The 115,343-nt window shown below is 44.6% G+C and carries 104 protein-coding genes and 1 tRNA gene (2 of these 105 only partly in view); 65 read left to right on the top strand and 40 right to left on the bottom strand.

Features of this window, described 5'->3' with window-relative positions; translation table 11 throughout:
- The 3 genes in view from QY309_18675 to QY309_18665 are tightly spaced (at most 54 nt apart) and all read right to left on the bottom strand, a layout consistent with a single transcriptional unit that may run on beyond the window.
- Window positions 1–1,851, bottom strand: partial view of a TonB-dependent receptor plug domain-containing protein gene (locus tag QY309_18675; GenBank protein ID WKZ59872.1) — the 5' portion only. 645 nt of this gene lie to the left of the window's left edge; the window shows 1,851 of its 2,496 coding nt (coding positions 1–1,851); the start codon lies at window positions 1,849–1,851; its stop codon lies off the left edge, out of view.
- The gene (locus tag QY309_18670; GenBank protein WKZ59871.1) at window positions 1,841–2,755 is read right to left on the bottom strand and encodes a FecR domain-containing protein; all 915 of its coding nucleotides are present in this window, start codon (window positions 2,753–2,755) and stop codon (window positions 1,841–1,843) included. Before QY309_18670 ends, QY309_18675 begins: the two co-directional genes overlap by 11 nt.
- Window positions 2,756–2,809: 54 nt before the next feature.
- Window positions 2,810–3,319 (bottom strand): RNA polymerase sigma factor, encoded by a 510-nt coding sequence (locus tag QY309_18665; protein WKZ59870.1) that lies wholly within the window; start codon window positions 3,317–3,319, stop codon window positions 2,810–2,812.
- A gap of 121 nt (window positions 3,320–3,440) precedes the next feature.
- Between QY309_18665 and QY309_18660 the strand changes: the two genes are divergently transcribed.
- Window positions 3,441–4,514, top strand: a complete 1,074-nt coding sequence (locus QY309_18660; protein ID WKZ59869.1) for a hypothetical protein — start codon at window positions 3,441–3,443, stop codon at window positions 4,512–4,514.
- A 17-nt stretch (window positions 4,515–4,531) separates the two neighbouring features.
- Window positions 4,532–5,257, top strand: coding sequence for a hypothetical protein (locus tag QY309_18655; GenBank protein WKZ59868.1), 726 nt, complete (start codon window positions 4,532–4,534; stop codon window positions 5,255–5,257).
- A 122-nt stretch (window positions 5,258–5,379) separates the two neighbouring features.
- Here QY309_18655 and QY309_18650 read toward each other — a convergent pair whose 3' ends face one another.
- The 4 genes from QY309_18650 to mltG all read right to left on the bottom strand — a co-directional run bounded on the left by QY309_18650 (window position 5,380) and on the right by mltG (window position 8,307).
- Window positions 5,380–5,736, bottom strand: a complete 357-nt coding sequence (locus tag QY309_18650) for a zinc ribbon domain-containing protein YjdM (protein ID WKZ59867.1) — start codon at window positions 5,734–5,736, stop codon at window positions 5,380–5,382.
- 107 nt (window positions 5,737–5,843) lie between these two features.
- Window positions 5,844–6,842 carry a YihY/virulence factor BrkB family protein gene (locus QY309_18645; protein ID WKZ59866.1) on the bottom strand — a complete coding sequence of 333 codons (999 nt, stop codon included), beginning with the start codon at window positions 6,840–6,842 and terminating at the stop codon, window positions 5,844–5,846.
- Window positions 6,839–7,246: a thioesterase family protein gene (locus QY309_18640; protein WKZ59865.1), complete on the bottom strand. Its 408-nt coding sequence runs from the start codon at window positions 7,244–7,246 to the stop codon at window positions 6,839–6,841. Before QY309_18640 ends, QY309_18645 begins: the two co-directional genes overlap by 4 nt.
- Window positions 7,246–8,307 carry an endolytic transglycosylase MltG gene (mltG, locus tag QY309_18635; GenBank protein ID WKZ59864.1) on the bottom strand — a complete coding sequence of 354 codons (1,062 nt, stop codon included), beginning with the start codon at window positions 8,305–8,307 and terminating at the stop codon, window positions 7,246–7,248. The genes QY309_18640 and mltG overlap by 1 nt, the downstream gene beginning before the upstream one ends.
- Window positions 8,308–8,449: 142 nt before the next feature.
- Between mltG and QY309_18630 the strand changes: the two genes are divergently transcribed.
- From QY309_18630 to QY309_18595, 8 genes are all read left to right on the top strand, one after another.
- Window positions 8,450–9,073 (top strand): L-threonylcarbamoyladenylate synthase, encoded by a 624-nt coding sequence (locus tag QY309_18630; GenBank protein WKZ59863.1) that lies wholly within the window; start codon window positions 8,450–8,452, stop codon window positions 9,071–9,073.
- A gap of 15 nt (window positions 9,074–9,088) precedes the next feature.
- Window positions 9,089–9,715: a WbqC family protein gene (locus QY309_18625; protein ID WKZ59862.1), complete on the top strand. Its 627-nt coding sequence runs from the start codon at window positions 9,089–9,091 to the stop codon at window positions 9,713–9,715.
- 122 nt (window positions 9,716–9,837) lie between these two features.
- The gene (locus QY309_18620) at window positions 9,838–12,366 is read left to right on the top strand and encodes an ATP-dependent Clp protease ATP-binding subunit (GenBank protein ID WKZ59861.1); all 2,529 of its coding nucleotides are present in this window, start codon (window positions 9,838–9,840) and stop codon (window positions 12,364–12,366) included.
- Between the two features lie 90 nt (window positions 12,367–12,456).
- Window positions 12,457–12,696: a DUF433 domain-containing protein gene (locus QY309_18615; GenBank protein WKZ59860.1), complete on the top strand. Its 240-nt coding sequence runs from the start codon at window positions 12,457–12,459 to the stop codon at window positions 12,694–12,696.
- A gap of 6 nt (window positions 12,697–12,702) precedes the next feature.
- Window positions 12,703–13,056, top strand: coding sequence for a DUF5615 family PIN-like protein (locus tag QY309_18610; GenBank protein WKZ59859.1), 354 nt, complete (start codon window positions 12,703–12,705; stop codon window positions 13,054–13,056).
- Window positions 13,057–13,143: 87 nt separating this feature from the next.
- The gene (locus QY309_18605) at window positions 13,144–14,850 is read left to right on the top strand and encodes a tetratricopeptide repeat protein (protein ID WKZ59858.1); all 1,707 of its coding nucleotides are present in this window, start codon (window positions 13,144–13,146) and stop codon (window positions 14,848–14,850) included.
- 110 nt (window positions 14,851–14,960) lie between these two features.
- On the top strand, window positions 14,961–16,709 hold the full coding sequence (locus tag QY309_18600) for a hypothetical protein (GenBank protein WKZ59857.1): 1,749 nt from the start codon (window positions 14,961–14,963) through the stop codon (window positions 16,707–16,709).
- A gap of 5 nt (window positions 16,710–16,714) precedes the next feature.
- The gene (locus tag QY309_18595; protein WKZ59856.1) at window positions 16,715–17,188 is read left to right on the top strand and encodes a hypothetical protein; all 474 of its coding nucleotides are present in this window, start codon (window positions 16,715–16,717) and stop codon (window positions 17,186–17,188) included.
- On the opposite strand, the gene QY309_18590 is transcribed toward QY309_18595, so the two are convergent.
- The 4 genes from QY309_18590 to QY309_18575 are packed head-to-tail and all read right to left on the bottom strand — an operon-like array spanning window position 17,171 to window position 22,118.
- A complete protein-coding gene (locus QY309_18590) occupies window positions 17,171–17,731 on the bottom strand; it encodes a hypothetical protein (protein ID WKZ59855.1) in 561 nt (186 codons plus the stop codon). The genes QY309_18595 and QY309_18590 overlap by 18 nt on opposite strands.
- 22 nt (window positions 17,732–17,753) lie before the next feature.
- Window positions 17,754–19,826, bottom strand: coding sequence for a hypothetical protein (locus QY309_18585; protein ID WKZ59854.1), 2,073 nt, complete (start codon window positions 19,824–19,826; stop codon window positions 17,754–17,756).
- Between the two features lie 13 nt (window positions 19,827–19,839).
- Entirely contained in the window at window positions 19,840–21,111 is a 1,272-nt protein-coding gene (locus QY309_18580) for a replication-associated recombination protein A (GenBank protein ID WKZ59853.1), read from the bottom strand.
- Complete coding sequence (locus QY309_18575) at window positions 21,111–22,118, bottom strand: DUF3667 domain-containing protein (protein WKZ59852.1); 1,008 nt, start codon at window positions 22,116–22,118, stop codon at window positions 21,111–21,113. The genes QY309_18580 and QY309_18575 overlap by 1 nt, the downstream gene beginning before the upstream one ends.
- 104 nt (window positions 22,119–22,222) lie before the next feature.
- On the opposite strand from QY309_18575, the gene QY309_18570 reads away from it, so the two are divergent.
- The 5 genes from QY309_18570 (at window position 22,223) to QY309_18550 (ending at window position 25,714) form a co-directional block, all read left to right on the top strand.
- A tRNA-Met gene (locus tag QY309_18570) sits at window positions 22,223–22,295 on the top strand.
- 171 nt (window positions 22,296–22,466) lie between these two features.
- Window positions 22,467–23,357, top strand: coding sequence for a GTPase Era (era, locus tag QY309_18565; protein WKZ59851.1), 891 nt, complete (start codon window positions 22,467–22,469; stop codon window positions 23,355–23,357).
- Between the two features lie 83 nt (window positions 23,358–23,440).
- Window positions 23,441–24,748, top strand: a complete 1,308-nt coding sequence (gene der / locus QY309_18560) for a ribosome biogenesis GTPase Der (GenBank protein WKZ59850.1) — start codon at window positions 23,441–23,443, stop codon at window positions 24,746–24,748.
- 75 nt (window positions 24,749–24,823) lie between these two features.
- A complete protein-coding gene (locus tag QY309_18555; GenBank protein WKZ59849.1) occupies window positions 24,824–25,009 on the top strand; it encodes a hypothetical protein in 186 nt (61 codons plus the stop codon).
- A 75-nt stretch (window positions 25,010–25,084) separates the two neighbouring features.
- A complete protein-coding gene (locus tag QY309_18550; protein ID WKZ59848.1) occupies window positions 25,085–25,714 on the top strand; it encodes a SprT-like domain-containing protein in 630 nt (209 codons plus the stop codon).
- Here the strand turns inward: QY309_18550 and nagB are convergent, their stop codons facing one another.
- From nagB to QY309_18515, 7 genes are all read right to left on the bottom strand, one after another.
- A complete protein-coding gene (gene nagB / locus QY309_18545) occupies window positions 25,715–27,616 on the bottom strand; it encodes a glucosamine-6-phosphate deaminase (GenBank protein WKZ59847.1) in 1,902 nt (633 codons plus the stop codon). It abuts the gene before it with no gap.
- A 77-nt stretch (window positions 27,617–27,693) separates the two neighbouring features.
- Window positions 27,694–28,281 (bottom strand): hypothetical protein, encoded by a 588-nt coding sequence (locus QY309_18540; protein ID WKZ59846.1) that lies wholly within the window; start codon window positions 28,279–28,281, stop codon window positions 27,694–27,696.
- Window positions 28,274–29,083 carry an N-acetylmuramic acid 6-phosphate etherase gene (murQ, locus tag QY309_18535; GenBank protein ID WKZ59845.1) on the bottom strand — a complete coding sequence of 270 codons (810 nt, stop codon included), beginning with the start codon at window positions 29,081–29,083 and terminating at the stop codon, window positions 28,274–28,276. Before murQ ends, QY309_18540 begins: the two co-directional genes overlap by 8 nt.
- A gap of 1 nt (window position 29,084) precedes the next feature.
- Window positions 29,085–29,930, bottom strand: a complete 846-nt coding sequence (locus QY309_18530; GenBank protein ID WKZ59844.1) for an N-acetylglucosamine kinase — start codon at window positions 29,928–29,930, stop codon at window positions 29,085–29,087.
- A 20-nt stretch (window positions 29,931–29,950) separates the two neighbouring features.
- The gene (locus QY309_18525; protein WKZ59843.1) at window positions 29,951–30,766 is read right to left on the bottom strand and encodes a UbiA family prenyltransferase; all 816 of its coding nucleotides are present in this window, start codon (window positions 30,764–30,766) and stop codon (window positions 29,951–29,953) included.
- Complete coding sequence (locus QY309_18520; protein WKZ59842.1) at window positions 30,763–31,008, bottom strand: cytochrome b5 domain-containing protein; 246 nt, start codon at window positions 31,006–31,008, stop codon at window positions 30,763–30,765. Before QY309_18520 ends, QY309_18525 begins: the two co-directional genes overlap by 4 nt.
- Entirely contained in the window at window positions 31,008–31,721 is a 714-nt protein-coding gene (locus QY309_18515; protein WKZ59841.1) for an RDD family protein, read from the bottom strand. Before QY309_18515 ends, QY309_18520 begins: the two co-directional genes overlap by 1 nt.
- Window positions 31,722–31,762: 41 nt before the next feature.
- Between QY309_18515 and QY309_18510 the strand changes: the two genes are divergently transcribed.
- The 26 genes from QY309_18510 (at window position 31,763) to QY309_18385 (ending at window position 61,857) form a co-directional block, all read left to right on the top strand.
- Window positions 31,763–33,007, top strand: coding sequence for a dipeptidase (locus QY309_18510; GenBank protein WKZ59840.1), 1,245 nt, complete (start codon window positions 31,763–31,765; stop codon window positions 33,005–33,007).
- 94 nt (window positions 33,008–33,101) lie between these two features.
- The gene (locus tag QY309_18505) at window positions 33,102–33,719 is read left to right on the top strand and encodes a hypothetical protein (GenBank protein WKZ59839.1); all 618 of its coding nucleotides are present in this window, start codon (window positions 33,102–33,104) and stop codon (window positions 33,717–33,719) included.
- Window positions 33,720–33,779: 60 nt separating this feature from the next.
- Window positions 33,780–34,760: a stage II sporulation protein M gene (locus tag QY309_18500; protein WKZ59838.1), complete on the top strand. Its 981-nt coding sequence runs from the start codon at window positions 33,780–33,782 to the stop codon at window positions 34,758–34,760.
- A complete protein-coding gene (locus tag QY309_18495) occupies window positions 34,732–35,709 on the top strand; it encodes a hypothetical protein (GenBank protein ID WKZ59837.1) in 978 nt (325 codons plus the stop codon). The genes QY309_18500 and QY309_18495 overlap by 29 nt, the downstream gene beginning before the upstream one ends.
- Complete coding sequence (locus QY309_18490) at window positions 35,696–36,394, top strand: hypothetical protein (GenBank protein WKZ59836.1); 699 nt, start codon at window positions 35,696–35,698, stop codon at window positions 36,392–36,394. Before QY309_18495 ends, QY309_18490 begins: the two co-directional genes overlap by 14 nt.
- Window position 36,395: 1 nt before the next feature.
- Entirely contained in the window at window positions 36,396–37,583 is a 1,188-nt protein-coding gene (locus QY309_18485) for a hypothetical protein (protein WKZ59835.1), read from the top strand.
- A gap of 48 nt (window positions 37,584–37,631) precedes the next feature.
- Window positions 37,632–38,009, top strand: coding sequence for a GxxExxY protein (locus QY309_18480; protein ID WKZ59834.1), 378 nt, complete (start codon window positions 37,632–37,634; stop codon window positions 38,007–38,009).
- 80 nt (window positions 38,010–38,089) lie between these two features.
- Window positions 38,090–39,067 (top strand): MoxR family ATPase, encoded by a 978-nt coding sequence (locus QY309_18475; protein WKZ59833.1) that lies wholly within the window; start codon window positions 38,090–38,092, stop codon window positions 39,065–39,067.
- A 20-nt stretch (window positions 39,068–39,087) separates the two neighbouring features.
- Window positions 39,088–40,419: a DUF58 domain-containing protein gene (locus QY309_18470; protein WKZ59832.1), complete on the top strand. Its 1,332-nt coding sequence runs from the start codon at window positions 39,088–39,090 to the stop codon at window positions 40,417–40,419.
- 90 nt (window positions 40,420–40,509) lie between these two features.
- A complete protein-coding gene (locus tag QY309_18465) occupies window positions 40,510–43,872 on the top strand; it encodes a T9SS type A sorting domain-containing protein (protein WKZ59831.1) in 3,363 nt (1,120 codons plus the stop codon).
- Between the two features lie 105 nt (window positions 43,873–43,977).
- The gene (gene carB, locus QY309_18460) at window positions 43,978–46,791 is read left to right on the top strand and encodes a carbamoyl-phosphate synthase large subunit (protein ID WKZ59830.1); all 2,814 of its coding nucleotides are present in this window, start codon (window positions 43,978–43,980) and stop codon (window positions 46,789–46,791) included.
- Window positions 46,792–46,811: 20 nt separating this feature from the next.
- On the top strand, window positions 46,812–47,030 hold the full coding sequence (locus tag QY309_18455) for a DUF4834 domain-containing protein (protein ID WKZ59829.1): 219 nt from the start codon (window positions 46,812–46,814) through the stop codon (window positions 47,028–47,030).
- Window positions 47,031–47,043: 13 nt separating this feature from the next.
- On the top strand, window positions 47,044–47,820 hold the full coding sequence (dapF, locus tag QY309_18450) for a diaminopimelate epimerase (protein WKZ59828.1): 777 nt from the start codon (window positions 47,044–47,046) through the stop codon (window positions 47,818–47,820).
- Window positions 47,821–48,019: 199 nt separating this feature from the next.
- Entirely contained in the window at window positions 48,020–51,370 is a 3,351-nt protein-coding gene (secA, locus tag QY309_18445; protein ID WKZ59827.1) for a preprotein translocase subunit SecA, read from the top strand.
- Window positions 51,370–51,891, top strand: coding sequence for a hypothetical protein (locus QY309_18440; GenBank protein ID WKZ59826.1), 522 nt, complete (start codon window positions 51,370–51,372; stop codon window positions 51,889–51,891). The genes secA and QY309_18440 overlap by 1 nt, the downstream gene beginning before the upstream one ends.
- 345 nt (window positions 51,892–52,236) lie before the next feature.
- A complete protein-coding gene (locus tag QY309_18435; GenBank protein WKZ59825.1) occupies window positions 52,237–53,427 on the top strand; it encodes a M20 family metallopeptidase in 1,191 nt (396 codons plus the stop codon).
- A gap of 10 nt (window positions 53,428–53,437) precedes the next feature.
- On the top strand, window positions 53,438–54,175 hold the full coding sequence (locus tag QY309_18430) for a PASTA domain-containing protein (GenBank protein ID WKZ59824.1): 738 nt from the start codon (window positions 53,438–53,440) through the stop codon (window positions 54,173–54,175).
- 94 nt (window positions 54,176–54,269) lie between these two features.
- Entirely contained in the window at window positions 54,270–55,880 is a 1,611-nt protein-coding gene (locus tag QY309_18425; GenBank protein ID WKZ59823.1) for a Na/Pi symporter, read from the top strand.
- A gap of 64 nt (window positions 55,881–55,944) precedes the next feature.
- On the top strand, window positions 55,945–56,328 hold the full coding sequence (locus QY309_18420; protein ID WKZ59822.1) for a phage holin family protein: 384 nt from the start codon (window positions 55,945–55,947) through the stop codon (window positions 56,326–56,328).
- The gene (locus tag QY309_18415) at window positions 56,306–56,719 is read left to right on the top strand and encodes a hypothetical protein (protein ID WKZ59821.1); all 414 of its coding nucleotides are present in this window, start codon (window positions 56,306–56,308) and stop codon (window positions 56,717–56,719) included. The genes QY309_18420 and QY309_18415 overlap by 23 nt, the downstream gene beginning before the upstream one ends.
- Window positions 56,706–57,470, top strand: a complete 765-nt coding sequence (locus QY309_18410) for a geranylgeranylglyceryl/heptaprenylglyceryl phosphate synthase (protein WKZ59820.1) — start codon at window positions 56,706–56,708, stop codon at window positions 57,468–57,470. Before QY309_18415 ends, QY309_18410 begins: the two co-directional genes overlap by 14 nt.
- 17 nt (window positions 57,471–57,487) lie before the next feature.
- The gene (locus QY309_18405; GenBank protein ID WKZ59819.1) at window positions 57,488–58,378 is read left to right on the top strand and encodes a hypothetical protein; all 891 of its coding nucleotides are present in this window, start codon (window positions 57,488–57,490) and stop codon (window positions 58,376–58,378) included.
- An 84-nt stretch (window positions 58,379–58,462) separates the two neighbouring features.
- Window positions 58,463–58,918, top strand: coding sequence for a hypothetical protein (locus QY309_18400; protein WKZ59818.1), 456 nt, complete (start codon window positions 58,463–58,465; stop codon window positions 58,916–58,918).
- A gap of 812 nt (window positions 58,919–59,730) precedes the next feature.
- A complete protein-coding gene (locus QY309_18395; GenBank protein WKZ59817.1) occupies window positions 59,731–60,111 on the top strand; it encodes a DUF4406 domain-containing protein in 381 nt (126 codons plus the stop codon).
- A 120-nt stretch (window positions 60,112–60,231) separates the two neighbouring features.
- A complete protein-coding gene (locus tag QY309_18390) occupies window positions 60,232–61,347 on the top strand; it encodes an MBL fold metallo-hydrolase (GenBank protein ID WKZ59816.1) in 1,116 nt (371 codons plus the stop codon).
- Between the two features lie 15 nt (window positions 61,348–61,362).
- Window positions 61,363–61,857 carry a GyrI-like domain-containing protein gene (locus QY309_18385; GenBank protein ID WKZ59815.1) on the top strand — a complete coding sequence of 165 codons (495 nt, stop codon included), beginning with the start codon at window positions 61,363–61,365 and terminating at the stop codon, window positions 61,855–61,857.
- A gap of 8 nt (window positions 61,858–61,865) precedes the next feature.
- Here QY309_18385 and QY309_18380 read toward each other — a convergent pair whose 3' ends face one another.
- On the bottom strand, window positions 61,866–62,657 hold the full coding sequence (locus tag QY309_18380) for a DUF2520 domain-containing protein (protein ID WKZ59814.1): 792 nt from the start codon (window positions 62,655–62,657) through the stop codon (window positions 61,866–61,868).
- A 90-nt stretch (window positions 62,658–62,747) separates the two neighbouring features.
- Here QY309_18380 and QY309_18375 point away from each other — a divergent pair, with 90 nt between their 5' ends.
- A complete protein-coding gene (locus tag QY309_18375) occupies window positions 62,748–64,043 on the top strand; it encodes an acetyl-CoA hydrolase/transferase C-terminal domain-containing protein (protein WKZ59813.1) in 1,296 nt (431 codons plus the stop codon).
- On the opposite strand, the gene QY309_18370 is transcribed toward QY309_18375, so the two are convergent.
- From QY309_18370 to QY309_18360, 3 genes are all read right to left on the bottom strand, one after another.
- Window positions 64,044–65,183 carry a cysteine desulfurase family protein gene (locus QY309_18370; GenBank protein ID WKZ59812.1) on the bottom strand — a complete coding sequence of 380 codons (1,140 nt, stop codon included), beginning with the start codon at window positions 65,181–65,183 and terminating at the stop codon, window positions 64,044–64,046.
- A 296-nt stretch (window positions 65,184–65,479) separates the two neighbouring features.
- A complete protein-coding gene (glmM, locus tag QY309_18365) occupies window positions 65,480–66,871 on the bottom strand; it encodes a phosphoglucosamine mutase (protein WKZ59811.1) in 1,392 nt (463 codons plus the stop codon).
- Window positions 66,872–66,933: 62 nt separating this feature from the next.
- Window positions 66,934–67,170, bottom strand: coding sequence for a hypothetical protein (locus QY309_18360; GenBank protein ID WKZ59810.1), 237 nt, complete (start codon window positions 67,168–67,170; stop codon window positions 66,934–66,936).
- 83 nt (window positions 67,171–67,253) lie between these two features.
- Between QY309_18360 and mazG the strand changes: the two genes are divergently transcribed.
- Both mazG and QY309_18350 read left to right on the top strand, forming a co-directional pair.
- Window positions 67,254–68,093 carry a nucleoside triphosphate pyrophosphohydrolase gene (gene mazG / locus QY309_18355; protein WKZ59809.1) on the top strand — a complete coding sequence of 280 codons (840 nt, stop codon included), beginning with the start codon at window positions 67,254–67,256 and terminating at the stop codon, window positions 68,091–68,093.
- A gap of 12 nt (window positions 68,094–68,105) precedes the next feature.
- Window positions 68,106–68,435: an SdpI family protein gene (locus QY309_18350; protein ID WKZ59808.1), complete on the top strand. Its 330-nt coding sequence runs from the start codon at window positions 68,106–68,108 to the stop codon at window positions 68,433–68,435.
- A 2-nt stretch (window positions 68,436–68,437) separates the two neighbouring features.
- On the opposite strand, the gene QY309_18345 is transcribed toward QY309_18350, so the two are convergent.
- Window positions 68,438–69,721: a cation:proton antiporter gene (locus tag QY309_18345; protein ID WKZ59807.1), complete on the bottom strand. Its 1,284-nt coding sequence runs from the start codon at window positions 69,719–69,721 to the stop codon at window positions 68,438–68,440.
- Complete coding sequence (locus tag QY309_18340) at window positions 69,714–70,577, bottom strand: universal stress protein (protein WKZ59806.1); 864 nt, start codon at window positions 70,575–70,577, stop codon at window positions 69,714–69,716. The genes QY309_18345 and QY309_18340 overlap by 8 nt, the downstream gene beginning before the upstream one ends.
- 117 nt (window positions 70,578–70,694) lie before the next feature.
- On the opposite strand from QY309_18340, the gene QY309_18335 reads away from it, so the two are divergent.
- The 8 genes from QY309_18335 (at window position 70,695) to QY309_18300 (ending at window position 84,194) form a co-directional block, all read left to right on the top strand.
- The gene (locus tag QY309_18335) at window positions 70,695–71,990 is read left to right on the top strand and encodes a HAMP domain-containing sensor histidine kinase (protein WKZ59805.1); all 1,296 of its coding nucleotides are present in this window, start codon (window positions 70,695–70,697) and stop codon (window positions 71,988–71,990) included.
- Between the two features lie 138 nt (window positions 71,991–72,128).
- The gene (locus QY309_18330; protein ID WKZ59804.1) at window positions 72,129–73,400 is read left to right on the top strand and encodes a HAMP domain-containing sensor histidine kinase; all 1,272 of its coding nucleotides are present in this window, start codon (window positions 72,129–72,131) and stop codon (window positions 73,398–73,400) included.
- A 65-nt stretch (window positions 73,401–73,465) separates the two neighbouring features.
- Window positions 73,466–75,007: a glycine--tRNA ligase gene (locus tag QY309_18325; GenBank protein ID WKZ59803.1), complete on the top strand. Its 1,542-nt coding sequence runs from the start codon at window positions 73,466–73,468 to the stop codon at window positions 75,005–75,007.
- 9 nt (window positions 75,008–75,016) lie between these two features.
- Window positions 75,017–75,814: a zinc-dependent peptidase gene (locus tag QY309_18320; protein WKZ59802.1), complete on the top strand. Its 798-nt coding sequence runs from the start codon at window positions 75,017–75,019 to the stop codon at window positions 75,812–75,814.
- Window positions 75,815–75,877: 63 nt separating this feature from the next.
- Complete coding sequence (locus QY309_18315; GenBank protein ID WKZ59801.1) at window positions 75,878–78,295, top strand: MMPL family transporter; 2,418 nt, start codon at window positions 75,878–75,880, stop codon at window positions 78,293–78,295.
- A gap of 101 nt (window positions 78,296–78,396) precedes the next feature.
- The gene (ileS, locus tag QY309_18310) at window positions 78,397–81,915 is read left to right on the top strand and encodes an isoleucine--tRNA ligase (protein ID WKZ59800.1); all 3,519 of its coding nucleotides are present in this window, start codon (window positions 78,397–78,399) and stop codon (window positions 81,913–81,915) included.
- A gap of 3 nt (window positions 81,916–81,918) precedes the next feature.
- On the top strand, window positions 81,919–82,587 hold the full coding sequence (locus tag QY309_18305; GenBank protein WKZ59799.1) for a lipoprotein signal peptidase: 669 nt from the start codon (window positions 81,919–81,921) through the stop codon (window positions 82,585–82,587).
- A gap of 95 nt (window positions 82,588–82,682) precedes the next feature.
- The gene (locus QY309_18300) at window positions 82,683–84,194 is read left to right on the top strand and encodes an amino acid permease (protein WKZ59798.1); all 1,512 of its coding nucleotides are present in this window, start codon (window positions 82,683–82,685) and stop codon (window positions 84,192–84,194) included.
- A gap of 72 nt (window positions 84,195–84,266) precedes the next feature.
- Here the strand turns inward: QY309_18300 and QY309_18295 are convergent, their stop codons facing one another.
- On the bottom strand, window positions 84,267–86,675 hold the full coding sequence (locus tag QY309_18295) for an ABC transporter permease (GenBank protein WKZ59797.1): 2,409 nt from the start codon (window positions 86,673–86,675) through the stop codon (window positions 84,267–84,269).
- A gap of 216 nt (window positions 86,676–86,891) precedes the next feature.
- Here QY309_18295 and QY309_18290 point away from each other — a divergent pair, with 216 nt between their 5' ends.
- On the top strand, window positions 86,892–87,452 hold the full coding sequence (locus tag QY309_18290; protein ID WKZ59796.1) for a hypothetical protein: 561 nt from the start codon (window positions 86,892–86,894) through the stop codon (window positions 87,450–87,452).
- 1,083 nt (window positions 87,453–88,535) lie between these two features.
- Here the strand turns inward: QY309_18290 and ccsA are convergent.
- From ccsA to QY309_18255, 7 genes are all read right to left on the bottom strand, one after another.
- On the bottom strand, window positions 88,536–91,073 hold the full coding sequence (gene ccsA / locus QY309_18285) for a cytochrome c biogenesis protein CcsA (protein ID WKZ59795.1): 2,538 nt from the start codon (window positions 91,071–91,073) through the stop codon (window positions 88,536–88,538).
- Between the two features lie 31 nt (window positions 91,074–91,104).
- Window positions 91,105–91,515 carry a cytochrome c maturation protein CcmE gene (locus QY309_18280; protein ID WKZ59794.1) on the bottom strand — a complete coding sequence of 137 codons (411 nt, stop codon included), beginning with the start codon at window positions 91,513–91,515 and terminating at the stop codon, window positions 91,105–91,107.
- 80 nt (window positions 91,516–91,595) lie between these two features.
- Window positions 91,596–91,814 carry a CcmD family protein gene (locus tag QY309_18275; GenBank protein WKZ59793.1) on the bottom strand — a complete coding sequence of 73 codons (219 nt, stop codon included), beginning with the start codon at window positions 91,812–91,814 and terminating at the stop codon, window positions 91,596–91,598.
- Between the two features lie 10 nt (window positions 91,815–91,824).
- Window positions 91,825–92,214 (bottom strand): type II toxin-antitoxin system VapC family toxin, encoded by a 390-nt coding sequence (locus tag QY309_18270; protein ID WKZ59792.1) that lies wholly within the window; start codon window positions 92,212–92,214, stop codon window positions 91,825–91,827.
- A complete protein-coding gene (locus QY309_18265) occupies window positions 92,196–92,417 on the bottom strand; it encodes a hypothetical protein (protein WKZ59791.1) in 222 nt (73 codons plus the stop codon). Before QY309_18265 ends, QY309_18270 begins: the two co-directional genes overlap by 19 nt.
- A 76-nt stretch (window positions 92,418–92,493) precedes the next feature.
- Window positions 92,494–93,153, bottom strand: a complete 660-nt coding sequence (locus QY309_18260) for a cytochrome c biogenesis protein (protein ID WKZ59790.1) — start codon at window positions 93,151–93,153, stop codon at window positions 92,494–92,496.
- A gap of 80 nt (window positions 93,154–93,233) precedes the next feature.
- Window positions 93,234–93,899 (bottom strand): heme exporter protein CcmB, encoded by a 666-nt coding sequence (locus QY309_18255; protein ID WKZ59789.1) that lies wholly within the window; start codon window positions 93,897–93,899, stop codon window positions 93,234–93,236.
- A 100-nt stretch (window positions 93,900–93,999) separates the two neighbouring features.
- On the opposite strand from QY309_18255, the gene QY309_18250 reads away from it, so the two are divergent.
- The 8 genes from QY309_18250 (at window position 94,000) to QY309_18215 (ending at window position 102,091) form a co-directional block, all read left to right on the top strand.
- Window positions 94,000–95,025, top strand: a complete 1,026-nt coding sequence (locus tag QY309_18250; protein ID WKZ59788.1) for an NAD-dependent epimerase — start codon at window positions 94,000–94,002, stop codon at window positions 95,023–95,025.
- Between the two features lie 8 nt (window positions 95,026–95,033).
- Complete coding sequence (locus QY309_18245) at window positions 95,034–96,284, top strand: nucleotide sugar dehydrogenase (GenBank protein ID WKZ59787.1); 1,251 nt, start codon at window positions 95,034–95,036, stop codon at window positions 96,282–96,284.
- Window positions 96,284–97,315, top strand: a complete 1,032-nt coding sequence (galE, locus tag QY309_18240) for a UDP-glucose 4-epimerase GalE (protein WKZ59786.1) — start codon at window positions 96,284–96,286, stop codon at window positions 97,313–97,315. Before QY309_18245 ends, galE begins: the two co-directional genes overlap by 1 nt.
- 8 nt (window positions 97,316–97,323) lie before the next feature.
- Window positions 97,324–98,430 (top strand): DegT/DnrJ/EryC1/StrS family aminotransferase, encoded by a 1,107-nt coding sequence (locus QY309_18235; protein WKZ59785.1) that lies wholly within the window; start codon window positions 97,324–97,326, stop codon window positions 98,428–98,430.
- Window positions 98,431–98,484: 54 nt separating this feature from the next.
- Window positions 98,485–99,555 carry an MraY family glycosyltransferase gene (locus QY309_18230; GenBank protein WKZ59784.1) on the top strand — a complete coding sequence of 357 codons (1,071 nt, stop codon included), beginning with the start codon at window positions 98,485–98,487 and terminating at the stop codon, window positions 99,553–99,555.
- A 28-nt stretch (window positions 99,556–99,583) separates the two neighbouring features.
- The gene (gene pheS, locus QY309_18225) at window positions 99,584–100,603 is read left to right on the top strand and encodes a phenylalanine--tRNA ligase subunit alpha (GenBank protein ID WKZ59783.1); all 1,020 of its coding nucleotides are present in this window, start codon (window positions 99,584–99,586) and stop codon (window positions 100,601–100,603) included.
- A 128-nt stretch (window positions 100,604–100,731) separates the two neighbouring features.
- Window positions 100,732–101,592 (top strand): 3-hydroxyacyl-CoA dehydrogenase NAD-binding domain-containing protein, encoded by an 861-nt coding sequence (locus QY309_18220; protein WKZ59782.1) that lies wholly within the window; start codon window positions 100,732–100,734, stop codon window positions 101,590–101,592.
- On the top strand, window positions 101,546–102,091 hold the full coding sequence (locus tag QY309_18215) for a hypothetical protein (GenBank protein ID WKZ59781.1): 546 nt from the start codon (window positions 101,546–101,548) through the stop codon (window positions 102,089–102,091). Before QY309_18220 ends, QY309_18215 begins: the two co-directional genes overlap by 47 nt.
- Here the strand turns inward: QY309_18215 and QY309_18210 are convergent.
- From QY309_18210 to guaB, 8 genes are all read right to left on the bottom strand, one after another.
- Window positions 102,088–103,056 carry a MoxR family ATPase gene (locus tag QY309_18210; GenBank protein WKZ59780.1) on the bottom strand — a complete coding sequence of 323 codons (969 nt, stop codon included), beginning with the start codon at window positions 103,054–103,056 and terminating at the stop codon, window positions 102,088–102,090. The two genes, QY309_18215 and QY309_18210, sit on opposite strands and share 4 nt — an antisense overlap.
- 118 nt (window positions 103,057–103,174) lie before the next feature.
- Entirely contained in the window at window positions 103,175–104,488 is a 1,314-nt protein-coding gene (locus QY309_18205; protein ID WKZ61724.1) for a peptidylprolyl isomerase, read from the bottom strand.
- 37 nt (window positions 104,489–104,525) lie between these two features.
- Window positions 104,526–105,368 carry a peptidyl-prolyl cis-trans isomerase gene (locus QY309_18200; protein WKZ59779.1) on the bottom strand — a complete coding sequence of 281 codons (843 nt, stop codon included), beginning with the start codon at window positions 105,366–105,368 and terminating at the stop codon, window positions 104,526–104,528.
- Window positions 105,369–105,378: 10 nt separating this feature from the next.
- Window positions 105,379–107,334 carry a peptidylprolyl isomerase gene (locus QY309_18195; GenBank protein WKZ59778.1) on the bottom strand — a complete coding sequence of 652 codons (1,956 nt, stop codon included), beginning with the start codon at window positions 107,332–107,334 and terminating at the stop codon, window positions 105,379–105,381.
- Between the two features lie 16 nt (window positions 107,335–107,350).
- Entirely contained in the window at window positions 107,351–107,770 is a 420-nt protein-coding gene (locus QY309_18190) for an ATP-binding protein (protein WKZ59777.1), read from the bottom strand.
- On the bottom strand, window positions 107,767–108,105 hold the full coding sequence (locus QY309_18185; protein WKZ59776.1) for an STAS domain-containing protein: 339 nt from the start codon (window positions 108,103–108,105) through the stop codon (window positions 107,767–107,769). The genes QY309_18190 and QY309_18185 overlap by 4 nt, the downstream gene beginning before the upstream one ends.
- A gap of 50 nt (window positions 108,106–108,155) precedes the next feature.
- Window positions 108,156–110,216 carry a SpoIIE family protein phosphatase gene (locus QY309_18180; protein ID WKZ59775.1) on the bottom strand — a complete coding sequence of 687 codons (2,061 nt, stop codon included), beginning with the start codon at window positions 110,214–110,216 and terminating at the stop codon, window positions 108,156–108,158.
- 128 nt (window positions 110,217–110,344) lie between these two features.
- Complete coding sequence (guaB, locus tag QY309_18175; GenBank protein WKZ59774.1) at window positions 110,345–111,817, bottom strand: IMP dehydrogenase; 1,473 nt, start codon at window positions 111,815–111,817, stop codon at window positions 110,345–110,347.
- A 115-nt stretch (window positions 111,818–111,932) separates the two neighbouring features.
- Here guaB and QY309_18170 point away from each other — a divergent pair, with 115 nt between their 5' ends.
- From QY309_18170 to QY309_18155, 4 genes are all read left to right on the top strand, one after another.
- Window positions 111,933–112,616 carry a septal ring lytic transglycosylase RlpA family protein gene (locus tag QY309_18170; protein WKZ59773.1) on the top strand — a complete coding sequence of 228 codons (684 nt, stop codon included), beginning with the start codon at window positions 111,933–111,935 and terminating at the stop codon, window positions 112,614–112,616.
- A 3-nt stretch (window positions 112,617–112,619) separates the two neighbouring features.
- On the top strand, window positions 112,620–113,273 hold the full coding sequence (locus tag QY309_18165) for a Crp/Fnr family transcriptional regulator (protein WKZ59772.1): 654 nt from the start codon (window positions 112,620–112,622) through the stop codon (window positions 113,271–113,273).
- A gap of 85 nt (window positions 113,274–113,358) precedes the next feature.
- The gene (locus QY309_18160; GenBank protein ID WKZ59771.1) at window positions 113,359–114,036 is read left to right on the top strand and encodes a TetR/AcrR family transcriptional regulator; all 678 of its coding nucleotides are present in this window, start codon (window positions 113,359–113,361) and stop codon (window positions 114,034–114,036) included.
- A 3-nt stretch (window positions 114,037–114,039) separates the two neighbouring features.
- On the top strand, window positions 114,040–115,343 hold the 5' portion of the coding sequence (locus QY309_18155) for an ATP-binding cassette domain-containing protein (protein WKZ59770.1). It continues 874 nt past the right edge of the window; 1,304 of the gene's 2,178 nt are visible here — the first part of the coding sequence; the start codon lies at window positions 114,040–114,042; its stop codon lies beyond the right edge, outside the window.

The raw sequence follows: 115,343 nt of genomic DNA, 5'->3' as shown, positions 1-115,343 counted from the left end.
GCGGCTTTGCATCACAGGAACATCCGCGCCATTGCTCATCACCCACCGGCTTTTTTCAACACCCAAGAAATCGCGTTGCGCATCCACCACCTGCATGCTGGTTTGTGATTTCAGCTCGCCCATTACCTCGGCTGTCAGGTGCTTGCCGATGGTTTGTGTAAACACCACGCGAGGTTCCACCCTTAGCTGTTTTACTTTTGTATAGTAGTTGCCACGCAAACCCACGCGCAGGTTGGTGCGTGCATCAAACCACGAAAAATTTCCTTCTGCAAAAGCGGCATGCGTGCGCATCACTTCTTTGATCTTCCGCTCAAAAGCGGGGTTGTCAACCGCATCGGCATTGGTAATACCGGTTTCAAAAAACTGATAACCCGTTTGCACATACGCCTGAGGTGTAAGTTCAACCAGGGCGTGCACTTTCGCACCGGTTTCCAATACGGTATTCTGCTGGGTTAAGCGTTGGGCTTCAGCAACATTCTGATTCACGGCATCCAACGTATACCGCGAATAATACCCTTCCGCTGTTGTTTTTACCCGGGTGCTCCACAATCGGTTGTACGTAAATCCTCCACCCAAACTTTGCTGCATCAGGCTGCTTTCTTTGGCAACCGGTGTTCCGCTTCGCTCACCGGTTTCCGCATAGGTTAATTCATTGGCGATGTTGAACACGGAGGCGCGGAATTTATCGCGCGGGGTGATATCATATAAAACTTTGGCGCTTACATCATAAAAGCCAAAGTCTTCATCCTGGGTGAGGTTTCCCGTAAGGTCTGAATCAGAAAAAGCACGATTGAAATATTTTTGATACGTGGGCATACGCCACGCACCCGGTAACCCATACCGGCCCGATACCTGCATCGACACGTTGGAAGCGAGTGGCACGTGCACAAACCCATCGGCATACAACATGTTTAGCCCCATACTGCCGGAAGGATTTTCGGCCACGGCATTTTCGGTGGCCATGGCAATGGTACCTGAAACCCCATCGCCATAATAGGCACCCGTGCCATTACGAATCAGGTCTACCCGTTTGGTAAGCGGTGGATTTAAGCCCGAAATCAATCCAAAGAAATGCCCGGTTTGGTAGAACTTGATGCCATCGAGTAAAAACAAATTCTGGTCGTTGGTTCCTCCACGAATGTTCAGCTCCGCAGCCGACTCCAATATGCTGTTTACACCTGGCACATACTGCAAAGCCTGCAGCGCATCGGGTTGAGGTAACCCCGGCAAAATTCCCAATGCCTGTTGTTGCAAGGTTATGGTGCCATCCGATTTGCGTTCCATGCCGGTAGTAATTACATCGGATACCGTTACTTCCTCCAACAGCACACGGGCTACGGGTAATACAATAGCTTTACATTCACCGGCTGTTACTGTTGTCTGCACCGGCTCAAAGCCTAATGAAACAATGGTTACGGTAGCTGAAGGTTGATTGCTGAGTTCAAAATAACCTTCCGCATTGCTGTACGCATAAACGCTACCGGCCTGAATGGTTGCACCTGCCACGGGCTCACCGGTTTCAGCCGAGCGAAGATACCCACACAGTTGGTTCGGGGGTTGTGCATCCGGTTGTACAATGGCAATGTATCGCTGGTTGATTACCTCAAACGTCAAACCGGTTTCGGTTTGCAGGTGGCGCAGGCACGCTTCCAGACTTGCATCGCGTGGGGGCGGCTGAACTTTTTGGTTCATACCTGATGTAGTGTGTGCATAGGTAAAGGCTACCGAAAATTTTTTTTCCAGCGAAAGCAAGATCGCAGGTAAGGATTGTAGTTCACGCGGTTGTGCGCGGCCGGGTGTGATATAAACCACCAACAGCAGGGCAATACACAATACCGGGCTACGGTTCATTCGCAAACAGGTGAATTTCCTTGTCGTGTACACGGTACGACAAGTTGAGCGGAATGGCAATGGTTTGCAAGGCGGTGGTCAGGTCACCATGCGGAAATTTTCCGGTGAAGTATTGAAGCGTATCCACCTGCGTTACCTGTACCGTCACACCATACTGCCTTTCCAATTCACGCAATACCTCCATTACCGGAACCTGCTGAAACGAACTTTCCCGATCTAGCCAGGCCGGTTTTGTTTCTGTTTTGAAAACATCGTGTGTAACGGTGTTTTGCGCCTCTCGGTAAAAACCTTGCGGGGTTAGTTGAATGGGTTCACCTTTGCCTCTTACTTCAACCTTGCCTTCGTAGCACATCACATCATAAAAACCCGGTCGGTCTTTTACAGAAAAGCGCGTTCCTAAAACAGTCACTTGTCCGTGTGCCGTGATCACGCTAAACGATTTTCCTTTTTCTACATCAAAGTACGCTTCACCTTCCAATTCAATTTTTCGTTCTTGTTCCCATGCCTCTTCTGTATAGGAAAGGGATGAGGCGGCATTCAGCGTTACGGTTGAATTATCCGGAAGGGTAATCACCCGTGTTTCTCCAGCTTGTGTAGCCACAAAAGTTTGTGAGTTCACATCCGGTTTTCTCATGAAATAAAAAATGACAGCACCAATCACAAGAACAGCAGCTACGCGATAAACCATGCGCCAATCCACAAACCGAACCTGCGCTTTGCGGGAAGTCCGGCTTTTGATTTTCGCATATGTGGCCTGACTATCGAACGCGGGAGGCTGAAATTTTTTCAGCGCTTGGTCCATACGTGCAAGCGACTGATACGTATCTGTTTTCATAAACTGATCACGCTCATCATCTGTTAAGCTGTTGGCCAGCCATTTTTCGATATAGTCCTGATTGTTCATGAAACCCTTATCTGTGTATTAAACCGTTGACCGACAAAAACTCCTACCCATCTACTAAAATTTTCCTAACTTTTTCTGAAGGCTTTCAACAGCCTTATAAATTCGTTTCTCAACTGCTTTCTGTGATATGCCCAGCCGTTCGGCAATCTCGCGATGCTTCAATCCCTCCACCCTATTCATCATAAAAGCCACACGCTGTTCTTCCGTTAAGTCTTCCAGTGCACCTTTCAACCGCTCCAAATATTCGGTCTCTTCCAGAATATACTGGGGTGAAACAGAAGGGGGCGCTTCTGTATAATCCTTTTGATAGTTCAACACCGTTTTTTTTCGGGCTAAATCATTGAGCATTTGGTTATTAGCTACCGTGAACAAAAACGATTTTGCCTTCTCGGGGCTTACTTTCTTGCAATTATCCCACAGGCGGGCAAAGGCTTCCTGCATCAAATCCTCCGGGTTGTTTTCAGCCCCGTATTTATAGTAGAGGAAATTATAAAGATCGCGCGAATACCGCTCAAAAATGCTTCGGAATACGGGTTCATCGCACACATGTTGATTATCACTCATACTGAATAGCAGCCCTTTAACCTGCCCTGTCAAGTCTCTAAACACGTAAAAGGGCGCGATGGCAGCAAGCCGATATCAAATATTTAAATTTTTTCTGTGTCGGGGTAGGACTTTTATCAGGATGCCTGTTCTATTGGTGATGATACGCTACACCACGGAATATGTCGCTAAACTAATACAGGCACGCGGGCTACTGCTTTCGCTGTTACTTGTCGTTTTTGGCGGATGCCAGGAAGAAGAAAGCATCATTAAGTTGCCACCACCTGATTCCGCCATTACCGCAGCTTCGCCAGTAACCCAATTGCTGCTGGAGGTAGCTCGCCTGGATGGATCATCTGATAATGTGTTGGATGGTTCCAGTTGCCTCACGGTGGTGCTTCCGGTTACCGTTATTGTTGATGAAACAACAATCGTGGTGAACACACCTGCTGATTTTGAGTTGGTGGAGGAGGCCTTGGATGATGACGATGACGGAGAGGTGGACTTCGTATTTCCCATTGAAGTGAAGCTGCCAGACCACACACAAGTAGTAGTTTCAAACTTAAGTCAATTGGAAAACCTGATTGACGACTGTGAAGATGAAGACGATTTCGAGTGCATCGATGTTGTTTATCCCGTCACCGTCCGTGTGTACGATATAAACAACCAGGTTTCAAATGTACTCACCATTACCAGTGATGAAGCGCTGTATCAGTTTATACAGCAATTGGAGGGGAGTACCTACATCAGTATTCAGTTTCCGTTAACCTTGGTTACCAGCGAAAATCCCACACTGGTTGTAAACACCTATGAAGAACTTGCCAATGCCATTCTTGCTTCAGACGATGACTGCGATGATGATGATGGCGTTGACCTTGAATTCATTCAAACCTTGCTTTCCGGAGGCTGGGTAATTGATTCTTTTATAGATGAAGGAAACGATCAAACCGGTGATTGGGAAAACTATGTTTTGGAATTCAATGCGGATGGTACGCTTACAGCTTTCGATGGGAACACGCAGGTAACAGGCACCTGGCAAACTGAAACCGATGATGGCGAATTGGAACTGACCCTTCAACTAAATGTAGGTAATCCATTTGATGATATTAACGAAGACTGGACCGTACTGAACTATTCCTCCTCATTGATTGAGCTTGAAGATGTTGATGACGATGAGCCAGAAGAACTGAAGACACTTACTTTAAAAAAGATTTAACTCTAAACTTGATGATTATGAAAATGAGAATGTTTGTGATTGTATGGTTGGCTGTTGTGATGATGTGGAGTTGCTCAAGCGATGATCCTGCGCAACAAGGTGTAGCATTTAAAATGAAAGCGGCAACAACCACTTCGTCAATTAATCCGGGTGGCCGTGAAATGAGTTCACCGTACACGTTTCAGGAAGCGCTGGTCGGAATACGGGAAGTAGAATTTGAAAGCGATGATGATTTTGGCGATGACGATGATTTTGAAATTGAATTTGAAGGCCGGTATGTAGTTGATCTGATCACGGGGGTAAGCACTCCTGAATTCGGCATCAGCAACATAGATCCGGGATTGTACAACGAAGTAGAGATTGAATTAGGGGCGTTTTTGGAAGGAGGAAACTCATTGTTTATTCAGTTCACATATCAACCTGACGGTGGCGATCCGGTACAGGTAGAGTTTTCAACGAAACAGCTTCTGGAAATTGAAGTTGAATATGAAGATGGTTTTACCATGTTACCCGATGCCTTAAGTAATGTGCTGGTGTTGCTTAACCTGGACAAACTACTTGCATCGGTTGATTTAAGTAATGCCAATGTGGATGAGGATGGTGTAATCCGCATCAATGAAACCTCAAACACCAACATTGCTCAGGTAATCAAATCAAATTTTGATGATGCGTGTGATGCCGGATACGATGACGATGATGACGATGAATTCGATGACGATGATGATGATGATGACAACGGGTAATTAGAAAGATCGTACGAAAGTCGATATGGGAAAGTCCACCTTATTTGAAGTAGGGTGGACTTTTTGTTGCAATTACCTACCACCCCCTACCCCTCCTTAAACCAGGAGGGGAGTTTTAGGTGTTACCCCTTGCGCACGTATATACTCTTGAGCGCCATGGCGCCAAAGCCATCTACCTTGCAATCGATGTTGTGGTCGCCATCGGTAAGCTTGATGTTCTTCACTTTGGTGCCAGCCTTGATGGCTTTGGATGCACCTTTTACCGGCAAGTCTTTAATCAGGATTACGGTATCGCCATCCTGTAACACATTTCCGTTGGCATCTTTCACAACCAGGGAATCAGTCACTTCAGTGGTTGCTGAATCCCCGCTGACTTCCTCCGGGTTCCATTCGTGCCCACACTCCGGGCACATCATGGAAGTGCCAGTAGGATAACCGTATAACGAACTACATTTCGGACATTTGGTAGAATCAGGCATATAGTTTTTGGTACTTATTAATTTACATTATCCAACCACCCCCAACCCCTCCTTAAAAAGGAGGGGAGTTTGACCACCCCCCGCCCCTCCTTGCAGGAGGGGAGTTACTAACTTCGCACCGCCTCCATCTTTTTAATCACCCTTCGGGCCTGGCGGATGGATTCTTTTCTGCGGCTGTCGTGTATGCTGGCGTTGAGCTCGTAGCCAGCCAGCAACACAATGGTGATGAGTTGTATCCAGATCATCAACGCAATGAGCACACCAATCGATCCGTAAACTTTATTGTATGTGCCAAAGTGCGTGATGTAATACGAAAACCCGTATGAAACTGCCAAAATTAAAAATGTTGCCACCGTTGAACCGATGGAGAAAAACCGCCAGTTGTAATGAATGGCCGGGCCGAAGTAGTACATACTGGCAATCACCAGAAAGAACACAATGAAAATCACAATGAAGCGCAACGCGAACAGCAGGTACACCGTGGCGCCATCCAGGTTAATGCCTGGCAACTCATTCAAGTTGGTGGTAATGTAATTCAACACCAACTGCCCGATGATGAGCAACGCAATGGCTACCAACAAGGCTACAGCCAGGTTAACGGTTAACGCGGTAGCAATAAAACGCGTCTTCAGTGCTCCGCGGTTTTCAATGGTTTTGTAACACGCATTGAACGCGCGCATCAGCGCCATCATCCCATTGGTCGACAAATAAAACGATAACAAAAAACCAAACGACAACAGTCCGCCCCGTTGATTGCTCACAATATCCAACACAGTGGATGAAATCACCTCAAACATGCTTGGCGGCAACTGCTCACCTAAAAACAGCATGATGGCATCGGTGTTCAGGCTGGGAAAATAAGCCGACACGTATGGAATCAACGTGAACAAAAAGATGATGGCTGGAAAAATGGCGATGATGAAGTTGAACGCCACACCGTTGGCGCGATCGAGTATTTCGTCTTTCTGCAAATTGGCCAGCAGCGTTTTTACAATGAGGTACAGTGAAACGTTGTCGTACTTTTTAAACCGCACCCGCTTCATCCACGACAACAGCAGTTGCGCTTGTGTGAGCTGAAGGAAATACCGTTTGTACTTGTACTTCATGTAAAGAATGGGGCCAGTACATCCATCATGGCTTGTGGCGGGCGGCACGGCCTCCCCGACTTCTGGTCCACAAATGCCAGCATGGTTTGTCCCTGGTGTATCAGTTTGTTTTCTTCGTTATAAATATCGTAATGAAAGGAAATGCGCACCGAAGGTTTTTCTTTAATGGTGGTAACAATGCGCAGTTGCTCATCATACTTGCCCGCGGTTAAAAACTTCGAATGATTTTCCAGCACGGGCATGATGATGCCCATCGCTTCAATTTCCCGATAGGTTAAACCCAGTTTGCGCAACGCCTCCACACGCGCCACTTCATAGTACATGGCGTAGTAGCCGTAATACACGTAACCCATCTGATCAGTTTCACCATAACGAACCCGTACCGTAGTTTCCGACTGATACATTATTTGTTGTTTTGTTTGGCGCGTGCAATGCGCTGTTCGCGGGTAAGGGCTTGCTGGTAACGTTGCGCATTTCGCAAATGCTCGTTGTAGTTGGCGGTAAAATTATGGTAGCCCGAAAAATCTTCCTTGGCGCACATGTACAAAAAATTGCTGGGCTTGTAGTTGAGCACCGCATCAATGGAGGCAATCTCCGGCATGTTGATGGGGCCGGGCGGCAGGCCTCTGTATTTATAGGTGTTGTAAGGCGATTCTACTTCCTTGTGTTTATCGAGTACACGCTTTAACGTAAAATCCCCCACAGCAAACACTAACGTAGGATCTGCTTGTAAGGCAATGCCTTGTTTTAATCGATTCAAATAAAGACCAGCAATTACAGGTGCTTCATCGCGCTTCACCGATTCGGCTTGTACGATGGAAGCTAAAATCGAAACCTGAATAGGGGTAAGCCCAATGGCTTCGGCTTTTTGTTTGCGCTCATCATTCCAGAAATTCTCATATTCATCGTGCATGCGTTCCACCAGTTGCTTCGCTGAAATGGTGTAGTACACTTCGTATGTATTCGGAATAAACATGCAGGTAATGTTGTCTGACGTAAACCCGTGCGAGCCGTTGGCGAGGAAACCAGCCAGTGCTGCGTCAAACTCTTCGGGTGTGGTCATAATGTTTTGTGTGATCTTCGGCCCGAGGTCGCTGATCAGGCGCACATTATTAAAGGTGATGCGTACCGGCTCTTGCTCACCGGAACGTAAAAAGCGTATTACCTGCAGGTTGTTCATGTTGGCGCGCAACAAAAACCTTCCGGGCTTTACCAGCTTATCGTAATCCATTAACCTGGATAAAAAACTAAACGACATCAGGTCTTGCACATAGCCGCCTTCGTGCAGGGTTTTCTGCACTGTTTCAAAGGTGGCCTCCTGCGGAATGTATAGGTACCGATCTTCCTTGCCTACCAAAATGTTGGGTGTGTAGCAAATCTGGTATGCATAAAACGAAAACGTGATCAGCAATACCGACACCAGGATAAAGGCAAAAAGCTTAATGGGACTTCCGTTGCGTTTCATAGGATCGACAAAGATACAAAATGAATTTTTCCCTGCGCACGCCCCCTGGCCCCTGCCCGTCCGGTCAGGCAGGCCCAAAGGGGGAACTGCCTTCGCTCACTTTTTACATTGCCTGTTTGAGAAGTTGTACCTTTGTCGCGCCATGGCAGCCGAGTTGTTGAACATCCATCCGCAAAATCCTGAACCGCGAAAGATCAATCGTGTGGTAGAGGTATTGCGCAAGGGCGGCATCATCATCTACCCCACCGATACCATTTACGGTATCGGTTGCGATTTGATGAACAAAAAAGCTGTAGAACGGCTCTGTCGCATTTTGGACATCAAGCCACAAAAACTCGACTTGTCTTTTATCTGCAACGACCTCAGTCATATTTCGGAATATGTGAAACGCATCGACACGCCCGTATTTAAAGTGTTGAAGAAAACGTTGCCCGGTCCGTACACCTTTATATTTGAGTCGAGCAGCCGTGTGCCTAAAATTCTGGACGTCAACAAAAAAACAGTGGGCATTCGTATTCCCAATCACAACATACCGCGCAACATTGTAGCGGAGTTGGGTAATCCGTTAATCACCTCATCCATCAAAGATGATGATCACATAAAGGAATACACCACCGATCCGGAAGAAATCTATGAAGACTTTAAACACCAGGTTGATTTGGTGATTGATGGTGGAGCAGGTGGAAACGTGCCATCTACGGTAGTGGATTGTACACAAGATGAACCTGAATTGATTCGACAAGGGTTGGGAGAAATTGTTTGGTGATCTGAAATCATAAACGTGCGTTGCCTCATTGAACTTCATTACCTCCCTTCCATTGCTTACTTCAGCGTGTTGCTCAAGCACGATGCCGTTGTGTTGGAAGCACACGAACATTTTGTGAAGCAATCGTTTAGAAACCGCTGCACCATACTCACCGCCAACGGAATGCAAAACCTGGTGGTTCCGCTCACCGAAAAACACGGTAAGGTTACCATGAAGGGTATCCGCATCGATTACAGTCAGAAGTGGTTAAACAACCACTGGCGCGCCATCACCTCGGCCTACCGTAATGCACCTTTCTTTGAACATTATGCCGATGACCTGCATGACATCCTTTTCCGGCAGCCGCCATTTTTGTACGACCTCAACCGCGAACTGCTGACAATCTGTCTTAGGTGGTTGAGAAGCGAAATTCCCGTTCTGGAAACTTCCCATTACCAAAAAACTGTTGAACAAGGTGTTATGGATTTTCGAAACACCCTGATTGCCAAAAAACCGGAAACACTCGATAAATATTACACACCTGTTCCCTATACACAGGTGTTTGGCAAAGCATTTGTGAAACACTTTAGCTTTGTCGACCTGATCTTTTGCCTGGGCCCTGAAGCCCGGAAGGTTGTTGAGGCAGGAGCCGCGGGGAAATGAACAAATTAAAAAGGCAAGGTGTTTTTTAGGCATGCATATCAGAAAGCCCCAAAATGCTTCCTGAACTGCTTAAAATCCCGTTGAAAAGTTTACATTTACATGACTAATATTCCAGAAACTGCATGGAAGCCAAATTCTCTAACCGCGTAAAAGAAGTGATATCGCTGAGCCGTGAAGAAGCTTTACGTCTTGGTCATGATTATATCGGTACCGAGCATCTGCTTCTCGGCCTCATTCGTGAGGGCGAAGGCGTTGCTGTGGGGGTGTTGAAAAAATTGGGTGTACCACTCGATGCGCTGCGTGGAGAGATTGAAAAAATTTCGAAAGGCACAGCCACACATGAAATAAAAAACCTGGCCAACATACCGTTGACCAAAGCTTCAGAGAAAGTGTTGAAGATCACCTACCTCGAAGCAAAAATTTTTAAGGCGCAGTTAATCGGCACAGAACATTTGCTGCTCTCCATCCTGCGTGATGCCGACAACCTGGCCACACAAATCTTAAGCAAGTTCGATGTGAACTACGAAACCGTAAAAGAAATGCTCGAATACCAACACGAAGGTCCGCAAGCCGCGTCTGATACTGACGATCCGGATGATGATTCATCACGCATCTTTGGTGGTGGTGCCGGAACCGGAAAAGAAAAGAAGGGAACCGAAAAATCGCGCACACCGGTGCTGGATAATTTCGGTCGCGATTTAACACGTTTAGCCGAAGACGGTAAACTCGACCCGATTGTGGGGCGTGAAAAAGAGATTGAACGCGTGGCGCAGATTCTGAGCCGCAGAAAGAAAAACAACCCGATATTAATTGGTGAACCCGGTGTGGGTAAAACCGCCATCGCAGAAGGGTTGGCGTTGCGCATCATCCAGAAAAAAGTTTCGCGCGTGTTGTTTGGCAAGCGCGTAGTTACGCTTGACCTCGCTTCGCTGGTTGCCGGTACCAAATACCGCGGTCAGTTTGAAGAGCGCATGAAGGCCGTGATGAATGAACTGGAAAAATCTCCGGATGTGATTTTGTTCATCGATGAACTCCACACCATTGTAGGTGCGGGTGGCGCTTCCGGTTCGCTGGATGCTTCCAACATGTTTAAGCCTGCATTGGCACGCGGAGAGATCCAATGCATTGGCGCAACTACACTGGATGAGTATCGTCAGTACATCGAAAAAGACGGTGCGCTGGCGCGCAGGTTCCAAATGGTAATGGTGGATTCCACTACACCGGAAGAAACCATCCAGATCTTAGAGAACATCAAGGAAAAATACGAAGATCACCACCACGTACTGTATACCAAAGAAGCCATTGAATCGTGCGTGAAGTTATCCGATCGCTACATCAGCGACCGCTTTTTACCAGATAAAGCTATTGATGTAATGGATGAAGCTGGTGCACGCGTACACATTAACAACATTCACGTGCCGGAAGAAATTGTGAAGCTGGAAGAGGCGATTGAAGATGTGAAGAAAGAAAAGAACCGCGTAGTGAAAAGCCAGAAGTACGAAGAGGCGGCACAACTGCGCGATAAGGAGAAAAAACTGCTGGAGCAATTAGACATTGCCAAAACCAAGTGGGAAGAAAAAACCCGTACAGAAAAATATACCGTTAACGAAGACAACGTGGCTGATGTAATCGCCATGATGACGGGTATTCCTACCAAGCGCATCGCCCAGAAAGAAAGCAACAAGTTGTTGGGCATGGGTGAAGAACTGAGCGGCAAGGTAATTGGCCAGGAAGAAGCCATTAAGAAATTAACCAAAGCCATTCAACGCACACGTGTGGGGTTGAAAGATCCGAAGAAACCGATTGGTTCGTTCATCTTCCTCGGCCCTACCGGTGTGGGTAAAACGGAATTGGCTAAAGTACTCGCTACCTATTTGTTCGATAAGGATGATTCATTGATCCGCATCGACATGAGTGAATACATGGAGAAATTCTCCGTATCGCGATTGGTGGGTGCGCCTCCGGGCTATGTAGGCTATGAAGAAGGCGGACAGCTTACTGAGAAAGTGAGACGCAAGCCTTATTCGGTTGTACTGCTTGATGAAATTGAAAAAGCACACCCAGATGTGTTCAACATTCTGTTACAGGTGCTTGACGATGGTATTCTTACCGATGGGTTAGGCAGACGCGTAGACTTCCGCAACACCATCATCATCATGACATCCAACATTGGTGTTCGCGATTTGAAAGATTTCGGGTCGGGCATTGGTTTCTCAACAGCCGCCAAGCGCGAGAACGAAGAGGAAGCGATGAAGTCGACCATACAGAATGCGTTGAAGCGTGTGTTCAGTCCGGAATTTTTGAATCGTTTGGATGATGTGATTGTGTTCAACTCGTTGCAACGCGAACACATCCACAAGATCATCGACATCACGTTGAAGAAAGTATTTGATCGCATCACTGCGTTAGGTTATTTGGTTGAGCTTACCGACAAGGCCAAAGATTTCCTATCAGAAAAAGGGTACGACCAACAATTTGGTGCACGTCCGTTGAACCGGGCCATCACCAAATACCTGGAAGATCCGGTGGCAGAAGAAATTCTGAAAGGCGAAGTGGAGGAAGGCGGTACCATCATTGCCGACTACGATGGCAAAGGCGACCAGCTCACGCTGAAGGTGAAAAAGCCGAAGGCGGCATCGAAGAAAGATTAAGTTTAAAAGCGGGGCAACCCGCTTTTTTTGTGACCGATCACCTACACTCATTGTTGAACCAAAGTGATGGAAAAATTGTAACTTTAAATTATGAATTGGCAAGACCATATTATTTCCGATAAAGATGTGTTGTTAGGAAAGCCCACCATAAAAGGTACGCGAATTTCTGTTGAACACATCGTAGGTCTTCTCGCACAAGGTTGGTCTGAAGAGGATATTCTGGAAAATTTTCCCCGATTGACAAAGGAGTCACTTCAAGCGGTTTTTGCATACATTCACGAATGCATGCATGATGGACTGCTGTTTACGCCCACCAGAAAGACAGCCTGATAAATCATGAAATTTTTAGCCAACGAAAATTTCCCATTAAAAAGCGTTCTATACTTACAAAATAAAGGTTTCGATATTCAGGCAATTGGTGTCGACAATCCAAGTATTGAGGATAATGTGGTTATGGAAATTGCCATACGGGAAAAGCGGACTATTCTGACGTTTGACCGAGATTATGGGGAATTAATTTTTAAGCATAATTACCAGCCACAAAAAGGTGTAATCTATTTACGGCTCGATCAATACGATGCTGATGAGCCCGGTAGACTTATCGAAGAACTGATCCTCAAAAATGAATTTGACTTTGATAATGCATTAACAGTTTTGGACAGGTCTGGTATCAGGCAGAGGAAATATTGATATCATTAAACACGCGGGCATTAGAGATAATTGTAATTACAGCATTTGCAACCTTTTTCTCACTTGAGTGGTATACTGCAATGCACCATGAAACTCCGGAAGTTCGCCATACTCCTCATCACGTTGCTTTCCTTACCGGAAGGATTTCAGACGAATGCCCAGGCACACCAAAAAATTGATAGCCTTGCCCTATTGCTCAACAAGCACCCACAGGAAGATACCGCTCGGGTTCGGCTACTCAACCAGCTTGGCTTTGAATACTGGACGATCAATCCGCAACAATCGGAACGCTATGGACGAGAAGCGCACCGGTTGGCCACCCAACTCAACGATGAAACCGGGTTGGCGATGGCCTATCGCGTAGTGGGGGTTTCATATTGGTCACGAGGCGAATTTTATCATGCCTTGGTGCACTTGTTCAAAAGTCAGGAGTTGTATAAGAAACTGGGCGACCACCTGGGTGAAGGAAACGCCACGATGAACATTGGGTTGGTGTATGCCGATCAAAAGGATTACGGCCGTGCATTGGAACATTTTCTTCGTGCCAATCAACTGTTTGAAAAACTGGGGCGAGATGATCGTATCGGCATTACCTACAATAAAATCGGTTCCGTGTATCTTGAAAAAGGCGAACTCGACAAGGCCGGTAAATATTTATTTGATGGCCTCCACATCCACACGCGAAATAATTTTGCATTCGGCATTTTGGAAGCCTGCAACCGCATTGGGCTGTACTACCGCGATAAAGGTGAACTGAAGGAAGCTGAGGATTACCTGATGCGTTCATTGGCTATTGCCGAGCAGAACAAAGACCTGGAACACCTGGTCAAAAATCTTGAAAACCTGGCCAGCGTGTACATCCGGCAAGGAAACCTGGGTAAAGCAAAATCATTTCTGGGTCGTGCCTTACCGCTGGCGCAGGAACATCAGTACAAAAAATGGCTGCGCGACATCTACAAAGATTACAAAGACTTATATGCCCTTCGCAACGATTACACGCGAGCGTTTACTTACGCTGAAAAATTTGAAGCCATAAAAGACAGCATCTTCAGCGAAGAGAAAGCTGCGCAGTTGGCAAACCTGGAATTGGAACACCAAATGGCCGAACAACAACAGGCCATTAAACTGAAAGAAAAAGAAATTCAGTTGCTGCAACAACAAACCCGTTTTGACAAACTGATCAGAGTTTCCCTGATCTTAGGTACGATACTCGTGCTTATCCTGGTTTATATCGTGCTGCGCAATCAGCGGTATCGGTATAAAAAGAATCAGGAGTTGCTGGAACAAAACCACGCACTGGCCGAGAAGGAACTGGAAAATGCGCGCCTGAAAGAAATTGAGCTGCAACAGGCGCTGGAGTTTAAAAACAAGGAGCTTACTTCATATACGGTAAACTTCATCCGTAAGAATGAGCTCATCGAGGAACTGAAGGAAAAAATCATTTCCCTGAAAAATACCTCACAACAACCCCAAACCGAGTTGAACTCCTTGCTCAACCTGGTGCAGCAAAACACCAGCATCGACCGCGATTGGGATGATTTTAAGCGCACCTTTGAAAATGTTCACCACAATTTTTTTGGCAACCTGCTAAACCGCTACCCTGACCTCACCCCGGCTGAGTTACGGTTGTGCGCCCTTATCTGCCTCAACCTGTCGGCCAAGGAAATGGCATCCCTCATGGGCATCTCACCCGACAGTGTGAAGACCGCCCGCTACCGCCTCCGCAAAAAGTTTGGGCTGGAGCAGGAACAAGGCCTGGATGAATTTGTGCTCCGGTTCACCCAATTGCAGTAAAAACACGGTTGTCTACTATTTGTCTACCGCCCGGTTACGTTTTGTTAACGTCTTTCGTCAACCCGCTGCCCGATCATGCGTAACTTGGGTTGATCAAAGAATAAGAACAAATGAAAAAATCGACCAAAATTAATTTAGTGTTTGCGGGAGTGATGGTGGGGTTAGTGGCCTTTATGGTTACGATGAAATCGTGTACGCAACAAGCCATCCGCGAATCGTTTAAAGCTCCGTTGCTCAATAACATGGGAGAATATGATTTGAAGGTTACTACCAAATCGGAATATGCCGGACGTTTTGTTACACAAGGCATTATTATGGCTAATGCCTTCAATCACGGAGAAGCTGCGCGGTCGTTCCGCGAAGCCATTCGGCTTGACAGTACCTGTGCCATGGCTCACTGGGGCTTAGCCTACGTGTTGGGCCCGAATTACAACACCAGCAATCAGGGTGATACGCAAGAAATACAACGCGCAGTTGAAAAGGCACTTCACTACAGCAAAGAAGCCACTCCATGGGAGCGTGCCGTCATTGAGGCACTGGCTGTGAAATTTCCGTTAAACGGTGAAGCCAATGGAGAAGCCTATGAATCGGCCATGCGAAAAGTCTACCAACAACTGCCGGATAATGATTTTGTCGTAACCCTGTTTGCCGAATCGATTATGAATCTCCACGCCTGGGATTTGTATACGCGAAAGGGTGGACAACCCAAGCCGTGGACACCTGAGATTGTATCGTTGTTGGAACATGCGATGAAGTTGAATTCAAAAAATCCGTTGGCAAATCACTTGTATCTGCATGCCACTGAAGCAGCTCCCGATGTTGAAAAGGCGCTGGCTGCGGCCGAACGGTTGAAGACACTCGTACCCGGTGCCGGCCACCTGATTCACATGCCTTCGCACATTTACATCAACACCGGAGATTACTATGAAGGATCAATGGCGAACGAAGAAGCCGTTCGCGTTGACAGCGCTTACATTGCACAATGCCTGGTAGAGGGTGTTTATCCACAAATATATTATCCGCACAACTGGCATTTTCTTGCCGCTACCGCAGCGCTGGAAGGTCGCGGAGGCCGTGCACTGGAAGCCGCGTTCAAAACAGCCGACATCATTGATCGCAATTATTTACGACAGGAAGGATTTGAAACCACGCAACACTACATCACCATTCCGTACAATGTGCTGGTTAAGTTTTCGCAATGGGAAAAAATACTGGCTTTGCCACAACCCGATGAAGACCTGTACTATCCACGCGCCATCTGGCACTATGCCCGCGGAATGGCACTGGCCAACACGGCCAACCTCGACAAGGCACGTACCGAGTTGGATTCCCTGAAAAGTCTGGCCGAAACTGAGGCAGTGAAAACTATGATGATCTGGGAAGTCAACACCACAGCCGACATCGCCAACATTGCCATTCATGTACTCGAAGCCGAAATTCTTAAGCTCACCGGAAATTCTGAGAAGGCTATTGAATACTACAACCAAGCCATTGAACTTGAAGATCAGTTGAACTACAACGAACCACCCGATTGGTTTTTCTCCGTGCGTCATTTCCTGGGCGATCTGTACCTGAACATCAACAAACCCAAAGAAGCGGAGGCAGTCTTTCGTGAAGACTTATCGTACTGGGTGAGGAATGGTTTTGCCTTGAATGGCCTGTACCACAGTTTGCTGATGCAACAACGCACCGAGGAGGCCGAAACTGTAAAAAAGGAATTTGAAAAAGCATGGAAGCGCGCTGATTCAGCCTTAAAATATGCGCGAGTTGATGAAGCAAACCGCCCGAACCTGGTGATTCGCGTAGACGAAACCACACCTAACAACCTCGTTTACCTGGCTGGAATCCTATGCAAATAATTCCCATGAATGTTCGTAAAACATTAACCTATCGACAACTCAACACAGGAAATATCAAGGATGTATTTCCCCTGTTGTGTCCCGTACGCGAACTCGACTGGCTTGATGGTTGGCAATGCACACTTGTTCATTCAACCTCCGGGTTGATTGAGCAAGGTTGTGTATTTACCACACCTCACCACGGAAAGCAGGAAACAACCTGGTATGTTACCCAGCATGACCCGAAAAATTATTCTGTTGAATTTGTGCGGGTAACGCCCGGTGAATCAGTGGTGAAGATCAACATTGTTTTACAAGCGATCAGTCAGGATTCCACTGAAGCGGACATCACCTATGAATACACGAGCTTAAGTGAAGAACAAACCCAGTTTATTCAAACAGAACTGGAATCCGAGTTTAAAAAATCAATGATGTGGTGGGAGAAGGCAATCAATCAATATTTGAAAACGGGTGAGAAGCTTTTAAAAAGTAATTTGTAAAAGTATGTCTTTATTGCTGCCAATTTTATAAGTCGCAATAATACCTGCTGGACTCGTTAAATAACCAGCAACAGTTTCTTTTACCATTTTTCCCTCTATTTGATATTCAATTTCTAGCGCGCAATCACCTGGAATATTTATCCAAATGGTTTCCAATTTTCCAGCCTTAAGCGTCTCTATCTCCCTGTGGTCACATCCTGTAATTCTAATCGATGAAATATCCTGTCCGGTGCTATTCTCAAGTGTAATTCTTGCAGTATTCATTAGAATCATTACCAGATAGAAATAAATTAGGACTACCGGTATATTTAATATCATGATTCCAGCTGACTTTAAACCGACCATGAACTCCAGTCTATATCTGATCATTTTAATTACAACAGTTAAGAGATAGATTATTCCAATAAAAGTGGCTAAACCTACATAGATATAACCTAACAGCCCTATTGAAGTTGATAGTGTTATCGCGTAAAGCACAAAGATTAAAGTGCCGATAGAAAAAAGTCCGATACTAAGCCGCTTACTAAATCTTAATTCTTTCATTTCACAACACTATCAAATCTATTTAGTATCCTCCAAAATACTTTCTCAAAAACCACTCGGCACCAATCAGCAACAGCAGCACGAAGAAAATCCACTTCAGATTGATGAGCAAATCGTAACGCTCTTCACTGCGGATAACACTTCGTGCTTCTGCTTGCACAAGTTTCTGTTGCGCTTCATTCCATTGTGCCAAAGTATGAAAAATGCCTCCGCTTGATTGTGACAGCTTTCGCAATAAATCAAAATCAGCCGTGAGGTTTTGCAACTCAATCTGTTGCTCAAAAACCAAAAACTGTCCACGGATTTCTTCTTCTTTATTATCCAGTGTAGTGGAAGCACGATACCGGTACACCCCTTCGCGCAAGCCGTTAATGGCGTAGCGGCTGTTACCGGGACTTAAGATGTAACTGTATTGTGTGCGCTTACCTTGTTCGTTTGTTAATTCAATACGTACTGTATTTCCATAAACCGGTTCATAGATGTCGTTGTAGATCTGGCTTTCAAACACCACCGGTTCGGTATCAGCAAATTGTTGTTGCGTAGTGTAGCTTCTGAATTTACGTTTATCATCGGTGGTGCTTAAAAACTGTACAAGCTTTCCAATCAGTTCATCAAACGCTTCGGTTTTTTCCGTACGCGAAAATTCATGCAATCGCCAACGCCACATGCCTTCCCCCAACATAATGGCTGTTTTGCGATCTTCATTTAAAATATAGAGCAACGGTTTCTCCGTTGTCAGATTTCCAACCCGTTGAAAAAGCAAAGGAGTAATGGTGGGTGGCAATGCTAATTTTCCAAAATGTACCTGCACCGGAGGATAGCCGGCAAATGCTGTATTCGCATCTGCTGAAAACGTGAAGTTTGCAAAAGCTGGATTGACCGATGGTGTTACTTCATCAAATTGTCGGGGTGGCTGTTCAAACACTAATGGCAATTGCTGTTGCACCACCTGGTTAAGATCGGTTGTGGGGCCTACCACTAGAAACAACGAAGCGCGGCTTCGCGCAAAACGTTGAAACACATCACGCGTGCGACCACGCTGGTCCGGGGTTTGATGAAAAATGGCGAGGTCAATGTTTTCCGGTTGCAGATTAGTCGGGGTGGTTTCCTCTATTCCCGGTATGTGCAATAGAAATTCAAGGTTTGAATTTTGCTCGATCACCGAGCGTAAGGCTTTGATGTCGGGATGGGGTGCTGCTGCTACCAACAAAATTTTCTTTCTTCCCTCCACTACTTCAATAAAAACAGAGGCCCGGTTGTTTTTCACATTTCGTTCTTGAGGTTTGGTTTCAACCTGAACATCCCATCGTTGAATCCCTTGCTCCGATGCCTCGGGCTGAAAATCAAAAACCAATAACCCATCGCCTGTCAAGCGCTTGGTTTGCTTGTCGATTACAGCATTTTTATAACGGAGTGTTAGCAGCACCTCTTCAGAAGGAAAACCCTTTACCGCTACCTCCACCCGGAGGGGAAATTTATTTCCCTGATACGCCACCTTATTATAAATAAGATTCTTAATCATCAGGTCGGCACGCGGAGTAGTGTCACCTACGCCAACCGTGTGAACCGGAAAGCTGTAATTACCATACGCGGGTGACAACCCGGTATTGTAAATACCATCGGACACAAACAAAGCCCCGGCTACATTTCGGCCTTCATAGCGATTAGCAATAGTGCGCAAGGCATCGTGTACATTGGTTGAAGCTGCACTGAAGGATTGATCAAATCCTTCACCGGACAAATTCATGGTTACCACTTCGTAGCCATTGTCGGTCAGCGCGGATTGCAATTCAGTAACCTGCGTTTCCAATTGATTGCGAACAACTGAATCGGTTGACTCCTTTACAGACAATGAATTATCCTGCAACAAAACGAACACCGGTTTCTCGTACGTGTTTTGTGCATAGCGAACAATAGGGCCTAATAGAAAGAACGTAAGTAGAAAAACCACCAACGCACGAACTACGAACAACGCACGATTTAAGGTGATGCTCCAGGGATGTTTACTGGTATACAACAACCACGCATAGCCAACACCTGCTACAATGCACAGCAACACAAATCCCGGAGACGATTCAAAAATCAAGTGCTTCATTCGCTTCTGCTATTCAATACCCATACTTTTCCTTCCACAACGCGCGTAAATATTTTCTTAACTCCTCTTCGCGCGCATTGTTGCCCGGTTCATAAAATTTGGTGCCCTTTATTTTATCCGGTAAAAATTCCATGTTCACAAAATTACCTTCATAGCTATGGGCATACTGATATCCCTTTCCGTAGCCCAACTCCTTCATCAGTTTGGTCGGGGCATTTCTTACCACTAACGGCACCGGCAAATCTCCGGTTTCGCGCACCAACTGCAACGCTTCTTCTATGGCCATGTAACTGGCATTGCTTTTTGGCGAACTGGCCAGATAAACGGCACACTGTGCCAGGATAATCCGCGCTTCGGGATAACCGATCACGTTCACCGCCTGAAAGGTGTTGGTAGCCATCACCAGTGCAGTCGGGTTGGCATTACCAATATCTTCCGATGCCAGGATCACCATTCTGCGCGCAATAAACTTCACATCTTCTCCACCCTCCACCATACGGGCGAGGTAATAGATGGCTGCATTGGGGTCGCTACCACGGATCGATTTAATGAATGCAGAAATAATGTCGTAATGCTGTTCACCACTTTTATCATAGATGGCGATTTTTTGTTGCGCTACGTTGGTGACCAATGCATCCGTTATCACCACCTTTCCGGAAGGCTCCGAATCAACGACCAACTCCAGCAAGTTTAACACCTTACGGGCATCACCACCAGAGAGTTGAAAAAGAGCTGTGTGCTCTTTCACGAGAACATCGCGTTGCCTCAGTTGACTATCATGGGTTAAGGCATGCCTCACTAACCGAAGCAAATCCTTTTCATCCAATGCTTTGAGTGTATACACCTGGCAGCGCGAGAGCAAGGCAGAGTTTACTTCAAAGGAAGGATTTTCCGTGGTGGCGCCAATTAAGGTAATGGTTCCCTTTTCAACTGCCCCGAGTAAGGCATCTTGTTGAGATTTGTTAAACCGGTGAATTTCGTCAATGAACAAAATCGATTTACCCGAAAGTCTTGCCTTTTCAATCACTTCGCGTACATCTTTCACTCCGGCACTAACGGCACTCAACGTGTAAAAAGGTTTTTTCACTTCATGCGCGATGATGTTGGCGATGGTGGTTTTGCCTACACCGGGTGGGCCCCACAAAATCATGGAAGGGATGTTTCCCAATTGCACCGCTTTACGAATAATCCCTCCGGCACCAACCAGGTGTTCCTGCCCTACCAGGTCATCCAGCGTGGATGGACGCATGCGTTCCGCCAAAGGTTGGTTTGCCTGAAAAATCATTACAGCAATATTAACGTTACCAACGCATTAATCACGAATGCGAATGTTATACAGAAGAAAAATATCCAGACTACGGAAAAGAATTTCAGAATGGTTTTGAATCGGGATTGGCCATACACCCTGCGCATGGATTTATACAAATAAAAATTGACGTATAGGAAAATAAAAAAGTTGATCCACTCAAGCCAACTCACCAGAGAAAACAACAATCCAAAAATGCCTGCCAGGAAAAGAAAATCGTAAAAGAACACAGTAAACACTAAATGCTCGGAGTAATAAAAATCCCTGCGGATGTACAACAGTTTTAAAATCAACGCAAAGATGGGCAGCAAAAAGAAAATCATTTTCGGGATGTTGGCCTGCAGGCTTTCACCAAAACTCTTCCAGATGGTTTTTTCATCCCAACCTCGTTGTTGTTTTAAGGTGATAAATTTCTTTTTGAAATAACGCTCCACGCTACCATCTCTTTTATCAACAGGCTTTGCGTTTTCAATGGAATCGTATTCGGCTAAGGTATTTGGATCAAAGCTCTCTCCGGAAACGGGATTCCACTTATCAGTTGTATTCAATGAGTCGAGAAAAGCACGCTTCTCTTCACGCGTCATCTCCCGACCATTGTCTGTTAAGTTCACTTTCTCTTCATCCGGAATAAAAGCAAAAATCAAAAAGAAGATGAAGCTCAGAAACACGTACATGCGTGCCGGATGATAATACCGCTCGCGTTTGCCTTCGTTGTATTCGCGAATAAGAATACCCGGTTTAAACAACAAGCTGCCAAACGTTTTGAAAAACTTTGACTCAAAACTGAAAAATGAACTAATAAAGTTCATAGAAAGATCGCCAACGGCCTGCCTGCGTGGCAAATCCTTCTGCCCACATTGTGAACAAAATTTACCCGTTAAGGGTGTTCCGCAGTTTAAACAATTTGGGTTGCCGGCAGTGTTGGCACCTTGCTCACTATCGACAATTGCTTCAGTAACCGGTAATGATTTGCCCAATTCGTCCATGTTCAAAATATAATGTTGAAAAATACGAAATCAATTGCGCGTTCAACCGGATTTGACTTGAATTTGGTTATTACCCAAGAGGGTTCTATTTTTGTGGCTCAAATCGCGGGGTGGAGCAGTTGGTAGCTCGTTGGGCTCATAACCCAAAGGTCGTAAGTTCGAGTCTTACCCCCGCTACTAAAACGAAAGCGATCTCTGCAAAATGGTGAGGATCGCTTTCTTTTTGAAATAGGTTCTGAGGGTTCGTAAACGTCAAATTTGTCGTAAGTTCGTCCCGATAACTATCGGGATACCCCCGCTACTCAGAACCCACGGCCTTATCGCCAGGGGTTTTTTATTTTCAAAAGCATGTCATCCAAATCATTCAAATCCGGTTTTGTAAGCATTGTGGGGAAGCCCAATGTGGGTAAATCAACCCTTATGAACAGGTTGGTGGGTGAGCAACTTTCCATTACCACACCCAAGGCACAAACTACGCGGCACCGCATTATGGGAATTTTGAATGGCGAAAATTACCAGATCGTGTATTCGGATACGCCCGGCATTCTGGAACCCAAGTATGCCTTGCATGAAGCCATGATGAACTATGTAAAAGTTTCACTGGAAGATGCCGATTTGATTTTATTGGTGGTTGCGCTTGAAGACAAATTTGAGCCGGAACTATTCGACCGGTTTAAAACCATGCAAACGCCTGTGTTGCTGATTTTAAATAAGATTGATTTGGCTAAAGGCTCGCAGGTGTTGGATAAATCAACCTACTGGAAAGAACATTTACCCAATCTTTCCGGTATTCTTCCGGTTTCGGCAAGTACGGGTGAAAATATTGGGCAATTGATGGAAACGATTATCCAGACCATGCCCGAGCACCCACCCTATTTTCCGCAGGATGAGCTTTCGGATAAAACGGAACGTTTCTTTGCCGGTGAAATCATCCGCGAAAAAATTTTTATGAACCTGGAACAAGAGGTTCCGTACAGCACGGAAGTTTCCATAACCGAGTTTTCCGAAACAGACGATATCATCAGGATGCGTGCTGAGATTTATGTGGAGCGTGACTCACAAAAAGGAATTCTTATCGGCAAGGGCGGAAGCATGCTGAAAAAACTGGGAATGGAATCACGCCAGGCCATGGAAGCCTTCTTTAATAAAAAGGTATTTTTGGAAACCCATGTAAAAGTGGCCGACAATTGGAGAAAACAAAAAGATAAATTAAGGAGGTTTGGATACCTGGATAGATGAGTTGATGTTTTAATGTGCTGATTCGTTAATCGGACAATCAAAAAATCAACACATCATCGAATCAATCCATCATCGAATCAAATATGGCAAACATTGTAGCAATAGTAGGAAGACCAAACGTAGGCAAGTCAACCTTATTCAACCGGCTGATTGAGAAGCGCCAGGCCATTATGGATGACATACCAGGCGTTACCCGCGATCGTCATTACGGATATGCCGAGTGGGTGGGTCATTACTTTACCGTTATCGATACGGGTGGTTACGTTACCGGATCGGAAGATAAGTTTGAGACGGAAATACGAAAGCAGGTAGCCATGGCCATTGATGAGGCTTCGGCAGTAATTTTCGTAGTGGATTGCAAAGACGGCCTTACCGGTTTCGATAAAGATTTTGCCAACGTTATCCGCGCCTCCAAAAAGCCGGTATTCATTGCAGCCAACAAAGCCGATACACCCGAAAAAACCGCCCACGCCATGGAGTTTTATGAGCTAAGCATGGGAGAAGTTTTTCCCATCTCGGCTGAAAACGGAAGCGGTACCGGTGAACTGCTGGATGAGTTGGTAAAGGTATTTCCAAGTGAGGGAGTTGAAGATCCAAACGCAGGCATTCCAAAAATCTCTATTCTTGGCCGACCCAACGTAGGCAAGTCATCCTTACTCAACGCCTTGTTGGGAACCGAGCGCAGCATTGTAACCGATGAAGCCGGTACCACGCGCGATGCCATACACAGTCATTATAAAATGTATGGTAAAAACTTTATCCTGATTGATACAGCCGGTATCCGCAAAAAAAGCAAGGTGCGTGAGGATGTGGAGTTTTATTCAGTACTCCGATCGCTTCGTGCCCTGGAAGAAAGTGATGTGTGTATTGTGGTGTTGGATGCCGAACGGAAAATGGAATCACAGGATGTGAACATCATCAGTTTGGCCCAACGGCAGGGAAAAGGCATGGTGATTATGGTAAACAAGTGGGATTTGGTAGAAAAAGACTCTAAAACTGCCGATGCCTTCAAAAAGGAAATTCTGGAAAAATTGGCCCCGATCGACTACATCCCCATCATTTTTGCCTCCGCTTTGAACAAGCAGCGCATTTTTCAGGTGGTGGAAAAGGCTGTTCAGGTGTTTGAGAACAAAACCAAGAAAATTCCTACATCACAGCTCAACGACATTTTATTGCCAGAAATTGAAAGGTATCCACCAGCTGCCATAAAAGGTAAATTCATCCAAATAAAGTACATCACCCAAGTAAATGCACGATTTCCATCGATTGCATTCTTCTGTAACCTGCCACAGTACATCCAACCTGCTTACGAACGTTATTTAGAAAATAAAATCCGCGAGCACTTTGATTTTGAAGGTGTACCTATTCGGTTAATATTCAAGAAAAAATAAAAAACTTACCCGCTTATCATTAGAAATCAGATCATTGTATATTTGCGGAGTTTTTAACAATAAAACCTGTAAACTATGAAAAAATTGATCGCATTGTTAGCTGTATGCGGTTTCGCATTTGCATTTGTAGCTTGTGGCGGCCAGAAGGCTGAAGAAGCTGCAACTGAACCTGCTACTGAAGAAGCTGCTCCTGCAGTTGAAGAAGCACCTGCTGCTGATTCTACTGCCGTTGAGGCTGATTCTACTGCTGCTGCTGAATAAGCTGTAGTAAAACCGTATTGAAAAGAGGCTTTAGAAAATTCTAAAGCCTTTTTTATTTTCAGCCCACAAAGGTCAATGAACGAAGAACACGTTTTATCAATTCTATCCAAACACATTCCCGAACAAGCAATCGGTTACTGCCTTTCGCTTTGGAAGGAAAAACCGTTTAAGCTCCACACCACCAAAAGCCGACAAACCAAAATTGGCGACTTTACCTGTAAGCGAGGAGAGCCGGTACGTATAACTGTAAATGAAGACCTGAATCCGTATTTGTTTTTAGTGACGTACATCCATGAGGTTGCGCATCATTATGTTTTTCAACAAGTCGGCAATCGCGTTGAACCACATGGCGCATATTGGCAACAAACGTTTGCCCAACTGCTCCAACCCATGTTAATACCTGAAATTTTTCCCGACAAATTGTTTCGTTTACTCAGCAAGCATATGCAACAACCCATGGCCAGCACGTTTGCCGATGTTGATCTCACCAAAGCTTTTCGGGAATTCGATCACAATGCACACGCACACATCGTACTCTCATCGCTGGCTGAAGGAAGTATTTTTCAACTCAATGGCCGCACCTTCAAAAAGGGGAAACTCAGACGCACACGTTTTCTCTGTGCGGAAGTAAAGTCAAAACGCCAATACCTGGTGCCGGCAGAAGCGTTGGTGAACAATGTGCAGCTAAGTTTTGAGCTGATCTGATTAAAATTTGTACCGCACAAACGCTTCCATAGCCTCATATTCAGCCAAACCAAGCTGATCGTATGCACGGGCCGTTGCCCGGTTTCGCTCTTCAGCTCTTACCCAAAACTCGCGGGCATCCGTTCCGGGAAACAATGCGCTGTCCTTCTGCGATTGGTGTTTGAAGATGGCTCTTCGCTTTCGTAATGATTCTTCCGGACTAAGCGGCACCGCCATTTCAATCTGATCGATGTCCCACTCCTGCCAGGCGCCACGGTAAAGCCACACGTAACAATTCTTCATCCATGCTTTTTTCTTTAACCGATCGATGGCTTGAAAAATAGCCGAGAGGCATACGCGATGCGTTCCGTGCGGATCGGAAAGATCACCGGCTGCATAAAGCTGGTGTGGCTTCACTTTCTCAATAAGCCTGGATATGATGGTGATATCCTTATCGCTCAGCGGTTTCTTTTTCACCAAACCTGTTTCATAAAACGGCATATCCAAAAAATGAATATTGGTTTCCGGAATGCCCACGTACCGGCATGCCGCTTTTGCTTCGCCACGCCTGATCAGTGCTTTGATCAGCATCACCTCAGGACTATCTATTTGTCCGGGTTGCTTTTTGCTCAACGATGCGCGGACTTTTTTGTAAAGCTGCTCACTTTTTGATTTGGTAAGACCAAACTGATCGCTGAAATCGTTGACAAAATCGGCAAAGCGAACCACATCATCATCAAATACAGCAATGTTGCCCGATGTCTGGTACGCTACGTGAACATCATGTCCCTGATCGACCAACCTGATAAATGTTCCGCCCATGGAGATCACATCGTCATCCGGATGTGGAGAAAAAATAATAACACGTTTTGGAAAAGGTTTTGCACGTTCAGGCCGATGGGAATCATCCGCACGAGGTTTGCCGCCCGGCCAGCCGGTAATGGTGTGCTGAAGTTCATTGAATACTTTGATGTTTACACTGTACGCTGAACCAAACGTAGTGACAATATCACCCATGCCGTGCTCATTGTAATCTGCATTGGTGAGTTTAAGCACTGGCTTATTTAGTTTTTGGCACAACCAAACAACCGCCTTTCTAATTTTTTTTGGTGTCCACGATTGTTGTGAATCCAACAACCAGGGTGTTTTGATTTTAGTAAGCGCTGCCGATGAAGCTTCATCCAATATAACCTGCGTATCGGAATGGAGTTGCAGAAAAGAGGCCGGAAGTTGATCGGAGACCGGACCTTCCATAGCGCGCTGCACAACCGATGCCTTACCCTCACCCCAGGCCATCAGGATGATGCGCTTTGATTTTAAAATCGTACCCACGCCCATGGTCAGTGCATTCCGTGGCACATTTTCTTCTCCGAAAAAATCACTGGCTGCGTCCATGCTGGTAACATGATCAAGCGTAATGAGTCGTGTGCCGGATTTTTCGCTTGAGCCTGGTTCATTAAAACCGATATGACCGGTTCGACCAATACCCAAAATCTGCAGATCAATGCCACCGGCTTGCTCAATCAGCTTATCGTATGAACGACAGAAATCCGCAATCTTATTTTTAGGAATGGTTCCGTCTGGAATATGAATATTCTTTTTCGGTATATCGATGTGGTCAAAGAGGTACTCCTTCATAAACCGAACATAACTTTGCAGCGAATCCGGTTGCATCGGATAGTACTCGTCCAGGTTAAACGTGTGAACATTTTTAAAACTCAGTCCCTCCTCGCGGTGCAACCTTACCAACTCGGTGTACACGCGTGTGGGTGATGAGCCTGTGGCCAGCCCCAACACACAGGGCTTGTTTTGCTTTTGTCGCGCCCGGATAAGGCCGGCAATTTCACCAGCCACATATAGGGAGGCCTCTTCAGATGATTTAAAAATCTTTACTGGAATTTTCTCCGGAACCGACTGCTGCATAGCGTTGGGATTTCTTGAAAGAGAAAGTTAACACCTCCTGACCGAAAACCTGATTCGGTTCGGGAAAAATTTTCGGATCAGGTCAATCGCCTTGCAATCAAGGTTTCAATCGTATCCACGAACGTTCTGGGGTGCATGGTTCGCCAGTTACCGATTTGCAACGTGCCACCCATGTTTATATACTGATCGATATGAAACTTCCGGAATTCTTCCTGAATAAAATCCGGGAAGGACACTGCCGCTATCCAGCCCGGCAATTCTCTTTCTTCCGTATCCTCCACCTCGTCAAACCACTCTTCGTAGTACGAATCATCAGAGCCATGGAAATTCATGATGTTCTCACCGATCAGAATAAATTTAGAAATGCCTGCAGCCAGCAATTCGTCAATGATGTTTCGCTTCAGGTGCATAATGTCATTGTTGATGGCATCATTCCATTCACCCAAAAATTCAATGACGGTTACACCCCGATGATAATCGGTGTAGAGGATTTTAATGTAAAGTGTTTCTGATCCCATGAAATCCCAGGCGGGATCAATGTAGTAGCCGTAAATGGTATCGGAGTATTGATCGAAGTTGTATTCTTTCTCAAAAAATGGAGAGCGGCTGTCTTCAGACGAGTTGTAATATTTTAACCAGTTTGAAAAAGGTTCGATGTCATGCATGACCAGTATAACTATCAATGACCCTGCGCACGTTGCCAAATTCCTTCAGCAATGTTTCAGCTTTTGGCTGATCTACACCCAATTCATCCATGATCATGCGCACACCCCGATCAATTAATTTGTTGTTGGTGAGTTGCATGTCCACCATTTTATTTCCTTTTATCCGACCCAATCGAATCATAACCGTGGTTGAAATCATATTGAGCACAAGTTTTTGTGCCGTGCCGGCTTTCATGCGCGTGCTTCCGGTTACAAATTCAGGCCCCACTATAACTTCAATAGGATAGTCAGCTTGATTTGCTAATGCGGTGCCGGTATTACACGTAATGCAACCGGTTATAATCCCCTGCGCTCTCGCATCTTTTAAACCACTAATCACATAAGGCGTTTTACCTGAGGCTGCAATACCAATCAAGACGTCCGCACTTGAAATGTTAAATTGAAGCAAATCCTTCCACGCCTGTTCCTGATCATCTTCGGCATGTTCAACGGCTTTACGAATGGCCCGATCACCACCGGCAATAATCCCAATTACCTTTCCGTGTGGCATACCATACGTGGGCGGAATTTCACTCGCATCTACAATGCCTAATCTTCCGCTGGTGCCCGCGCCTATGTAAAATAAACGCCCACCATCCTTCATTTTCGCCACGATAATCTCTACCAGCTTTTCAATTTGCGGAATTACTTTTTCAATGGCATCCGGAACAGTTTTATCCTCACGATTGATGTTCGTCAACAACTCGCGTGTGCTCATCTGCTCAAGATGATGATAGTGTGAAGCTGATTCGGTGGTTGACATGTTACGCGATATCTTTATTGTGATATAGGGTAAGCCCGGCAATCGGACTTTCCAGAATGTTTTTTAGTGTAATGCCTTTATCGTTTGCTACCTGGCGCAAAATGTCACTGAAGTAAAACGCAACGGAACCCACAAAGTGTACTTTCAACTCATTGTACCGTTCATACCGCATCACATTTTTCTCCATAAACTCGCTGAACCCATCATACACCAGCTTGTAACAATAAGGCTCCTTCAAATGTTGAAAAATAAAATGAGAAAAACTTCCCAAAAAACGGCTCGGCATTTCCTGGCTGTATACCCGGCTTAATATTTCATCCCGATCCATCGGAAATCTCTTTTTGAAATGATCCCAAAGCTTTTCGGGCAAATCCTTCCTGAGGTAATCGGCAACAATCCGCTTGCCCAACCAAGCCCCTGAGCCTTCATCGCCCAGCACATATCCAAGCGAAGTAACATTCTCAACAATACGAACACCATCGTAATAACAGGAGTTCGAACCTGTACCCAAAATGCAGGCAATGCCGGGATCTTCCCCACATAAAGCACGGGCCGCTGCCAGCAAATCGTGCCATACTTCAATGTGCGCATCGGTAAAATAACGTTCCAAAGCAGTGCGGATCATCTGTCGGTTCTTATCAGACGAACAGCCTGTGCCGTAATAAAAAATTTTCTTTACAGGATGTTTCACCTGCGGTACCAGTACTTCGCGTACTTCTTTATCGAATTGTTCAATGGGCTGGTAGTATGGGTTATACCCGATAGACTGTGCCTGTTCAATAGCTCCATTATTACCGAGCATGCGCCAATCGGTTTTGGAAGCTCCGCTGTCTGCAATTAAAATCATATGCACAAGTTACGAAATCATTAAATCCTGTTTCCCGAAAGGTAGAAACTAATAAACACCAAAGCCGCCTGCACCAGCATCATGCTATCCACCAGGGCGAAGTAATATTCAGAACGATCTTTAAAAATGCTGTCGCGGATTAGGATGAAAGCACCGAGGGCCGAGAGCACCATTGCGGGCAACACTTCCGGTTGTGCGGGCCAATAATGAATTATGGCGATGACCAAAAAAATCAATAACAACCAGCGGCAAAGGCGTTGCGATTGCTCTTTGCCCAACCGAAGCGGAATTGTTTTCAATCCACTTCGTTGATCCTGCTCCATATCCCGTATATCGAACATTAAGGCCAGCACAAAAACGAAAATCATTCGCTCAACAAATATCAACAAAACATGAAGGTCGATGGCTTGTTCCATCCGAACCACGGGTAGTAATACCGTTACGAGGCTCCATACTATAGTGATGACAAAAATTTTTACGTACGGAATTGTACGAAGCGTAACAAACTGCTTGTTAAACGGAACGATCGGGAATGTATACAGTAACGACAAACCGGCTAACGGAATAAGCATAACAATCACCTGCCATCTTGCCCAAAAAGCAACCGCCACCAAAATGAAAGTAGCTGCGAACAAAGCCACCATAAACCAGGTGATTGACCGCTTCATAGGCTTTGCAGCATACCGGCTCATATTATAAATGAGAAACGTTGACAGAAAAACCAAAAACAAATACGGGTGCACTTCCGGTTTTTGGTTTAGCAACAATTCCGTTTCCACTGAATAAGCAACGGCAATCAGCGCAATAAAAACCTGGGATTGAATCAGAAATTTCACGTGTTTACCAAACGGCCAATCACTTTGAATTTATCGAATACCTTATCGGTGTGGGGTGCGTCTTTCAATTCATCGGTCAAATCCTGCCCGGCCCAATGTTCATAGTGCTTTCCGGTTTTCCAGAGCCGTGAATGGGTAACGTCATAAATCATTCCGTGAAAGGCCACCCAAACCTGTGGCTTGTCCTGCCCGTTACGCAGCGCCAATTGTGCTGATGTATATGTGGGCAATGTTTCACTCATTATTTACCTGCCGTGATGTGACCGTAATCTTTAACAAGGGTGTATAAAAATTTAACCGGAGGTAAATCGGTTTGAATACCCAGGTTACTTTTTACTTTTTCTGTAACAGCCATTACGGGCTGCATATTTCCAGTGGTTCGGTTCACTTCAAGAGCCTGCTGAATCAACTCGATGTCGTTATCGTTTAATTGAATAACCTGTTGAAAAACCGGTACATAATTTTCTTCCGTGAGGGTAAACACTTCCTTTGCGGTAACCGCTTGTTGCTCTACCAACTTCACCACGGTAGTGCCCGCTGCAATGTCACCCACACGCTGACCTTTTCCGCTAATGGCAATGGTAAGTAACGCAATAGCGCCTGACATCAGGTCAATTTCAATGATCCGCAGCAACCAACGAATAATGTAATTGCCGATGGTGGGAGGTGTGCCATCCAGTCGCACCACCTTAATATTCATTTGCCGTTTACCCGGACTTTGTCCATTCATAAAAATTTCAAACAGCAGGTGATAGAGAAAAAGTGGAATCGAGATTAATGAAATAATGATAGCCGGTGAGCCTATCTCGCCAAAACCAATCACCAGAAAGAGCAAAATGATATAAGCGATCATGATGAGCACATCAATGAAATAGGCCAGAATCCGGTCGCCCAAACTGGCAACCGGGTAGTCTATCACAACATTCTGGGTGGTTCGTACACTAACGGTTTGCATCCCTTCAGAAAATCAATAATATTGAACAAACTTAAATCAGGATGCAAAGTAAAAATTTAATGTTTGCCGCGCTGCTGTTCGCAGCTGCCTGTGGCACCAAAGAAACAATTGATTATACCGCCATGCCCGAGGATGCCCTGCGCAAAGTGGCCGATTCGTTGGCGCATGCTTATATTATTACCGATGGGCACGTTGACCTGCCCTATCGGCTGAAGGTTCGGAACTTCAGGTTGGAGAAAGAATACCTGGGCATTCCCGTCCAGACCGATGACGGTGATTTCGACTATGAACGCGCCAAGAAAGGCGGATTGGATGCTCCGTTTATGTCTATTTATATACCTTCCAGCTACCAGCTTCAACCCGATATGGGCAAAGCGTTAGCCGATTCATTGATTGATATGATTCGTGGCATTGCTGATGCGCACCCGGATAAATTTGGTTTGGCAGGAACACCTGCCGAAGTGGACGTTCACTTCAAGGCTGGAAGAATTGCCTTGCCAATGGGCATGGAAAATGGCGCCCCGATTGGCAACGACATTGCCAACGTAAAGTATTTTTTTGATCGTGGCATTCGTTACGTAACGCTTACACACGGCAAAGACAATCAGATTTGCGACTCATCATACGATACACTTAACACCTGGAAAGGATTAAGTCCGTTTGGCGAGGATGTAGTTCGCGAAATGAACCGCGTGGGGATTATGGTGGATATCTCCCACGTATCCGACAGCACGTTTTACGATGTGTTGAAAATCACCAAAGCACCAGTCATTGCATCGCACTCATCCCTACGTTATTTCACGCCCGGCTGGCAACGCAACATGGCCGATGATATGGTGAAAACACTAAAAGGAAATGGTGGAGTAATTCAAATTAATTTTGGTTCAACGTTTTTGGATTCTGCCGTTTCAAAAGCCAATACCGAAAACCGGGAGAAACTTCAGGCCCTGCTAAAAGAAAAAGGGTTAAGCATGCGCGACTCCTTGGCCAGGCCCATTATTGATGAATTCAGAAAAGAAAATCCTTCGCTTTACGCGGATGTTAAAACCGTAGCCGATCACATTGATCGCGTTGTGGAACTAGCCGGTATTGATCATGTTGGCATTGGCTCAGATTATGATGGCGTAGGCGACAGTCTGCCAACCGGATTGAAAGACGTATCGCAATACCCGAACCTGATTTATGAATTGTTGCGCAGGGGCTACTCACCGGAGGACATTGAAAAGATTTGCTACAAAAATGTGTGGCGGGTTTGGAATAAAGTGATTGAAGTTTCAGGCCAATAGAATAAACATATAACGTTATACCCATAAAATGCCGTGATTATTCAGGTCACGGCATATTTTTTGCTTTTAATCCGGAAACTAAAACACTACCATCATGAAAACATTAGTCCCCCTGTTCCTGCTTGTAATTAGTATTCATGTACTCGTTGCACAAACCTCAGAGCCTGTTGAATCGATTAGCAAAGGCACAAAATTTATTGGTGGAAGTTTTTCGTTCTATACAACAACTACAGATGACACTTACAAGTATACTGAGTTTTCAATTGGACCCGGTATGGGATTTTACATAAAAGACAACCTGGCTGTTGGTGGATTTCTGACCTATAATTTCACTGAGAATGGACAACCAATCACGAATCAATTCTCAAGCTTTTCTAGCATTGGTATAAATACATTTGTCATTAAAAATTACAGGATTACAAACAATTTATTCTTTACCCTTCAACCTCAATTATCCTTGAGTTACGGAAAACAGGATTTTCCATTTCCAAATAACGATTATTCGAGTTTTAATTTCGGTTTGGGGATAAGCCCAGGGGTGATGTTCTTTGTCAGTAAAAAATTTGCTCTTCAAACGTCATTAGGCGCACTAAGTTATTCTCATATCAGAAGAAAGGTAGAGAGCGGTGTAGAACCAACTATCACCAACAGCTTTGGATTAAATGGAGCCCTCTCTGTTTCAAGCTTCTCCATTCGTTATTTTATTTGGTAGTCCGGACATAGGCTGTAACTCTTTGACGTATTTCCTTATTTTTGAGGCTTACCTTCTATTGTGAGAGAGGCGGCTTTTGTAAAACGTAATCAGCAACGCTGGCAGGAAATGGAACAAGTCCTGAACAGTAAAACTCCGCCACACCCCGACCGGTTGGCGGAGATTTTTATCCAGCTCACGGATGACCTGTCGTTTGCACGCACCCAATACCCCAAAAGCAGGGTGACCAACTACCTGAACAACCTGGCCTCCAAAATTCACCTGGAGATTTACAAGAATAAGAAAGAAGAGAAAAACAGGTTCATTACCTTTTGGAAGTATGAATTGCCGGGTGTGTTGTATGAATCGCGTAAGCAGTTGCTGTATGCCTTTTTAATTTTTACCGTCTCCATTTTAATCGGTTGTGTATCGGCCTATTATGATGAAACCTTTGTGCGGCTTATTCTGGGGGATGCCTATGTAAACATGACGCTGGAAAATATTGAAAACGGAAACCCAACAGCAGTATTCAGCAAAAGTGGTGAGGCCGATATGTTTTTCGCCATCACATTTAATAATGTACGTGTTTCATTCATTGCTTTTGCGGCCGGACTCTTCTTTTCGTTGGGCACCGGTTTAATTCTTTTTGGAAACGGAGTGATGGTGGGCGCTATCTATTCTTTTTTTCTTAAACAAGAATTAGCCGGACAAGCGTTTTCGGTTATCATGTTGCACGGTACCATTGAGCTTTCAGTGATTGTCATTGCAGGAGGAGCTGGGTTAGTTATGGGTAACAGTTTTCTATTTCCCGGTACCTACTCCCGTTTTGCGTCCTTTAAGCAAGGCATGTTGAAGGGTATTAAAATTGTTATGGGTCTTGTCCCCTTCTTTATTTTAGCCGGATTCATAGAGGGCTTCATCACCCGTTATGCCTTCATGCATTGGAGCATTAAAACTGCCATCATCGGATTGTCGGCATGGCTTATTGTGTATTATTTTGTTATTTATCCTTACAAATTAGTTAATCGTACGCATGGAAACAGTGAGCAAACCAGACATTGAGTTTTACAAGAAAAGATCCTTTGGTGATCTGATTCACATAACCATTGATTTTATCAGGGTAAACTTCAAACCTCTTATTAAAAACCTGTTCTTTCTGACAGGGCCTATCTTGATAATTATTTCGGGAATTGTAATTCACTTGATAAGTCGCGTTTTTACACTTATTAAAAATTCAGTTGCCAATGAGTTTGCTTCCGAAGGTTTAATCTTTGAATTTGTAGTTAGCGGTCTTTTACTATTACTGGTATCCTTCTTTGGTGTTGTGCTCCTGCTGTGTATATCAAAGACGATTGTACTAACCTATCAGACTGATAAATCGAAGCTTAATGATGTAAATTTCATTTGGTCAAAATGCCGTGAGGATTTTTGGCGAACGAGCCTTAATTACTTTGCTTCCTTTTTTGTAATCATTTTGCCGTTCTTTTTATTGATGATTCCGGTCATCTTTATAGTAGCATTTATTCCTTTGATTGGGCAGCTTTTCGCCATGTTCGTCTCTGCCCTTTTTAGCATGTTTTTTATTTTGACATTATTAATCACGTTGTATGAAAACAAGGGAATTGTGGATTCGATAGGAAGGTCATTTACCTTGTTAAAAGACAGTTGGGTGTCTTCAGCGGGTTTTTATTTGGTAATTAACATAATGGCTAATATTATAAGCTTCATATTTATCATACCGCTTTATGTTGTTATGTTTATCTATATGTTTCATAATATAGATGGAGGAAATGCCCCCTCGTTCGAGTTGCCACTCTATCTTGAAATCATCATTTCAGTATGCTTCATTTTCTTCATAGTTCTCACAATTATCCTTTATAGTTTTCAATTAATCGGCATGTCATTTCAATACTACAGTCTTGTTGAAACAAAGGAATCAAAGGGATTACTTCAAAAAATTGACACGATTGGAACTTCAGTGCCTGATCAAAAATCAGATGACTCGTATTAGTGCCCTCTCAATTGTACTTTTACTAATTCAGCTCAATGCATTTGGAAAAAGTGTTGAGAGCAAGGTGCCCTCTGATAGCAGCAAAGTTGAGCAAAGATCTTTTGATAAAACTGAGCTGGAAAAGCTGAAAGCCGACCCTTTGCTAAACTATACTGAAAGCCCGGCAGCAATCAGCATTTGGGAGCGGTTCAAAATCTGGCTTAAAAACTTAATCAACTCACTTATTGGAGCAGCAATTACGGTCAATTGGTTAAACATGCTAATCATTATTCTTACCGTAGTCGCACTCATCTATGTAATTCTCAAGTTGCTAAAGGTTAATCTTAACATGCTCTACACCGGTAAACAAGCTGCTATACCACATGGTGTTCTGGATGAAGATATTCACGCGATGGACTTTGATAAACTGATTCAGGAAGCGTTACAACGAAATGAATACCGCCTCGCCATTCGGTTGTTGTTCTTAAAATCACTCAAGTTACTGGCCGACAAGCACCACATTTTGTGGCAGCCCGGCAAAACCAATCACGATTACCTGAACGAACTCAGTGCGCAAAACCTGAAAACCGGTTTTAACGAATTGAACTTCTATTTTGAATATGCATGGTATGGCAACTTTACCATTAATGAAGCGCTCTATAAAAAAGTAGACACCTTGTACAACGACTGGAAAACGAACGTATAGCGTGCGCAAAGACTGGAAATATATTCTCTATCTCTCTTCCGCCATACTCATTTACCTGGCGCTGAAGTTGCTTTCGCCACGCAGCCTCGACTGGACCATAACTTTTCATCATAACGATAAAAATCCATTTGGTGCTTACGCGCTGGATCAACTCATCGACAACCTGTTTCCTCAACAGCCCATCAATCAAAATTATTTTACCTTATATGAACTGCTTGATACCATCGCAGAGCCTGTAAACTTTATAAGCATCTCAACTGAATTTGCGCCCGGAAAAGAAGACGCAAATGCGCTTTTAAAAAATATTGAAAAAGGGGGCACTGCATTTATTTCTGCTCAATATTTCTATGGAGATTTTGCCGACACCCTTTCGCTCAGCACCTCTGATTATTTTTTTGATCAGGATTTCAACTATTTGTTTGACCGCAACGACACGACCGGAATAAACTTTGCTAACACGATGCTGAAAGGTCAGCAGAAATATTCCTTCCCACGAAAAAATATACACAACTACTTTGATGAGGTGGATAGTGCACGCACACAACTAGTGGCTACCAATGACCTGGACCTTGCCGTTACCATTAAAGTTAACTGGGGAAAAGGTGCACTTTACCTGAACACAACCCCGCTTGCCTTCACCAATGCGTACCTGCTGCATGCCCAAAATGCTGAGTTTGCATCGCTGTCGCTTTCACACTTACCAAACCGACCCACCTACTGGACGGAGTTTTATCACCTGGGAAGAATGGAGGCTCGAACTCCCCTTCGTTTCATTTTAACAACCGAACCATTAAAATGGGCCTATTACATCACCATACTTAGTATTTTGCTTTTCATGATTTTCGAAGCCAGGCGCAGGCAACGTATTATTCCGATCATCAAACCGCTATCGAACACAACGGTTGAGTTTACACAAACCATAGGCAACTTATATTACCAAACAGCCGATCACAAGAACATTGCTGAAAAGCGAATTGCCTTTTTTCTTGAGCAGTTGAGATCAACGCATGGAATCAATGGGCATCACGCTTCAGACGAAACCATTAAAACGATTGCCCGAAAAACCGGTAATGCGGAAGAAGATGTTCAAAAGCTATTTTTAGTCATCCAAACCATTCAAGACAAAAACCAGATTTCAGAAACAGAGTTAAAAGAATTAAACAAGCGATTGGATCAATTTAAACACTAAATCTTCTCACGCAAAGAGCGCTAAGGAAGGTCGCAAAGCACGCAAAGCATGACAGAAAATGAAATTTCATATAAGATTATTGGTCTAGCATTGGAGCTTCACAAATCATTGGGGCCCGGCTTACTTGAATCAGCATATGAAAATGCGTTGGCGTTTGATTTAAAAGAGCATGGATTTGACATAAAACAGCAGGTTCCAATGCCTTTTGTTTACAAAGAGGTAAAAATGGAGGTTGGATATAGAATCGATTTAGTTGTTGACAATAAAGTATTAATAGAAATTAAGTCGCTAGAGGCGTTAGCGCCTGTTCATTTCGCTCAAACGCTTACATATTTAAAATTATCGGGACTTAAACTGGGTCTGCTTATTAATTTCAACACTAAAATCCTGAAAGATGGAATTCACCGACTTGTAAATAACCTATGATTTTTGCGCCCTTTGCGTGTACTATTTCTTCGCGCTCTTTGCGTGAAATTTTATAACTAGCATCATTGACTTATACAGATATGGAAGAAAACCTTTTTGAAAACCGGGTCGATTTAACTGCCCTGAATGAAAGTGTAAAAAAAATACGCGAAGAAATTGCACATGTAATTGTCGGCCAGCAGGAAATGGTTGATCTGTTGATTACCTCCATCCTGGCGGATGGCCATGTGTTGATTGAAGGTGTGCCCGGTGTAGCCAAAACGCTCACCGCAAAATTATTATCACGGGTAATTGATGTGAAGTTCACGCGCATTCAGTTCACCCCCGATCTGATGCCTTCGGATGTAATCGGTACGTCTGTATTTAACATGAAAAACTCCGCCTTTGAATTTAAGTCGGGGCCGATTTTTTCAAACATTGTATTGATTGATGAAATAAACCGTGCCCCTGCCAAAACGCAGGCCGCCTTGTTTGAAGTGATGGAAGAACGGCAGATCACAGCCGATGGCACTACGTACAAACTTGAACATCCGTACATGGTAGTGGCCACACAAAACCCCATTGAACATGAAGGAACGTATCGCCTTCCGGAAGCCCAACTCGATCGCTTCTTATTCAAGATTGTAGTTCATTATCCTACACCTGAACAGGAGTTTGCCATTATCAGCGGGCATCATAAGCGCAAAGGGCACACCCCATTGGAAGATGTGAAACCGGTACTGAACGCAGACAAAATAAAACAATACCGTGATTCGGTGCAGCAGGTTCATGTGGAAGAAAACCTGATGAAATACATAGCGGAGATCATTCATGAAACCCGAAACAATCCATCCCTATTCTTAGGCGCATCGCCACGCGCATCAGTAGCGTTGCTCAATAGTTCAAAAGCTTTTGCCGCAATCAACGGTCGCGACTTTGTAACTCCCGAAGATGTGAAATTTGTGGCGTCACCCGTATTGCGCCATCGCATTATGCTTACGCCTGATAAAGAAATGGAAGGCATTACTACCGATGATGTGATCAAACAAATTGTGGACAAAGTTGAGGTGCCGAGATAATTGATCGGGAAGTTGATAAAATGAAAAACCTCAAAAACCTTTACCTTAATAACAGGTTGTTCGTTGCGATTGTCGCAATCGTGCTCTGCTTTATCCTGAGCTTTGCACTGAAGGGGTTTATCATTATTCCAAAACTATTATTTCTGGTACTGGTAGCCACCGTGGTAACGGATGCGCTGCTTCTCTTTCGTACCCGAAGAGGCATGTACGGCTATCGGTTTACACCCGAAAAACTTTCGAATGGCGATGAAAATGAAATCCGGATTTACCTGGAAAATTTTTATCCGTTCAACGCTTCCTTACAAGTGATCGATGAAATACCACATCAGTTTCAACGAAGGGATTTGAATTTCAAGTTGCAGTTATCTCCACGCGAAAGCAAAACCATCACCTATTCATTGCGACCGGTAAAACGCGGAGAATATTCCTTTGGTGCGGTGAATGTGTTTGTGACTTCACCACTGGGTTTGCTGAAGCGCAGATTCAGGTTTTCGCAGGATGCATTGGTGCCCGTGTATCCATCCTATATTCAAATGCGCAGGTATGAGTTGCTGGCCATCTCGAACAGACTTACTGAAACCGGCATTAAAAAAATCAGGCGCATCGGGCACAACATGGAATTTGAGTTGATCAAAGAATATGTTCAAGGTGACGACATTCGCACCATCAACTGGAAAGCCACAGCCCGAAAATCAGCGTTGATGGTAAACCACTATCAAGACGAACGTTCCCAACAGGTTTACTCCCTCATCGATAAAAGTCGTGTGATGCAAATGCCTTTCAACGGCTTGAGCCTGATGGATTATGCCATCAACGCCAGTCTGGTTATCAGCAACATTGCGATTCGCAAATCAGACAAGGCCGGCATAATTACTTTTCAAGACACGGTCAACACCACGTTGGCAGCCAGTCGCAGTAACCGACAAATGGGGCAGATACAGGAAGTGCTTTACAATCAGAAAACCGGCTATCGCGAATCCGACTTTTCTATGCTATACAGTCATGTGCGCAGAAAAATAACACAGCGGAGTTTATTGTTGCTGTTCACCAACTTCGAATCGATGTATGGCATGCAGCGGCAATTGCCATTTTTGCGAAGCCTGGCCAAACAACATTTGGTAGTGGTCATCTTTTTTGAGAATACCGAAATGGCTTCTCTAATTAACAGCCAGGCAACCGACCTCAAAGAAATCTATTACAAAGCCGTAGCCGAAAAATTTGCCTTCGACAAAAAACTGATTGCCAAAGAACTTCAAAAATCGGGTATTCAAACCATTTTAACCGCCCCTGAAAACCTGACGGTAAATACGATAAATAAGTATCTGGAACTAAAAGCCAGGGGAATGATTTAAAAGCTTTTTTAAGCGTTTACCTTTTCCATATATTTCCTAATCAATTTGATAGCTTGTGTTGTTATGAAGTGTTGATCAAAGTGAACGTTTATGAGAAAATTTTACGGAATTGCCCTCCCTGTTTTGCTTGCGCTGATATGTTACGAGGGATATGCACAACGCCCAATGGGTATAAAAATCAACAAAGCCGTAATCTGCTATGCAGATCACACCAATAATCCTTGTTATGTACCTCCTCCTGCTGAATTGACGAGGGCTTCTGGTCGTGTGAAAACGTCCAACATTGAAGTGACCTATAACCCAGGTTTTACACCGGAAGCACAACAGGCCTTTGAATATGCCATTGAGATTTGGGAATCACTGATAATTTCAGATGTTCCGATAAAAATTGATGCTTATTGGTCTTCTTTAGGTTCCAATACGCTCGGAGCTGCCATCTACACGTCTGCATATGCTAATTTCGATGGAGCCCAAAAGCTAGATGTTTTTTACCCAGTTGCTTTGGCTGAAAAAATCACCGGCCGAAACCTCAATGGGAATAACCCTGATATTTTTATGCAGTTCAGTAACAGTGCTGACTGGCATTACGATCCATCAACTAGCGCCCCATCCGGAAAATATGATCTTGCAACGGTTGTGCTCCATGAAATTGGACATGGCTTAGGCTTTGCCGGAACATTTTCAGTTGGAACTACTACAGGAGACTACGGATTACAAGACACGACAATCCCAATAATTTATGACATACCTATAGAAAACGGATCAGGGGCAAATCTTATACAAACTTTTGCTTCTCCCTCTGCAGCCATGCGCACCCAATTAACGAGTCAAAGTATCTTTTTTAAATCTCCAACTGCTGTTCGTCCACGCCTTTATGCACCAACTGAATTCAATAGTGGCTCCAGCATTAGCCACCTGGACGAAAATACCTATGTTGGAAATCCTGATGCGTTAATGACCCCTCAGATTGCTCCGCAGGAAAAAATATACAATCCCGGAATCGCCTGGAAGATGTTAAAAGATTTAGGGTGGGAATTTGTTCGGCTAGTACATGAACCCCTAAGTGATACGGAAACCACGACCGGTCCATTCAACGTTTTAGTTACTATTGATGCTGATAACGGATTTGATGATGAAAGTTTGAAACTTCACTGGACCATAGACGGGCAAAACTTTACAGAGGTACTGCTACAACCCACCGGAAATCCGGATGAGTTCAGCGCACAAATTATTCCACCTGATGCCACCGCACGGGACTATGGCTATTACATCGCAGTAAAGGACAATGAAAACCGTGAATTTTTAAGCCCAGGCAAATTTGTCAATCCGCAAAAACAAGAAGAGCAACACCTGCATTACTTTTCCACGGGTCCCGATATACAAGCTCCCGTTATCGCGCATACTCCCAAAGCTTTTATTCTTGATACTGAAACCAGCTTTCAAATTGAAGCACGTATAACCGATAACATTGGAATTGCCTCGGCCATCGTTGAGTACCTGATTAATGATGTGCCCCAAGGAAATGTTCCCCTTGTACTTCAAAATCCAGGTGAAGATTCAGTTTACATAGCCACCATAGATCTTGGTGGAGGACTTGAAATTAGTGATGTATTATCATATCGCATTACCGTTGTTGATCAGGCGCAAGCAGTACCTGGCGGAAATAAATCGTATTTCCCAACGGAAACCACTTACCAACAAGTTAATGTAGTTGGCCTGGAACCCACACAGGATTCTTATTCGAATGATTTTAATTCGCCATCGGATGACTTTTTTGGAGATGGCTTCAGTGTAGCACAACCAACCGGCTTTTCAAATCCCGCCATTCACACAACCCACCCCTACCCGGAAGGAAATGGGCAAGCAAACGATCAGATTAACTTAACTTATCAATTGAAAATTCCAGTTCGGGTTAAACCACTTGAAGCTACCCTTGTATTTGATGAAATTGTGTTGGTTGAGCCCGGTGAAGTAGGAACCGTGTTTGGTGATGAGGAGTTCTGGGACTATGTGGTTGTTGAAGGATCAAAAGATGGAGGCATTACGTGGACTCCAGTTGCCGATGGTTATGATTCCAGAACAAATAATGACTGGCTAACCCGCTATAATAGCGCGATCTCTGTAAACAACTCAACCGCTGTCGGTGATCCAACGCTTTACCGTACCCGTACACTTGACCTGCGCAATGAATTTGATCCAGGTGATGAAGTAGTAATCCGGTTCAGGCTATTTAGTGATCCATTTGCAGCTGGCTGGGGTTGGGCTATAGATAATTTGAAAATTCAAATTGATGAGAACCCCCCTCAAATCCTTCACGATCATATTGATTATGTTGTTGCCGGAGCCGAACTGGCTGAGGGCGTTCTACTCATTACCGATGCTTCTGGGGTAGCATCCATCACCGCTGAAACCAAGGTGAATGGTGGCGATGTGACAGAAACTGAACTACCAGTGATTTCTCTTAACAATGAGTATCCGATTTCTTTCACTGGCTTGGATCAATTCGCTGCAGGTGATGTATTGGAGTATCGCATCATCGTCACCGACTCGGCCGGCAATACAGGTTATTTCCCACCCTCGGGCAACTTCCTGAAAATTGCAATAGTTGAATTTAATGAGCCTACAAGCACTTACGCCAATGCGTTTAATTCGCCAACGGAGGATTTTGTAGGAAATTTTTTCAACATAACTCAACCTGCCAACTTTAACAATGGTGCTATTCATTCCGAACATTTCTATCCGAATGGTTTGGGGTTAAACAAAACTTCTGGTTATCAGTATCTGCTTATACAACCCATTACTATTGCTACAATCAATCCCCTTATGCGCTTTGATGAAGTAGTGATTGTGGAGGGACATGGAACTGGGGTACCTTTCGGAAATCCAAACTTCAAGGATTATGTGATTGTGGAGGGCTCAAAAGATGGTGGTGAAACATGGAGCAGATTTTTGGACGGGTATGATATTGTAGGTGGGCTAACCACCTGGATCAGTACATTCAATTCGGGTGGCAACGGAACATCAGCTATGTACCGCACCCGTGTGATTGATTTAACTGCCAATGGAAATTTTCAAGCGGGCGATAATGTGTTGATTCGCTTCAGGCTATTTGCCAACGAAACCGTTAACGGCTGGGGCTGGGCCATCGATAATTTATACATTCAGGATCCAATAACATCAATTGAAAAGTTGAGCACCTCTATTAATATTTATCCGAACCCGGTAACAAATCAATTACTTAACATTGAAATTGATGAGCCCACGTTTACCGAAACGCACATTAGCCTGATGAACGCACAAGGTCAAAAGTTACAGGCTGCGAAACTTCCCCCATCCGCAGAGAAATCAAAACATCAGCTTGATTTATCCGGCCTTCCCGCTGGTATGTACATGGTGGCCATACAAGACTATTCCGGAGCACAGATTCTCCGAAAAATTATCAAGACACACTAACCCAAAAACCCTGACAACGCGTCAGGGTTTTTTATTTCCATTCCTTTTGTGCGTTGGGCCATGCGCCTTATTTTTGCCCCAATTTATCCATACCCAACCACCAACATGCCTAGAGATAGAAGTATTCGTTCCGTTCTGATTATCGGCAGCGGCCCCATTATTATTGGCCAGGCTTGTGAGTTTGACTATTCCGGATCGCAGGCTTCACGGTCGCTTCGTGAAGAAGGAATTGAAGTGGTGCTTATAAACTCCAATCCGGCTACCATTATGACGGATAAGGTAACAGCCGACCATGTGTACCTTAAGCCCCTGACGAAGAAATCCATTCGGGAAATACTTGAAAAACATAACATCGATGCGGTTTTACCTACCATGGGCGGGCAAACTGCGCTGAACCTGTGTATTGAGTGCGATAAAGCAGGCATCTGGCAGCATTACGGTGTAAAGATTATTGGGGTTGACATTAAGGCGATTGAGACCACGGAAGATCGGGAGAAATTCCGGTTGAAAATGCTGGAGTTGGGTGTTGGCGTATGTAAAGGAGCGACAGCAACCTCGTTTTTACAAGGAAAAGAAATTGCCCAGGAAATTGGCTTTCCCCTCGTAATTCGACCCTCCTTCACCCTTGGCGGTACCGGAGGCGGATTTGTAAACAAACCCGAAGAATTTGATGAAGCGTTGAACCGTGGCTTGCACGCATCGCCCATTCACGAGGTGTTGGTTGAACAAAGTATTTTGGGCTGGAAGGAATATGAGCTTGAATTGCTCCGCGATGGAAGAGGCAATGTGATCATCATCTGCTCCATTGAAAACTTTGATCCGATGGGTGTGCACACCGGTGACTCCATTACCGTGGCGCCTGCCATGACATTGCCCGATACGGTATACCAAAATATGCGCGACCTCGCCATTAAAATGATGAATGGCATCGGGCAGTTTGCCGGAGGGTGTAATGTGCAGTTTGCGGTGAATCCCGATACGGACGACATCATCGGTATTGAAATCAATCCGCGTGTTTCGCGCTCCTCTGCATTGGCTTCAAAAGCCACGGGTTACCCGATTGCCAAAGTAGCCGCGAAACTGGCCATCGGTTATAACCTTGATGAATTAAAGAACGCCATCACCGGAACAACAACCGCCTACTTTGAACCTGCGCTTGATTATGTTATTGTAAAAATTCCACGCTGGAATTTCGATAAGTTTCTTGGCGCCAACCGCAAACTGGGTTTGCAGATGAAGTCGGTAGGTGAGGTAATGGGTATCGGAAGAAATTTTCAGGAAGCCTTACAAAAAGCCTGTCAGTCGTTGGAGATCAGGCGCAACGGCCTGGGTGCCGATGGTAAAGAGAATACCAACCGTGATGAGTTAATGTACAGCCTGGAAAATCCAAGCTGGAATCGTCTCTTCCATATTTACGATGCCATGAAGCTTGGCATCTCGATGAAAACTATTCAGAACCTGACCAAAATCGATAAGTGGTTTTTAGAACAGGTGTGGGAACTCGTAGAAATTGAACGCGAGATTGAACAATACAAACTGGAAACTATTCCCGCAGAGTTGATGCGCAAGGCCAAGGAAAAAGGTTTTGCCGACCGGCAGATTGCGCATATACTCGATTGCCTCGAAAGCGAAGTGCACGAGAAGCGCAGGGCAATGGGCATCAATCGGGTGTTTAAACTGGTGGATACCTGCGCAGCAGAATTTGAAGCCAACACACCATACTACTATTCAACATTCGATACCGAAAACGAGTCTGTCGTTTCTGATAAGAAAAAAATTATTGTGCTAGGTTCAGGACCTAACCGCATCGGTCAAGGAATTGAATTTGATTACTCCTGCGTGCACGGTGTGCTGGCCACAAAAGAATGTGGTTACGAAGCCATCATGATCAACTGCAACCCGGAAACCGTTTCTACCGATTTCGATATTGCCAACAAACTTTACTTCGAGCCGGTTTTCTGGGAGCACCTGTGGGATATCATTCAACATGAAAAGCCTGAAGGCGTTATTGTTCAGCTTGGTGGACAAACCGCATTGAAGCTGGCCGAAAAACTGCACAAGTATGGAGTAAAAATAATCGGAACTTCTTTTGAAGCGCTTGATCTCGCAGAAGATCGTGGAAGTTTCTCCACATTGTTAAAAGAATTGAATATTCCATATCCGGAGTTTGGTGTGGCCACCAATGCTGATGAAGCATTGGAAGTTTCCAAGACCATTGGATTTCCGCTGCTCGTTCGTCCCTCCTACGTATTGGGCGGACAAAGCATGAAAATCGTGATCAACGAAAAAGAACTTGAAAATCACATCATCGATATCTGGAAGCACCTGCCGGAAAATAAAGTATTGCTCGATCACTTTTTAGATGGCGCCATTGAAGCCGAAGCTGATGCCATTTGCGATGGCGAAGATGTGTACATCATTGGCGTGATGCAGCACATCGAACCGGCAGGTATTCACTCCGGTGATTCGTATGCGGTGTTGCCACCCTACAACCTGGGCGATTTTGTGATGAAGCAAATTGAAACCTACACGCAACGGATTGCACTCGCGCTGAAAACAGTTGGTTTGATCAACATTCAGTTTGCGGTTAAAAACGACAAGGTGTACATCATTGAAGCCAATCCACGCGCATCGCGTACAGTGCCGTTCATCTGCAAAGCTTACGATGAACCTTACGTGAACTATGCTACCAAAGTAATGTTGGGCGAAAAGAAAATAAAAGACTTCACGTTTCGTCCTACCAGGAAAGGATACGCCATCAAGGAACCGGTATTCTCGTTCAGCAAGTTTCCGGATGTAAATAAGGAGCTTGGCCCTGAAATGAAATCGACCGGGGAGGCGATTTATTTCATTGACGACCTGATGGATGATTATTTCCTGAAGATTTACAGTGAGCGGAATTTGTACTTAAGTCGTTAGAAAGAAGTAGCTTTACTGAAATGCTTAGAATACTCCTCCTATTCGTCCTTATTTTCTACGTGCTCTACAAACTCGGGCTGTTCCGTGTATTTGTAGGCAGCGTAAAGCAGGGGTATTCTGATCCAAACGACCTGAATAAACGTGCTGGAGGTAATGTAAACATCGATTCGGCTCCACCGAAAGAAAAGCGCAAAGGCTTTAAAGGTGGAGAATATGTGGATTACGAAGAGGTAAAATAACCTCTCTATCGCCATGAAAATTCCTTTCCATAAATACCAGGCTACGGGTAATGATTTTATCCTGGTTGATAACCGATCAGGAGCATTTTCATTTTCTGTTGATCAGATCAAAAAAATATGCGACCGTAAGTTTGGCATTGGTGCCGATGGACTAATCCTGATCGAAAAACATTCTTCCACGGATTTCAACCTCAACTACTACAACAGTGATGGTTCCCAAAGCCTCTGCGGAAATGGCAGCCGCGCAGCCGTGCAATTTGCTTCTACGCTGGGCTTGATTAACGGCAAAACTTCTTTTCATGCATATGATGGCCTGCACGATGCGGAACTTCAATCGACCGGAAAAATTCGGTTGCACATGAATGATGTGAGTGAAGTGAAAGAAATTGGCACAAACCTCTTCATCAACACGGGTTCGCCTCACCTGATTTGTTTTGTTGATGATGTTGGTCAATATCCCGTTTTTGAAGAAGGAAGAAAACTTCGCTACGACAAACAGTTTGAGGCACAAGGTGGAACCAACGTGAACTTTGTTGAGCTTCAGCCCAACAACACCATTTTTGTGCGCACCTATGAACGTGGTGTAGAAAACGAAACGCTATCATGCGGTACAGGCGTTACCGCTGCAGCGCTGGCCGCATCCCGCCAAGGGTACACATCACCGGTAACGGTTAAAACACTGGGCGGTGAATTATCGGTTGAATTTGAACAATCAGGTACCCCAATCTTCTCCCACATTTACCTGAATGGCCCTGCCAAAAAAGTATTCGAGGGCGTTTTCGAGTTCTGATACCTGCCATTTTCGGGCTGATGCCTGCCAAAATGGGTGCTCATATCCGAAAATGCTCTTTTAAACGCCATTTGGAGCCATTATTGCACCCCGCAAACGCACTTGCCGGTAGGCAGGTCACGAAAAACAAATTAACTTTGACGCTCTTTTGCCCGTAGTCTGTACAAGCGGGCACAGAACTTTAGGACTACGTTACGATATGTTAAAATTCATTGCGAAAATCTTCGGTACCAAATCAGAAAAGGACATTAAGCGCATCATGCCGCTGGTGGAACAAACCAAGCAGGAAGAAAGCAAACTTGGGGCGTTAACCAACGACCAGTTGCGGGAGCAAACCCAACAGGTACAGGAAGAAATCAACGCCTTTCTGAAAGATATAGATGATCAACTGGCGGCACTCCACAAACGAATCGAAGAAAATCCTGAACTCAACATCAGCGAAAAGGAATCCATCTTCGCGGAGATAGACAAACTGGAGCAAGACCGGAATAAGGAACTGGAAAAGGTATTACTAAAAGTTTTACCAAAAGCCTTCGCCATTATACGCGAAACCGCCAGACGCTTTAAAGAAAACAGCGTTATTGAAGTTACCGCTAACGACATGGACCGCGAGTTTGCGGCCAAATTCCAGCACATAAAAATTGAAGGTGACAAAGCCCTGTGGCACAACCAGTGGATAGCAGCCGGAAACCTGATTACCTGGGACATGGTGCACTACGATGTGCAAATCATAGGCGGTATTGTATTGCATGAAGGCAAGATTGCCGAAATGGCAACCGGTGAAGGAAAAACGTTAGTGGCCACCTTCCCTGCATTTTTGAATGCACTTGCCCGCAGAGGCGTGCACGTAGTTACGGTAAACAACTACCTCTCCGTTCGTGATAGCGAGTGGATGGCTCCATTATTCCAGTTTCATGGCATGCGTGTAGATTGTGTTGATAAGCACGAGCCAAACTCCATCGCCCGCAGAAATGCTTACCTGGCCGATATTACTTACGGTACCAACAACGAATTTGGTTTCGACTACTTGCGCGATAACATGGCACGCGATCCGCAGGAACTCGTACAGCGTGGACACCATTTCGCCATGGTGGATGAGGTGGACAGCGTGTTGATTGACGAAGCCCGTACTCCGCTGATCATTTCCGGTCCGATACCAAAAGGTGATGAGCACGAATTCTACGACCTGAAGCCACGCATTTTTAAACTGGTAGAAGCCCAGAAAAAATTAGTAGCTGAATACCTGATCCAGGCTAAAAAACAAATTGCAGAAGGCAATGAAAAAGATGGCGGCCTCGCCTTGTTCCGCGCGTTCCGCGGCTTGCCTAAAAACAAACCCCTTATCAAATACTTAAGCGAAACCGGTATTAAAGCCGTTCTGCAAAAAACCGAAAACTTCTACCTGCAGGATAACAAACGCAACATGCCGGAAGCGGACAAGCCGTTGTACTTCATCATCGATGAAAAAGACAATAGCGTGGAGCTTACCGAAAAAGGTATTGACCTGATTACCGGTGAAGGGGAAGATCCGAAGTTCTTTATCATGCCGGAGATCGGTACCGAGTTAAACAAACTCGAAAAAGATCTTTCACTAAACGATGCAGATCGCTTTCAGAAAAAAGAAGCGATCATCCGCGACTACCAGGTAAAATCGCAACGCATTCACAGTGTAAACCAATTATTGAAAGCATATACGCTGTTTGAAAAAGATACGGAATACATCATTGTTGACGGCAAAGTAAAAATTGTTGACGAGCAAACCGGTCGTGTGTTGGATGGCAGACGTTATTCCGATGGGCTGCACCAGGCCATTGAGGCAAAAGAAAATGTGAAGGTGGAAGATGCCACCCAAACCTACGCCACCATCACCTTGCAAAACTATTTCCGGATGTACCACAAACTTGCGGGTATGACCGGTACTGCCGAAACGGAAGCTGGAGAATTCTGGGACATTTACAAGTTGGATGTGGTGACCATTCCAACCAACCGTCCGATAACACGAAAAGATCAGGATGACCTGGTTTACAAAACTGTCCGTGAAAAATTCAATGCAGTAGCCGATGAAATTGTAAAACTGACCGAACAAGGCCGACCTGTATTGGTGGGTACTACTTCTGTTGAAATTTCAGAACTGGTAAGCCGCATGTTGCAGATCCGGAAGATCAAACACCAGGTATTGAACGCCAAACAACACCAACGCGAAGCCGATATTGTGGCTGAAGCTGGTAAGCCGGGCACTGTAACCATCGCCACCAACATGGCTGGTCGTGGTACGGATATCAAGCTTACGCCAGAATCGCGGGCTGCTGGTGGTTTGGCCATTATCGGTACCGAGCGCCACGAATCGCGCAGGGTTGACCGCCAGTTGCGCGGTCGTTCAGGTCGCCAGGGTGACCCCGGAACTTCACAGTTCTATGTTTCACTGGAAGATAACCTGATGCGTTTGTTCATGCCGGAACGCATTGCGCGTGTGATGGACCGTCTTGGCTTGAAGGAAGGCGAAGTGATTCAGCATTCGATGGTAACGAGTTCCATTGAACGCGCGCAGAAAAAAGTTGAGGAAAACAACTTCGGCATTCGTAAGCGCTTGTTGGAATACGATAACGTGATGAACTCGCAGCGCGAAGTAATTTACAAGCGCAGAAGAAATGCGCTGTATGGTGAACGTCTGGAGTTGGACATTCTGAACATGCTCAACGACATTACCGAAGAGATGGTGAGCAACGCCAAGGCAGCGAATGATTATGAAAGTCTACGGTTAAATGCATTGAGTGTATTAGGCCTCGATTACGAAATCAGCAAAGAAGATTTTGAAAAAGGAAGCGAAGCAAATCTTGCTGATGATCTGTACACAAAAGCGTTGGAGCATTACCGTAAGAAAAACAAACTCGTTGCCGACAAAGCTTTACCTGTAATCAAAGAGATTCACAAAACCCGTGGAGCAACCGTTGAAAATATTCTGGTGCCCTTCTCGGATGGCTCAAAAAATATTGGCGTAGTTGCCAACCTCAAAAAAGCCGTAGACACCAATAACGCAGAGTTAACGCGCTCGATGGAGAAGATGATCACGCTTGCCATCATCGATCAGCTTTGGAAGGAACACCTGCGCGACATGGACGATTTGAAACAATCCGTGCAAACGGCCGTGTACGAACAGAAAGATCCGTTGTTGATTTATAAGTTCGAGGGCTTTGAGTTGTTCAAACGCTTCATCGGCAAAGTGAACGAAGAAACCATCTCCTTCCTGATGAAGGCCGATATCCCTGCACAGGAAGCCGGACAAGTTGAAGAAGCCCGCTCACGGAGCCGGCAACGGTTCAATGAGCAGAAAGAAGAATCGCGCTCGCTGTTGAGTGGCGGTGGAAATCAGCAGCCTGCCGCAACCGGAAGGCCTCCACAGGAAAAAGTGATGCCGGCCAAATCAGAAAAAGTGGCCAACCGAAACGATAAAGTGTCGGTACAGTATACGGATGGTCGTATCTTGCGGGATGTGAAATACAAAAAAGTAGAAGAAGACGTTTTAAATAACCGTTGCATAATTATCGACTGATGAATCGCTTTCTCCTTTTCGGTGTCTTGGTTTTAATTGTGGTTTTTGAAGGGTGTAAACCTGCTCAGAAAACTACTACCTCCACACAAGGAGGAAAATACCATGAAGACCTTTCGGGTTTACGGCCAAAAGTTGAAGAAACGGAAACAAGCGTTGACACCCTAAAACAGGATGGCAGCACACGTGATCCCAACGTTTATGTTGAACCGAAGTTCACCGTAAACGCACAGGTGGATGCCGTACTCGACAGCATTGACCGGTTAAACCTGAGTCGTAAGGTGGTTGATGGCTTTACCATTCAGATATACTACGGAATCAGGCGTGAAGATGCGCTTAACGCAAAGAAGGATGCCACCATTCGCATCCCGGAAATGGAAGCTGAGGTACAGTACCTTCAACCCAACTTCCGCGTAAAAGTGGGTAAGTATTTTAACAGGCTGCAGGCGCAGAAAGATTACGAAAAAATAAAGCAGTCGTTCCCGAACGCCATTCTTATTCCCGATAAGATTTCATTGAATTGAATTTTTTCAGCCCCATAGGGGCGTAATTTTGGTAGCCCCAACCGCGAGGTCGGGGCTACCATGAATGCCCGTTTCCGCGCCACAGATACCTTATATTTGAAATGTTAACGTTCATGGCGCGGGATGTGCTACCGTTGATCAACGGTTGTAAAAGCGTGCCGGACAGAAGACCCATTTCATAGCCATGATCCAGTCGGCACGGTATCCACTCGTTATTTTTTGTTACCAATAGAATCGCTCCTACGGAGCTTGAATTTTGGCGACAATGCCCATTGGTCTTTTGGACATGACAATCATCATTATACATAGTTAACACTTTGGATACGGTTATGTATTTTTGACCTGATGAACCTGCTGGAAAAAATCAAGTCGCTTTCAACTGCATATGCTACCGATGTGGTAACCATGCGCAGGCATATACACGCCAATCCTGAATTATCATACCAGGAGTTTAACACGGCAAAATATGTTGCGACTCAACTTAAATCGTTTGGCATAACGCCCACGGAAGGTGTTGCCACCACAGGCGTTGTAGCTGAAATCAAAGGAAAAAATCCAGACAAAAAAACAATAGCCCTCCGGGCGGATATGGACGCTCTGCCGATTCATGAAGCGAATGAAGTTCCATACAAATCGAAAAATGCTGGAGTAATGCATGCTTGCGGACATGATGTGCACACGTCTTCGCTGCTCGGCACCGCACGAATCCTGAACGAAATCAAAAATGAATTTGAGGGCACCGTGCGTTTGATTTTTCAACCGGGGGAAGAAAAAAATCCGGGGGGTGCCTCATTCATGATCAAAGAAGGAGTGTTAGAGAATCCTAAGCCTGCTTCCATCATCGGGCAACATGTGTTTCCCTTATTGCCGGTGGGAAAGATTGGCTTTCGGGAAGGCATGTACATGGCCAGCAGTGATGAAATTTTTTTACGGGTAATCGGTAAAGGCGGGCATGGCGCCACACCCGAGCTAACCATCGATCCGGTGGTGATTGCTTCACACATCATCATTGCGTTGCAGCAGGTGATCAGTCGCAATGCTTCACCCAAACAACCTACCGTACTGACGTTTGGGAAAGTAGTGGCCGATGGCGCCACGAACATCATCCCCAATGAAGTAACGATTGCCGGAACGTTTCGCGCGATGGATGAAACCTGGCGCAAGGAAGGGCTTCAAAAAATAAAAACTATGGCTGAAACACTAGCCGAAAGCATGGGCGGAAAATGTGAAGTAAAAATTTCACACGGTTATCCGTTTCTGCAAAACAATCCTGAAGTAACCAAACGCATCCGGCAGGCAGCCGAGGCATATGTAGGAAAAGAAAATGTAGTAGACATTGACCTGACTTTAGGCAGTGAGGATTTTGCTTATTATTCGCAAGCGATTCCGGCATCCTTCTATCGTTTGGGTACACGGAATGATGCCAAAGGCATAACATCGTATGTGCACACCCCTACTTTTAATATCGATGAAGATGCCCTCTCCATCGGACCCGGACTGATGGCCTGGATGGCGGTGAAGGAGTTGGGACTATAATCCTATAATTATGTCTCTTAAAAAATTATTGTTCACTATTATTTTTGTTTCAGGAATACTCGGACTCCTTTCATTCACGTTTTTTTACAGAATCTTACCCTCCCTAACAAATAAAGATCAACTGGTTACGGTTCCAGATGTAAAAGGAATGAGTTTGGAAGAAGCAAAGAATTTCCTGAAATCTAAAGATCTTGATTTCAACATTTCCGACTCCGCATATGCTTTGGACTTAAAACCGTTAACCGTTTTAAAACAATATCCATCACCAAATGAAAAAGTTAAGATTAACCGAAAGATTAACCTGGTATTAAACTCACAAAATCCACCTGTGGTTAGTTTGCCAGCTCTAAAAGGAATGAGTCTTGATTTTGCGCTTCAGCAGATAAAATCCCTTGATCTAAAAATAAACACAATAGAATACAAACCAGACATAGCACATAATACGGTTATAGAAGTTAAAGTGAATGATTCTGTTGTGGCAGCTGGAGAAAAAATCAAAAAAGGAACATTTATTGATCTTATAATTGGCATGCAAACCGACAAATTCCCTATACCTGATTTTACAGGAATGGAGTTAGAGGATGCTGAAATTTTAATATTTGGTTTAAATCTTGAAACATCAAAGATTCATCCTGTTCAGGATGACAATAAGCTTTTAAATTCAATTCAAAGACAACTTCCACTACCTGGTGATACTGTTCGGCATGGTGACCAAATTGAGCTTTGGGTCTATAACCTCCGGAGATAGACTTAGAAGTGTCCGATTCAATTCTTCATATTAAATTTAACACTTCAGTAATTTTTCAATTCATAGATTTCTACATTTAAGCAAAAGCAACACCTTGGAACAACCGCTTCCACAAACGCCACTTCAACCTCAACCCCCGTATTGGGATCGGATTAGAAAAATCCTGTACATACTGGGTACGCTGGTGCTGTTTGTATTTGCGCTTGATTTGATGATCTCATCCCTGCAACACCTGGGGAAAACGGCTGCCGAAGCCATTCTATTGGCTACATCCAATCCCTTTACCGGATTATTTATCGGGTTGCTGATTGCCGCCATGCTGCAAAGCAGTTCCACGGCCACCAGTCTGGTGGTAGCCTTGGTGGCTTCCGGTTCCATTACCATCGACAGCGCCATACCGATTATTATGGGGGCCAACGTGGGCACCACCATTACCAGCACCATTGTTTCGCTTGGGTTTATCAATAAACGAAAAGAATTCAGGCGCGCTATTGCAGCCGGTACGTACCACGATTTTTTCAACATCCTAACGGTATCGATTCTCTTCCCGTTGGAGTACTATAATGGTATCCTATCCAATTTAGCCGGCTGGATTGCAGAAAACTTTTTCACCATCAGCAGCACCACACCATCAGGCTCCTTCTCACCTACCTTTCGTGGGTTCAGTCCGGTGATTGAGTTTTTGGTGAATACCATTCCAAGCGGATTTTTGCTGGCGCTGCTCTCAGTCGCCCTACTATTTGTTTCTATTCTGTTGTTTCGCAAGCTGATCTCCGGTTTGCTCATGGCCAGCTCACCCGAAAAATTCAGTCGCTTCTTTTTTAAGAACACATTCAAATCGTTTTTCTGGGGATTAGCCACTACCGCAGCCATCCGCTCCAGCACCATCACCACATCGGTTGTGGTTCCGATTGTGGCACAAAAAATTATTACGCTGCGTAAAGCGGTTCCGTTTATTCTTGGGGCAAACATCGGCACTACGGTAACAGCTTTCATTGCTGCCATCCTGAATTCAAGTTCATCAAGCGCCATCACCATCGCCATTGCACACTTTCTGTTCAACTTCATTGGTGTGCTCGTATTTTTTCCAATACCCATATTGCGTGACATACCCATCGCCATGGCTAATGGTATGGGCCGACTCACTACGCGGTACAGGCTGACCGGTTTTGTGTATCTCCTGGCGGTATTCTTTTTCATTCCGTTCTCCCTTATCTATCTGAATAAAGACTCTACGGAAGTATTGGAATTAACGTATTCAAAAATTAATCACCTCACTGGTGACAGTTCCACTTACCGCATCGTTTCCAAACAACAAATTCGCAGTCAGAGTGGCGAGTGGTTGATTTACAGACGCAACACCATCGATCCGGATGAAATACATCCGGTGTATAAAAAGAACAACGTGCTGTTCATCAACAAAGAGATGATTCTGTTCAATGAACCCGGCTTTTGCTGGGATGGTGAAAACCGTGAAGGAAAATATCAACTCTGTGTGGATAAAGTTTTACCTCGTTATGCGTTGAGTGAAGCCTTGAGTTTCGATTCTGTTTATGTGTATACGCAACGGTATTACAACCATCCTGATTCGGCCGTAAGCACGGTATACGTAAGCGCCCAATATCCCATTGTTTTGCAAAGCGTTCGTACACAGTATGGCAAGCCTGTAGAAACCCGTAAAATCACCCGATTTGAGCGCAAATAGCGCCTTTTTGAATCCCCTGAAAGTTCCGATCTTTGCATACCTTGTATCACCGTAAAGCGGAAACATGTTAAAAGAAACGCTACTGAAATTTTTTAAGCTGGAAGGACTGATCAACAACCTGACGGGCTACATAGAAACCCGGCTGGAGTTGGTGAAGTACGAATTGAAAGAAGACATAGCGCGGGCGATGGCCAAAATTGCTATCGTGATGGTGATTGCGCTTTTCTTCACGCTGTTTCTGCTCTTCATCAGCGTAACGGCTGCGTACCTGCTGGCTGAGCTGGTGGGGGTATATGGTGGTTTTGGTATTGTGGCAGGCGTTTACCTGATTTTACTGCTCGTGGTCATTTTCTTCCGCGAACCGATCAGTCATAAAATTGAATTGGAAATCAAAAAAACATTGAGGCATAAAAAACATCAACACCATGAAGGCGATGGAAACGGATGACCTGGTGAAAAGCCAGTTGCTGCAAAAAGCAGCACAACAGCGGCAGGAAATTGAAAGCGAAATGCACGAGATTACCGACCGCACAGAAAAAGTGTTAACCAATGCACTCATCATTGGCGGTGCGTTGGCCCTTACGTATTTTTTGGTTCGGGGATTTTCTGCTAAAAAGAAACGCAAGGCGCGCAAGGCAAAAGTAAAAGCTAAAGCCACTGAAGTTGATGGCGAAGAAGAAACCGAAGTATACGAAGCGTCTGGCCCATCGCAGATACTCAGCCAGATTGGAACAGCCGTAGCGTCACAAGCCACCATGATTTTGCTCGACCTGGCCAAAGAAAAACTGATGGAGTATTTACAGGCACAAGCCCAAAAGAAAGCGGATGAAAATTCTTGAGGCCTTAAAGGAAAATCAGAAGCTGGGTAAAAAATCCATTGCGGTTTTAATTGACCCCGACAAGGTAAGCGATGCTTCCGCCTTGCAACATCTCATTAACCTGGCCAGCGAAAACTGCATTGATTATTTTTTTGTAGGTGGTAGTTTGGTTACCACCACCAACCTGTCGGAGATCGTACAGCAGATCAAGCAAAGCGTAAATCTGCCGGTGATTTTGTTTCCCGGAAACTCCATACAAATTGAGCCTTCTGCTGATGGCATTTTGTTTTTATCACTCATCTCCGGGCGCAACCCTGAATTGCTGATTGGCCAACACGTAGTGGCTGCACCCATTGTGCGCAACACGCGCCTGGAAGTGCTGCCCACCGGGTATATGCTCATCAGCTCGGGCCGTACCACCTCGGTGGCCTACATCAGCAACACCACACCCATTCCAGACGATAAATATTCCTTAGCCGCCTGTACGGCTATGGCCGGTGAAATGCTGGGTTTGCAACTCATGTACCTCGATGCCGGCAGCGGTGCCGAAAAGGAAATCAGTGCGCGCATGATCAGCACCGTACGCAAAGCCATACACACACCGTTGATTGTGGGGGGCGGCATCAACACTGCCCAAAAAGCATTAACCGCCTTGGAAGCAGGTGCCGACATGATTGTGATTGGCAATGCCCTGGAAAAAGACCCAAACCTGCTCATTGAAATTGCCGATAAGGTGTATGAGTGGAATGAGAGTATGACTAAGGATATTTAAGGAATACATGCAATTGCGTGTATTTGGGAGTTGGTAGAAATTATCAGATGACCAAGAAAAGAAAAGAATCCTTAATTATTAATCTTAGCCCTGAGGACTATCAAATCTTTGATAACAGGATTAAGAAACCAATTACTTTTCAAGTTCCTGACGAGTTGAATGGTGATAGTTCTATGGTACTTCAGGAGACAAATGAAGTAAAATTAAAAAAAAAGCGACTAGATTTTTTTACACCAAATAATGTAGCAATCTTACTTTCTATATCAAGCCGTTCTCTGAAAAAAGCTAAAGATATTTTTGACTCTAAACTTAATCCGGACACGAGCACAATCGAACTTTCTAAAGCAACTAATAAACTTGAATTTCTTAAATTGATTTCTAAGGACGTTTGTGATTACATAGAAGAAATTCAAGCAAGTATTGTTTTTGCGTACACAGCATTAGAAGCATTTGCAAACCTCAGCATTCCCGAAGACTACTATCACATCCAAAGAGTTAATAATAAAGGAATTGATGAACGATACGACAAAACTGCGATTGAACGCTGGATTACTTTAAGTACTAAACTATCGACTATTTTACCTAAGGTTTATAAAACGAGAGCAATTGACAAGGATAAAAGTTGGAATCTTTTCGTCAATCTCGAAAGGTACAGACATGAAATAATTCATCAAAAATCAATTGAACATACAGAGTTTTACAAGCACTATTTTCAGAAGGACATATTTGACATTTGTACATGTGCAGAAAAAATAATTAAGTTTTTCTACGACAACCATTCTTTGGAGAAGTCTAATCCGTTATGGCCGTGGATAGTTGGAAAAGAAAAAGAGTTTCCGATTTTCAAAGGTGACTCAAAGAACTTCGAAGTCATTGGCAATATCTATGAGGGAAAAAAGAAAAAATAACTCAACCGTTGATTTCTGAAACCCCAGCCGTTGTTGGTGTTCTGCACCAACAACATATTCAAAGTTTGATAGTAGGCAAGTAAAATGAACACAAAATACACAACTATTTTTCTCTTTGCCCTTCTTACCTATCAATTGGGTTATGGACAAATAAATCTCTTAGACAGCTGCGGAATAGATTCCAATTCAGAATTAAATCGGTACGAAATTAGAGTTATTTATAGCCTGTTGTTCGCACCACGCTATTCAAAAAAGTCAGGAACCATAGATCCTAAGAACGGTTTTGATTTTACAGGCAAGAGAATGGCCTTCTTTTCATGCACAAAAGACAAAAACACAAATGGAAATGGATTCTTGTCGAAAAGTGAGTTTTTCGAATTTTTTAAACCTGCCTTTAAAGGTCATGCGGGAAATGGATTGATTGTTTTCAATGAAATAGAAAAAAAGGAATCAAATGGATTTGATGCGGTAATCATCATTGACTGTCCCTATCCGTATGTAACAACAAAAGAATTGGTATCTAAACTGGCCTTGAAATAAAGTATTGATGGTTAATTTAGCTTATGAACACCTAACTCCTTGTTTGTGAAGAGTACCAATAAGGGCGTGGGGAATTAACTGTGAAATCTTTAATGAAGCAACTCTAAACAATGTTCATAGGCTCATACATTTTTGAATTTTTAGGAGTGCTGGCGAAGTGGGTAATACAATTCCCTATTTGCTTTATTTTAAAGCGTAAGCGGAAATCATTCATCGAAATTTGGGATGGCCCTCCTTCGGTTGATGGAGCAGATAATCTCATGTATGGATTTTCAAATGTCTTTGTTGGGGTTATCGTTCTAATAGCACTCCTTAAGTTCATCCTATGGATGGGGTGGTGAGCAAAAATTAATAACATTCAACAAAATGAACCCACCAAGTGAATAAAAAATGAAGTTCGGATCGATTATAATTTACATTTATGGACTGGTGTTACTAGTTGGTTTAGGGTTGTCACTTAGGCAGATGGCACTGCTAAGGCAACTGTTTAAAGACAGAAAGCCTAGAGGACTTGAAACTTACAAATTTTTATGGCCCTTGTGGAAAAAGGAAACTTTGAAAAAACACTACGCAAGAAACTTAGATGAAGAAGTATTAATTGATAGGCTTGTAAAGCTCAGAACTATAAACACAATAATCTTTTCGCCATTCATTCTATTTTGGTTTGCGATTTTAATATTGGTTTTACTTACCCTGTAGTTTAATCAGCTTTAGAAATAGCATTGTATTTTACTTAAAAGCACTACAGTAAATTCCAAATGAAACCTTTACTTCTCCTACCCGTTTGTCAACCCTGACAAACTCCATATATCATGTCTAATACAAAACCCCTCCTCATCCTCGTAGCCGGACCGTACCGGTCGGGCACAAACGATAACCCCGAATTGATTGCCCAAAACGTAAAAGCCATGACCGACACCGCGCTTGAGCTTTACCGCAAAGGGCACATGCCGGTATTGGGCGAATGGTTTGCCTTGCCTTTGATTGAAGCTGCAGGGTCAAAAGAAATTGGTGATGACATCTTCAATGAAATTTTTCACCCGATCGCGGTTAAGCTGATTACGCACTGCGATGCTGTGTTGCGGATAGGCGGTGCTTCCAGCGGGGCCGATGAAATGGTTCGGGTTGGCAGGGAAAAGGGTAAACTTATTTTTTCCGATATCTCCGAAATATCCACCTTGCCGGGTAACTAACGGCCCGTTAACATGTTTTACTCTTAATCTAAAATAAAAACTGCCTCCATGCGACTTTCACGATAAGTAATCATCTATACCCGTACCCTACAGTTGAAAACACTTAAAAAAGCACTTATCGTGACATTCCTTATTCTTACAAGCCTGGCAGTGGCCCTAGTGTTGACTGCCTTTCTGTTCATTCGCTTCAGTCCGCAGTTTGGTGGTAAGCCCACGGCTGAACAGGTTAAGGTATTTGAAAATTCAGGGCACTACGTAAACGGCATTTTCGTCAACGAAATCCCCACGTCTATGGAAATGGGATTCGGCAAAATCATGTCGATTTTAAAAGATTACATAGTGGGTGTGCCGAACCAGACACCCAAAGATCCACTGCCTGTATTGCCGGTTGATTCGCTGACCATCGCAAACAAACCCGACACGCTAACGCGACTCACCTGGTTTGGGCATTCATCTTTCCTGCTGGAGATAAATGGGAAAAATATTTTGATTGATCCGATGTTTGGTCCTGCGCCATCGCCACATCCCTGGTTAGGCAAAAGTCGTTTTACCCAAGGCTTGCCCATTGCCATTGAAAAGCTCCCGCATATTGATGCGGTGATTTATTCGCACGATCATTATGATCACCTCGATTATGAATCGGTACAGAAGCTGAAAGGAAAAGTAAGTAAGTTTTATACCCCGCTTGGTGTCGGTGCTCACCTGCGCGCATGGGGTGTTTCCTCGGCTGAAATTCACGAACTCAATTGGTGGGAAGAAATAAAACACGAAGAGTTGACATTCGTGTGCGCACCCGCACGACATTTTTCCGGCAGGGCATTTGGTGATCGGTTTGCTACGCTGTGGGCATCGTGGATCATTCAAAGCAGCCAACAAAATATTTTCTTTAGTGGCGACAGCGGGTATGGCCCTCACTTTAAAACCATTGGTGAGAAGTATGGTCCGTTTGATTTTGCCATGATGGAATGCGGACAATATGATGCCCGCTGGGCCAACATCCACATGATGCCGGAAGAAACCGCCCAGGCAGCGGTTGATGTGAAGGCTAACGTGATGATGCCCATCCATTGGGGCACCTTTGTGTTGGCGCTTCATACCTGGAAAGATCCGATTGAACGAGTAACCAGAAAAGCAGCGGAACTCAACATGCCAGTTGCCACACCCCGTATTGGCGAACCCATTGTACTCAACCATCCGGAAATGCCTGCAAAAAAATGGTGGGAGGAAATTCAATAGTTCATAGATTGGGCTATGAATCAACAACCGCGCATAGTAACCCTCACCGAAAAGAAACTGATCGGCAAGCGCATCACCACCAGTTTAGTGAACAACCGAGCCGGTGAACTATGGCGCAGTTTCATGCCGCATCGAAAGCAAATTAGCAATCCTGTTTCCGCTGATCTCTTTTCACTTTCGATATACGATCCGGAATATTTCAACGCCTTTAATCCGGCACGCGAATTTGAAAAGTGGGCGTTGATTGAAGTAACGGATTTCAATAGCATGCCTTCAGGAATGGAACCCTTTACCCTACCGGGTGGACAGTATGCCGTTTTTGTGCATAAAGGATCGCATGAAGATGTAAGCACATTTCAATACATTTTTTCAACGTGGCTTCCACAAGCACCTTATGTGTTGGATGATCGGCCACATTTTGAATTACTTGGGCCCAACTACAAGCAAGGCTCACCGGATTCGGAAGAGGAAATTTGGATACCGGTAAAACCGAAAAGTATAAAACCATAATCAAGTGGTTAGTCTTTATCATCATAATACCGATCTACAATATGCTGACTGATCATCCGGTACAGTTCGGCAAGTTTCGGATCATCCGCTAAAAATTGCAGGTGGTTATCCAGCGTTTCGAAATCGCCACGTCTTGCAGGGCCGGTTTGAGCCTGTGCAGGCCCGATCGATAAACTCTTGTTGATGGTTTCGGCAATCAAGGGTTTTAGCCAATCGAAATCCAGGTCGTGTTGCTCAGCAATGTCGTTTGAAAGTCGCAGCATGTGGTTGGTGAAATTGGAGGCAAACACAGCGGCCACATGCAAGGCTTTGCGCGATGGAGAATCAATGGTGTGCACATGCTTGCTGATGGCCTCCCCCATTTTCAACAAGATGCGCTCCACGTCATCCGATTCACTCTCCACAAAAACAGGAATGTCTTTGAAGTCAACTTTGCGGTTTTTACTGAAGGTCTGCAACGGATAAAACACGCCAGTGTCGGGTGTGGCTGCGTAACCCAACCGACTTAAAGGCTGACTGCCCGAAGTGTGTAAGAGAATAGCTTCATCGGGTAAAATGATTTCACGCGCGATGTCTTCAATGGCATCATCCGAAACGGCAATGATAAAAATACGGGAAGGACTCGTGGAAAAATCCAACGTAGCTTTTACTTCCGCTTCATACAACCGTTGCACCAATGCTTCCGCGTGTGCCGGATTTCGGCTGTACACTTCACGCACGGCATAGCCGGCATTGTCCAGCGCAGGCGCCAGATGCCACGCCAGATTTCCTGATCCCGCAAACGATACCGAATAACTCATCGCGACTAAAATTAGAGAATTACCTGACGTAAATCATCCTCAGGGTGTTAACTTGTATAGTTATTTGTGCTGATCAATAAATGTTTTGTTATGTACCCCAAGATAGTCTCAGCCCGCGAAGCCGTTAAAGCCATTCAATCCGGAAACCGTGTGTTTGTGCATGGCAGCGCAGCCACACCCCAGTTCCTGTTAAAAGCCCTTGCCAAACGGGCACACGAATTAAAAAATGTTGAACTGATAGCCGTTAGCACATTAGGAGAATTGGAATTGGCCAAGCCCGAATACGCTGAAAGTTTCTACATCAATTCCCTGTTTGTTTCGTCCAACATCCGGGGTGCCATCAATGAAGGTCGCGGAAATTATATTCCCATCTTCCTTAGCGAGATTTCCAAACTTTTTGAGAAAGGTCTTCTTCCGATTGATGTTGCCCTGTTGCACATTTCACCACCTGATAAACATGGTTTATGTTCTTTGGGAGTTTCAGTTGATGTGGCTCGTGCAGCCGCCAAACATGCCAAATACATCATTGCGCAGGTAAACCCGAAAATGCCCCGCACGCATGGCGATGGCTTTATCGATATTCATCAGATTCATGCGCTGGTTGAAACCGATGACAACCTGCCCGAAGTAAATTATGCCGATTCGATTACCGAGTGCGACAGAACGATTGGAAAATATGCAGCCGAACTGGTGGAAGATCGAAGCACGCTGCAAATGGGCATTGGTGCCATACCCGATGCGGTATTGCAAAGCTTAACACATTGCAAAGACCTTGGCATTCACACCGAAATGTTTTCAAATGGAGTAATGGATCTGGTAAAGCGTGGCGTGATCACCAACAAGTACAAAAAGAAACACCGCGGCAAAACGGTTACCTCGTTTATGATTGGCAACCGTGACCTATATTCGTTTGTGGATGACAATCCGCAATTTGCTTTTCTTGAAGCCGAATATGTGAACGATGGAAGAATCATCCGCACCAACCCGAAAGTGGTGGCCATTAATAGTGCCATTGAAATTGACATCACCGGCCAGGTGTGTGCCGATTCAATTGGAACATATCAATACTCAGGTGTAGGCGGACAAATGGATTTCATCCGGGGTGCTTCGCTTTCAGAAGGTGGTAAACCGATTATTGCCTTAGGTTCAGCCACTAAAAAAGGCACCTCCAAAATTGTTCCTTACCTGAAGCAAGGTGCAGGCGTGGTAACCACACGCGCACACATGCATTACGTGGTAACGGAATATGGAGTAGCATACCTGTACGGAAAGAATTTGCGTCAGCGGGCATACGAACTCATGCGCATTGCACACCCCGATCATCGGGAGGCGCTGGAACAGGAAATTATCAAACGTTTTGGAAGCAACGTTTACGCCATGCAGTAATCAGGCTTCTACGTTGTAGAGTTCAGCAAGTTTCTCAACGGCAAAGTCAATTTCTTCTGCTGTATTGTATTTACTGAAAGAAAAGCGAACAGCTGCACGTTTTGATTGCGGATATAATGCCGCCAACACATGGGAACCCGTAGTGGCTCCGCTGGAACACGCACTGCCACCTGAAGCCGAAACACCTTGCAGGTCAAGGTTAAACAACAAGAGGCTGCTGTCGTCTGTCTCGGGTAAACTTACGTTCAGCACGGTGTATAAACTTCTCTCCAGGTTATCAGAATCACCATTGAAGAGCACACCCGGAATATTTTCTTTCAGCTTTTTAATCATGCGCGACTTCAACGCGGTGATGTGCTTCATATGCTCATCCATTTCGCGGTAAGCAATTTCCAATGCCTTCGCCAAACCGATAATGCCGTATACATTTTCGGTTCCGCCACGCATGTTGCGTTCCTGCGCACCACCATGAATAAACGAATGAATTTTTTTGTCTTTACGGATGTACATGAAACCTGCACCTTTCGGGCCATGAAACTTATGCGCACCGGCTGTCATGCCACACACTTTTAATGAACGCATATCATGATGATAGTGCCCCACGGTTTGTACCGTATCGGAATGAAAAAATGCACCGTAAGTTTCGCACAATTCTCCAACACGATTTATATCCAACAGGTTGCCGATTTCATTATTCGCATGCATCAACGACACCATGGCATTCGGATATTTTTTCAATAAGGCTTCCAGGTCACTCATGTCAACGTGGCCTTTTTCATCGAGCTTCACCATGTGCAGTTCGGCCTTGCCATGGCTGGCCAGGTTTTCAAGCGTGTGCGTTACCGCATGATGTTCGATGGGGGATGAAATGATGTGTTTGATGTTATAGGTTTCCGCAGCACAGGTCAGGATAGCATTGTCGGCTTCGGTACCACCCGAAGTGAAAATGATTTCACCGGGTGAGCAATGCAGTAGTTCTGCAATCTTTTTACGTGACGACTCGATGGCCGCGCGCACCTTGCGCCCGTGGGCATGTGTAGAGGATGGATTGCCAAAATCTTCGAGCATGAAGGGCTTCATGGCTTCAAAAACTTCGGGGTCGAGAGGGGTGGTAGCCGCGTTATCGAGGTAAATGCGCATGTTTTCAAACGATTTCGGGGCAAAAATAACACTCTTTATGGATATGGATAGGGTGAAAATCACATTCAACCCCAAAGGGATTGGTGATTATTATCATAAACTGCCTTGAGCTGCGCTCAAGGCTTTGAACATTAGAGCCCTTCGGACTCCTTCGATGGACAGCAACTAAGAAGTGAATCTAATGACAAGTCCGGAGGACTTGATGTTTTAACTAGGGTGCAATCGATGGACAAAAGCAAAATACCCAACAACAACCTGAAAGCCTGACTGCCGGAGGCAGGGGTTGAATGTCAATCTTACTTACCGTCAATTGCACTCCGGATATCACCCATAATTCGCTTTGCCAACGCATCCGCTTTTTTGGAATCCTGAGATTCGGCATAGATGCGGATGATGGGCTCTGTGTTGGATTTGCGTAAATGCACCCACTCCTTACTGGCTTCGAAATCAATCTTTACGCCATCCGCTGTGTTGATTTTTTCATGCATGTATTTCTTTTTAACAGCTTCCAGCACAGCATCCACATCAATGCCGGGTGTGAGTTCAATTTTATTTTTTGAAATAAAATAATCCGGATAGGTTTTTCGTAAAGCAGAGGCTTTCAATCCGGATTTTGCGAGATGTGATAAAAACAAGGCAATGCCCATCAGCGCATCACGACCGTAATGCAATTCAGGAAAAATCACGCCACCATTTCCTTCACCACCAATAACGGCTTTTGTCTCCTTCATCACATTCACCACATTCACCTCACCGACTGATGCCGCTGTATATTTTCCGCCTGCTTGCTCAGTCACATCGCGTAATGCACGCGTTGACGATAAATTGGAAACCGTATTCCCTTTCTTCTTTTTGAGAATATAATCAGCAACAGCCACCAGCGTATACTCTTCGCCAAATGGTTTCCCATCTTCCTGCACCAGGGCAAGGCGATCCACATCCGGATCAACCACAATACCGAGGTGACACTTACTTTTCTTTACCGCAGCACAAATGGCTTTAATATTTTCAGGAAGCGGTTCAGGATTGTGTGGGAATTTACCGTTAGGCTCACAGTACAACTCCACTACTTTTTTCACGCCCAGTTTTTTCAACAACAAGGGCACTGAAATACCACCGGTCGAGTTAACCGCGTCCACAGCAATCGTAAACTTTGCTTTCTTGATTGCGTTCACATCCACCCACTTGCTTTTTAAAATCAGGTCGATGTGTTTTTTGATGTACGAATCGTTGCGGGTATACTTTCCTAGTTTGCCGACTTCAGTAAATGAAAATTCTTCTGCTTCGGCAATACGCAATACTTCTGCCCCATCGGCAGCCGAAATAAATTCTCCTTTTTCATTCAGCAACTTCAGCGCATTCCATTGTATGGGATTATGACTGGCGGTTAGGATAATGCCTCCACCTGCTTTTTCAAGTGGCACTGCAATTTCTACCGTTGGCGTGGTGGATAATCCAAGATCAATTACATCTAATCCCAGACCTTGTAACGTAGAACAAACCAACGCGCTCACCATCTCGCCCGAAAGACGGGCATCGCGACCGATCACCACTTTTTTTCCTTTGCGCGCGATGATCCAACTGCCATAGGCGGCTGCAAATTTTACAACATCAACAGGAGTTAAGTTATCACCGGGTTTACCACCAATGGTACCCCGGATGCCGGAAATGGATTTGATTAATGACACAGGTATCGGATTAAGAAATCTGCGTCAAAGATAGTTTTGTAAAGGCTTTTGAGACTCGGTAATCAGACTTTTTTCACATTGGGCATTGCCGGGGGCTCTCCACCCGGGTTGCCGCAAGCCTGATCAGCAGCGCTGAGGGTTTTGCCACAGAAGTTGCAAGTCTCCCCATCCTTATTCAAAAAAGGACTTTGCGATGCGCAGGTTCCTTTGAATTCACCGCCTTTGATGAAAATCAAACGCACCGACATCAGGATAAAAAACAGGGCCAGAACACTAAGGGTAAGTAAAAAGACAGCCATGATAAAACAGGATTGATGAATACAGGTATTTTTTACCTTGCACAAAGATACAACAACACCGTTGTCTGATAAGTTTACGTGTAATGAAAAAACCATTTTCAACACCCGACCCCAACAGAGCATCCAAATTGGAGGCTTTTAACCGCCTGCTCACCACCATGAATGAACTGCGCGAAAACTGCCCGTGGGATAAAAAACAAACCCTGGAAAGTCTGCGCCACCTGACTATTGAAGAAACCTACGAACTTTCCGATGCCATTCTGGAGGGTGATTTGAATGAGGTGAAAAAAGAGTTAGGAGACCTGATGCTGCATAATGTATTCTATGCACGAATTGCTTCCGAGAAAGGTGCATTTGATATAGCCGATGTGATGAATGCCATCTGCGATAAACTGGTGGAGCGACACCCGCATATTTATGGCGATGTAGTGGCCAACGATGAAGAAACAGTGAAAGCAAACTGGGAAAAAATAAAACTCAAATCAGGAAACAAATCGGTGTTGGAAGGCGTGCCCAAATCACTGCCTGCCATGGTAAAAGCCATTCGTATACAGGATAAAGCCCGTGGCGTTGGGTTCGATTGGGAAAAGAAGGAGCAGGTGTGGGAAAAAGTAGAAGAAGAAATGCGTGAATTCAAAAATGAATTCAACGCTACGGAAGCAGAAAAAATCGACAAAGAAAAAGCTACTGCTGAATTTGGCGATCTGCTGTTCTCGCTGGTAAATTATGCCCGCTTCATCAACATCGACCCGGAAGAGGCACTGGAGCGTACCAATAAAAAATTTATAAAGCGCTTTCAGTATCTTGAAACTGAGTCGGCTAAAGATGGAAAGAAGTTGGGGGAAATGACCCTTGATGAGATGGATGTGTATTGGGAAAGAGCCAAAAAGTTGGCCGTAAGCAGCGGACAGAATACGATTTGATTTTGTTGAAATATGACAACCCTTTTACTTAACCTGATGCTGGGGCCGCTCATTCTTGTGCTGGCCGTTTTGTTTAAACGTTTTCCGGCAAAAAAGATTAATCACATCTACGGGTATCGTACGCCCCGTTCGATGAAAAGTCAGGAAGCGTGGGATTGTGCCAACCGCTATTCATCAAATGCCTTTGTGGTTATTGCCGCATTCATCTGTTTGGTGCAGGTGGTGTTGTGGTCGCTATTGCCTGCCAACGATGCCATTCTCTGGACAACCGGAGTCTTGGTGGCTGGTGTAATTGCGGTTATCCCCCTCACCGAGGTGCATCTGAAAAAGAGTGGATTTTAAATTTACTTCTCTCGGAACATCTTTTTTACGAACCGCTGAAAGGGGTTCCTGCTTACCTCTAGTTCAATAGCATATTTTACTGCGGGTGCTGAAAGCAATATCGTGGTGATAACTGTGAGCAATATCGCCACGAAAATTTCTTCGCTGATTAATCCGGCCTGCAAGGCAATCGTACTCAATATGATTTCGAGTGTACCGTGTGTATTCATACCCATACCGACAGCCAATGATTGAGAGGTCTTCAGTCCGCTTATGCGCGCACCGACCGTTGCACCGATTCCTTTTCCGATGAAGGCGAGAATGAAAATAACCACTACAAGTGGTAAGCTGAAGCTCACGACTAAATTGAGGTAAAGTCCAATCGACACAAAAAACAATGGCGCGAAAATGTTATTGATAAACTGATGCAGAATTTCTTTGGCGCGTTCGCTCATGTGTTCTGAATCGCCCAACACCACGCCCGCAATAAAAGCTCCGAAGATGGCGTGAATACCAATGTACTCAGTAAAAGCAGCCGATAAAAAGCAAAGCACGAGCGACAAAGAGAGTAACCCACCCGGCCAGGCCAGAAAACGGTTAACGTATGGTAGCAAATAATTGATAATGCCCCGTCCAATCGTAAGCATGATGCCGGTGAATCCAATCGTCATCCAAATGGTACGACTTAATGAATGTTCCTGATGTCCGCTTCCCATCATGGTTAAGATGATGCTGAAGATCATCCAGCAAACCAAGTCCACAATCATGGCGCTGGAAATAATCAGCATACCCATTGAGCTTTTGAACAGATCCAGATCCATTAAAATTCGTGCGATAACCGGAAGAGCGGTCATGCCCATCACGGTAGCCATGAACAGAGAAAATATCAGCGCATCATCTTCTGCCACGCCAAAAAATTGAGGGGTGGTATAGGCCACCAGAAATCCAACAATAAATGGAATTACCAGTGAGAAGAAACTTACCACAAGCGATTTCTTGCCTTGCTGCCAAACAATATGCAGGTCTACTTCGAGGCCAGCAATAAAAAGCAACAACACAATAGAAAGCTGCACCAGCCCATCCAACACCAGTCGCGACAAGCCTTCCATCGGAAACAAGCTGTTAAAAAAATCAGGTGCTACCGCGCCCAATAAGGTTGGTCCCAACACAATGCCGGCAATAATTTCACCCAACACAGCGGGCTGCTTAACTCTTCGCGCCAACTCAGCAAAGAACCTGCTGCAGGCCAGCAACACGCCAAGCTGCACCAGCAACAAAATAATTTCTTTTGAGGTAAGCTTATCCATGCGCGTGCTCTTTACCGGGGTTTACAATAAGCAGGTTACAAGGCAATTCAGCGAACACATACTCCAGGTCGTGCGGAAATATCCGATCTAGTAGCATTAGTCTGCGGGGCGGTGCTGAGACTATCAACAGGTTTGCATTCTTTCGTTTAGCAAACTGCGCCAATTCAAAACCCGATTTTCCGGATAATATTTTAATGTTGATTTTTAATCCCGCATGATTAGCCTTCCCCAACAATCGCTGCACATGATCGATCTCGTCTTCTACCAGTTTATGCCTGAGTTGTGTATATTCTTCCTCAGTAGCCTGATCGGCTGAAGACATGGAGAGACCATAAAGCTTTACTTCGCGTGCTACGTGCAGCCACCGCGCGTGTTCACGATTGGCAAATACACATGCCTGTCGTAAGGTTTCCTGTGTCAATACATGATCATCTGCGCTCACCACAATGTTATCAAAAGATGCTGGTGTAACAGAAGGTTGAATTAATGTTAACACCGAACAATTTGCTTTGCGTAAAATTTTACGCGCAATGGAACCCACATAGTGTTGCACCAATCCCTCCTTGCGCAACGCCCCCGTAACCAGTAAGTCAATCTGTTGCTCCTGACAAGTTTTCAGAATTTCGTTGGCCGGTTTTCCTTTGCGCCAACACACCGTAACATCAGCTGCCGACAGGTTATGTTTGCTTAACAATTTATCTAATGTGTGCTTCTCTGTATCACCATGCTCCCCCACATGAATCAGCACAAGTTCAGCCTCCCAGGTATTTTTCAACCGAATGGTTTCAGCCAGCATGGCTTCCACACGCGGAGAAAAGGCAATGGCCAGACCGATCTTCTTGAATAGCGGAGTCACAGCAATAAATTAGTCAGTTAATGATACGCAAGATAATTGATAATCCCGGCATAACTTCCGTGAATCGATTTTAGCAATTGAATTTAGTTTTTTACTTTCAAGCGAAAGGATTTAAGCATGCGATCAAGACCGTTGCGGGATTTCATCATCGGAAAAACAATCATCCCTTCGCTCAAGCTGTATAAACAGGCATTGTTGCGGGGGCAGATTGCCTTGATGATGTTTTTTACCGGTATTGGTTATGTAGGAATTGACATAGCCTACTCGATATACCGCAACGTGCCGATGTATTCACTCATTGCTGCGGTTGGACTGCTTGCCTTTTTTTTGAACCGGGCCCGCCATTACCGCTTAGCCACTATCGTCATCACCCTTTCAGCCAATATCATTATCTATTTATTTGCGGCTTCTGAACCACCATCCAGTGGTGTTTATATTTTCTTTTTACCTGTCGCACTCTCTTCTATTGTTTTGTTTAGTTATCAGGAGTGGTATTATGCTTTTGGGTTTGTGATCCTTGGCGTAACCCTTTTTTTACTAGCCTTTCTATCCGACTTCACCATTCTGCCCGAGGTGCCTGGTACAGATGCTACTGACGATTTGTATTTTCTGATCAATTATGTAATCGCAACTACGGTTTCGGTATTGATTATTTACTTTCTCATCAACATCAATTACCATGTTGAAAAGTCGCTACGGGAAAATGAATCACGGCTACTTCAACTCACAGAAGAATTAAAACAAAGCAACACGGAGCTTGATCGGTTTGTATACAGTGTTTCGCACGATTTGCGTGCGCCCCTTAGTTCACTGATGGGCCTGGTAACACTTGCTGAAAAGACAACAAACGCAGAGGAAACCGCAACGTTGCTTTCCATGATGCGCAACCGCATCGATGCCCAGGAAAAATTCATTCGCGATATTATTGACTACTCCCGAAATGCACGACTGAACCACGACCCCGAAGACACAAACCTGAACGACATCATTCGGGAGATCATGGATAACCTGCGCTATGCTGAAGAAGTATCATCGGTAAAAATAAAAACCGACATTCCGGAAAACTATTCCCTGAAAACCGACAAAGTCCGCCTTAAAATTGTGCTGAACAACCTGGTTTCGAATGCACTGAAATATCACGATCGCCATAAGGCCGAACGTTATGTGCGCATACAGGTGCAAAATGAAAACAACCATTGCGAAATTCTGGTGGAAGACAATGGTGTTGGCATAAAGCCCGATCACCATGAGAAAATATTCGATATGTTTTACCGGGCATCCGAAAACTCAAAGGGATCGGGCCTCGGATTGTACATTGCCCGTGAGGCCGTAAAGAAGCTGGGAGGCCAAATCACTGTGGAATCGGAGCTGGGAAAGGGCACCCGATTCAGGATTATACTGCCTAAAAATTAAATCCTACTCATTTTCGATCCACAGGCCTCAAAAACCTTAAAATCTTCAAAGAATCTTGCATCCACCATATCCGGTGGCAGATGAAAACTTTCGGGCGGATGCCTTAAAATACCTTTGCACGTTGGTTTTAATAACAGTATGAAAAGGGCTATCCGTAACCTCATAATAGGCAAAAACAATTACATCGATTCGTGGACGGAGTACCGGCAGGTGATCCTTTCGGGGCACTTTGCGCTGATCGCGATCATGGTGTGCTTCATCTATACGCTAATTGATCTAAGTTGGGATTTATACAAACCCATACCCGTATACCTGTTTTGTATTGGTATGCTCAGTCTGGCAATCGGGCTGCACAGAAGAGGAAAGCATTGCACCGCCTACTACATTATTTTTCCTACACTCAATTTTGTGGTTTACCTGTTTGCTTCAAGCGAAGCCCCGGCAACGGGAGCCTACATTCTGTTTATACCCATAGCGCTGGGCGCCTTTGCTGTGTTTAATTACAAGCAACGGTTTATAGCCGTTAACCTGGCCGCACTAACGTATAGTTTGTTTGTGCTGGCCTACTTTGGCGATTTCTCCATCTTACCAAAGCGGATGTACTCCGAGCAGGAATTGATGGCCAATTTTCTGATCAATTTTGCCGTGGCACTGCCCACTTCCATCCTTGCCATTTATTTGCTGATCAGTTTGAATCATCATAACGGTCGCGAGTTGGTGAACAGCAACCGTATGCTTAAAAAACTCAACGAAGAACTTGACCGCTTTGTGTACAGCACATCGCATGATTTGCGGGCTCCGTTATCGTCTGTTGCCGGATTGATTAATCTGGCGAGAGACAACGAAAATCCGCAAGAGGTAAAGCGGTACCTGGGCATGATGGAGAGCCGGGTGAACACGTTGAATAAATTTATCAAGGACATCACCGACTATTCCCGAAACAACCGCCTGGAGATTACACGCGAAAGAATTCGGGTACATGAATTGGCTAACGAGATTTGGGAAGCACTGAAATATACACCTGAAGCGCAAGTGATTACGTTTAAAAATGAAATTCCGGAAGACCTGATCATTCAAAGTGATACCCGAAGGATTCACGTCATTCTTTCCAATTTGATTTCCAACGCCATCCGCTATCACGATTTGCGAAAAGAAGAACCGTACATTCGCCTGCAACACCATGCCGTTAACACCTCACACTCCTTTAGTGTAGAAGATAATGGCCAGGGCATTGCCCCTGAAATTCAAAAGCGGGTGTTCGATATGTTCTACCGGGGCAATGAATCTTCGCAGGGTTCGGGGTTAGGACTCTATATTGTAAAGGAGACTACTTCCAAACTGGCCGGATCAATTCACTTAAATTCCCATCCCCGAAAGGGCAGCACCTTTACCTTTACAGTGCCGGCTTAATAGCTTCTGCGGAAGTTTTTGGGAGAATCCGGTAATCATTCACCCAAGTCTTATATTTGCGCCTTATGGCGAATCAAGAAGACAACCTGTTTAAGAATGTGATCGCCCATGCCAAGGAGTATGGGTTTATTTTTCCTTCCAGCGAGATTTATGACGGACTCAGTGCCGTGTACGACTACGGTCAGAATGGCGCAGAACTGAAGAATAATATTAAGGAGTACTGGTGGAAATTCATGACCATGCTCCACGAAAACATTGTGGGCATCGATGCCGCCATTTTCATGCACCCCACTACCTGGAAAGCCTCCGGCCACGTAGATGCGTTTAACGATCCGATGATCGATAATAAAGATTCGAAAAAGCGCTACCGTGCTGATCAGCTGATTGAAGGCTACATTGAAAAGTTGGAAGAAAAAATTGAAAAGGAAGTTGAAAAGGCTGCCAAACGCTTTGAAAACTTTGATCGCAACATGTTTGTGACTACCAATGCGCGTGTGATAGAGTATCAAAAAAAGATTGATGAGGTAAATGACAAAATGAAAGATGCGTTGGGTTCCGGAAACATGGAAGCCCTGAAGCAACTGATCATTGACCTGGAAATAGCCGATCCGATTTCCGGCTCGCGCAACTGGACAGATGTACGCCAGTTCAACCTGATGTTTTCAACAGAAATGGGCTCGGTAGCCGATGATGCCAACAAGATTTACCTCCGCCCCGAAACGGCTCAAGGGATTTTTGTAAACTTTTTAAACGTGCAAAAAACCGGGCGCATGAAAATACCGTTCGGCATCGCGCAAATTGGTAAAGCATTTCGAAATGAGATTGTAGCGCGCCAGTTCATTTTCCGTATGCGCGAATTTGAACAAATGGAAATGCAGTTTTTTGTGAAGCCGGGCGAAGAAATGAAATGGTACGAGTTCTGGAAGGAGAAGCGCATGAAATGGCACAAAGCGCTCGGCTTGGGTGAAGAGAACTATCGCTTCCACGATCACCTGAACCTGGCGCACTACGCAAACGCAGCTTGTGATATCCAGTTCAATTTCCCGATGGGCTTCCGCGAGCTTGAGGGCATTCATTCACGCACCGACTTTGACTTAAAAAGCCACGAAAAATACAGCGGCAAAAAACTGCAGTACTTTGATCCGGAAGACAATCAGAATTACATACCATATGTAGTTGAAACTTCCATTGGTCTCGACCGGATGTTTCTCGCTGTACTTTCTACTTCATACAAAGAAGAAAAACTGGCCGATGGCAGTGAGCGTGTGGTGTTGCGTATTCCTGCCCCGTTGGCACCCAACAAGGTTGCCATACTTCCGCTCACCAAAAAAGACGGGCTTCCTGAAAAGGCGATGGAAATCATGAACGAGTTGAAATTTCATGTGCGTTGCTTCTATGAAGAAAAAGATGCCATTGGAAAACGCTACCGTAGGCAGGACGCCATCGGCACCCCCTACTGTGTAACGGTTGATCACCAAACGCTTCAGGACAACACCGTAACCATTCGCCACCGCGATACGATGGAACAGGAACGCGTTCCGGTCAGCTCGCTAAAGGATACGCTCACACAAGCTTGTTCCATCAATAACATCCTGAAAAGGATTTAATATCAACGCATGGTTTTCTTCATTGTGGTAGTAGGTTTCATTGTTGTAGTGGTCTACTACCGCAATCAACTGGAAGTTGCCTATGAAGAAGTGGGTCGGATGACTGCGCCTATTCGTTCAACTATTCTCCCGTTTCCCAACCACTACAAAGAAATCTTACAGAAATACTTTGGGTACTACAACCGGCTGAACACGCAACAACAACATGCGTTTGAGCAGAAGCTGCTCTACTTTATCATGAGTAAGAAATTTATTCCGCGCCAGTTCAGACCGGTTACGGATGAAATGAAAGTGATGATTGGTGCGTGTGCGGTCCAGTTGACATTCGGTTTGCCGCGCGTGTACCTGCAACACTTCGATAAAATTCTGATTTATCCTACCGATTACTATTCTTCCATAAGCAAACGTTTTCATAAAGGCGAAGTAAACCCAGCCTTTGGTGCGATTGTGTTAAGCTGGAAAAGTTTTGTGGATGGATACATCTATACAAATGATTCCGTTAACCTGGGATTGCACGAAATGGCGCATGCTCTTCGCTTAGAGAACATCATTCACAACGATGAATACAATTTCTTTGATGATGCGTTGGTAGAACAATTTGACACGTATGCGCGTCAGTTGTGCAGCCTCCCTTCTTCAGAAGATACATTTCTGCGCGCCTATGCTTGTGCCAACCCACATGAATTTTTTGCCGTGGCTGTAGAGAACTTTTTTGAACGACCAGCCGAGTTTAAAAACGCCTTGCCGGAGGTTTACGCCATCCTTGCCAAACTGCTTAATCAGGACCCCATTCTTCACTTTTCATAGGGTAAAAACCCTGTAAATCATTAGCTTTGGAGCTTAATTTCCGCATCCAGACACCAATTCACCATGTGGACATCCCTTGCGCACTTTATTATTTCGTACCGGCTTCCGCTCTTCATTTTAATTGCAATCATCACGGTTTTCATGGGCTACCATGGTCGAACTGTAGAGATGAGTTACGATTTCAGGGGCACGGTACCTGCCAATGATCCTGAGCAGGTTTTTTTCGATCAGTTCAAGCAACAATTTGGTGAAGATGGTGGCATTGTTGCCGTTGGATTGAAAGACAGCACCATCTATCAATACAAAAATTTCGAAAAGCTGCGTGAGTTTTGTGTCTCCGTTCGGCAGATACCCGGTGTGAATGAAGTGATCTCGCTTCCGCAAATCAAAATGATTGAGAAAGACACCGCGCAGAAAAAATTCAACCTCGTTGACATTTTTCCCGGCAAAATAAAAAGTCAGGAAGAGCTAGACAGTTTATTAATTGAAGCCAAAAAACAAAAGTTCTACCTCGGGCAAATTGTCAATCAGCAAAATGGAGCAATCGCCATTCTGATTTCGATAAACAAGGAATACCTGAACTCCGTCCGCAGAATGGACGTGACGAACGAAATCATTGAACGTGGTGGCCACTTCAAGGAAAGCACAGGAATAGAATTGCATTATGCCGGACTTCCGTTTGTGCGTTCAGTGATTGCACAACGGGTGAGTGCAGAACTAAAAATTTTCCTGGCCCTATCAGTTGTAGTTACCGGAATCATCCTGTTGATTTTCTTCCGCTCATTCCGCGCCATGATCTTTCCGTTGCTGGTGATCGGTATCGTGGTGGTGTGGGTGCTTGGAACAATTGCATTGTTTGGCTTTAAGATCACCTTACTAAGTGGAATGATTCCCCCCATCATTGTGGTAATCGGAATACCCAATGCCATTTACCTGATGAATAAATACCACGCAGAGTTTGCTGCGCACGGCAACAAAATGCTGGCTATCAGTCGGGTAATTCGTAAAGTAGGTGTAGCAACCTTTCTGACTAATCTTACAACAGCGATTGGCTTTCTTGTATTACTAACTGCCGACATCACCATACTTCGTGAGTTTGGTATTGTAGCGGGTATTAATGTGATGGCCACCTTTGTGGTGAGCTTGATTTTAATTCCCGGTGTGTTCTCGTGGATGCCACCACCATCGGCAAAGCATTTACGTCATCTTGATTTCAAACTGATTGATACACTCTTAACCGGAATTGATTTAAGTGTACACCGTCACCGCGCCATGATTTACTCCATTACCATTGTATTGGTTGGCTTTGCAGTGATTGGCATGTGGCGCATCCACACGGTTTCGTTTATGGTGGATGATCTGCCAGAGAACAGCACGGAAAAACAAGATCTGAAATTTTTTGAAGAACATTTCAGCGGAGTGATGCCGCTGGAAATGGTGGTGGACACCGGAAAACGCAGGGGCGTAATTGATGTAAAGAACCTGCAAAAGATTGACGAGTTCGAACTGTTTTTGGATTCACTCCAACCCATTTCAAAACCGGTTTCTATTGTAAGTTTTGTAAAAGCTGCCAAGCAGGCGTTTTATAACAACAACCCGGCACGCTACTCCTTACCCGATAATCGCGAGCGTAATTTTATTTTGCCATACCTGAAAGGACAATCCGATGCATCGGGACTTTTCAATTCGTTTGTTGATTCCACGCTACAAACTATGCGCATCTCGTTGCAGGTTGCCGATATTGGTTCTGATAAAATGGATTCGTTGATCAACCAGGTTATCCAACCCCGAATTGATACATTGTTCACGGATACGGACATCACCGTAAAAATTACCGGAACCACTCCCCTGTTTATCAAGGGTAATTCCTTTCTTATTAATAACCTGAAAGGAAGTTTGCTGCTGGCTTTTGGATTGATCGCGTTAACGATGGGCTTTTTGTTTGCCAACATCCGCATGATCATCATTGCACTGATTCCCAACATTATTCCCATGATGATCACCGCTTCATTGATGGGTTACTTTGGTGTTCCACTAAAGCCGAGCACGGTTCTTATCTTTAGCATAGCCTTTGGTATTTCCGTTGATTATTCCATTCACTTTTTAGCCAAGTACCGGCAGGAACTTCATGCCAAAAGATTTTTTGTGCCGGTAGCCGTAAGCGCTACCATTCTGGAAGTAGGAAAAAGCATGGTCTATACCTCCATCGTGTTACTGGCTGGGTTTATCATTTTTGCTTTCTCTTCATTTGGCGGCACCATTGCGCTGGGTGTACTAACCTCCATCACCCTGGGTATTTCCATGTGCACCAACCTGATTCTGTTGCCAGCCCTGATTATGACATTCGATCGGCAACACCGACAAGGCGAAAAGCATACGCTGATTGAAGAGGTGGAAGCCGGATTTTATTCGGAGGCTGAAGACGAAGAAATTGACCTGAGTAAGATCAAAATCCACAACCGTCACCCGGCTGCAGAATAGGCTGAAAAGCCCTGTTTTCTACGTTCGGATTTCACATTCCCTGCCTTATCTTTGCGCTCTTATTCAGTTGAAAATCAACGATTACGGATAGTTTTTGCGCAATGAGTGAAAAGTACAAAGAACCGGCAGACCTGAATTACGCCCAACTGGCAACCGATATCCTCGACTTCTGGAAGCGGGAAAGCATTTTTGAAAAATCAGTGAGCAACCGCGAGGGGTCACAAGCCTTTACCTTTTATGAAGGTCCCCCATCGGCTAACGGCACACCTGGCATTCACCACGTAATGGCGCGTACGGTAAAAGATATTTTCTGTCGGTTTAAAACGTTGCAGGGCTACCAGGTAAAACGCAAAGGCGGCTGGGACACTCACGGACTGCCGGTTGAACTGCAGGTGGAAAAACAACTGGGCATTACCAAAGATGACATCGGCAAAAAAATCTCCATTGAAGAATACAATCAGAAATGCCGTGAAACGGTAATGATGTATAAAGATCAGTGGGATGACCTGACCATGAAAATGGGCTACTGGGTTGACCTGAATGATCCATACATCACCTATGATTCAAAATACATTGAAAGCCTGTGGTGGATACTGAAGCAATTTTATGATAAAGGATTGCTCTACAAAGGCTACACCATTCAGCCTTACTCACCGGCTGCCGGCACCGGCTTAAGCTCGCACGAGTTGAATTTGCCCGGCTGCTATAAAGATGTAAAGGATACATCTATTGTGGCACAGTTTAAGGTGAGGCGGGATGCGCAATCAGCGTTTCTTTTCACCCCCCTTCCGTCCCCCCTGAAGGGGGGAGATAGGGGGGTGTACATCCTCGCCTGGACAACCACACCGTGGACGTTACCATCAAACACTGCACTCGCGATTGGCGAAAAGATCACATATGTTCAGGTAAACACTTTTAATCCATACACGCATCAACCCATAAGTGTTGTACTGGCAAAAGATCTGGTTGGAAAATATTTTTCTGAAAAGAACAAAGACCTGAGACTTGACGATTATAAACCTGGTGATAAAGCAATTCCGTTTGAAATCGTTCAGGAATTTGCCGGAAAAAAACTCGTAGGCATCCGCTACGAACAACTCATGCCGTACATCCAACCGTTGTACGATGCCGACAAAGCTTTTCAGGTAGTGGCTGGTGACTTTGTTACCACCGAAGATGGTACAGGTGTGGTACACACCTCACCTACGTTTGGTGCTGATGACTTCCGCGTAGCGAAACAAAACGGCATACCTGCCCTTACGGTAAAAGATGAAGCCGACAACGAAGTGCCAACCGTTGACCGCAAAGGAAAGTTTATAAAAGAAATTGGTGCGTGGTTAAAGAAAGGTGTTGAACAATACAACATCAAAACGCATAAGCCTTTAACTGAAAACGACTTCTACGTTAAAAACTATACCGATGAAGATGAGTCGAATCCGGATTATAAATCAACGGATGTAATCATCTCCATCATCTTAAAAGAAGAAAACAAAGCGTTTAAAGTAGAAAAGTACGAACACACGTACCCGCACTGCTGGCGTACAGACAAACCCGTGTTATACTATCCGCTTGATTCCTGGTTTATCAAAACCACCGCGCTGAAAGACCGCATGGTAGAGCTGAACAAAACCATCAACTGGAAACCTGAGTCAACCGGTACCGGTCGCTTTGGCAACTGGCTTGAAAATTTAGTGGACTGGAACTTATCGCGTTCACGCTACTGGGGCACCCCGCTTCCCATCTGGAGAACTAAAGACGGGAAGGAAGAAAAATGTATTGGATCGATAGCTGAACTGCAAGCTGAGATAAAAAGGGCAAAGACATCAGGCATCGCACAAAAATTGTCAATTGACAATTCTCAATTGACAATTGATTTGCATCGTCCCTATGTTGATGAAATCATTCTGGTAAGCGACTCAGGTCAGCCGATGTATCGCGAAGCTGATCTGATTGACGTTTGGTTTGATAGTGGAGCGATGCCTTACGCGCAGTTTCATTACCCATTTGAAAATGGTGAAAAATTTCCGTCTCTCAACACCCCCCATTCTCCACTCGAGGGGGGACAAGGGGGAGTGTTCCCGGCAGATTTCATTGCCGAAGGCGTTGACCAAACCCGCGGTTGGTTTTTTACCCTGCACGCCATCGGCACCATGTTGTTCGATAGCGTAGCCTTTAAAAACGTAATCTCCAACGGCCTTGTGCTGGATAAAAACGGCAACAAGATGTCGAAGAGCAAGGGCAATGTGGTAAACCCGTTTGAAACGATTAACAAGTTCGGGCCCGACCTGGTGCGCTGGTACATGATTGAAAATGCACCACCGTGGGATAATCTCAAATTCGATTTGGATGGCATTACCGAGGTGCAACGCAGGTTCTTCGGAACGCTAATCAATACCTACTCATTCTTTGCATTGTATGCCAACATTGATGGCTATGTGAAAGATGAGATGAACACTTCTGTTCAAAAAGATCTCACCCATCTTGACCGCTGGATCATTTCCAAACTTCAAACGCTGATCGTTGAAGTAACCAAAGCCTACGAAGAATACGAACCGACCCGTGCAGCGCGCGCTATTCAGGAATTCGTAAACGATCATTTATCGAACTGGTATGTGCGCCTGAATCGTAAGCGTTTCTGGCAACCTTCGCAACGCGGTGAATTGTTTGCCGATAAAAAAGCAGCATACGATACACTCTATGAATGTTTGATGGTAACGGCTCAACTGATGTCGCCAGTAGCGCCTTTTGTGTCGGAGTGGTTATATAAAAACCTTACTGACAACATTCGCGAGAAGGCAAAAGCAAACAACACGCCCTTACGCCATGCGTCTGTTCATCTTACGGATTTGGTGAAAGCTGAAACCAATCGCATTGACGCTGATCTGGAACAATCTATGGACTATGCTCAGAGGATTTGTTCACTGACACACGCATTACGTAAAAACAGTAAAATAAAAGTACGTACACCGCTGCAGCGGATTCTATTACCCGTGTTGGATGAGAAATTCGCCACACGCATCCGCAGTGTTGAAGAAATTATTAAGGCAGAAGTAAACATCAAATCGATCGAATACATTGATGATACTTCAGGCCTTTTGGTGAAAAAAGTAAAACCAAACTTTGCAAAACTGGGTAAGCAGTACGGCCCTAAAATGAAAGAAGTTTCTGCGGTGATCAACTTCTTTAATCAGGATGACATCACCCATCTGGAAAAGAAAGGCACGCTTACAAAAGGTGGATTTGATATTGTGCTGGAGGATGTGTTGATTTCCTCGGAAGATATTCCGGGCTGGTCGGTAGCCAGCGAAGGCGGCATAACCGTTGCGCTTGATGTTACCCTAACGGATGAGTTGAAACGCGAAGGCATTGCCCGTGATTTTGTAAACCGCATTCAAAACCTGCGCAAGGAAATGGGTATGGAGGTGCTGGATAAAATTGCTATTGAAGTAGAACGCAATGGCGAAGCGATGACTTCTGCCATTTCAGAATTTAAACAATATATTAGTACCGAAACTCAGGCCGTAAGCCTGGAAATAAAAGACAATGTCGTTAACGCAACGGAAGTAGACATGGATGAGCAAGTGCTGAAAGTGTTGATTCGCGTTGTTACTAAAGAATAATTGATGGCTGCTTCATACCGCTACTTTCTGCTCGCGTTCATGGTCATTGTTCTTGACCAGACTTCCAAGATGCTCGTGTTTAACAACATGTACCTGCATGAAGAAATCAATGTGATTGGCGATTGGTTTCGCATTCATTACCTGCTAAACCCGGGCATGGCCTTTGGCATTAAGTGGGAAAGTGAATTCGGAAAGCTTGCCTTAACCCTGTTTCGCATTATAGCCATGTTTGGTATTTCATGGTACCTGATCAAAATGGCAGAACGAAATATGCATACTGGCTTTTTATGGTGCATGGGTTTGATTTTAGGTGGTGCGGTTGGTAACGTAATCGACAGTACATTTTATGGTGTATTGTTGGGCAACGCCCCCGCTGATGCGCCAACTCCCTGGTTTCATGGCCAGGTAATTGACATGCTCTACTTCCCGATTTTTGAATTTGTTTGGCCGGATTGGGTGCCTTACCTGGGCGGGAAGTATTTCGAGTTTTTCAGTCCGGTGTTCAATATTGCCGATTCTTCCATATTTCTGGGCGTGGTCACCATCCTGATTATGCAGAAGAAGTTTTTTAAGGAAGTGCCCACCGCTAAAGCGGAGAATACAGATATAACCTCAGAAAATACTGATTCCATTACGGCCGAATCCTCACAAAACACCCCGCCAGCCGCTTAACCCAAGCATTTTCCTTATCCTGAAAATTAGCAGCGGGAACGGGTATTCTTATTACTTTTAGGGCTTAACTTATCGAACCCTAAACGTTTTTACGAATGTCAAATCCTTTGTTTTCCCGAAAACCCATGTCGGTGCTGATGGAAGAATCAGGCTCGAGCCATGGTTTAAAACGGACCCTCGGAAAATTTAACCTCATTGCACTGGGTGTTGGCGCCATTATCGGTGCCGGTATTTTCGTGCTTACCGGTCAGGCAGCAGCTGTGTATGCCGGCCCCGCAGTTACATTATCTTTTATCGTGTCTGCATTGGCCTGTGCATTTGCCGGATTATGCTATGCCGAGTTTGCCGCCATGATTCCCATTGCCGGTAGTGCGTACACCTATGCCTATGCTACCATGGGCCGCGGGGTGGCGTGGGTTATCGGTTGGGCTTTGATTCTGGAATATCTTTTTGCCGGATCAACCGTGGCCGTTGGATGGTCGGGCTATGTAGTAAGTTTTTTGGATAAGAACTTAGGCATTGCGTTGCCGCCCGAATTAGTTGCAGCAACCGGAACACGATTGATTCAAACACCAGATGGATGGGAAGCCTACTCCCCTGAATTGGCCAGTTCACTTCAAACAAAAGGAATTCTTGTGGATTCACTTCCACAAGTAACCACGTGGATGAATCTGCCGGCTATGCTTATTGTATTTTTGGTAACGATCTTATTGGTGCGTGGTATTAAAGAATCCGCCACGTTTAACAACATTGTAGTAGCGATTAAACTTACGGTGATCTTGTTGTTTGTTGCTTTTGGATGGGGCTTCATCAATTCCGACAACTGGGTTCCGTTCATTCCGGATAACACCGGCAGCTTTGGCGACTTTGGTATCTCGGGTATTTTCAGGGCATCCGCTGTAATCTTCTTTGCATACATCGGTTTTGATGCCGTATCTACCGCAGCACAGGAAGCAAAAAATCCGCAGAAGGATATGCCTTGGGGAATTTTAGGATCGCTGTTCGTGTGTACAATCGTTTACATTCTGGTTGCTCTTGTGATGACGGGTATTGCCAATTACACTGAATTGAATACCGCTGCTCCGATTGCCGTTGCAATCGACAAAGCCGGTGAAGGATTAAGTTGGCTAAGTCCGTTTATTAAGATAGGTGCCATTGCCGGTCTTACTTCTGTTATTCTTGTGATGTTGATGGGCCAAACGCGTATCTTTTATTCGATGGCAAATGATGGTTTGTTCTTCAAGTCCTTCTCCAACATTCATTCAAAATTCGGAACGCCCATTACCTCAACCATCATCACCGGATCGGTGGCCATGATTGCATCGGGCTTGTTACCCATTGGTGTACTTGGTGAATTAGTTTCCATCGGAACGTTGCTGGCGTTTATTCTGGTTTGTGTGGGTGTGCTGATTCTTCGTTACAAAGAACCTGATTTGGTGCGCCCGTTCAAGACTCCGTTGTTCCCGGTCGTTCCCATTCTAGGTATTATTTGCTGCTCAGGCGTAATGGCTTTCCTTAATCCATTAACCTTTCTTATTGCATTGGGCTGGTTGGTGATTGGTGCGATTATCTACTTCCTGTACGGAAGATTCCATGCACGCTATTAAATTCAGTTACACTTGAAAAAGAAAATGCCGGAATAAACTCCGGCATTTTTTATTTTATACTTCAACAATATATTACTCATACCGCAACGACTTTGCCGGATTAATGCGGGCGGTGCGCAGTGCCTGAAACACCACACATAACAACGCCACCAAGAGCGAAAGCGCACCGGCTGCTACAAAAATCCACACACTTAACTCAACCCGAAAGGCAAAACCCTGCAACCACTGCGAAGCAAAATACCAGGCCGGGAAAATGGCCAATACCAACGCAATCAATACCAACTTGGTAAATTCTTTCGAAAGCAGGTTGACCAAACTAAATTCCGATGCCCCCAACACTTTTCGAATACCCAGTTCCTTGGTTCGTTTCTCAGCCGTGAAGGCAGCCAATCCAATCAACCCAAGCGAAGCAATTAAAATGGCCAGCACGGTGAATGTGGTGAATAAATTTCCAAGGCGTTGCTCGCTGCGGAACAACGCATCAAAATCCTGATCGAGGAAAGAATATTCGAACGGCTCATTGCCGGCATATTGCTTCCATAAATTTTCTACGGCAGCAACTGCTTCCTGCGGATTGCCGTTGATGCGCACGGTTAAGTAATTGGCATTGTCCGTATTCAGAAACATGGCAATCGGGCGAACATTATTACGCAACGTCTCGAAATGAAAATCTTTCACTACACCAATAATCCGATAGGGTACACGTCCTCCGCGATTGAATCCATATAAATCCTTACCCACCGCTTCTTTCCAACCCAACTCATTCATAAGCGCTTCATTGATTACAATCGAAGCTGTATCAGCAGGAAAATCTCTTGAAAAATACCTTCCCTCCACCAGGGAAAAGCCCATGGTTTCTACCTGGTCGTAATCCGCAAAATACCGAACCACCAAATGATCTTCATCCGAACCTTCAATGCGGAATGGACTCGCACCTTCTGTGTTCACCGAAGGCACCGAGTTGGTATAGCTGGCCGCTACAATTCCACTCTGGCCGGCAATGGCTTGCTTCAATGGCTGTGCATTTGATTTTAATTGCCCTGTGTTTGACAACACCAATACATTTTCCCGATTTAACCCAAGGTTTTTATTCTGTACATATCGCATCTGCTGAAAGATTACCGTAGTAGCAATGATCAATACAATGGATACCGTAAACTGAAAAACAACCAGTCCGCTGCGGATAGAGCCACCCTTCATGCCTTCACGCACTTTTCCTTTCAATACTTCTGTTACCCTGAACGAAGTAAGGTAAAATGCCGGATAACTTCCAGCCAGCAGGCCAACTACCAAAATAACTGCTACGAGCATAATCAGTAATTCGGCACTCAGCAGACTTTCAAAAAGAAGTTCTTTGCCGGCAAGCGTATTGAAAAGTGGAAGCAGTGCGTAAACTGCACCGAGTGCCAATATTGCGGCAATTAAACTGAACAGAAACGATTCGGCTAAAAACTGTGCAATCAGGTGACTGCTCAATGAGCCCAATGTTTTACGTAAGCCCACTTCCTTTGCGCGACCGGCTGAACGGGCTGTGGCCAGGTTCATGAAATTGATGCACGCGATGATCAGAATGAAAATGGCAATCACCGAAAACAAATACACATACTGAATGTCACCCTGAGGCTCAATCTCTGCCTGGTAATTGGAATGTAAATGAATATCGGTTAACGGAATAAGCGTATACCCAAACTTGCTTCCCTGTTGCTTGAATTGCTCCAGCGACATGCCCATAAAACGCTCCACTTCAGGCCCAATGTACTTGATGGTAAGCGCGTCTATCTTTTCTTTCACCACAGCAGGTGAAGCATTCTTGTGAATCTTAAAATACGTAGCGATGTAGTTGTTCATCCAGATGGGATCCTGAAAGGCAGGCGTTGAAATACCTGAAAGAATTACCTCAAAACCAAAGTGTGCATTGGATGGTGGATTTTGGGCGATGCCCGTCACCACATAGGTGCTTGTATCATTGCCAACAGTGAGGAGTTTACCCAGTGCCTTCTCCTCTCCAAAAAATTTCTTTGCCGTGCGCTCGGTTAACACCAACGTATTGGGCTCGCGTAAAGCCGTTTGAGGATTACCCTCCAACAATGGGAAACTGAAGAATGTAAAAAAGTTCGAATCCGCCAGAAATGCTCTCTCCTGGGTAAACGTGTTCTCGCCATACTTCATGACCACACCATTGTTTTGTGCTACGCGCACAACACTTTCCACCTCCGGCACTTCGTTGATGAGTGCACCGGCCATGGGCGGGCATGAAACAGCAACGGCAATTTCCTGGGCCGAAAGTTTGGCATCGAGGTTTACCCGGTAAATCCGGTCGGCATCTTGGTGAAACCGGTCGTAACTGAGTTCATCCTTCACATACAGGGTTATAAACAGGCAGGAAGCAATGCCCACCGTTAACCCCAACACATTCAAAAACGCGTAAAAACGCTGACGGCTGATGTTGCGAAACGCAACCAGTAAGTAGTTTTTTAGCATAAGGATTGGGTTTCCCTTACGGGTTATAGGCTCTGAAACGGAGAGTTGGGGATAAGGTTTCGGGGGTTGTGGTGTTGCGTGCTGCAGAGACTCTGTGGGGAAAAATGTTTCAACGCTTTCCACATATATTTTTACGCACACTCATATGGCAAAAAACAATTTATTTGACTGAATGCCATAAGACTTACCTTTGTATTGATCAAATACTGTCTCAACATGGGAGTAAAATTTTTAAATACCCTACTGATAATCGTGTTTCTGTTCCAGTTAATCTCATGTAGTAAAGATGATGTCAAGGTCAAGAATCAGATTACTGTAGGAAATAAAATCTACCCATTAGCAAAAGGGTACATCTTTAAGGCTGGCGGACCAATGTATAGTGATGAAAATGAATATCTAGGTCAAATTTTCAATGTCTATTTAACAAATGAAGACGTTATCTATAACAATAATTACTCCTTCAGTCACAGCGGTGACGATGAGTTTCTCACAATATCATTCTTGTCTTCTAAGGAAAATGAAATTGATGAGGGTAACTATATTTTTATGGATACAGATTATGTAAGTAATTGCATTACTAACACACAAATTTACCTAGACTGGAATTTTAATTCCGGAATTAATCACGGAACGTTCTGGAACGCAACCACCGGGGAAGCGCTTGTTGAAAAACTCGAATCAGGATACAAAATTAGTTTTTGGTTTACGCTTATAAATGGCAGTACCCACGAAAAATGCCACGGAACATTTATTGGTCCTTATTATCCGTATCCTTGATGTACCACAGTGTTTCGGGGAAGAATTGATGATTTTAATGAGCAATATATCGCAGAGTCCCTGCGGAGACTCTGCGGGGAAAAAGGTTCCTGCGGAGAAACGACTTTTGTGTAGTCAATACTAAACAAGAAGTAGCAGTATCAAAACCATTGGTAAGTTGATGCAAGAATGAAAAACCAAACTATGAATAATAGAATATCTTATACGAATAAACCCAGCGATAAAGCTAAATAATAAAATTGGCACTATACTGGCTATCTCTACTATAAAATTAGACACATTAACATTATCCATTCTTATATGAAGAAGCGCGAAAAATATTGAAATAAGATAAAAAATAATCAGAAAGTTTTGATTCCAAAAGGTTTCTATTCTTGATATGACTCTTCTAAAAAGTAATAGAAGTAAAAACATCAACAAGCCGATTATCAGAACAAAATCATAACTAGTTTCAATTAGAACAAAATCTAGTAACTCAATTTGCAAAAGATTGCAAAAGATCGATACTGTGTAACCAAGTAAAATCGAAACAGATATAATAAATTTATTAACGCTAAACTTGGTAAGAAAAAATCGAAACCCTACCTCTTCTACAATTGGGGATATGAACAAAGTATTGATAATTGAGAATAAAATTGTTGGTCTTTGTGAATGTTCTAACGGACTTTCTGACGGAACGCCAAGGATAAATCCATAGATAGATGAAAAAGTAAGAAGAATTAGAGAAATACCTACGATTGATAGGTTTGATGGCCGTTCGAATTTACCTTCACGCCACCGACCAATCATAAAAGATTTAAATTGGCTTATAAAGCTTTCATTCATTTAGTCCTTCTTAATTTTTATTCCTCGCACATTCTCTCGCAAGAAACTCTGCGAATGACTTATTTTATTCTAAGTTAAGATTTTTTTAACAACCCTACTTTTTACCGCAGAGTACCGCGGAGTATGCTAGAGGCACCAGAGATTGATTTTAAATGTGATTTGGATTTAATACAGAGGGGAATTTTTGCAAACTAATCTTCGGCCCTCTGCGTTAACTCAGCGCTCTCTGCGGTTAATTGTTTCTGTCTTCCAGAAAAATCATTCTTGCCCCTTCGCCTTCATCAACGAAAACTCGCGGAACCTGCGCACCATGGCAATGCCAAAGCCAACCATGAGCACCAGTGTACCCAGCCATAAAATATTTACCCAGGGCTTTTCCATGGCTTTGATCACCACCCAGTCTTTCTGGCGGGTCTGAATATTCAGGGTTAACTCATCTGTCTCCGGGTGAACGTTCAGCAATGAAATTTTCAATCCAAGTTCCGGAACAATACCCGGTATAATGCCTCCACGCGATTGCGTACCAATGATCAATACCGGATCAGCGATGTAATCCTGTCGCTCACCGCGCACGAGAATCTTTGCTCTAATCGCTACAAACGAAGAATCCAGTGGCTGCCCGCTAATTTCGAATACGCGAGTTAAATCTTCAATCGTGGCAACATAGTCGTTGGCAAAAAATTGCGCTGACCGCTTAATGCGCAACTCCTCCGCTTCACTCCAATCTTCCTTTGCTTCCTCCGTCATGGGTGCGGAAACGTGCGTGTATAAATCAAGCGTGGCTTTTCGGTTTACATCGGGTGAGGCCATGTTACCAAAACGTGGATTGGCTTGCAGGCGTGGATATTGAACAAATGCCACTTTGCCATTCTTTCTGAATTCAATTTCGTAAAAGGTGTTTTCCGGAAAAATTTCAAAGCGTTCGCCTTTTGCATACAGTTTCCTTCCTTCAAACTCAATGTCGTTTTTGGCCACAACCACGAAGGGATCATCGGTGTATTCGATGTCGGATTTTTTAACGTAACCACTTTTGTGTCGCGGTTCAATGCGTTCGCCCAGGTACTCAATTTCGTAACCGGCCATTTCGCGTGGCTCGTGTACAAACAGTAATAAGTTCTCGCGGTTGAATTCTTCACTCAACTGGCGTGAGATGAGCATACCGGTATTGTTCAGTGATACCACCGTAGAATATCCGGATGAAAATAAAATGCCCACCAGCATCAACCCTACGCCAATGTGCGCCACTGCACCACCGGAAAGTCCGGGGCTGGATTTTAAAACGGAGAATAAAATCTTACCGTTTGAAATAACGGTAAACAATCCGGAGAACAACAACATCGCATAACCGATGTTGCGCACACTGCTCACATTTATAATGACCATGGTGGCCAGCAAGGCAATGGTGAATGGAAGAAACAACTGGTTCTTCAATTCCTTCTTATCGATTTTCTTCCACCAGAAAAACTGACCAACAGCAGAGAGGATACCAATCGCGATAGCAAACCAAAGTTGGAATTTAGAAAAGTACGTTACCTGATCACCGGGCAGCGCCATATTCAATGACCCACCAAAAGCAGCGCTGATTTGGTTGAACACCGGATAAGAGGTAGGATAAAGCACCTGCAAACCCATTAAACACAACACCGTTGCCCCGATGAAAATCCAGAACTCGCGCGAGTACGTAGAAGTCTCTTTCTGCGTTGATGGAATTTCTTTCCAACGGATAACGATAAACACAATTGAACCAATCAGGAAAAAGAAAAGGTAAAGCAACAACTGCCCGGAAAGGCCAAGGTCGGTGAACGAGTGTACCGATGCATCCCCCAACACACCTGAGCGTGTTAGGAATGTGGAGTACAAAATGAGAATGAACACCGATACCACCAGGATCATGGAAATCTTCAATGCAGTCTCACTGTTCTTGTAGGTGATCATGGTGTGGATGGAGGCGATCAAAATCAACCACGGCACGTACACCGCATTTTCGACCGGATCCCAGTTCCAGTATCCACCAAAGTTCAGTGTTTCATACGCCCAATAGCCACCCATTAAAATACCGAGGCCCAAAATCGCTCCGGCAAAAATCGACCACGGTAACGCGGGGCGCACCCACTCACGGTAGCGTTTTAACCAAAGGCCGGCAATGCAAAATGAAAACGGAACCAATGTAGCTGCAAAACCTAAGAACAAGGTTGGCGGGTGAATCACCATCCAGTAATTCTGCAGCAGCGGATTTAAGCCGGCACCATCTTGCGGAATAAAATCGGGTTGTACGGTAAAGATTGGATCGGGCATGGCATCGCGCAGCAAAATGAAAGGCGAACTGCCGATTTTCAATTCAAGTCCGGGAATTACAATGCCCAGAATCATAGAGGTAAGAAAACCTTGAACGGCAGCAAATACCGTCATCACCGGGCCTTCCCAAAATTTATTGGTAATGATGATGACAATGCCCAACACGGCATGCCAGAACATCCATAGCAAGAAGCTTCCTTCCTGTCCGTTCCAAAAAGTTGAAATCAAATAATGCGCAGGAAGTTTTTTATCGGAGTGACTGTACGCGTAGTAATATTCGAAATAATGATTTTTGATGATGATGAATAGGGTTACTACGATACCGAGTACAGCAAGTGCATGTACATAGAAACCAATTCTGCCATTTAACAACCAGCCGGCTTTGCGGTCAAGATCCTCCGTAACGGTGGCTTTGAAATACGAAAAGAAAGCCACGAGTGCGGCCACAAACGAAACGATGACAAAAAAATGACCGAGGTTACCGATAAAGTAATGCACCATGTTGAATCAGGAAATTACGACTGAAGAAAAATTAAATACCCGCATTGATGGAGTTCTCCTGGTATTTGGAAGGACACTTCAGCAATATTTTTTCGGCATAGAATGATTCGCCCTTATAGCTGCCAATCACCACCACTTTTTCTGAACGGGTAAAATCCTGTGGCATGGGTTCGTTGTAAAACACCTGCTGCTCCTTGCCGCCTTCATCTACCATGATAAATGAAAACGAAACCTTATCTGCACCAGGCTCAATACCAACTACTTTTCCATCCGTATCTTTTTTCAACTCCCCTACTACATGAATGCTTTTGGAATTACCGGTTGAAGCCAGTTGATAGGCTTCGGAAAATGTAACGTATGTACTGGCTTCGTTGGTAGATGACACAATAATGGCCACCGCCACGGCTATAATAACAATGATAAAGATGTGCGATTTTTTCATGCTTCTCCCCCGCTTAAAACTGCCCAAAATTAACCCAAAAACCCCGTAAAGCCAGTGATTTTTGTCAACCTGAAAATGGCCTATTTCTGCCCGTTTTCAAGCTTTTTTACCCTACGGTCGAGCATAAAGAGGTAGATAATCAGTCCTGCCAGCACAATGAGTACGATACCCACCACTACATAAATTTTTCCTTCCGACCGCATGGTGTCGGCCATTTCTACCGGTTGTGCATTAAGGCTGACTGTAGTGCTAAGAAAAAACAAAACAACACCGATAGCGTAACGTACAATTGATTTCATGATTTATGATTTAGCTAGTATATAAGCGAAGCCCTTTAATAAACTTAAAATGTTTCAAATTAAGTGTATAAAGTTGAAGGTCGTTAACGAGTGCAGTTGCTGCTATCAATGAATCTGGAATATCAAGGCCATGACTCAATGAGTAGGCCTCTAACAGCTCCAACGATTTGAGAGAGATTACTTCATTGAGGTAAACAACCTGAATTGCCGCAAGTGCCTTTTTTATTTTATTGAGGTCATTTTTATTTAGGGCGCCAACAATCAGTTCTCCTGCCGAAACTGAGCTAACCGCAATATTCGCTGATCCAATGCTTCTCAATTCTTCAACGACTTCAATATTGCTTTTTGAAAGCTCTATGAGAATGTTGGTGTCGCAAAGAACTACTTTGTTTTTGGCCATGCCTTTTCTCTTAGCTCTCTAGCGGAAATATTCCTATTCTTCCAAATACCTGCCAAAGCAAAAAAATCATCGGATGAAACCTTCTTATCCTTATCTCCTTGATCCTTTTTTAATATCTCTACATAATCCAGATCATGAATCAATGCCAGAAGACGATCAAATTTGTCTTTGTTTTTTACTCTAAGTGTTATTGTGTTACCCATACACCGTGTGATTTCTTATTGTAAACATACTAAACCCTGCAAAAAGTTGCACGTCAGTATTTTAAGTGTAGGAAAGCTAACGTTGAATTTCACGCTCTTCCAACTTTTTAATGCGCACCCGAATATTCACAATCCACAACCCGATTAAGAACCAGGCCAACACTGCGGGGTAAAATACAAGGCGCATACGACTATCTAAATCATAGGCATTGAAACCCGGATTGCCACCACTGCCTGGATGCATGCTGCTGGTGAGGCGCGGTATGATAAAAATCAACGGAATCATCGCTGCAAAGGCAAAGATGTTATACACCGCACCCAGTCGGGCGCGCTGCTCTTCATTTTCAAGCGAACCCCTTAACACAAAATACGCGAGGTATACCAACAACGCGATGGCTGCTCCGTTTTGTTTCGGATCGCCATGCCAGGGAGAACCCCAGGTGTAATTCGCCCACAGCATACCGGTAACCATACCCAATACACCAAACGCAGTGCCTACATGAGCGTACGTAACCGAGTAGGTATCAAAATCAGACAATGGATTACGCAGGTAACGAACAGCATAGTACACCGACATCATGTACAACAACACCATGCCAAACCACATGGGCACGTGAAAATACAAGGCACGCACGGTTTCATTTAAAATATTCAGCCGTGGTACATCCATTAACAATCCGGCTGTATGCACGTACACCAACAAAACAACGGCTACTATTTTTAACCAGGTCTTCATTTTAAGTTCAGTAGGCAGTAGGCAATGGGCCATAGGCAACGTTACGATTGCTTATTGCCTACTGTAGACTGCCTACTGGTTTAACTGCGCCAAATATACGGGAACAAAATGTACCCCAACGCACCGGAAATAATATTAATCGCCAGCAGGTTTAACAACTCATCTGAACTGGCAGAAAGTTCCAATCCATCCAACGCATTTTTTGTAGCCCGAACGGCCATCAGCAAAATGGAAATCACCACCGGAAAACTAAGCACAGCCATCAATACATTGCTGTTGTTTGCTTTTGCCGCGATGCCGGAGATTAAACTCAACGAAGTAGAGAAACCGATAGAAGTCAGTAACAACACCAGGAAAAATGTAAGCTGATCCTGTACGGGATTGAAAATAAAAATCGAGAACAAAAAATAACCGGTTAGCGAAATCAGCAAGCTGAGTAAAGCATTGTAAAGAATCTTTGAAATAATAATCTGCTGCGGACTGGCAATCGTGTACAGGTAAATGAATACCCCTTTCTTTTCGCCAATAAAACTTTTAGCTACGCTATTCACTACCGAGAATAAAATAGTGAGCCAAAACAAAGCTGACCAGGTGGCGGGGCTGATGGAATTTTGCTTCAGGTTAAACGTGAGGTAGCAGATAAAAATCAGGCTGAACAGGTAAAGTCCAAGGCCGGCAATAACCGACTTACGCCTGAGCTCCAGGATGAACTCTTTCTTCAGTAGCTGTACGATAATTCTGTTCAAAACCGGTTAAAACGGGGTTGCGCAAGTTTATTGAAAATCGGGGCAAATTAACGGTCGCAGCCCATAAATTATTAGTTTTGCACTCCTTTTACCATTGTAAATGACTACCAAAAATAAGGTTTTGATCACAGGCGCTGCAGGCTTCATCGGGTTTCACCTGAGCAAGCGGCTTTGTGCCGAAGGGTATGCCGTAACCGGCACCGACAACCTGAACGATTACTACGATGTAACGCTGAAACAATCGCGGTTAAACATCCTTAAATCGTTACCGGATTTTACGTTTGTTGAAGCTGATCTAACAGACAAAAAGAAAATTGATGCCTTGTTCAAGGAGCATCAATTTAAATACGTAGTAAACCTGGCCGCACAGGCCGGTGTGCGTTACTCCCTCACCAACCCGTACGCATACCTGGAAAGTAACATGCATGGCTTTCTGAATATCCTGGAAGCTTGTCGTCATAACAAAACGGAGCATCTCGTGTATGCATCATCCAGCTCGGTGTATGGTGCCAATAAAAAGATGCCGTTCTCGGTGCACCACAATGTTGATCATCCGCTCTCGTTGTATGCCGCTTCAAAAAAGTCGAATGAATTGATGGCACATACCTACTCAGCGTTATATAATTTACCCACAACGGGATTTCGTTTCTTTACGGTATATGGTCCGTATGGAAGACCCGATATGGCGCTGTTCATTTTCACGAAAGCGATTGTGGAAGGAAAACCCATTGATGTGTACAACCACGGTAAAATGCTTCGCGACTTTACCTACATTGATGATATTGTTGAAGGTATTAAACGCCTTGTACCATTAGCACCAAAACCAAACGCAAGTTGGGATGGTCATCAACCCGATCCTGCCACCAGTTTTGCGCCTTACAAAATTTATAACATCGGTAACAATAAGCCGGTGCAGTTGCTTCGTTTCATTGAAGTAATCGAAGAGAAGCTTGGAAAAAAAGCCATCAAGAATTTTATGCCCATCCAGGATGGCGATGTGCCTGAAACCTATGCCGATGTGGATGACTTGATGCGCGATGCCGGATTTAAACCTGCTACCAGCATTGAAGATGGCATTGGCAAATTCATTGAGTGGTATACGGAATACTATAAAATCAAGAAATAAAATTTTACATGGATAAAATCGGAATTATTGGATTAGGATACGTTGGACTGCCCCTGGCTGTTGAATTCGGCAAGGTGATGGATGTTGTTGGTTTTGACATCAACAAAGAACGCATTGCCGAGTTAAAAAAAGGTCATGACCGTACACGCGAAGTGGAAGACCATGAACTGAAAGCAGCTACGAAACTTACCTTCTCGCACGACCTGAACGATCTGAAGTCAGTAAATTATTTTATTGTAACCGTACCCACACCGGTTGATGAATACCGAAAGCCCGATTTACGTCCGTTACAAAGCGCCAGCAAAACCGTAGGTTCCGTAATCAAAAAAGGAGACATCGTCATTTATGAATCCACGGTCTATCCCGGTTGTACCGAAGAAGATTGCGTGCCTATTATCGAACAGGTTAGCGGCCTGAAATACAATGTTGACTTCTTCTGCGGCTATTCTCCTGAGCGCATTAACCCGGGTGATAAACTGCATCGTGTTACCACCATCAAAAAAGTTACCAGCGGAAGCACCCCAGATGTAGCTGAAAAGGTTGATCAACTCTACCAAAAAGTAATCCAGGCCGGTACGCACAAAGCCTCTTCTATTCGAGTAGCCGAAGCCGCAAAGGTTATTGAAAATGCGCAACGCGATATCAATATCGCTTTCGTAAATGAGCTAGCGCTGATTTTTGACAAAATGGGCATCGACACGCACGAAGTGTTGGAAGCTGCCGGAACGAAGTGGAATTTCCTTCCCTTCAAACCTGGATTGGTTGGCGGGCATTGCATTGGTGTTGATCCGTACTACCTCACCTACAAAGCTGAAAGCATGGGGTATCACCCTGAAGTGATTTTAGCCGGCCGGAGAATCAATGACAACATGGGGGCACACATTGCAGGCAACGTCATCAAGTTGATGGCAAAAAATCAACTGCCGGTTTATGGAGCAGATGTACTGGTGATGGGCATTACCTTCAAGGAAAACTGTCCGGATATCCGAAACAGCAAGGTGGTGGATGTAATCAACGAACTAAAAAGCTACGGAACCAATGTAGACATTTACGATCCGCAAGCCGACAACGAAGAAGTTAAGCACGAATACGGGTTATCTTTAGTTAACAAACTTTCAAAAAAATACCACGCCATTGTATTAGCTGTTGGTCATGATGAATTCAAGTCGCTTGACTGGAGTGTCATCAAACAATCCAATACGGTGGTATATGATGTGAAGGGATTCCTCGACAAATCAATTACAACCTCCCGACTTTAATGAAAAAAACTGGCGGCAAAATTTTAGTAACAGGTGGTGCGGGATACATTGGTGCGCATACCGTAGTAGAGTTAATCAACTCCGGTTACGAACCTGTAATTGTTGATAACCTTTCCGCCAGCGATAAAACCTTGCTTGCCGGTATTCAACAAATAACCGGTAAAGCCATTAGCTTTCATCAGGGCGATTGCCGCGACAAGAACTTTCTTCAATTCGTATTTAAAACACAAGGTCCGTTTACGTGCGTGATGCACTTTGCTGCGTTTAAGTCTGTAGGCGAATCTGTGCAAAAGCCTTTGCGCTATCATCAAAACAATGTAGGTTCTTTGCTTACGCTGTTGGAAGTAATGGAAGAAAACGGAGTAAAGGATATTATCTTCTCTTCATCCTGCACCGTATATGGTCAACCCGATACCATTCCGGTTGATGAACGTGCTCCCTTTAAACGTGCTGAATCGCCATACGGTGCTACCAAGCAAATCTGCGAACGTATTCTGGAAGATGTGCATCATACGGGCACTCGCATCATTTCGCTTCGCTATTTCAATCCAATCGGGGCACACCCCAGTGGGTTGATCGGTGAGTTGCCGATTGGTGTTCCCAATAACCTGGTTCCTTTTATTACACAAACTGCCATCGGACTTCGAAAAAAGTTAACCGTTTTCGGAAACGATTATAACACACCCGATGGTTCGTGTGTGCGTGATTTCATTCATGTGATGGACCTGGCCGAGGTACATGTAAAAGCGCTGCAATATTTAGCGAACGATTCGCGCAAAAACGTGTATGACGTATTTAATGTTGGCACCGGTAAAGGTGCTTCTGTGTTGGAATTGGTGAACACGTTTATCCGGGCTACAGGAGCCAAGCTCCCGTTTGTCATTGGCCCGCGCAGACCGGGTGATGTGGAGAAAGTCTATGCCGACCCAACACGTGTTAATAACGCGTTAAAGTGGGAAGCCCGCTACTCTATGGAGGATGGCCTGAAACATGCCTGGGCCTGGGAGCAAAAGCTTCATAAAAGCCAGTAACTTTAGGGGTGCAAATTCCTTTTCAAAAACTTGATGCGCAATACACAGCAATCCGATCAGAAATAGATCGGGCCATTGCGGCTGTGTTAACAAAAGCTCAGTTTATTGGTGGTGAACCCGTAAAGCAATTTGAACAGGCTCTTGCGGAAAAACTTTCTGCAAAACACTGCATCAGCACGGGCAATGGAACCGACTCACTCTTCCTGATTTTAAAAGCACTGAACATCAAAGCGGGTGATGAGGTTATCACTCCAGCTTTCAGTTGTATTCCTTCTGCAGAAACCATTTCGCTAACAGGCGCTACTCCGGTTTTTTGCGATGTGGATTCGCGTTGTTACACAATTGATCCCGAACAGGTAAAAAAGAAAATCACTTCAAGAACAAAAGCAGTAATAGCTGTGCATTTGTACGGTCAGGCTGCACCGGTTAATGAATTGAAAACCATCTGCGATCAGCATAATTTATTTTTGATCGAAGATTGTGCCCAAGGTCACCTCACCAAAGATGGCGATGCCTTTGCCGGAACAGTGGGTGTTGCCGGGGCATTCAGTTTTTATCCTACAAAAAATCTGGGGGCGTATGGCGATGCCGGCTGCATTGTAACGGGCGATTCATCTCTGGCAGAACGTGTACGCAGGTTGCGCAACCATGGTGCACTGGTAAAAGATGATCACGCGTTTGAAGGAACCAATAGCCGGATGGATACCTTGCAGGCGGCCATCCTCAATGTGAAGCTGAACTACCTGGAGCAATGGAACACCAGGCGACAGGAGATTGCACGCACGTATTTGCACCAACTTGGTGAGGTGACTCAAATCCAATTGCCGCATGCACGTACACAGTCAACGCATACCTATCACCTGTTTTGTATTCGTACGCAACAGCGCGAAGATTTAAAAAACTACCTGGCCGGACAAGGCATTGAAACCCTGGTTCATTATCCCAAAGCCCTTCCATTTACGCCTGCGTATAGGCACCTGAATCATGTAGAATTGGATTTTCCGGTTGCCGCTTCCCTTCAAAATCAGGTACTTTCACTTCCCCTTTACCCTGAACTTACGGATGGCGAAATCGCTTATGTTGCAGACAGTATCCGCCAATATTTTTCCCATTAGCATACCCGTCACACCCTATTATCCTTAATTTTACCCATCTCACTGGGTAATATTATGATCAACCCTCTCGCCAGCGCGGTAACCTCTTTTGTGATCTCCTTTCTGATCATCCCGGTGATCATTAAATACTCGTTGGAAAAGAATTTGGTGGATATACCCGGTCGCAGAAAAATCCATAAAAAGGTAACGCCATCCATGGGCGGCATCGCCATTTTCATAGGCTTCTTTGTGGCTTCGTTAATCTGGATTGATATCTCCCATTGGCGTGACATACGCATGATTCTCATCGCCTTGTTCATGGTATTCTTCATTGGTGTACGCGATGACCTGGTACCACTCCGGCCGAGCATGAAACTCATGGGGCAAGTGGTTGCGGCAACCATTCTTGTTTTGTTGTTCGACTTGCGACTAAAATCGATGTACGGACTTTTTGGTATCTACGAAATTCCCATCGCCATAAGTTACCTCCTCACGGTTTTTACCATCATCGTCATCACCAACTCATTTAACCTCATTGACGGGCTGGATGGATTGGCCGGAACGGTGGCCAGTATTTCGCTTTTAACATTCGGCATCTGGTTTCTGCTTATTGGCGATTCGGTTTTTGCCATCCTTGCCTTTTGTATGGTGGGCTCCATTGTTGCGTTTCTGATTTTCAATTGGGAGCCTTCAAAAATTTTTATGGGCGATACCGGTGCCTTGGTTGCCGGCATGATGCTCTCCATCATGGCCATTTATTTCATCAATACCAATTTCAACCTGCCGGTTGATCATCCCTACCGTTTTTCAGGTACGGTGGCGGCCGCGGTGTGCTTCATCATCATTCCCCTGGTTGATACCATGCGGATTTTTATTCTTCGCATCAGCCGCGGGCAATCACCCTTCACACCCGATAAGAGTCACATTCACCACAGCATTATGCGCCTCGGATTAACCCACAGCAAAACAACTATACTGCTTGGGGTGGTTCAGCTAACCTATATTGCATTGGCTGCTCTGCTGCGCAAGGTAGATGGTAACTATATGATACTTGGCGTGATTGGTCTTTCCGTTTTGCTGAGTGTTATTCTCGATCGGTTAATGATCATTCGCCTGAATAAAGACGAGAATGGGGTTCAGGAGTAAAGTTGTATTTTTGACCCTTTATTAAGCTATGGAAGAACGCATTCATACGTTACGCAAGGAGGTGGACGCCTGGTCAGCTGGAGATAAAGCCGGAGTGGAGCAATTCCGGTTGAAATACATCAGCAAAAAAGGCTTGATTCCCGAGCTCTTTGAAGAGATGAAAAAAATGCCACCGGAAGAAAAGAAAAAGGTGGGCAAAATTCTGAATGAGCTCAAGCAGGCTGCCGAACAAAAGCTTCAGACATTAACGGAAGCACTGGAAAGTTCCGCTTCTGCCAATTACGATCTTGACCTTACGCTTCCGCCCATACCGAACAAGGTCGGCAACCAACATCCGCTTACGCTTACGCGAAACCGGATCATAGAGATATTTGAACGACTTGGCTTTAACGTGGCTGATGGGCCGGAGATTGAAGATGATTGGCATAACTTCTCGGCTTTGAATTTTCCGGAAAACCACCCGGCACGCGAGATGCAGGATACGTTCTTCATTGAAAAAAATCCGGATGTATTGTTGCGCACACACACATCCAATGTGCAAATCCGGTTAATGACTAATCAGAAGCCACCGCTGCGCGCCATTATGCCTGGCCGCGTGTACCGCAACGAAGCCATTTCAGCACGTGCACATTGCTTCTTTCACCAGGTAGAAGGTTTATACGTTGACCGGAATGTTGGATTTGCTGATTTAAAACAGACGCTCTATCACTTTGCCAAAGAAATGTATGGTAAAGACATTAAGATTCGTTTTCGGCCTTCGTTCTTTCCGTTTACTGAGCCCAGTGCAGAGATTGATATTTCGTGTTTGATTTGTAAAGGTTCAGGTTGCAACGTGTGTAAGCATACAGGCTGGGTAGAGATTGCCGGTTCGGGTATGGTACACCCGAATGTGTTGCGCAATTGTGGTATTGATCCGGAAGAATTCACCGGTTTTGCATTTGGAATGGGCATTGAACGCGTTACCATGTTGCGTTACCAGGTAAATGATTTACGATTATATTCAGAAAATGATATCCGGTTTTTGAAGCAGTTTCATTCAGTAATCTGATTAACGTTAGAAATTTTTGAGCAAAATTCTTTCTCGCAAAGCACGCGAAAGAAAACGCAAAGCGCGCAGATATTTTTAGCGAACTTTGCGATGGAACTTTGCGGATTTTGCGTGAAAGTATTCACTATATGACAAAAAAAATACAGACAGTCGGCATTGCAGGTGCGGGAACCATGGGGCAAGGCATTGCACAAGTGTGTGCCACTGCGGGTTACGAGGTGGTGTTGTACGATATTGCGGAAGCGCAACTTGCCCATGCAAAAAATCTGATTCAAAAATCGCTGCAGGTTGCTGTTGAAAAAGGAAAACTGAAAGCGGATGAATCCAATCAGGTATTGACGCGCATACAATTTCAATCGGATGTGAACCAACTCAAGGCCGACCTGATTATTGAAGCTGCTCTGGAGAAACTGGAAATCAAAAAAGAACTGTTCACCAAACTCGAAACGATCAACTCGGAATCGTGTATTCTCACCACAAACACCTCCTCCATTCCGGTAACACAAATTGCATCAGCACTAAAGCATCCGCAGCGCTTTGCAGGTTTGCATTTTTTCAATCCAGCACCCATCATGAAACTGGTGGAGATTATTTCAGGCGTAAATACCAATGCTGAAACAGTTGATACGTTAAAAACATTTTGCGAAAAACTTGGAAAAACTGCGGTACTGGCAAAAGATTCTCCGGGGTTTATCGTTAACCGTGTGGCTCGGCACTACTATGTAGAGGCATTGAAACTGCTGGAAGAAAATGTTACCGACATTCAAACGATTGATGCGCTGTTGAAAGCATCAGGTTTTAAAATGGGGCCTTTTGAGTTGATGGATTTGATTGGCGTGGACACCAACTTTTCAGTTACCACCTCAATTTATAATGCCTTCCACCAGGAAGGAAAATTCAGACCGAGTCTGATCCAACAACAAAAAGTGGACGCAGGCCACCATGGAAGAAAAAGCGGGAAGGGGTTTTATGATTACACGAAAAAATAATTACAGCGAGTCATCGCGGTCAAAGGGTCGTGATCCCAGAAAGTCTACTCATATCGGAAGGTCATTCCTTACTTCCACTATACTTGCTTTTCTACTCTCCTGCTCCAATGAATTGGTTGATGCTCCTATTCCAATAATACCATTCGAGGATCTTGTACTGAATCTTTCGTTACCTGAAAATACCAGTTTATCAACTGTTGGAGGATTTCGTGATCTCAGTTTGTCATATCCTGATCGAGGAGTAAGGGGAATAATCGTATATAGAAAAGATATTTCAACGTACTACGCCTTTGAAACTAATTGTACTTATCAGCCTAATGAAGCTTGCGCAACAGTCAATATTCACAATTCTACACTTTATTTGGAAGATGTCTGTTGCGGTTCAATGTTCAATTGGGATGGCAACCCGATCGGTGGTATCGCCTGGCGTCCACTACGTCAATATGAAACCATTTTAAACGGAACTGAGCTAACGATTACAGATGAGGTTATTAATTAATCCATCAACTTCTCAATCAGCGCATCAATGGTAATGCCTTCTGCTTCGGCTTTGAAATTGCGTACAATGCGGTGACGCAACACCGGCTTGGCAATGGCACGCACATCTTCTATATCAGGAGAGTATTTTCCGTTGAGTAACGCGTTGCACTTCGCTCCCAAAATTAAAAATTGTGAAGCCCGCGGACCCGCACCCCACTCTAAATATTCGTTAGCCATAGGCGATGCACCAGCGGTGTTCGGCCGGGTTTTATTCGCTAACCGCACCGCATATTCAATCACATTATCCGGAACGGGTACTCTGCGTACCAGGTGTTGGTATTCCATGATATCTTCAGCTGAAAGAATTTTATTTACCGTACGCGGTTCATCCGTAGTCGTACTTTTTACCACCTCCACTTCATCAGCAAACGAAGGATAGGTGAGTTGTATATCAAACATGAAGCGGTCGAGTTGGGCTTCAGGCAACGGATACGTTCCCTCCTGCTCAATTGGGTTTTGGGTTGCCAGTACAAAAAACGGGCGAGGCAATTCATAACGCTGACCACCTATGGTAACGGCATACTCCTGCATCGACTCCAGTAAGGCAGCTTGTGTTTTGGGCGGAGTTCGGTTTATCTCATCGGCCAATACAATGTTGGCAAACACGGGGCCCTTCACAAATTTGAAGTTGCGCTCCTTGTCCATGGTTTCAGCTCCAACAATATCCGAAGGCATTAAGTCGGGCGTGAACTGAATGCGCTTAAACTGCAAGTCGAGTGCAGTAGCAATGGTGTGCACCAACAAGGTTTTGGCCAACCCCGGTACGCCTACCAGTAACGAGTGACCCTGGCAAAAAATGCCGGTGAGTACAAAGCGTACCACTTCATCTTGCCCGATAATTACCTTGGAGATTTCTTTTGAAAGATTCTTATAGGTTTGCGCCAGTGCATCGGCTGCTTCAACATCAGAAGAAAATCGGCTCATACGTTCGTTCAAAATTCAACGGTTCAACAATACGGGTTACGCACTTATCTTTGAATGCAGCCCTTTCAAATGTAACGTTCCGGCTTAAGCAAAGGCTTATTTTTTACACGAACGAACGTCACTCATCCAATATACCACAATAATTGTAAGACGGATCAATGCTGATGAATACATCCTGCCGGGCCTTATCGAACCACTTTTCAAGTGCCTGGTTCTGTTTTTGGTTTAGTGTGGCGTTTTGGATGCGCTGCCAGTCGTCCTTCAACGATGCCATATGCGGTGCCGTACGCGATTTGTAATACAGAATACGAACGGCTTCTTTAACCCTATCGGTTCGGTACACCAACGGTTTGGAAATTTTACCAACCTCCATGGAATCTATGGCAAAGAAAACCACCGGGTCAAGTTCATCAACGGCTATGCGGGTTCCTCCGTCTGCATCAAGAAAAAATCCTCCGCTCCCCTTTGTCTCCACATCATCCGAATACTCTTTGGCTGCTTTTTGAAAGGTTATTTCTTCATTCACAATCATGGTTCGAATGCTGTCAAGGAAATGCTTGGCTCTGTCCAAATCTTCTGCAGAAGGCGTGGGCGACATCAAGATGTGGCGCGTATTGTATTCATTACCCCTTCGCTCAATCAATTGAATGATGTGAAAACCAAAAGCCGTTTCTACCGGCATGGAGATTTCACCGGGTTTCATTTTGAAAGACGCTGCTTCATACTCGGGCACCATCATACCACGACCGACAAATCCCATTTCTCCGTTGTTCGATGTTACACTAGGGTCAGCCGAATACTTTCGCGCGAGTTCATTGAAGTTTTCTCCACCTAAAATCCGGTCGCGGATTTCCATCAACTCACGTTTGGTAATTTCCTTCTGACTTTCACTTACCTCGGCAATCTTTACAATTTGAGCAACTTCTGCTTCGGCTGAAAAGTAGGGCAAACTGTCTTTGGGTATGCGATTGAAAAACTTTCGTACTTCATTAGGTGTAACGGCAATGTCTTTGGTGATCACATTCTGCATTTCATTCACCACCATTTGTTCGCGTATCTGATCGCGTAATTCTATCTGAATCTGCTCAAGCGTTTTACCGAATTTATTCTCCAGGTCAACCGGAGAACCACCATACTGCGACAGAATCATTTCCATTCTGCGTTTGGTGTTGGCATCCACTTCCGAATCGGCCACCACAACCGAGTCAATTTCTGCCTTGGCCATCATCAGCTTGTTACGAAGCAACATGGCTAAAAACTGGCAGCGCACTTCGGGTGACGAGTTTCCTCCATTGGAAACATACTCGAGAAATGCCTTATCCAATTCAGATTTTAACACAATGTAATTGTCGACTTTGGCAATGATCTTATCCACTACAAAACCCGTTTCCTCATCTTGTGCCAATGCCGAAGTACTGAAAAACAGTACCATCAAAACAGTATAAATAAATTGCCGTCTCACTGTATCGTTACTTAATAATTTCAAATTCCTTTTCCAGTATCGCTGTGTTATAGATTTCATCTTCCAATTGCTTAGCCAGAGCTACTTTGCGTTTATTCAAAATAATGGTCCGTATATCATCCCGTACGAATTCCAACGGTGAAATATTGTCTGAAATGCGGTATTCTTTCACCTGAAGAAAATACAAATACGCATCATCCGATGTTTCATAGTACGGGTTTGCTTTCAAAAACTGGATTTTATTCGGAATCTCCACCAATGGAGAGTTCTTCACCAATTCATCGAACACCATCCAGGTCGAGTCAACCAAATGATAAGCCGTTGAAAAACTCAGGCAATAGGATTTGAGCTCGTCCTGATCTTTTTCCTTCGTGGAAAAAATCAGGTCTTTGATCTTGTTCGTTCGAGGAGCTGATTTTGGCACTTTAATGAATGTTGCCCTTACGATGTTCTGCTTAAGAATAAAGTTGTCCAGGTTATCCTTATAGTATTGCTCAATTTCGGGAGCGTTAATGGCTGTATCCAGGTTTTGCTTGATATAAAATGCCTGGTATTCGTAGGCGATCAGGCTATAGCGATAATCGAGAATTTTCCGCTCCACTTCAGCCTCATTGATGTCGATTTTTCGGGCAGCTTCCTGAAGCAGAAGTTGCTTGCGTATCCAACTATTGATATAGGCCTCCATGCGCACGGTGCTATCCTCTTGGGTGGCCCCGATGGGCACAATTCCAGCCAGTTCATCTTTGTATAAAAATGCGCGGTTTACGCGGGCTACCGGCACGCGCTCAGGATCCTGGGTTGTGGTCTCCTTCTTAAATTGAATAAGATCGCACCCGGACAGCAGTAGCATGGCCACCACACTAAGACCGAACCAGCTTCTTATAAATATGTTGTTTCCCCTTCTCATTAATCTTAACCGTGTACTTCTTTTTTAAGTCATCAATCCACTTTTTCTCCAGGTATGCCTGATAATCGGCTATTACCGAAGCCCGGGCCTCCTCAAAGGTCATGGGTCCTGGGGGTACGCGTTTCAAAATCCGCACAAGGTAATACATTCCATTGTTTTCTGCGGTGTGCAGGCCTTCCGCCCAGGCTATTTTAGCCAATACCGGCCGGTCATCCTTTTGAAACACTCCGGTTTCCCTTCTGGCTTTCCGCGATTTTAGTAATTCTTCAATCGCGGCTGAATCGGCTATGTTGAGGGCCTGTTTAATCAGTTCCAACGGTTCTGATGAAGTCGCTGAAAACAAATCGGCCGACACTCGTTCTTCGGCTACGTATTTACCTGCGTGCGCTTCAAAATAGTTTCGCTGACCGATGGAATCCTCACTGGCTTTATTCCATACTTCTCTTTCCATAATGTCGAACAAGAGAATGCCTTCATAATATTCGCGTAATAAAAATTCGTAATCCGGATTGGCACGTACCAGTTGTTCTTCATACGATTGGTTGATTTCCGACTCAACAAATAAATCGTACAACTGACCGATATACTGCTGTGGTGTAGCTTGTGTTGCACGCTGTTGCTGATTGACGTATGTGACAAACTTCGCTGCAGAAACCGGTCCGGATTTCAGGTTGAAAAGAATTTCATTTCCGGTCCATGCGGTAACACTCCACTTTCCTTTGGTTAAGGATGTATCGGCACGCGTAAAAATTTTTGTTTTCACATCCGCATTTTCCTTAAATGCCATTTCCTTTTTCAGTCGCTCCACCAATGCTTTACGTGAAACTTGCACGCGTTCATCGCGCTGCACGCGGACCTTTAGCGATGCTGACAATTCTTCAAATGAGGGTAACGGAATTTTTTTCTCTAGTCGCACAATGTGCCACCCGAAAGCCGTTTTAAACGGATCGGAAATTTCGCCTGGGGTTTGCAAGGAAAACGCTACGGCATCAAACTCCGGTGCGGCATTCATGGCACCTACCCCAAACGGGCGTAAACGACCACCATTGTTTTTCGAGTTTCCATCCTCTGAATATTGGCTGCATAATTCTTCCCAGGAAATACCACCTTTCACCTGATCGTAAATCTCAAAAATCAGATTCCGCGATGCATTTTCATCACGATCGCCACCGGTACGAATCATAATGTGCGACACCTCCACTTCACCACGTGCCGGCTTTCGATCTTCAACTTTTACAAGGTGATATCCAAAACGTGTGCGCACCGGGCCCACTACATCGCCCGGTTTACCCGCATAGGCAGCCGACTCAAACGGATACACCATTTGCATGGCAGTGAAATAGCCGAGACTACCTTTGTTGGTTCGTGCCGATGGATCTTCGGAAAGGCTGGCTGCCAGCGTGCCGAAATCTTCACCCTTTGCTATGCGGTCTTTAATTTCTTTGATGCGATTAAATGCCTTCAACGTATCTTCTGGTGATGCATCCGGCCCCACATTGATAAGAATGTGCGAAGCTTTTACTTCTTCCTTCAGCCTGTTGTAGGTCATGAGTACGAGGCTGTCCAGCATTTTGCCTTCCGGCAGATAAGGCCTGCGCAACTCGTCTTTATACGTGCTGAATTCTTTTACAAACGTTTGGGTGGTGTCGTACCCGCGTGTGCGCGCTTCTTCCACTTTTAGTTTAAAATTCACAAACAAGTCCAGGTATTCATCAACCTTGGCGCGCGAATAAAACTCGGGTTGATTCTGGTGATTCTTGTTGTAGAGGTAGATAAACTCCTCTACAGGCACCGCTCTGTTATTTACAGAAAATAAAACCAGTGGCTTAGGTGCTTTGCCTTTTTTCTGCGCCAGTACGGGCAGTAATAAAAAAACGGAAAGAACTGTTACAACACTTCTCAGGGACATAACGAATAACTATGGATTATTTGAACTGAACTTTCTTGGACAAACGACAAATATTTTTTCCATCGGCCTGCTCGTACTCAATGCGATCCATGATGGATTTTACCAACCGGATACCCAGACCACCTTTTCTTTTTTCGTGAATGATGTTACCCAAATCGGGTTCATGAAAACGGTTTATATCAAATACGGAGCCATCATCAATAATTTCAAATACCAACGGCTCGCCTTTATCAGCAATAACATGAAGTTCAAACATTTCATCCGGGTTACAGTGATGCGCATGGATCATCAGGTTGGAACACATTTCATCAATGGCCAACACCACTTCACTGATGTCCAGATCAGACACACCATGCTTTGACAGTGACACGCGCACAAAATCCCTTACCCCTTTCAGGTTCTCAATGCTGCATCCAACTTTATACTTGTACTTCATGATACCCTTTGCTTAGCCTCATCCTTTGTTTGCACAATGGTGAGTAACTCACTCAAGCCTAATATTTCAAACGTATTCAACACCTTATCGTTCATCCCAAACAACACCATTTGAATGCTCTTATCGCTAAATTCTTCTATATAAGACATGAAAACGCCCAGACCTGCTGAGGAAATGTATTCCAGGGCGCTGCAATCGATCAGAATTTTGGTGAAGCCTTCCCCCACGCTTTTCGCGATGGTCAAATCCAATTCAATGGATGAACTGGCATCAATTTCACCGATGGGGACAATAATGTCGGCTCCTTCTTCCTGAATTCTTTTAATCTGAACCATGTCTTTAACGTTTATTATTCATTTTAGTTCCGTTCACTATGATGCACGCGCTATTTGAATTTCACAATCATCGTAGTGTAGTCGTCATTAATATTTTCTGTTCCGGTAAATTCATACAAGCGGTTAATCAGGTGTTCCTGTATTTCACGTGCCGAACGATCTTTCACTTCCAGCAGCGTTTCCAGTAAGCGATCGTACCCGTACTCATCCCCCTTCGCATTTTTCGCTTCGGTTATCCCATCGGTGTACAACACCATAATGTCGTTGGGCTGATAGCCAAATGCGTGTGCTTCAATAAATTTCTCGTACCCTTTGTTACGCACCATACCCAGTGCAACGCCCTTGTCTTTTAAGTACTCAGCGGTATTGCGCACGGCACTGAAGTACAACACGGGGCAATGTCCGGCACGGGAATAGTTAACCTTCTTCTCTTCAGTATCGATAATGAAAAATGTGGCCGAGATAAATGACCCACGCTCCAGGCAGTTTGCCAGCGCCTGGTTTGACCGGATCATAAACTCTTCGGGTTTTATGCAGTTCTGCGCCAGGCTGTGGAAAATTCCCTTCATCTGCGACATATGGAAAGCCGCAGTTGTTCCTTTTCCGGATACGTCTGCTACAATTAAGGCCGACTGCGTATCACTGGTGCGTAAGGTGTCATAATAGTCGCCCCCAACTTCATCGGCTGATTCAGAAAAAGCAGCAAGCTCAAAATCATCATGCTGATCCAACACCTGTGGCAGTAAACTTTTCTGTACTGTCTTCGCGATTTTTAATTCTTCCTTATAACGCTCGCTTTGCAAAGCCTCTTCCAGCAAGCGGAAGTTTTCGATGGAGATACCCGCCTGATTGGCAAACGTGGAAACGATCTTGGTCATTTCCCGGTTAAAGCCATCGGCCAGTTCTTTCAGCAAGGCCAGCGTACCAATGTTTTCTCCTTTAACATAAATGGGAAAAGCGAGAATGGAGCGAAAACGCGATCCGCGTAACGAAGCCAAATGCTTTGAAAGATTTTTGGTTTTATCCTGACTTTGATCAAGTACGCCCGTAACATGTTCCTTTCGGAGATGCGCGATAATTTCGTTTGCCTCCTTCTCGGAGATGTGATAGGTGAACAGCCGGTGATCATGATCGTTGTTTTTGATCTCCAGCCAGGCGGCATCAGCAAACACCGTGCTTACCGAAGTTTCCAGCAAAATGTTGTATACACTCTCTTCGCTTTGCTCCGTTTGAATCGATTGGCTGATGCGCTGAAAGTTTACTACTTCTTCCAGCTTCTGCTCAAACACGGAAGTAGTGGGTAGGTTGAATAAAATTACCAGGAAGGAAAAGATGCTGTAAACAGCAACAAAAATAAAAAGCGATTGAAAAAAGATATGCGACCGGTGATCCACAAATCCGCGAGCCTCGCCAAATGCGGTTATGGCTTGTGAGTTGGTCGTGTAGAACAAGTACATCACATAAAAAATAGCCAACAGCAACAACAACAGGCTAGTCCACTTTTGCCTGAAGTTGAGGTAAGCCACCCATTTCATGTTGGCGGATAGAATCAATCCGGTAACGATCAACACGCCTAATAATACATTGTACACCCAATCAGCATCGGGTAACTCCAGGCTGTTGTACACCAGGGCAACCATCAATCCGGTCTCAAAGAAATTCCAAAGGCGCAGCAGCCACTTTGATTTTTGATAGAGGATTAAGCGCTTCCATACCGTGTAAGAAGCCATCAAAAATCCTGAAATCAATCCAAGGCTGATGATGTAGTTAGCTTCTACATAAATGAACAGGTTGGTGAGTTTGGATGTGCCCGGTAAATAATCAATCAACCGGAACAACAGGGAAATAACGGTTACCACTAAACCTGTAGCAAACACGCGCCACAATAAGTCAACAAAATTGAGTTGCTCATCGCGATCGATGCGGAACTTATAGAAGTAATAAAGTGAAACGAGGAAAATATTGAAGAGCACACCGGGAAGCCAGGTAGGTAAATCGGGCTCCAGGTTGCTGCGCACACTAAACACCACCGACAGGTCAACAAACAGCAAGGCCACCCAGGTAATCCCTGATATTAAAAACAGCAAACGGGTTAAGGCCTTCAGGCGCATGGAGTCAATCTATAAATATTCGCGTCTATAGGGTTGAGGCTTGGGTAGTAAAGCAAAAGGCCAATCTGGTAATGATTGGCCCTGCAATTATAGGGAAATTTGACCGATTTCAGCCCTTTTTCCGAATGCTACTTGCGGCTATAATTCGGGGCTTCGCGGGTAATGGTTACATCATGCGGATGACTTTCTATAAACCCGGCACTGGTAATTTTTACAAAGCGTGCCTTTTTTAAAGCCTCTATGTTTTTGGCTCCGCAATAGCCCATTCCGGCCCGAAGACCACCCATCATCTGGTACAAAACTTCGGAAACGCGGCCTTTGAATGGAACCCGACCTGAGATCCCTTCCGGTACAAGTTTCTTGATATCGTCCTCTACGTCCTGAAAGTACCGGTCTTTAGAGCCGTCTTCCATGGCCTCAATAGAACCCATGCCTCGGTAGCTCTTGAACTTCCTTCCTTCATAAATAATTACATCTCCGGGCGCCTCCTCGGTTCCTGCCAGCATGGAGCCGATCATTACGCTATCCGCGCCAGCCGCAATTGCCTTCACCATGTCGCCAGAGAATCGGATGCCCCCATCCGCAATTACAGGAATTCCAGAACCCTTCAATGCATTGGCAGCCTCATACACAGCTGACAACTGTGGCAAGCCCACACCGGCTACTACACGGGTAGTACAAATGCTTCCGGGGCCTACACCAACTTTTACGGCATCAGCACCAGCCTTGGCCAGCGCTTTTGCGCCTTCACCAGTGGCCACATTGCCCACCACAATATCCAGTTCAGGGTATTTTCGTTTCACGCGTTTGGCAGCTTCCAAAACACCTTTGGAATGGCCGTGAGCGGTGTCAATGGTAATCACATCAACACCTGAATTTTTCAAGGCATCCACACGGTCAAGAATATCTGGGGTAACCCCAACGGCAGCACCTACACGAAGTCTGCCAAATTTATCCTGGCAAGCGTTGGGTTTGTTTTTCTTCTTTTGAATATCGCGGAAGGTAATCAATCCGGTAAGCCTACCTTTCTTGTTTACGATCGGGAGTTTTTCAATCTTATACTGCTGTAAGATCGTTTCGGCTTTCTCGAGTGTAATGTTCTCCGTGGCAGTAATCAGGTTTTCCCGGGTCATGATCTTTTCTACCGGTACACTCAAGTCTTTTTGAAACCGCAGGTCGCGGTTGGTGATGATTCCCAACAGTTTGCCATTGCTGTCAATTACTGGTATGCCTCCAATCTTAAACTCACGCATGATGTTTTCTGCATCCTGAACGGTTGAGTTCACACTCAATGTAACCGGATCAAGGATCATCCCGCTTTGTGAGCGCTTTACCTTGCGCACCTGCTCGGCCTGCTCATCAATGCGCATATTTTTGTGGATGAAGCCCAGCCCTCCCTCAAGGGCCATGCTGATGGCTAATTCAGCCTCCGTTACCGTATCCATGGCGGCTGAAACAATGGGTATGTTCAGGCGGATGTTACGGGTAAGTTTGCTGCTGATGTTGGTTTCGCGTGGAAGAACCTCGGAATATGCCGGTACCAGCAGTACATCGTCATACGTGAGGGCTTCAAAAAGGAACTTGGAATTTTTAGGAGGCATGGCAAATAATTTACGATCTATTATTTGCCGGGCAAAGGTAGCCTAATTTGCTGATTTCCCAATAAGCCAATTACCAATTATGGTCTTACCTTTACAATAACTAATTTTTTAAGCTATGTACCGTACCATCTACCTAATTGGTTTACTGTTGGTCTGTTCTGCTGCCCTTGCGCAAGTGCAGACTGGCAAAGCCTCTTTTTATGCCGACAAGTTTGAAGGCCGACCTACCGCAAGCGGAGAAAAATACCGCCACAACAAATTGACTGCGGCTCACAAAACATTGCCATTTGGCACCAAAGTGAAGGTGACAAACCTGGATAACAACAAATCGGTTGAGGTTATCATTAATGACCGCGGACCTTATGTTGACGGTCGCATCATCGACTTATCAAAATCTGCCGCTGAACAATTGGGCTTTATTAACCAGGGACTTGCTGAAGTAAAAGTGGAGATTGTTGACCCGGGTGATGGAAAAAAAAGTGATCCGATAAAACCAATTGGACAGGTCTCTGTTGAAGAAAAGGAGTTCTATGATTTTGAGGTAGGCCGCTTGAAACCTTCAGGTTTTGGTGTGCAGATTGGAACGTATCAGGAGCTGGTAAACCTGATACGCCTGGCCGATAACCTGAAAAGTTCCTACCAGAAGAAAGTGACGGTGCAGGTAAAAATTTTAAATGGTATAAAATACTACGCACTGATATTGGGGCAATTTCCTAACCGGGTCAAGGCCGAACACTTCAAATCTGAAATTCAAAAAAAATTCCCAGATGCATTCATTGTTGAATTCAGTCGCCTGTAGTTCATGAAAGAAAAAATTCTCCAATACCTTTCTCAGTATTACCCATCGTTTGATGACGAGTTGAAAGAAGCCATAGCTTCCGCAGGAACATTAAAGAAAGTTTCCGCTGGGGAACAGCTTATGCGGCCCGGTCAGTACTTTCAGTCTACCATGTTAATTGCCAATGGTCGTGTAAAACTCTATCGGGAAGGTGACGATGGCAACGAATTTTTCATGTACTTTCTGGAACCAGGAAACGCATGCGCACTCTCTATGATCTGTGCCACCAAACACGAAAAAAGCCAGATGCTGGCAGAAGCCATTGAAGACACGGAAGTAATTACCATTCCGCTGGAACTCATGGACAACTTGATGAAGAACCATCGTTCGTGGTATTATTTTGTATTGGATACCTACCGCACCAGGTTCGAAGAGTTGCTGAATGTGATTGATCACATCGCCTTTAAAAGCATGGACGAACGATTGGAATTTTACCTGGCCAACCAGGCCGAAAAACTGGGTACCACCACCTTAAACCTTACCCACCAGCAAATTGCCAACGACCTGAATTCCAGTCGCGAGGTCATTTCACGCCTGCTGAAAAACATGGAAAAAAACGGCCGGGTAAGCCTTTTGCGCAATGCGATCATGCTTTCGGCCAAGTTTGAGGTTAAATAGAGCCTAAAACAAAATTTTTTAACCGATTCGGGAACATAATCGTATTCCACGCGTTTATGATAGCATTACTATTATTTTTGATAGAATGACTAATTTTCTCATACGGCTTAACGAAAACCTGTATTTGCGCGATCCGCAAACCTCAGAATTAGGCCAAAAAATAATTACCTCTGGCATTGGGCTCATCGATAGGCTTGGTTTTGAGAACTTTACCTTTAAGAAGCTTGCCGATGAAATTCAATCGACTGAAGCTTCGGTTTACCGCTACTTTGAAAACAAACACAGGCTATTGCTTTACCTGATTGATTGGTACTGGACGTGGATGGAATTCAAATTTGATTTTGAAACCAACAACATTGTTGATGCCCGTGAACGCCTTTCTATTTGCCTGCGGATTTTGACAGAAGAAAAGAAACCCGATTTCTACTCACATGGCATCGATGGAGATGCGTTGAATCGCATTGTAATGGCCGAGTTCGAAAAAACGTACCTCACCAAGCAAGTTGATCAAGATAATAAGGAAGGCGTTTTTCTTCCGTTCAAATCAGTTTGTAAAAAGGTGGCCGGATTGGTGAAAGAAATCAATCCTGCATTTCCGTTTCCCAATGCGTTGGTGAGCACCTTAATTTTATCAGCCAACCATCAGCTTTTTTATGCCCAACATCTTCCATCACTGACAGATATTCGCTTTCAGCCCAGCACACATTACCAGCAACTTACTGATTTCATTAACCTGTTAGCGTTTAAAGCCATTGAACCGTAAGCCATGATCAACAATCACCACATCATACGAATTCTTCGCGAGGGAGCCTTGTTGCTCAATCACACGTACGATCCGGAAAGTTTACGCTTTGTTGAAGTGAACAACCGCACGTACCACGAAGACGAATTCACCGAATTCAAACGCGACTTGTTTGAAGCCGCGAACAAAATTCAAATCATGATGCTGCAGTATCACCTGTCGCCTCAGGATTTTAAAATCTTTATTGAGAAAGAAGAACAGTTTGTATTGGCATTCCGAAAAACAGAAACCGGATTTATTCCTGTGATTATTCATCCGGCTGGTAAACGCAGAATGCAAACTACCATTGAAACTCGCCAGGCTGTACAAGATGCGTTTGATGACCAATCTGAATTTTACAAAGATGAACATGAAGAGATTATCTTCTTTGTCTTGTTTCCGCAGGAAAGTCTCGTTAGTGACTACGGGCTGGATGAAACCTCGGGCGGAAAAACCCTGAATCCAATTACCCGATTAATCCGTCTGCTTCACGCAGAAAGAAGTCAGATCAATTACATTTTCTTCTTTGCACTTGTTACCGGTTTAATCAGCCTCGTGTTGCCGCTTGGTATTCAGGCTACCGTGGAACTGATTTCCGGTGGTGTGTTTTTCAGCTCTGTGTATGTGCTTATTGGCATTGTGATCCTCGGAGTGATTTTCGGAGGAGTTCTTCAAATCATTCAAATCAGTTTAGTGGAACATTTACAGCGAAGGATATTCACCAAAGCCTCACTGGAATTTGCCTATCGCATTCCACGACTAAAAGCTGAATCCATCATCAGCAACTATGCACCTGAATTGGTAAACCGGTTTTTCGACATCATCACCATTCAAAAAGGATTACCCAAACTGCTGATCGATTTCACTTCAGGTATTATTCAAATTGCTTTTGGCTTACTGTTGCTTTCACTCTATCACCCTTTCTTTGTGTTCTTCAGCATCGGGTTGGTCAGCATTCTGATTATCATCTTTTACCTCACCGGCCCAAAAGGTTTGCGCTCATCCATTGAAGAATCGAAATACAAATACAAAGTGGCCCAATGGCTGGAGGAACTGGCGCGTGCCATCAACTCGTTCAAGCTTGCCGGTAGCACAGATCTGCCCATTAAAAAAACTGACTATAACGTAAACAACTACCTCAAATACAGAAAAACACATTTTCAAGTACTGATCAGTCAGTTCTCGTTCATATTGCTTTTTAAAGCGTTGGTAACAGGCGGTTTGCTCATTGTGGGTACCATTCTGGTAGTTGACCGACAGATTACGCTTGGACAGTTTGTAGCATCTGA

Source organism: Cyclobacteriaceae bacterium (assembly GCA_030584025.1).
Taxonomy (GTDB): domain Bacteria; phylum Bacteroidota; class Bacteroidia; order Cytophagales; family Cyclobacteriaceae; genus UBA2336.
The sequence above is the reverse complement of the archived record's forward strand: the minus strand, read 5'-3'. Positions and strand labels throughout refer to the sequence as shown.

Excerpts from the sequence above, each read along its gene's own strand:
- QY309_18230 (WKZ59784.1), top strand. The coding sequence starts at position 98,485 with ATGATCAACCCTCTCGCCAGCGCGGTAACCTCTTTTGTGATCTCCTTT.
- QY309_18465 (WKZ59831.1), top strand. The coding sequence starts at position 40,510 with ATGAGAAAATTTTACGGAATTGCCCTCCCTGTTTTGCTTGCGCTGATA.
- QY309_18410 (WKZ59820.1), top strand. The coding sequence starts at position 56,706 with ATGAAAATTCTTGAGGCCTTAAAGGAAAATCAGAAGCTGGGTAAAAAA.
- QY309_18265 (WKZ59791.1), bottom strand. The coding sequence starts at position 92,417 with ATGGGTAACACAATAACACTTAGAGTAAAAAACAAAGACAAATTTGAT.
- QY309_18280 (WKZ59794.1), bottom strand. The coding sequence starts at position 91,515 with ATGAAAAAATCGCACATCTTTATCATTGTTATTATAGCCGTGGCGGTG.
- QY309_18580 (WKZ59853.1), bottom strand. The coding sequence starts at position 21,111 with ATGATTTTTCAGGCAAACCAACCTTTGGCGGAACGCATGCGTCCATCC.
- QY309_18455 (WKZ59829.1), top strand. The coding sequence starts at position 46,812 with ATGCTTAGAATACTCCTCCTATTCGTCCTTATTTTCTACGTGCTCTAC.
- QY309_18370 (WKZ59812.1), bottom strand. The coding sequence starts at position 65,183 with ATGCGCATTTACCTCGATAACGCGGCTACCACCCCTCTCGACCCCGAA.
- QY309_18245 (WKZ59787.1), top strand. The coding sequence starts at position 95,034 with ATGGATAAAATCGGAATTATTGGATTAGGATACGTTGGACTGCCCCTG.
- QY309_18215 (WKZ59781.1), top strand. The coding sequence starts at position 101,546 with ATGGAAGAAAAAGCGGGAAGGGGTTTTATGATTACACGAAAAAATAAT.
- mltG (WKZ59864.1), bottom strand. The coding sequence starts at position 8,307 with ATGAAACGCAACGGAAGTCCCATTAAGCTTTTTGCCTTTATCCTGGTG.
- QY309_18170 (WKZ59773.1), top strand. The coding sequence starts at position 111,933 with ATGTACCGTACCATCTACCTAATTGGTTTACTGTTGGTCTGTTCTGCT.
- QY309_18665 (WKZ59870.1), bottom strand. The coding sequence starts at position 3,319 with ATGAGTGATAATCAACATGTGTGCGATGAACCCGTATTCCGAAGCATT.
- QY309_18510 (WKZ59840.1), top strand. The coding sequence starts at position 31,763 with ATGCAAAGTAAAAATTTAATGTTTGCCGCGCTGCTGTTCGCAGCTGCC.
- QY309_18530 (WKZ59844.1), bottom strand. The coding sequence starts at position 29,930 with ATGATTTTAATTGCAGACAGCGGAGCTTCCAAAACCGATTGGCGCATG.
- QY309_18585 (WKZ59854.1), bottom strand. The coding sequence starts at position 19,826 with ATGAAGCACTTGATTTTTGAATCGTCTCCGGGATTTGTGTTGCTGTGC.
- QY309_18195 (WKZ59778.1), bottom strand. The coding sequence starts at position 107,334 with ATGTCCCTGAGAAGTGTTGTAACAGTTCTTTCCGTTTTTTTATTACTG.
- nagB (WKZ59847.1), bottom strand. The coding sequence starts at position 27,616 with ATGCAGCAGTCGGTTCCGGAGAAAATTCCAGTAAAGATTTTTAAATCA.
- QY309_18275 (WKZ59793.1), bottom strand. The coding sequence starts at position 91,814 with ATGAAATCAATTGTACGTTACGCTATCGGTGTTGTTTTGTTTTTTCTT.
- QY309_18595 (WKZ59856.1), top strand. The coding sequence starts at position 16,715 with ATGAATGTTCGTAAAACATTAACCTATCGACAACTCAACACAGGAAAT.
- QY309_18575 (WKZ59852.1), bottom strand. The coding sequence starts at position 22,118 with ATGGACGAATTGGGCAAATCATTACCGGTTACTGAAGCAATTGTCGAT.
- QY309_18395 (WKZ59817.1), top strand. The coding sequence starts at position 59,731 with ATGTCTAATACAAAACCCCTCCTCATCCTCGTAGCCGGACCGTACCGG.
- QY309_18325 (WKZ59803.1), top strand. The coding sequence starts at position 73,466 with ATGGCGAATCAAGAAGACAACCTGTTTAAGAATGTGATCGCCCATGCC.
- QY309_18375 (WKZ59813.1), top strand. The coding sequence starts at position 62,748 with ATGTACCCCAAGATAGTCTCAGCCCGCGAAGCCGTTAAAGCCATTCAA.
- QY309_18515 (WKZ59841.1), bottom strand. The coding sequence starts at position 31,721 with ATGCAAACCGTTAGTGTACGAACCACCCAGAATGTTGTGATAGACTAC.
- QY309_18415 (WKZ59821.1), top strand. The coding sequence starts at position 56,306 with ATGAAGGCGATGGAAACGGATGACCTGGTGAAAAGCCAGTTGCTGCAA.
- QY309_18330 (WKZ59804.1), top strand. The coding sequence starts at position 72,129 with ATGAAAAGGGCTATCCGTAACCTCATAATAGGCAAAAACAATTACATC.
- QY309_18305 (WKZ59799.1), top strand. The coding sequence starts at position 81,919 with ATGGCTGCTTCATACCGCTACTTTCTGCTCGCGTTCATGGTCATTGTT.
- QY309_18250 (WKZ59788.1), top strand. The coding sequence starts at position 94,000 with ATGACTACCAAAAATAAGGTTTTGATCACAGGCGCTGCAGGCTTCATC.
- QY309_18165 (WKZ59772.1), top strand. The coding sequence starts at position 112,620 with ATGAAAGAAAAAATTCTCCAATACCTTTCTCAGTATTACCCATCGTTT.
- QY309_18650 (WKZ59867.1), bottom strand. The coding sequence starts at position 5,736 with ATGCCTGATTCTACCAAATGTCCGAAATGTAGTTCGTTATACGGTTAT.
- QY309_18645 (WKZ59866.1), bottom strand. The coding sequence starts at position 6,842 with ATGAAGTACAAGTACAAACGGTATTTCCTTCAGCTCACACAAGCGCAA.
- QY309_18380 (WKZ59814.1), bottom strand. The coding sequence starts at position 62,657 with ATGAGTTATTCGGTATCGTTTGCGGGATCAGGAAATCTGGCGTGGCAT.
- QY309_18190 (WKZ59777.1), bottom strand. The coding sequence starts at position 107,770 with ATGAAGTACAAGTATAAAGTTGGATGCAGCATTGAGAACCTGAAAGGG.
- QY309_18385 (WKZ59815.1), top strand. The coding sequence starts at position 61,363 with ATGAATCAACAACCGCGCATAGTAACCCTCACCGAAAAGAAACTGATC.
- QY309_18470 (WKZ59832.1), top strand. The coding sequence starts at position 39,088 with ATGAAAAACCTCAAAAACCTTTACCTTAATAACAGGTTGTTCGTTGCG.
- QY309_18440 (WKZ59826.1), top strand. The coding sequence starts at position 51,370 with ATGAATCGCTTTCTCCTTTTCGGTGTCTTGGTTTTAATTGTGGTTTTT.
- murQ (WKZ59845.1), bottom strand. The coding sequence starts at position 29,083 with ATGTCAACCACCGAATCAGCTTCACACTATCATCATCTTGAGCAGATG.
- QY309_18670 (WKZ59871.1), bottom strand. The coding sequence starts at position 2,755 with ATGAACAATCAGGACTATATCGAAAAATGGCTGGCCAACAGCTTAACA.
- QY309_18555 (WKZ59849.1), top strand. The coding sequence starts at position 24,824 with ATGAAAAAATTGATCGCATTGTTAGCTGTATGCGGTTTCGCATTTGCA.
- QY309_18610 (WKZ59859.1), top strand. The coding sequence starts at position 12,703 with ATGAAATTTTTAGCCAACGAAAATTTCCCATTAAAAAGCGTTCTATAC.
- QY309_18475 (WKZ59833.1), top strand. The coding sequence starts at position 38,090 with ATGGAAGAAAACCTTTTTGAAAACCGGGTCGATTTAACTGCCCTGAAT.
- guaB (WKZ59774.1), bottom strand. The coding sequence starts at position 111,817 with ATGCCTCCTAAAAATTCCAAGTTCCTTTTTGAAGCCCTCACGTATGAC.
- QY309_18160 (WKZ59771.1), top strand. The coding sequence starts at position 113,359 with ATGACTAATTTTCTCATACGGCTTAACGAAAACCTGTATTTGCGCGAT.
- QY309_18350 (WKZ59808.1), top strand. The coding sequence starts at position 68,106 with ATGACAACCCTTTTACTTAACCTGATGCTGGGGCCGCTCATTCTTGTG.
- QY309_18205 (WKZ61724.1), bottom strand. The coding sequence starts at position 104,488 with ATGGTACTGTTTTTCAGTACTTCGGCATTGGCACAAGATGAGGAAACG.
- QY309_18335 (WKZ59805.1), top strand. The coding sequence starts at position 70,695 with ATGCGATCAAGACCGTTGCGGGATTTCATCATCGGAAAAACAATCATC.
- pheS (WKZ59783.1), top strand. The coding sequence starts at position 99,584 with ATGGAAGAACGCATTCATACGTTACGCAAGGAGGTGGACGCCTGGTCA.
- QY309_18180 (WKZ59775.1), bottom strand. The coding sequence starts at position 110,216 with ATGCGCCTGAAGGCCTTAACCCGTTTGCTGTTTTTAATATCAGGGATT.
- mazG (WKZ59809.1), top strand. The coding sequence starts at position 67,254 with ATGAAAAAACCATTTTCAACACCCGACCCCAACAGAGCATCCAAATTG.
- QY309_18200 (WKZ59779.1), bottom strand. The coding sequence starts at position 105,368 with ATGCTACTGCTGTCCGGGTGCGATCTTATTCAATTTAAGAAGGAGACC.
- QY309_18420 (WKZ59822.1), top strand. The coding sequence starts at position 55,945 with ATGTTAAAAGAAACGCTACTGAAATTTTTTAAGCTGGAAGGACTGATC.
- QY309_18270 (WKZ59792.1), bottom strand. The coding sequence starts at position 92,214 with ATGGCCAAAAACAAAGTAGTTCTTTGCGACACCAACATTCTCATAGAG.
- ccsA (WKZ59795.1), bottom strand. The coding sequence starts at position 91,073 with ATGGTGCATTACTTTATCGGTAACCTCGGTCATTTTTTTGTCATCGTT.
- QY309_18260 (WKZ59790.1), bottom strand. The coding sequence starts at position 93,153 with ATGAAGACCTGGTTAAAAATAGTAGCCGTTGTTTTGTTGGTGTACGTG.
- QY309_18640 (WKZ59865.1), bottom strand. The coding sequence starts at position 7,246 with ATGTATCAGTCGGAAACTACGGTACGGGTTCGTTATGGTGAAACTGAT.
- QY309_18660 (WKZ59869.1), top strand. The coding sequence starts at position 3,441 with ATGCCTGTTCTATTGGTGATGATACGCTACACCACGGAATATGTCGCT.
- QY309_18435 (WKZ59825.1), top strand. The coding sequence starts at position 52,237 with ATGAACCTGCTGGAAAAAATCAAGTCGCTTTCAACTGCATATGCTACC.
- QY309_18360 (WKZ59810.1), bottom strand. The coding sequence starts at position 67,170 with ATGGCTGTCTTTTTACTTACCCTTAGTGTTCTGGCCCTGTTTTTTATC.
- QY309_18315 (WKZ59801.1), top strand. The coding sequence starts at position 75,878 with ATGTGGACATCCCTTGCGCACTTTATTATTTCGTACCGGCTTCCGCTC.
- QY309_18490 (WKZ59836.1), top strand. The coding sequence starts at position 35,696 with ATGACTCGTATTAGTGCCCTCTCAATTGTACTTTTACTAATTCAGCTC.
- secA (WKZ59827.1), top strand. The coding sequence starts at position 48,020 with ATGTTAAAATTCATTGCGAAAATCTTCGGTACCAAATCAGAAAAGGAC.
- QY309_18400 (WKZ59818.1), top strand. The coding sequence starts at position 58,463 with ATGAACACAAAATACACAACTATTTTTCTCTTTGCCCTTCTTACCTAT.
- QY309_18290 (WKZ59796.1), top strand. The coding sequence starts at position 86,892 with ATGGGAGTAAAATTTTTAAATACCCTACTGATAATCGTGTTTCTGTTC.
- der (WKZ59850.1), top strand. The coding sequence starts at position 23,441 with ATGGCAAACATTGTAGCAATAGTAGGAAGACCAAACGTAGGCAAGTCA.
- dapF (WKZ59828.1), top strand. The coding sequence starts at position 47,044 with ATGAAAATTCCTTTCCATAAATACCAGGCTACGGGTAATGATTTTATC.
- QY309_18320 (WKZ59802.1), top strand. The coding sequence starts at position 75,017 with ATGGTTTTCTTCATTGTGGTAGTAGGTTTCATTGTTGTAGTGGTCTAC.
- QY309_18620 (WKZ59861.1), top strand. The coding sequence starts at position 9,838 with ATGGAAGCCAAATTCTCTAACCGCGTAAAAGAAGTGATATCGCTGAGC.
- galE (WKZ59786.1), top strand. The coding sequence starts at position 96,284 with ATGAAAAAAACTGGCGGCAAAATTTTAGTAACAGGTGGTGCGGGATAC.
- QY309_18590 (WKZ59855.1), bottom strand. The coding sequence starts at position 17,731 with ATGAAAGAATTAAGATTTAGTAAGCGGCTTAGTATCGGACTTTTTTCT.
- QY309_18550 (WKZ59848.1), top strand. The coding sequence starts at position 25,085 with ATGAACGAAGAACACGTTTTATCAATTCTATCCAAACACATTCCCGAA.
- QY309_18210 (WKZ59780.1), bottom strand. The coding sequence starts at position 103,056 with ATGAGCCGATTTTCTTCTGATGTTGAAGCAGCCGATGCACTGGCGCAA.
- ileS (WKZ59800.1), top strand. The coding sequence starts at position 78,397 with ATGAGTGAAAAGTACAAAGAACCGGCAGACCTGAATTACGCCCAACTG.
- QY309_18605 (WKZ59858.1), top strand. The coding sequence starts at position 13,144 with ATGAAACTCCGGAAGTTCGCCATACTCCTCATCACGTTGCTTTCCTTA.
- QY309_18655 (WKZ59868.1), top strand. The coding sequence starts at position 4,532 with ATGAAAATGAGAATGTTTGTGATTGTATGGTTGGCTGTTGTGATGATG.
- QY309_18295 (WKZ59797.1), bottom strand. The coding sequence starts at position 86,675 with ATGCTAAAAAACTACTTACTGGTTGCGTTTCGCAACATCAGCCGTCAG.
- QY309_18345 (WKZ59807.1), bottom strand. The coding sequence starts at position 69,721 with ATGGATAAGCTTACCTCAAAAGAAATTATTTTGTTGCTGGTGCAGCTT.
- era (WKZ59851.1), top strand. The coding sequence starts at position 22,467 with ATGTCATCCAAATCATTCAAATCCGGTTTTGTAAGCATTGTGGGGAAG.
- QY309_18540 (WKZ59846.1), bottom strand. The coding sequence starts at position 28,281 with ATGCATGACATCGAACCTTTTTCAAACTGGTTAAAATATTACAACTCG.
- QY309_18430 (WKZ59824.1), top strand. The coding sequence starts at position 53,438 with ATGTCTCTTAAAAAATTATTGTTCACTATTATTTTTGTTTCAGGAATA.
- QY309_18480 (WKZ59834.1), top strand. The coding sequence starts at position 37,632 with ATGACAGAAAATGAAATTTCATATAAGATTATTGGTCTAGCATTGGAG.
- carB (WKZ59830.1), top strand. The coding sequence starts at position 43,978 with ATGCCTAGAGATAGAAGTATTCGTTCCGTTCTGATTATCGGCAGCGGC.
- QY309_18615 (WKZ59860.1), top strand. The coding sequence starts at position 12,457 with ATGAATTGGCAAGACCATATTATTTCCGATAAAGATGTGTTGTTAGGA.
- QY309_18185 (WKZ59776.1), bottom strand. The coding sequence starts at position 108,105 with ATGGTTCAGATTAAAAGAATTCAGGAAGAAGGAGCCGACATTATTGTC.
- QY309_18520 (WKZ59842.1), bottom strand. The coding sequence starts at position 31,008 with ATGAGTGAAACATTGCCCACATATACATCAGCACAATTGGCGCTGCGT.
- QY309_18600 (WKZ59857.1), top strand. The coding sequence starts at position 14,961 with ATGAAAAAATCGACCAAAATTAATTTAGTGTTTGCGGGAGTGATGGTG.
- QY309_18300 (WKZ59798.1), top strand. The coding sequence starts at position 82,683 with ATGTCAAATCCTTTGTTTTCCCGAAAACCCATGTCGGTGCTGATGGAA.
- QY309_18505 (WKZ59839.1), top strand. The coding sequence starts at position 33,102 with ATGAAAACATTAGTCCCCCTGTTCCTGCTTGTAATTAGTATTCATGTA.
- QY309_18495 (WKZ59837.1), top strand. The coding sequence starts at position 34,732 with ATGGAAACAGTGAGCAAACCAGACATTGAGTTTTACAAGAAAAGATCC.
- QY309_18220 (WKZ59782.1), top strand. The coding sequence starts at position 100,732 with ATGACAAAAAAAATACAGACAGTCGGCATTGCAGGTGCGGGAACCATG.
- QY309_18630 (WKZ59863.1), top strand. The coding sequence starts at position 8,450 with ATGGCAGCCGAGTTGTTGAACATCCATCCGCAAAATCCTGAACCGCGA.